General features: G+C 71.7%; 96 protein-coding genes and 4 pseudogenes (2 of these 100 cut by a window edge). 53 read left to right on the top strand and 47 right to left on the bottom strand.

The genetic code is table 11. The features are described 5' to 3' along the window. The 4 genes from murC to HNQ79_RS04290 all read left to right on the top strand — a co-directional run. A protein-coding gene (gene murC, locus HNQ79_RS04275) for a UDP-N-acetylmuramate--L-alanine ligase (protein WP_185027035.1) crosses the window boundary here: on the top strand, positions 1 to 884 show its 3' portion. Its footprint begins 526 nt before the window's first position; only the last 884 of its 1,410 coding nucleotides appear in the window; its start codon lies off the left edge, out of view; it ends in the stop codon at positions 882 to 884. 39 nt (positions 885 to 923) lie between these two features. Further along, on the top strand, positions 924 to 1,331 hold the full coding sequence (msrB, locus tag HNQ79_RS04280; RefSeq protein WP_185027639.1) for a peptide-methionine (R)-S-oxide reductase MsrB: 408 nt from the start codon (positions 924 to 926) through the stop codon (positions 1,329 to 1,331). A 99-nt stretch (positions 1,332 to 1,430) separates the two neighbouring features. Next, the gene (locus HNQ79_RS04285; protein WP_185027037.1) at positions 1,431 to 1,757 is read left to right on the top strand and encodes a hypothetical protein; all 327 of its coding nucleotides are present in this window, start codon (positions 1,431 to 1,433) and stop codon (positions 1,755 to 1,757) included. A 63-nt stretch (positions 1,758 to 1,820) separates the two neighbouring features. Continuing rightward, complete coding sequence (locus tag HNQ79_RS04290) at positions 1,821 to 2,237, top strand: hypothetical protein (protein WP_229923207.1); 417 nt, start codon at positions 1,821 to 1,823, stop codon at positions 2,235 to 2,237. Between the two features lie 77 nt (positions 2,238 to 2,314). Here HNQ79_RS04290 and HNQ79_RS34735 read toward each other — a convergent pair. From HNQ79_RS34735 to HNQ79_RS04305, 4 genes and pseudogenes are all read right to left on the bottom strand, one after another. After that, a pseudogene (locus HNQ79_RS34735) lies at positions 2,315 to 2,508 on the bottom strand (ATP-binding protein); the annotation flags it as partial. 64 nt (positions 2,509 to 2,572) lie between these two features. Then, positions 2,573 to 3,226, bottom strand: a complete 654-nt coding sequence (gene pcp, locus HNQ79_RS04295) for a pyroglutamyl-peptidase I (protein ID WP_185027039.1) — start codon at positions 3,224 to 3,226, stop codon at positions 2,573 to 2,575. Positions 3,227 to 3,292: 66 nt separating this feature from the next. Continuing rightward, positions 3,293 to 4,261, bottom strand: coding sequence for a DUF979 domain-containing protein (locus HNQ79_RS04300; RefSeq protein WP_185027041.1), 969 nt, complete (start codon positions 4,259 to 4,261; stop codon positions 3,293 to 3,295). Next, positions 4,258 to 4,979, bottom strand: a pseudogene (locus HNQ79_RS04305) (DUF969 domain-containing protein). The gene HNQ79_RS04300 and the pseudogene HNQ79_RS04305 overlap by 4 nt, the downstream one beginning before the upstream one ends. 332 nt (positions 4,980 to 5,311) lie before the next feature. Between HNQ79_RS04305 and HNQ79_RS04310 the strand changes: the two are divergent. From HNQ79_RS04310 to HNQ79_RS04335, 6 genes are all read left to right on the top strand, one after another. Then, a complete protein-coding gene (locus HNQ79_RS04310) occupies positions 5,312 to 5,995 on the top strand; it encodes a GntR family transcriptional regulator (protein WP_229923206.1) in 684 nt (227 codons plus the stop codon). After that, on the top strand, positions 5,992 to 6,789 hold the full coding sequence (locus HNQ79_RS04315) for a LamB/YcsF family protein (RefSeq protein ID WP_185027043.1): 798 nt from the start codon (positions 5,992 to 5,994) through the stop codon (positions 6,787 to 6,789). Before HNQ79_RS04310 ends, HNQ79_RS04315 begins: the two co-directional genes overlap by 4 nt. Before the next feature lie 256 nt (positions 6,790 to 7,045). Next, entirely contained in the window at positions 7,046 to 7,651 is a 606-nt protein-coding gene (locus HNQ79_RS04320) for a 5-oxoprolinase subunit B family protein (RefSeq protein ID WP_185027646.1), read from the top strand. Then, positions 7,648 to 8,559, top strand: coding sequence for a 5-oxoprolinase subunit C family protein (locus HNQ79_RS04325; RefSeq protein ID WP_185027045.1), 912 nt, complete (start codon positions 7,648 to 7,650; stop codon positions 8,557 to 8,559). Before HNQ79_RS04320 ends, HNQ79_RS04325 begins: the two co-directional genes overlap by 4 nt. Positions 8,560 to 8,565: 6 nt before the next feature. Next, positions 8,566 to 8,730, top strand: a complete 165-nt coding sequence (locus HNQ79_RS04330) for a hypothetical protein (protein ID WP_185027047.1) — start codon at positions 8,566 to 8,568, stop codon at positions 8,728 to 8,730. 83 nt (positions 8,731 to 8,813) lie between these two features. Next, the gene (locus tag HNQ79_RS04335; RefSeq protein WP_373312466.1) at positions 8,814 to 9,287 is read left to right on the top strand and encodes a lamin tail domain-containing protein; all 474 of its coding nucleotides are present in this window, start codon (positions 8,814 to 8,816) and stop codon (positions 9,285 to 9,287) included. A 103-nt stretch (positions 9,288 to 9,390) separates the two neighbouring features. Here HNQ79_RS04335 and HNQ79_RS04340 read toward each other — a convergent pair whose 3' ends face one another. Further along, positions 9,391 to 11,538: a GTPase-associated protein 1-related protein gene (locus HNQ79_RS04340; protein ID WP_185027051.1), complete on the bottom strand. Its 2,148-nt coding sequence runs from the start codon at positions 11,536 to 11,538 to the stop codon at positions 9,391 to 9,393. Between the two features lie 369 nt (positions 11,539 to 11,907). Between HNQ79_RS04340 and cpt the strand changes: the two genes are divergently transcribed. Beyond that, positions 11,908 to 12,444, top strand: a complete 537-nt coding sequence (cpt, locus tag HNQ79_RS04345; RefSeq protein WP_185027053.1) for a chloramphenicol phosphotransferase CPT — start codon at positions 11,908 to 11,910, stop codon at positions 12,442 to 12,444. Between the two features lie 118 nt (positions 12,445 to 12,562). On the opposite strand, the gene dnaE is transcribed toward cpt, so the two are convergent. Next, entirely contained in the window at positions 12,563 to 16,102 is a 3,540-nt protein-coding gene (gene dnaE / locus HNQ79_RS04350; protein WP_185027055.1) for a DNA polymerase III subunit alpha, read from the bottom strand. Between the two features lie 267 nt (positions 16,103 to 16,369). On the opposite strand from dnaE, the gene HNQ79_RS04355 reads away from it, so the two are divergent. Both HNQ79_RS04355 and HNQ79_RS04360 read left to right on the top strand, forming a co-directional pair. Then, positions 16,370 to 17,401 (top strand): dipeptidase, encoded by a 1,032-nt coding sequence (locus HNQ79_RS04355; RefSeq protein WP_185027057.1) that lies wholly within the window; start codon positions 16,370 to 16,372, stop codon positions 17,399 to 17,401. Between the two features lie 149 nt (positions 17,402 to 17,550). Then, positions 17,551 to 17,913, top strand: a complete 363-nt coding sequence (locus HNQ79_RS04360; RefSeq protein ID WP_185027059.1) for a hypothetical protein — start codon at positions 17,551 to 17,553, stop codon at positions 17,911 to 17,913. 105 nt (positions 17,914 to 18,018) lie between these two features. On the opposite strand, the gene treZ is transcribed toward HNQ79_RS04360, so the two are convergent. Beyond that, on the bottom strand, positions 18,019 to 19,785 hold the full coding sequence (gene treZ, locus HNQ79_RS04365; protein ID WP_185027061.1) for a malto-oligosyltrehalose trehalohydrolase: 1,767 nt from the start codon (positions 19,783 to 19,785) through the stop codon (positions 18,019 to 18,021). Positions 19,786 to 19,824: 39 nt separating this feature from the next. Further along, positions 19,825 to 20,772: a GNAT family N-acetyltransferase gene (locus HNQ79_RS04370; protein WP_185027648.1), complete on the bottom strand. Its 948-nt coding sequence runs from the start codon at positions 20,770 to 20,772 to the stop codon at positions 19,825 to 19,827. Positions 20,773 to 21,106: 334 nt separating this feature from the next. Between HNQ79_RS04370 and HNQ79_RS33190 the strand changes: the two genes are divergently transcribed. Next, on the top strand, positions 21,107 to 21,655 hold the full coding sequence (locus tag HNQ79_RS33190) for an FHA domain-containing protein (protein ID WP_185027063.1): 549 nt from the start codon (positions 21,107 to 21,109) through the stop codon (positions 21,653 to 21,655). Between the two features lie 59 nt (positions 21,656 to 21,714). Here HNQ79_RS33190 and treY read toward each other — a convergent pair whose 3' ends face one another. After that, positions 21,715 to 24,153, bottom strand: a complete 2,439-nt coding sequence (treY, locus tag HNQ79_RS04380; protein WP_185027064.1) for a malto-oligosyltrehalose synthase — start codon at positions 24,151 to 24,153, stop codon at positions 21,715 to 21,717. A gap of 527 nt (positions 24,154 to 24,680) precedes the next feature. On the opposite strand from treY, the gene HNQ79_RS04385 reads away from it, so the two are divergent. After that, on the top strand, positions 24,681 to 25,142 hold the full coding sequence (locus tag HNQ79_RS04385; RefSeq protein WP_185027066.1) for a hypothetical protein: 462 nt from the start codon (positions 24,681 to 24,683) through the stop codon (positions 25,140 to 25,142). Here HNQ79_RS04385 and glgX read toward each other — a convergent pair. Continuing rightward, complete coding sequence (gene glgX, locus HNQ79_RS04390; protein WP_185027070.1) at positions 25,127 to 27,262, bottom strand: glycogen debranching protein GlgX; 2,136 nt, start codon at positions 27,260 to 27,262, stop codon at positions 25,127 to 25,129. The two genes, HNQ79_RS04385 and glgX, sit on opposite strands and share 16 nt — an antisense overlap. 236 nt (positions 27,263 to 27,498) lie before the next feature. Between glgX and HNQ79_RS04395 the strand changes: the two genes are divergently transcribed. Then, the gene (locus HNQ79_RS04395; protein WP_185027072.1) at positions 27,499 to 28,743 is read left to right on the top strand and encodes a DUF5919 domain-containing protein; all 1,245 of its coding nucleotides are present in this window, start codon (positions 27,499 to 27,501) and stop codon (positions 28,741 to 28,743) included. Between the two features lie 113 nt (positions 28,744 to 28,856). Continuing rightward, complete coding sequence (locus tag HNQ79_RS04400) at positions 28,857 to 29,657, top strand: 3'-5' exonuclease (protein ID WP_185027074.1); 801 nt, start codon at positions 28,857 to 28,859, stop codon at positions 29,655 to 29,657. A gap of 24 nt (positions 29,658 to 29,681) precedes the next feature. Here the strand turns inward: HNQ79_RS04400 and HNQ79_RS04405 are convergent, their stop codons facing one another. Next, positions 29,682 to 30,548 (bottom strand): phosphotransferase enzyme family protein, encoded by an 867-nt coding sequence (locus HNQ79_RS04405; RefSeq protein ID WP_185027076.1) that lies wholly within the window; start codon positions 30,546 to 30,548, stop codon positions 29,682 to 29,684. Between the two features lie 197 nt (positions 30,549 to 30,745). On the opposite strand from HNQ79_RS04405, the gene HNQ79_RS04410 reads away from it, so the two are divergent. The 6 genes from HNQ79_RS04410 (at position 30,746) to HNQ79_RS04435 (ending at position 37,356) form a co-directional block, all read left to right on the top strand. Further along, positions 30,746 to 31,690, top strand: coding sequence for a carbohydrate ABC transporter permease (locus HNQ79_RS04410; protein WP_185027078.1), 945 nt, complete (start codon positions 30,746 to 30,748; stop codon positions 31,688 to 31,690). Between the two features lie 74 nt (positions 31,691 to 31,764). After that, positions 31,765 to 32,598, top strand: coding sequence for a carbohydrate ABC transporter permease (locus tag HNQ79_RS04415; RefSeq protein ID WP_185027080.1), 834 nt, complete (start codon positions 31,765 to 31,767; stop codon positions 32,596 to 32,598). After that, positions 32,598 to 33,896: an ABC transporter substrate-binding protein gene (locus HNQ79_RS04420; protein ID WP_185027082.1), complete on the top strand. Its 1,299-nt coding sequence runs from the start codon at positions 32,598 to 32,600 to the stop codon at positions 33,894 to 33,896. The genes HNQ79_RS04415 and HNQ79_RS04420 overlap by 1 nt, the downstream gene beginning before the upstream one ends. Positions 33,897 to 33,955: 59 nt before the next feature. Further along, complete coding sequence (mgt, locus tag HNQ79_RS04425; protein ID WP_185027084.1) at positions 33,956 to 35,191, top strand: macrolide-inactivating glycosyltransferase; 1,236 nt, start codon at positions 33,956 to 33,958, stop codon at positions 35,189 to 35,191. 307 nt (positions 35,192 to 35,498) lie between these two features. Next, complete coding sequence (locus HNQ79_RS04430; protein WP_185027086.1) at positions 35,499 to 36,683, top strand: S8 family peptidase; 1,185 nt, start codon at positions 35,499 to 35,501, stop codon at positions 36,681 to 36,683. A gap of 121 nt (positions 36,684 to 36,804) precedes the next feature. Further along, positions 36,805 to 37,356 carry a DUF1697 domain-containing protein gene (locus HNQ79_RS04435; protein WP_185027089.1) on the top strand — a complete coding sequence of 184 codons (552 nt, stop codon included), beginning with the start codon at positions 36,805 to 36,807 and terminating at the stop codon, positions 37,354 to 37,356. Positions 37,357 to 37,369: 13 nt separating this feature from the next. Here the strand turns inward: HNQ79_RS04435 and HNQ79_RS04440 are convergent, their stop codons facing one another. Continuing rightward, positions 37,370 to 38,245, bottom strand: coding sequence for an AraC family transcriptional regulator (locus HNQ79_RS04440; protein ID WP_185027091.1), 876 nt, complete (start codon positions 38,243 to 38,245; stop codon positions 37,370 to 37,372). Between the two features lie 130 nt (positions 38,246 to 38,375). On the opposite strand from HNQ79_RS04440, the gene HNQ79_RS04445 reads away from it, so the two are divergent. Continuing rightward, complete coding sequence (locus HNQ79_RS04445) at positions 38,376 to 39,389, top strand: ketopantoate reductase family protein (RefSeq protein WP_185027093.1); 1,014 nt, start codon at positions 38,376 to 38,378, stop codon at positions 39,387 to 39,389. 263 nt (positions 39,390 to 39,652) lie between these two features. Here the strand turns inward: HNQ79_RS04445 and HNQ79_RS04450 are convergent. The 13 genes and pseudogenes from HNQ79_RS04450 to HNQ79_RS04505 form a co-directional block, all read right to left on the bottom strand. Next, positions 39,653 to 40,402, bottom strand: a pseudogene (locus tag HNQ79_RS04450) (sirohydrochlorin chelatase); the annotation flags it as partial. Between the two features lie 4 nt (positions 40,403 to 40,406). Continuing rightward, the gene (locus tag HNQ79_RS04455; RefSeq protein WP_185027095.1) at positions 40,407 to 41,417 is read right to left on the bottom strand and encodes an ABC transporter permease; all 1,011 of its coding nucleotides are present in this window, start codon (positions 41,415 to 41,417) and stop codon (positions 40,407 to 40,409) included. Beyond that, positions 41,404 to 42,219, bottom strand: a complete 816-nt coding sequence (locus HNQ79_RS04460; RefSeq protein ID WP_185027097.1) for an ABC transporter ATP-binding protein — start codon at positions 42,217 to 42,219, stop codon at positions 41,404 to 41,406. Before HNQ79_RS04460 ends, HNQ79_RS04455 begins: the two co-directional genes overlap by 14 nt. Before the next feature lie 41 nt (positions 42,220 to 42,260). Then, positions 42,261 to 43,373 carry an aliphatic sulfonate ABC transporter substrate-binding protein gene (locus HNQ79_RS04465; protein ID WP_185027099.1) on the bottom strand — a complete coding sequence of 371 codons (1,113 nt, stop codon included), beginning with the start codon at positions 43,371 to 43,373 and terminating at the stop codon, positions 42,261 to 42,263. Between the two features lie 162 nt (positions 43,374 to 43,535). Further along, positions 43,536 to 44,882, bottom strand: a complete 1,347-nt coding sequence (locus HNQ79_RS04470; RefSeq protein ID WP_185027101.1) for a sulfate adenylyltransferase subunit 1 — start codon at positions 44,880 to 44,882, stop codon at positions 43,536 to 43,538. A gap of 2 nt (positions 44,883 to 44,884) precedes the next feature. Further along, positions 44,885 to 45,820, bottom strand: a complete 936-nt coding sequence (gene cysD, locus HNQ79_RS04475) for a sulfate adenylyltransferase subunit CysD (RefSeq protein ID WP_185027103.1) — start codon at positions 45,818 to 45,820, stop codon at positions 44,885 to 44,887. Then, the gene (cysC, locus tag HNQ79_RS04480; RefSeq protein WP_185027105.1) at positions 45,817 to 46,374 is read right to left on the bottom strand and encodes an adenylyl-sulfate kinase; all 558 of its coding nucleotides are present in this window, start codon (positions 46,372 to 46,374) and stop codon (positions 45,817 to 45,819) included. The genes cysD and cysC overlap by 4 nt, the downstream gene beginning before the upstream one ends. Further along, entirely contained in the window at positions 46,371 to 47,066 is a 696-nt protein-coding gene (locus tag HNQ79_RS04485) for a phosphoadenylyl-sulfate reductase (RefSeq protein WP_185027107.1), read from the bottom strand. The genes cysC and HNQ79_RS04485 overlap by 4 nt, the downstream gene beginning before the upstream one ends. Continuing rightward, entirely contained in the window at positions 47,063 to 47,245 is a 183-nt protein-coding gene (locus tag HNQ79_RS04490; RefSeq protein ID WP_185027109.1) for a hypothetical protein, read from the bottom strand. Before HNQ79_RS04490 ends, HNQ79_RS04485 begins: the two co-directional genes overlap by 4 nt. Next, positions 47,242 to 48,948, bottom strand: coding sequence for a nitrite/sulfite reductase (locus tag HNQ79_RS04495; RefSeq protein ID WP_185027111.1), 1,707 nt, complete (start codon positions 48,946 to 48,948; stop codon positions 47,242 to 47,244). The genes HNQ79_RS04490 and HNQ79_RS04495 overlap by 4 nt, the downstream gene beginning before the upstream one ends. Positions 48,949 to 49,105: 157 nt before the next feature. Beyond that, positions 49,106 to 49,189: a putative leader peptide gene (locus tag HNQ79_RS34740; protein WP_373312475.1), complete on the bottom strand. Its 84-nt coding sequence runs from the start codon at positions 49,187 to 49,189 to the stop codon at positions 49,106 to 49,108. A gap of 153 nt (positions 49,190 to 49,342) precedes the next feature. Further along, positions 49,343 to 49,915, bottom strand: a complete 573-nt coding sequence (locus tag HNQ79_RS04500) for a GNAT family N-acetyltransferase (RefSeq protein ID WP_185027113.1) — start codon at positions 49,913 to 49,915, stop codon at positions 49,343 to 49,345. A gap of 64 nt (positions 49,916 to 49,979) precedes the next feature. Continuing rightward, a complete protein-coding gene (locus HNQ79_RS04505) occupies positions 49,980 to 51,620 on the bottom strand; it encodes an acyl-CoA dehydrogenase family protein (RefSeq protein ID WP_185027115.1) in 1,641 nt (546 codons plus the stop codon). 17 nt (positions 51,621 to 51,637) lie between these two features. On the opposite strand from HNQ79_RS04505, the gene HNQ79_RS04510 reads away from it, so the two are divergent. Beyond that, positions 51,638 to 52,858, top strand: coding sequence for a YihY/virulence factor BrkB family protein (locus tag HNQ79_RS04510; RefSeq protein ID WP_185027117.1), 1,221 nt, complete (start codon positions 51,638 to 51,640; stop codon positions 52,856 to 52,858). Between the two features lie 136 nt (positions 52,859 to 52,994). On the opposite strand, the gene HNQ79_RS04515 is transcribed toward HNQ79_RS04510, so the two are convergent. Beyond that, the gene (locus tag HNQ79_RS04515) at positions 52,995 to 53,459 is read right to left on the bottom strand and encodes a CU044_2847 family protein (RefSeq protein WP_185027119.1); all 465 of its coding nucleotides are present in this window, start codon (positions 53,457 to 53,459) and stop codon (positions 52,995 to 52,997) included. 149 nt (positions 53,460 to 53,608) lie between these two features. On the opposite strand from HNQ79_RS04515, the gene HNQ79_RS04520 reads away from it, so the two are divergent. Next, positions 53,609 to 54,373 (top strand): helix-turn-helix transcriptional regulator, encoded by a 765-nt coding sequence (locus HNQ79_RS04520; RefSeq protein WP_185027121.1) that lies wholly within the window; start codon positions 53,609 to 53,611, stop codon positions 54,371 to 54,373. On the opposite strand, the gene HNQ79_RS04525 is transcribed toward HNQ79_RS04520, so the two are convergent. Then, positions 54,298 to 54,705, bottom strand: coding sequence for a VOC family protein (locus tag HNQ79_RS04525; RefSeq protein WP_185027123.1), 408 nt, complete (start codon positions 54,703 to 54,705; stop codon positions 54,298 to 54,300). The genes HNQ79_RS04520 and HNQ79_RS04525 overlap by 76 nt on opposite strands. 333 nt (positions 54,706 to 55,038) lie before the next feature. Between HNQ79_RS04525 and HNQ79_RS04530 the strand changes: the two genes are divergently transcribed. From HNQ79_RS04530 to HNQ79_RS04540, 3 genes are all read left to right on the top strand, one after another. Continuing rightward, entirely contained in the window at positions 55,039 to 55,926 is an 888-nt protein-coding gene (locus HNQ79_RS04530; RefSeq protein WP_373312474.1) for a response regulator, read from the top strand. 62 nt (positions 55,927 to 55,988) lie between these two features. Further along, positions 55,989 to 57,107 (top strand): sensor histidine kinase, encoded by a 1,119-nt coding sequence (locus HNQ79_RS04535; RefSeq protein WP_185027652.1) that lies wholly within the window; start codon positions 55,989 to 55,991, stop codon positions 57,105 to 57,107. Positions 57,108 to 57,204: 97 nt separating this feature from the next. Next, positions 57,205 to 58,233, top strand: coding sequence for an NAD-dependent epimerase/dehydratase family protein (locus HNQ79_RS04540; RefSeq protein ID WP_185027127.1), 1,029 nt, complete (start codon positions 57,205 to 57,207; stop codon positions 58,231 to 58,233). 16 nt (positions 58,234 to 58,249) lie between these two features. Here HNQ79_RS04540 and HNQ79_RS04545 read toward each other — a convergent pair whose 3' ends face one another. Then, positions 58,250 to 58,912, bottom strand: coding sequence for a phosphotransferase family protein (locus HNQ79_RS04545; protein WP_221507328.1), 663 nt, complete (start codon positions 58,910 to 58,912; stop codon positions 58,250 to 58,252). 180 nt (positions 58,913 to 59,092) lie between these two features. On the opposite strand from HNQ79_RS04545, the gene HNQ79_RS04550 reads away from it, so the two are divergent. From HNQ79_RS04550 to HNQ79_RS04560, 3 genes are all read left to right on the top strand, one after another. Then, on the top strand, positions 59,093 to 59,932 hold the full coding sequence (locus HNQ79_RS04550; RefSeq protein WP_185027129.1) for a 2,3-dihydro-2,3-dihydroxybenzoate dehydrogenase: 840 nt from the start codon (positions 59,093 to 59,095) through the stop codon (positions 59,930 to 59,932). A 71-nt stretch (positions 59,933 to 60,003) separates the two neighbouring features. After that, on the top strand, positions 60,004 to 61,257 hold the full coding sequence (gene dhbC, locus HNQ79_RS04555; RefSeq protein WP_185027656.1) for an isochorismate synthase DhbC: 1,254 nt from the start codon (positions 60,004 to 60,006) through the stop codon (positions 61,255 to 61,257). A 256-nt stretch (positions 61,258 to 61,513) separates the two neighbouring features. Next, entirely contained in the window at positions 61,514 to 62,257 is a 744-nt protein-coding gene (locus tag HNQ79_RS04560; protein ID WP_185027131.1) for a hypothetical protein, read from the top strand. A 32-nt stretch (positions 62,258 to 62,289) separates the two neighbouring features. On the opposite strand, the gene HNQ79_RS04565 is transcribed toward HNQ79_RS04560, so the two are convergent. Both HNQ79_RS04565 and HNQ79_RS04570 read right to left on the bottom strand, forming a co-directional pair. Next, positions 62,290 to 62,880 (bottom strand): DM13 domain-containing protein, encoded by a 591-nt coding sequence (locus HNQ79_RS04565; protein ID WP_185027132.1) that lies wholly within the window; start codon positions 62,878 to 62,880, stop codon positions 62,290 to 62,292. 8 nt (positions 62,881 to 62,888) lie between these two features. Next, positions 62,889 to 64,205, bottom strand: a complete 1,317-nt coding sequence (locus tag HNQ79_RS04570) for an MFS transporter (protein WP_185027134.1) — start codon at positions 64,203 to 64,205, stop codon at positions 62,889 to 62,891. 56 nt (positions 64,206 to 64,261) lie between these two features. Between HNQ79_RS04570 and HNQ79_RS04575 the strand changes: the two genes are divergently transcribed. Together HNQ79_RS04575 and rsgA are read left to right on the top strand one after the other, a co-directional pair. Further along, positions 64,262 to 64,816, top strand: a complete 555-nt coding sequence (locus tag HNQ79_RS04575) for a CGNR zinc finger domain-containing protein (RefSeq protein WP_185027136.1) — start codon at positions 64,262 to 64,264, stop codon at positions 64,814 to 64,816. Between the two features lie 360 nt (positions 64,817 to 65,176). Then, positions 65,177 to 66,292, top strand: a complete 1,116-nt coding sequence (gene rsgA, locus HNQ79_RS04580) for a ribosome small subunit-dependent GTPase A (protein ID WP_185027138.1) — start codon at positions 65,177 to 65,179, stop codon at positions 66,290 to 66,292. Between the two features lie 111 nt (positions 66,293 to 66,403). Here the strand turns inward: rsgA and HNQ79_RS04585 are convergent, their stop codons facing one another. Beyond that, a complete protein-coding gene (locus HNQ79_RS04585) occupies positions 66,404 to 66,877 on the bottom strand; it encodes a carboxymuconolactone decarboxylase family protein (protein WP_185027141.1) in 474 nt (157 codons plus the stop codon). A gap of 170 nt (positions 66,878 to 67,047) precedes the next feature. Between HNQ79_RS04585 and HNQ79_RS04590 the strand changes: the two genes are divergently transcribed. Next, positions 67,048 to 68,697 carry an AlkA N-terminal domain-containing protein gene (locus HNQ79_RS04590; protein WP_221507329.1) on the top strand — a complete coding sequence of 550 codons (1,650 nt, stop codon included), beginning with the start codon at positions 67,048 to 67,050 and terminating at the stop codon, positions 68,695 to 68,697. On the opposite strand, the gene HNQ79_RS04595 is transcribed toward HNQ79_RS04590, so the two are convergent. Together HNQ79_RS04595 and HNQ79_RS04600 are read right to left on the bottom strand one after the other, a co-directional pair. Next, complete coding sequence (locus HNQ79_RS04595) at positions 68,666 to 68,983, bottom strand: AzlD domain-containing protein (protein WP_185027143.1); 318 nt, start codon at positions 68,981 to 68,983, stop codon at positions 68,666 to 68,668. The genes HNQ79_RS04590 and HNQ79_RS04595 overlap by 32 nt on opposite strands. Further along, entirely contained in the window at positions 68,980 to 69,660 is a 681-nt protein-coding gene (locus HNQ79_RS04600; protein ID WP_185027145.1) for an AzlC family ABC transporter permease, read from the bottom strand. The genes HNQ79_RS04595 and HNQ79_RS04600 overlap by 4 nt, the downstream gene beginning before the upstream one ends. Before the next feature lie 56 nt (positions 69,661 to 69,716). Here HNQ79_RS04600 and HNQ79_RS04605 point away from each other — a divergent pair, with 56 nt between their 5' ends. From HNQ79_RS04605 to HNQ79_RS04620, 4 genes are all read left to right on the top strand, one after another. Further along, entirely contained in the window at positions 69,717 to 70,283 is a 567-nt protein-coding gene (locus HNQ79_RS04605; protein ID WP_185027147.1) for a CGNR zinc finger domain-containing protein, read from the top strand. Positions 70,284 to 71,397: 1,114 nt separating this feature from the next. Continuing rightward, positions 71,398 to 72,969, top strand: a complete 1,572-nt coding sequence (locus HNQ79_RS04610) for a protein phosphatase 2C domain-containing protein (protein ID WP_229923232.1) — start codon at positions 71,398 to 71,400, stop codon at positions 72,967 to 72,969. Between the two features lie 73 nt (positions 72,970 to 73,042). Beyond that, the gene (locus HNQ79_RS04615; RefSeq protein WP_185027151.1) at positions 73,043 to 74,785 is read left to right on the top strand and encodes a pyruvate dehydrogenase; all 1,743 of its coding nucleotides are present in this window, start codon (positions 73,043 to 73,045) and stop codon (positions 74,783 to 74,785) included. A gap of 295 nt (positions 74,786 to 75,080) precedes the next feature. Beyond that, complete coding sequence (locus HNQ79_RS04620; RefSeq protein WP_229923231.1) at positions 75,081 to 75,512, top strand: ATP-binding protein; 432 nt, start codon at positions 75,081 to 75,083, stop codon at positions 75,510 to 75,512. A 48-nt stretch (positions 75,513 to 75,560) separates the two neighbouring features. Here HNQ79_RS04620 and HNQ79_RS04625 read toward each other — a convergent pair whose 3' ends face one another. Both HNQ79_RS04625 and HNQ79_RS04630 read right to left on the bottom strand, forming a co-directional pair. After that, a complete protein-coding gene (locus HNQ79_RS04625; protein WP_185027156.1) occupies positions 75,561 to 76,631 on the bottom strand; it encodes a DUF2637 domain-containing protein in 1,071 nt (356 codons plus the stop codon). Positions 76,632 to 76,894: 263 nt separating this feature from the next. Further along, a complete protein-coding gene (locus HNQ79_RS04630) occupies positions 76,895 to 77,770 on the bottom strand; it encodes a (2Fe-2S)-binding protein (protein ID WP_185027158.1) in 876 nt (291 codons plus the stop codon). A gap of 140 nt (positions 77,771 to 77,910) precedes the next feature. On the opposite strand from HNQ79_RS04630, the gene HNQ79_RS04635 reads away from it, so the two are divergent. After that, positions 77,911 to 78,693, top strand: a complete 783-nt coding sequence (locus HNQ79_RS04635; protein WP_229923205.1) for a GntR family transcriptional regulator — start codon at positions 77,911 to 77,913, stop codon at positions 78,691 to 78,693. Positions 78,694 to 78,774: 81 nt separating this feature from the next. On the opposite strand, the gene HNQ79_RS04640 is transcribed toward HNQ79_RS04635, so the two are convergent. Then, the gene (locus tag HNQ79_RS04640) at positions 78,775 to 79,581 is read right to left on the bottom strand and encodes a hypothetical protein (protein ID WP_373312464.1); all 807 of its coding nucleotides are present in this window, start codon (positions 79,579 to 79,581) and stop codon (positions 78,775 to 78,777) included. A 184-nt stretch (positions 79,582 to 79,765) separates the two neighbouring features. Then, positions 79,766 to 81,472, bottom strand: coding sequence for a PucR family transcriptional regulator (locus HNQ79_RS04645; RefSeq protein ID WP_185027161.1), 1,707 nt, complete (start codon positions 81,470 to 81,472; stop codon positions 79,766 to 79,768). A gap of 274 nt (positions 81,473 to 81,746) precedes the next feature. Between HNQ79_RS04645 and HNQ79_RS04650 the strand changes: the two are divergent. From HNQ79_RS04650 to HNQ79_RS04670, 5 genes and pseudogenes are all read left to right on the top strand, one after another. Further along, positions 81,747 to 81,914 (top strand): annotated as a pseudogene (locus HNQ79_RS04650) (FAD binding domain-containing protein); the annotation flags it as partial. Positions 81,915 to 82,165: 251 nt separating this feature from the next. After that, positions 82,166 to 83,623, top strand: coding sequence for an NCS2 family permease (locus HNQ79_RS04655; RefSeq protein ID WP_185027163.1), 1,458 nt, complete (start codon positions 82,166 to 82,168; stop codon positions 83,621 to 83,623). Between the two features lie 62 nt (positions 83,624 to 83,685). Then, positions 83,686 to 84,843, top strand: coding sequence for an XdhC family protein (locus HNQ79_RS04660; RefSeq protein WP_185027165.1), 1,158 nt, complete (start codon positions 83,686 to 83,688; stop codon positions 84,841 to 84,843). A gap of 311 nt (positions 84,844 to 85,154) precedes the next feature. Then, on the top strand, positions 85,155 to 86,528 hold the full coding sequence (locus tag HNQ79_RS04665) for a glycoside hydrolase family 6 protein (RefSeq protein WP_185027167.1): 1,374 nt from the start codon (positions 85,155 to 85,157) through the stop codon (positions 86,526 to 86,528). A 64-nt stretch (positions 86,529 to 86,592) separates the two neighbouring features. After that, on the top strand, positions 86,593 to 87,663 hold the full coding sequence (locus HNQ79_RS04670) for a YihY/virulence factor BrkB family protein (protein ID WP_185027169.1): 1,071 nt from the start codon (positions 86,593 to 86,595) through the stop codon (positions 87,661 to 87,663). Here the strand turns inward: HNQ79_RS04670 and HNQ79_RS04675 are convergent. From HNQ79_RS04675 to HNQ79_RS04685, 3 genes are read right to left on the bottom strand one after another with little or no spacing between them, the layout of a single operon-like run. Next, on the bottom strand, positions 87,647 to 88,861 hold the full coding sequence (locus tag HNQ79_RS04675; RefSeq protein ID WP_185027171.1) for a phospholipase D-like domain-containing protein: 1,215 nt from the start codon (positions 88,859 to 88,861) through the stop codon (positions 87,647 to 87,649). The two genes, HNQ79_RS04670 and HNQ79_RS04675, sit on opposite strands and share 17 nt — an antisense overlap. 53 nt (positions 88,862 to 88,914) lie before the next feature. Then, positions 88,915 to 91,638 carry a SpoIIE family protein phosphatase gene (locus HNQ79_RS04680; protein WP_229923204.1) on the bottom strand — a complete coding sequence of 908 codons (2,724 nt, stop codon included), beginning with the start codon at positions 91,636 to 91,638 and terminating at the stop codon, positions 88,915 to 88,917. Then, entirely contained in the window at positions 91,635 to 95,663 is a 4,029-nt protein-coding gene (locus HNQ79_RS04685; RefSeq protein WP_185027173.1) for a HAMP domain-containing protein, read from the bottom strand. Before HNQ79_RS04685 ends, HNQ79_RS04680 begins: the two co-directional genes overlap by 4 nt. 287 nt (positions 95,664 to 95,950) lie before the next feature. Here HNQ79_RS04685 and HNQ79_RS04690 point away from each other — a divergent pair, with 287 nt between their 5' ends. The 4 genes from HNQ79_RS04690 to HNQ79_RS04705 all read left to right on the top strand — a co-directional run bounded on the left by HNQ79_RS04690 (position 95,951) and on the right by HNQ79_RS04705 (position 102,006). Continuing rightward, positions 95,951 to 96,538 (top strand): DUF6328 family protein, encoded by a 588-nt coding sequence (locus HNQ79_RS04690; RefSeq protein ID WP_221507330.1) that lies wholly within the window; start codon positions 95,951 to 95,953, stop codon positions 96,536 to 96,538. A 383-nt stretch (positions 96,539 to 96,921) separates the two neighbouring features. Continuing rightward, positions 96,922 to 98,601, top strand: coding sequence for an aspartate-alanine antiporter (gene aspT, locus HNQ79_RS04695; protein WP_185027175.1), 1,680 nt, complete (start codon positions 96,922 to 96,924; stop codon positions 98,599 to 98,601). Position 98,602: 1 nt separating this feature from the next. Beyond that, positions 98,603 to 100,306 carry an aspartate-alanine antiporter gene (gene aspT, locus HNQ79_RS04700; protein WP_185027177.1) on the top strand — a complete coding sequence of 568 codons (1,704 nt, stop codon included), beginning with the start codon at positions 98,603 to 98,605 and terminating at the stop codon, positions 100,304 to 100,306. A 41-nt stretch (positions 100,307 to 100,347) separates the two neighbouring features. Further along, on the top strand, positions 100,348 to 102,006 hold the full coding sequence (locus HNQ79_RS04705) for a bifunctional aspartate transaminase/aspartate 4-decarboxylase (RefSeq protein WP_185027179.1): 1,659 nt from the start codon (positions 100,348 to 100,350) through the stop codon (positions 102,004 to 102,006). A 102-nt stretch (positions 102,007 to 102,108) separates the two neighbouring features. Here HNQ79_RS04705 and HNQ79_RS04710 read toward each other — a convergent pair whose 3' ends face one another. After that, entirely contained in the window at positions 102,109 to 103,233 is a 1,125-nt protein-coding gene (locus tag HNQ79_RS04710; RefSeq protein WP_185027181.1) for a magnesium and cobalt transport protein CorA, read from the bottom strand. 603 nt (positions 103,234 to 103,836) lie between these two features. Here HNQ79_RS04710 and HNQ79_RS04715 point away from each other — a divergent pair. After that, positions 103,837 to 105,378 carry an AMP-binding protein gene (locus tag HNQ79_RS04715; protein ID WP_185027183.1) on the top strand — a complete coding sequence of 514 codons (1,542 nt, stop codon included), beginning with the start codon at positions 103,837 to 103,839 and terminating at the stop codon, positions 105,376 to 105,378. Between the two features lie 136 nt (positions 105,379 to 105,514). Here the strand turns inward: HNQ79_RS04715 and HNQ79_RS04720 are convergent, their stop codons facing one another. The 3 genes from HNQ79_RS04720 to HNQ79_RS04730 form a co-directional block, all read right to left on the bottom strand. Then, on the bottom strand, positions 105,515 to 105,967 hold the full coding sequence (locus tag HNQ79_RS04720) for a VOC family protein (RefSeq protein WP_185027185.1): 453 nt from the start codon (positions 105,965 to 105,967) through the stop codon (positions 105,515 to 105,517). 277 nt (positions 105,968 to 106,244) lie between these two features. Beyond that, positions 106,245 to 106,757 carry a GNAT family N-acetyltransferase gene (locus tag HNQ79_RS04725; RefSeq protein ID WP_185027187.1) on the bottom strand — a complete coding sequence of 171 codons (513 nt, stop codon included), beginning with the start codon at positions 106,755 to 106,757 and terminating at the stop codon, positions 106,245 to 106,247. Positions 106,758 to 106,808: 51 nt separating this feature from the next. After that, the gene (locus HNQ79_RS04730; protein WP_185027188.1) at positions 106,809 to 107,675 is read right to left on the bottom strand and encodes a hypothetical protein; all 867 of its coding nucleotides are present in this window, start codon (positions 107,673 to 107,675) and stop codon (positions 106,809 to 106,811) included. 290 nt (positions 107,676 to 107,965) lie between these two features. Here HNQ79_RS04730 and gcl point away from each other — a divergent pair, with 290 nt between their 5' ends. Further along, on the top strand, positions 107,966 to 109,744 hold the full coding sequence (gcl, locus tag HNQ79_RS04735; RefSeq protein ID WP_185027190.1) for a glyoxylate carboligase: 1,779 nt from the start codon (positions 107,966 to 107,968) through the stop codon (positions 109,742 to 109,744). A 784-nt stretch (positions 109,745 to 110,528) separates the two neighbouring features. Here gcl and HNQ79_RS04740 read toward each other — a convergent pair. The 3 genes from HNQ79_RS04740 to HNQ79_RS04750 all read right to left on the bottom strand — a co-directional run bounded on the left by HNQ79_RS04740 (position 110,529) and on the right by HNQ79_RS04750 (position 114,021). Then, positions 110,529 to 111,989 carry a catalase gene (locus tag HNQ79_RS04740; protein WP_185027192.1) on the bottom strand — a complete coding sequence of 487 codons (1,461 nt, stop codon included), beginning with the start codon at positions 111,987 to 111,989 and terminating at the stop codon, positions 110,529 to 110,531. 262 nt (positions 111,990 to 112,251) lie between these two features. Further along, positions 112,252 to 113,142: a 2-hydroxy-3-oxopropionate reductase gene (locus HNQ79_RS04745; protein ID WP_185027194.1), complete on the bottom strand. Its 891-nt coding sequence runs from the start codon at positions 113,140 to 113,142 to the stop codon at positions 112,252 to 112,254. Positions 113,143 to 113,181: 39 nt separating this feature from the next. Then, entirely contained in the window at positions 113,182 to 114,021 is an 840-nt protein-coding gene (locus HNQ79_RS04750; protein WP_185027196.1) for a TIM barrel protein, read from the bottom strand. 124 nt (positions 114,022 to 114,145) lie between these two features. Between HNQ79_RS04750 and HNQ79_RS04755 the strand changes: the two genes are divergently transcribed. Beyond that, a complete protein-coding gene (locus tag HNQ79_RS04755) occupies positions 114,146 to 114,400 on the top strand; it encodes a YkoF family thiamine-binding protein (protein WP_185027198.1) in 255 nt (84 codons plus the stop codon). Beyond that, positions 114,397 to 114,411 carry the beginning of a helix-turn-helix domain-containing protein gene (locus HNQ79_RS04760; RefSeq protein WP_229923203.1) on the top strand. Its footprint extends 363 nt past the window's final position, so only the first 15 of its 378 coding nucleotides appear in the window; its start codon is at positions 114,397 to 114,399; its stop codon lies beyond the right edge, outside the window. The genes HNQ79_RS04755 and HNQ79_RS04760 overlap by 4 nt, the downstream gene beginning before the upstream one ends.

Below are 114,411 nucleotides of genomic sequence, written 5' to 3' on the forward strand. Positions count from 1 at the left end.
ACGACCCCCAGGTCGCGATCGTCCTCAACGTCGAACTCGACCACCACGCCAACTACGCGTCCATGGACGAGATCTACGAGTCCTTCGAGACCTTCGCGGGCAAGATCGTCCCCGGCGGCACCCTCGTCATCAACGCCGACCAGCCGGGCGCGGTCGAGCTGGCCCAGCGCCTTCGCGGCAACGACCTCCTCAACGTCGTCACCTACGGCGACTCCGCCCAGGCCGACGTACGGGTCCACAAGATCACCCCGCGTGGCCTGTCCAGCGAGGTCACCGTGTTGATGAACGGCAAGTTCCTCACCTTCACGGTCTCCGTCCCCGGCGCGCACTACGCCCACAACGCGGTCGCCGCCCTCGCCGCGGGCGTCGCGCTCGGCCTGCCCGCGCACAATCTCGCCTCCGCCCTCGGCAAGTACACCGGCGTCAAGCGCCGCCTCCAGCTCAAGGGCGAGGAGCAGGGCGTCCAGGTCGTCGACTCCTACGCGCACCACCCCACCGAGATGACCGCCGACCTGGAGGCCATGCGCGGAGCCACCGCCTCCGACTCCTCGGACTCGCGCCTCCTGGTGGTCTTCCAGCCCCACCTCTTCTCCCGCACCCAGGAACTCGGCAAGGAGATGGGCGAGGCGCTCGCCCTCGCGGACGCCTCCGTCGTCCTCGACATCTACCCGGCCCGCGAGGACCCGATCCCCGGCGTCACCAGCGCCGTCATCATCGACGCGGCGAAGGAGGCGGGCGCCGAGGTGACCGCCGTCTCCGACGCTTCCACCGTCCCCGACGTGATCGCGGGAATGTCCCGACCCGGCGACGTGGTTCTCACCATGGGCGCGGGCGACGTGACGGACCTGGGACCGCACATCCTGGACCGCCTCGCGCAGAAGTAGGCCACGCGCAGCAGCAAGAAAAGAATGGGGACACCTGTCATGCCGTACGACATCGAGAAGCCCGACGAGCAGTGGCGCGAGGAACTGACCCCGGCCGAGTACGCCGTCCTGCGCCAGGCCGGCACCGAGCCCGCTTTCGTCGGCGAGTACACCGACACGAAGACCACGGGCGTCTACTCCTGCCGCGCCTGCAACGCCGAACTCTTCACTTCCACCACCAAGTTCGAGTCCCACTGCGGCTGGCCGTCCTTCTACGACCCCAAGGACACGGACGCCGTCGAGCTGATCTCCGACACCTCCCACGGCATGGTCCGCACCGAGGTCCGCTGCGCCCGCTGCGGCTCCCACCTGGGCCACGTCTTCGAGGGCGAGGGCTACCCGACGCCGACGGACCAGCGGTACTGCATCAACTCGATCTCGCTGCGGTTGGCGCCGAGCGAGGGCTGACCGTCGTTGGATGACAAGACCCGACCGATGCCCGCACAGGAAGCTCTGTGCGGGCATTTTCCGCGCTCACCAAAGTAATACGCGTATGACACTGATCCCATGGCCAAGACCCGGATCAGCATCAGCCTCTATCAGCAACATGCCGAGCGCATCAGGGAGCACGCGGATCAGGCGGGCATGGACGTGTCGGCGTACCTGGTGCACGCGGCCACCCGGCAGATGGCTGAGACCGATGCCATAGAGGAGCAGTTCGCCGGCGTGGACGGACTGATCGCACGGGCGGAGACAGAGGCCAAGGCACTGCCGACGACCTCGGAGGCTGCGTCGGTGGGCCTGACCGCGTCGGAGCAGCGGGAAGTGGAGGAAGCCCTTGCCCTCGTGCTCGGCGCGGAGCAGTCCGGGAGCGCCCGGGGGCGGGCCGCGTGAGCGTGCGCGTTCCGGTACGACACCGGAACGCTGATCGCCCTCGCCGACCGCGAGGCCAAGGCGGTGGCTTTGCACGAAGGGCTCCGTGCGGCCCCGCATCGTGCGTTGGTCCTGGGGCCGGTGCTCGCGCAGGTCTGGCGCCCGCACCCGGCTCTGGTCCACATGATCTCTGGTGCGCTCAAGGACTGCTCCGTACCCCAGTCACGGGCTTCCGAGCCGCCGATGCGCGAGACCCGCGTCGGACGCCCGGAGTGCATCGCCTGTGCGACGGGACCTGACCTTGCCGACTGGAGGCGCATCGGTACGGCCCAGGGGCACGCTGCTCCGGCGCCGAAGAAGCGGCCCGACGCGGTGGACCTGTGGGTCGCGCTCGCCGCGGCCCGTCATGGCAGCGCGGTGATCTTCACCAGCGACCCGGACGACATCCGTGCCTATCTGGCGGTGCTGAATCCGCCGGACGTTCTTGTGGTGGCGGTGTGAGGCAGAGTGTGCTGTCGCCTCCTGGCGGTGGAGGAGTCACCGACTCGCGCCCCGCTACGAACGCCGGAATGACGTCATCAACGCTTTCTTCGGCCTCCCGCGGATGCCGTCAGCCGGTCGGCCAGCGCCTCGACCAGCAGGAGCCCGCGCCCGCAGTCCGCGTCGGATCCGGGCGCGGGGAGCGTTCCCGCCCCGGAGGCCGCCGCTCGCCGCGCGCGTCCGACACCTCGATGCGCAGGACCGCGGTGGTCCGTGCACGACCGGGAGCCCGGCGGGAAGACGGTACGCGCCGAGGTCGACCTCTGGTGAGCAACGGCCGCCGCACCGGGAGGTGCTCAGTGCGTCGCCCCTTCCGCGACCCTCAGGTCCGTCTCCGTCGTCAGCGCTGCCGTGATGATCGCGCGCAGGCCATCCGCCATGGAGGGGACGGGGAGGGAGGGCAGCGCGCGGGCCGTGACCTGTTCCGGGGCGTACGGGACGTGGACGAAACCGCCGCGCAGGCCGGGGATTTCGGTGGCGGCAAGGTGGGCCAGGCCGTAGAAGACGTGGTTGCAGACGAAGGTGCCTGCCGTCTGGGAGACCGATGCGGGCAGGCCCGCCTCCCGTACCGCCGCCACGCACGCCTTGACCGGGAGCGGGGCGAAGTAAGCTGCCGGGCCGCCCGGCACCACCGGCTCGTCGACGGGCTGGTTGCCCGCGTTGTCCGGGATGCGGGCGTCGTCGACGTTGACGGCGACGCGCTCGACGGTGAGGTCCGGGCGACCGCCCGCCTGGCCGACGCACAGGACCAGATCGGGGACGAAGCCGGCCACCGCCGCGCGGAGTTCGTCGTTGGCTCGGCCGAAGACGCAGCTGAGGCGTACGGCGCGCAGCTCGACGCCCTCGGGCGGGGTGTCCCGTACCAGGGAGACCGCCTGCCAGGACGGGTTCACGTCCTCGCCGCCGAAGGGCTCGAAGCCGGCGAGCAGGACGCGGGGGAGGGAGGACATGGGCAACTCCTTACGTGCGGTCGGGTCGGGTCGGGTGTGGGCCCGGCCCGGGGCAGATCACGAAGGTCAGAAGGCGAAGAGCGAGATGATCGCGATGTTGCAGACCAGCAGCGCGCCCGCCGTCGGGATCTGCGCCTTGATCGGGCCGTACTGGTCCTTCAGCTCCAGCAGGGCCGCCGGAACCAGGTTGAAGTTCGCGGCCATCGGTGTGCACAGCGTGCCGCAGAAGCCCGAGAGCATGCCGACCGCCAGGACCACCGCAGGATCGCCGCCGCCCGACTGGATGAGGACCGGCCAGCCGATGGCCGCCGTCATCACCGGGAAGGCGGCGAAGGCGTTGCCCATGATGACCGTGAAGAGGGCCATGCCCAGGCAGTAGACGAGGACCGAAACGTAGATCATTCCGCTCGGCAGGACGGCCTCGGTGATCTTGCCGACCTGGGTGCCGACACCCGTCTCCTGGAAGATCGAGCCCAGCACGGCGAGCAGCTGCGGCAGCAGCATCGCCCAGCCCATGGCCTCCAGCATGTTGCGTCCCGCGTGCACGGGGACGGTGATCCGCTTCTCGCGCAGCAGGAACATTCCGACGCCGAGCGCGACCAGCGCGCCGATGCCGAGCCCCAGAATGGTCTCGCTGCCCTCCTGGAAGACCGGCTTCCCATCGACGTGCATCTTCTTCAGGAGCGTCGCGCACAGCATCGCCACGACCGGAATCGTCAGCGCCGGAATGAAGAGCCTGCTGCCGAGGCGGAGGGCGGAGGCTGTGCGCTGCTCGGGCGTCGTGGTGCTGACCTTGCCGCGTCCGGTGAAGCCGCAGCCCGCCAGCAGGATCATGACCAGAACGAGGACGCCCAGGGGTTCGGCGGGCAGCGACTTGTCGGCCACCCAGGTGCTGTAGACGAAGCCGACGCCGAGCAGGCCCCAGAAGGCGGCCGTGCCGAAACGCTTGGGATTCGTGCGGTCCACGAACATCTGAGCCGCCATCACAAGGAAGATGGCGCCGATGAGCCAGTAGAACCACTCTGCCTTGATCACTTGGCCGTCTCCTGTTCGGCGGCGGCGGAGGCGTCGGCGGCGCCGGGGCCGGCCGTGAGCTCGCGGGCCATCTGGCGGTCGAGCCGCAGCAGGCGTGCACCGTGGATGAAGAAGGCGCAGACGGCGGTGGGGATCGCCCACAGGGCCAGGTGCAGCGGTTCGAGGTGCTGGTTGTACGTGGTGTTCACGAAACCCGTGATGAGCAGGATCGAGCCGATCGCGAGGAAACAGTCCTCGCCGAAGAACAGGCCCACGGTGTCGGCGCCCGAGGAGTGCGAACGCACCTTCTCGCGCCACTTCTCCGGCAGCGTCCCGTACTTCTTCTCGGCTGCGGCCTCCGCCATCGGCGCGACGAGCGGGCGCACGGTCTGCGCCGGGCCGCCGAGGCTGACGAGGCCGAGCGCTGCGGTGATCTGGCGCAGGCCGAGGTACAGCGTGAGGAAGCGGCCCGTGGTGAGTTTGGTGAAGCGGGAGATGAGGCGGCGGGCCTGCTCCTGGAGCCCGTAGCGCTCCAGGAGGCCGATCACCGGCAGCGTGATCACGAAGATCGTCACGGATCTGCTGGAGGCGAAGCCCTCGCCGAACGAGGCGAGCATCTCGCGCGGCGACAGGCCGCCGAGCAGGCCGGTGGCTATGCCGGCGAAGCCGACCACCAGCAGGGGATTGCGTCGGGTGGCGAAACCTGCGATCACCACGACGACCCGAGAAGGACGATCACGAGTCGCCCGCCTTCCAGTCGGTCGGTCTGGGTCCCCCTCCGGGCGCTCGGTTGCTCCGGCCGGGTACGGGCTGCCGGACGCCGAGTGCCGAATAACGGACCAGCGGATCCCGGTGACAGTAAGGTATTGCTCAACAATCCCACAATGCTTTCCGGAGTACGGTCTTCCGACGGCCGGGATACTGCTGACGTCCGGGGGCGCGGCCGACGTCCGGGGCGCGGCCGACGTCCGGGGCGCGGCCGACGTCCGGGGCGCGGCCGACGTCCGGGGCGCGGCCGACGACCGTGGAACGGCGCGCGTCCGGGGAACGGCGAACGATCGAGGAGGAATCGTGAGGCTCAGCGAAGCCGCAGGCGCGGAACACGGAGCCGGCACCGCCCAGCGCGTCGCCGCCTCTCTGCGCGACCGCATCGCCGGGGGCGGCCTGAAGCCCGGGGAGCAGTTGCCCGAGGCGGCGCTCGCCGAGGCGTACGGCGTCTCGCGCAACACCGTGCGCGAGGCCTTCCGGCTGCTGTTGCACGAGCGGCTGGTGGTGCACGAGTTCAACCGGGGCGTGTTCGTACGCGTCCCGGCCCCGGCTGACATCGTGGACATCTACGCAGTGCGCTGCGCACTGGAGACGGCAGGTGTACGGGCGGCGGGCCAGGCATCGCCACCACTTCTCGCCGAGGTGCTGCGTGCCGTCGAGGAGGGCGAGAAGGCCGCCGCGAACGGTGACTGGCCGCATGTCGCCGACGCGGGCATCCGTTTCCACCGCGCGCTCGCCGCCCTCGCGGGCAGTCCGCGCACGGATTGCTACATGAGTGCGATTCTCGCCGAACTCCGGCTGGTCTTCCAGGATATGCCCTCCCCGGCCCACCTCCACGAACCCTTCGTGGGCCGCAACCGGGCCATCGCCGAACTCGTCCGGAGATCGGAACTCAGCGCTGCCGAAGCGGAGTTGACGAGCTACCTCGCCGACTCGCGGCAACTGATCCTCGACACACTCAACGCCCAGGCGGAGGAGCGAGCATGACCGGCGCAGCTCAAGTACTGGCCGAGCCCGAGCCGGGCGGCGTGATCGACCTCAACGCCGACCTCGGCGAAGGCTTCGGCCGCTGGACCCTCACCGATGACGAAGCGCTGCTGTCCGTCGTCACCAGCGCCAACGTCGCCTGCGGCTTCCACGCGGGCGACCCCGTGACGATGCGCCGGGTGTGCGAGCTGGCCGCCGAGCGCGGGGTACGGATCGGTGCCCAGGTGTCGTACCGCGACCTGGCGGGCTTCGGGCGCCGGGCGATGGACGTGCCGTCGGACGAGCTCGCGGCCGAAGTCGCCTACCAAATCGGTGCGTTGGAGGTCTTCGCCCGTGCGGCGGGATCCCGTGTCGCCTACGTGAAGCCCCATGGCGCGCTCTACAACCGCACCGTCGCCGACGCGGAGCAGGCCGCCGCCGTCGTCGCCGGGGTGCGGATGGCGGGCGGCGACCTCCCCGTTCTCGGCCTTCCCGGTTCGGCGCTCCTCGCGGAGGCCGAGAGGCGGCAACTCAGGTCTGTGGCCGAGGCGTTCGCCGACCGCGCCTACACCGCGCACGGCACCCTGGCGTCCCGCCGCGAGCCGGGCGCGGTGATCCACGAACCGGACGCGGTGGTCGCCCGCTCGGTCGCGATGGTCACACGGGGTGCGGTCACCGCGCTGACGGGCGAAAGTGTGCCGGTGGGGGCGCGCTCGCTCTGCCTGCACGGCGACACCCCGGGCGCGGCGCGGCTGGCCGGGCGCGTGCGGGACGAATTGCGCCGAGCGGGAGTCAAGTTGGAGGCCTTCGCGTGATCGAGTACAAAGCTTTGGCAATGAGGTGTCCTGCCCGAGTCCGCCCCCGAGGCACGGCGGCACCCGCCCCGCACGGAAGAGTCGCACCGCCGCGTGCGGGCAGCAGTCCGCAGGAGGACCCTCGGGGCACAGGAGCATGCGCCCTGCCTGAAGCGGCCGTGCCGCCCCTTGACGGCATGCAGCGGGAGGCTCTCGCGTGAGCACCAGCGGTACGCACGCCACCGACGCCTCGTCCGCTCCCCTGCACATCCGCCCCATGGGCTCCCACGCCCTGCTCATCGAGCTGGCCGGTCTCGCCGAGGCCCAGGCCTTTCACGCGGAACTTCTGCGCCGGTGCGCCGCCGGTGTGCTGCCCGGGATTCGCGACATCGTCCCGGCTGCCAGGACCGTGCTGGTCGACGGACTCGCCGACCCGCAGTCCATCGCCGCCGAAGTACGCACCTGGCGCATCCCGCCACTCACCGCCGACGAGGGCCCGCTGATCGAGATCCCGGTGCGCTACGACGGCCCCGATCTCGCCGAGGTGGCCGGCCTCTGGGGCATGTCACCGGACCGGGTCCCGCACACCCTCGGCGCACTCGAACTCCGCGTCGCCTTCTGCGGATTCGCCCCCGGCTTCGGCTACCTCAGCGGACTGCCCGCCGCCCTCCACCTGCCGCGCCGGGCCACCCCGCGTACCGCCGTGCCCGCCGGGTCGGTCGCCCTCGCCGGGGAGTACGCGGGGGTCTACCCCCGCTCGTCCCCCGGCGGCTGGCAGCTCGTCGGCACCACCGACGCCGTCCTGTGGGACCCGCGCCGCGAACCAGCGGCCCTGCTGGCCCCGGGCACCCGGGTCCGCTTCACCGAGGAGGCCGGTCGGTGAGCACCGAGAACACCGCTGAAGCTCCGGAAGGTCCCGCGGCCCTGGACGTCGTACGCCCGGGAGCGCTCACCACCGTGCAGGACGCGGGCCGCCCCGGCCACGCCCACCTGGGCGTTCCGCGTTCCGGAGCGCTCGACCCGCCCGCCCACCGGCTGGCCAACCGGCTCGTGGGCAACCCTCCGGAGACCGCCGTCCTGGAGACGACCCTGGACGGCGTGACGGTCCGGGTCCGTGCCCGTACGCCGGTGACCGTCGCCGTGACCGGCGCACCGGCTCCCGTGCGCGTCGACGGCCGCCCCGCCCCCTGGGGAGCCCCGGTACGGGTCCCCGACGGTGCCCTCCTCGACATCGGGCGGCCAACTGCCGGACTCCGTGCGTACGTTGCCTTCGCCGGCGGGGTGTGTGCCGAGGCCGTCCTGGGCAGCCGCTCCACCGACCTGCTCTCCGGCCTCGGCCCCGCCCCTCTCGCCCCCGGGGCCGTCCTCCCTCTCGGGCGTGCGCACGCCGTGCCACCCGCGCCGGACTCCGTGCCCTGGCAGGCCCCACCCGCCGAACTGGTCCTCCCGCTGCTCCTCGGTCCTCGCCACGACTGGTTCACCGCCGACGCGCTGCGCACCCTCGCGAGTTCCGGTTACCGCGTGTCTCCGTCCGCCAACCGCATCGGCCTCCGCACGGAAGGTCCCGTTCTCACGCGGGCCCGCCACGACGAACTGCCCAGCGAGGGAATGGTGTGGGGCGCGGTCCAGGTGCCCCCGGACGGCCTTCCGGTCGTCTTCCTCGCCGACCATCCCGTGACCGGCGGCTACCCGGTGATCGGCGTGGTGCCCGAGGACCGTCTCCCGGCGGCAGCCCAGGCTGTGCCGGGCACGCTGATCCGGTTCGACGTGCGGAGGCCGGTCCGGTATTAGCCCGACGTGGGGCGTTCCCTGCGGCTTGGGTTCGGCAGCGGTCTTCGGATCGCGCAGTCACGCTTCGAAAGCCGCGCGCAGGAGTTCGACCGCGAGGGGATCGTTCGCGTCGACTTCGTCGATCAGGGGGCCCTGTTTGCCGAAACGCCTTCTGCGCGAGCCGCCTTGTGATGACATGTGGTTCCGAAGCCCACAGTGTGTGGGTTTCGTGAATGGGGGTTTGAATGTTTCGTGGTAACGGCATACGGGCGGCTGTGCCGGTAGCGGCAGGGGTGGCCGGGCTGCTCGTGTGTGCGGTGGCTCCGGCCCAGGCGGCACCGAGTCACCAGGGGGGCGTCCACTTCGGGTGGATCCAGTACAACGGCGCGGGCGCGGACAACGGCTCGCTGGCGAGCCGGAACTCCGAGTACGTCCAGATCCACAACGGGACCCGTTACGCGGTCCAGCTCAAGGGCTACAAAGTACGCGACAAGGCCGGTTGGACGTACACCTTCCGTGCCCTCTCGCTCGGCGCGGGCAAGACGGTGACCCTGCGGACGGGCAGCGGACGCAACACGGCCGCGAACGTGCACTGGGACCACCGCTACAAGGGCCGCGCCGCATACGTCTGGAACAACAGCGGCACGGAGACCGCGACCTTGCTGAACGCGGCGGGCCGGCGCGTGGACTCCTGCACCTGGAAGGGCAAGGGCGAACGCACCAAGGCCGAGAACGTCAACTGCCACTGAGGCAACCGCCTTTGTGGTGGCAGCCACTGAGTGGCAGCCCGCCCCCGTACCGGTTGACCCGGTACGGGGGCGGAGTTGGGCCGGGCGCCGAATGCGCCGTGCCTCAGCGTCGGCCGAAGCGTCGCGCCAGCCTCCCCAGCGTGCCGCCCGACGGTCGGTGCCAGGCCCGGAAGTCCGAGGCGTGGCTGCCGCCCGCACGGTCCAAGTGCTCCCCGACAGCGGCGAGCTCACGACCCGTCATGTGCTGGAGCGCCGGGCGCAGGACGTCCTCCAATAGCGCGGCGCGGGTGTCGTCCCACAGCGGGCTCGCGCCGGTGTGCGAGGTCCAGGCGACGAAGCAGTCGGCGGCGTACGACGGGGCGGTGCGCAGCCGCTCCAGCAGGGGGGCGCTGCGGGCGGTGGCCGCGTACGCGCCCAGGAGATCGGGATCGGCCGAGCGGGCCAGCGCGGACAGCTCACCGGGGGGCCGCTGCTCGGCGAGCAGGTCGCGGGCCAGCAGGCCGAACACCCTGCTGAGCACGGTCGGTTCGACGGGGTGGGCCGCCGAACGCAGGGTGAGCGCGGTGGCCACCGGGCCCGCTCCCGCCCGCCCCTCGGCCAGCGACTCGGCGAACTCCAGCAGGCGCAGCGCACCCAGCTCACGGGCGTCGATCTCGTGCGGGAAGCAGCGGATCAGGTCGGCGGCCAGCGGTGCGACGTCCGGGTCGTCGGCGGGGCCTTCGAGGGCGGCCCGGATCAGTTCCTGGTAGGTGCCCGCCGTGCGGTGTGCGTCCGAGCCCGTCTCGCCGAGGATCCAGCGGGCCTCCTGCGGGGTGGGGAGCAGATCGCCGGGCCAGACGAGCCGGAATCCGGTGCGCAGGACGAGCGGCTCGACCATGGGGGAGACCCCGGCGGCACGCAGCACCGTGTGGAGGGTCGACTCGCGGTCCTCCGGGACCGCCCGTGACGTGCCGGGCTCCGGGTACGCGGCGCACATCCGCAGGTGCGGCAGGCCCTCCGGGACGCCCGGCACCAGGTCCGCGGTGTGCAGGAGACGTACGAGCGAGAACGGGTTGTCCGGAGCCAGCTCGTCCAGGTGGACGAGCAGCTGGGCGTGCAGCGAACCGTGCTGGGCGAGCGCCTCGCGCACGGCGGCACTGCGGGCCCGCTCCGGGTCGGCGAGGAGTTCGTGGGCGAGCCTGCGGGCCAGTTCGGGGACGGCGGCCGGGTCGTCGTCCACGGAGGCGAGCAGCGCGGTCAGCGGGGCCAGCGTCTCGGCCGCCACCTTGCCGTCGATGCGCGCCGCGAGGCGGTCCAGCGCTGCCAGTTCGCCGTCCGGGCGCGAGCCGGGGACAGGGGCGCAGAGTGCGCCGAGCAGGGCGGGCCAGTCGCCCGCGTCCAGCCCGTCGGCGTGCTCCAGCGCCCAGGCGGCGGCCGCGGTGCGGCCCCGGGAGTCGAGGGGGACCCCGGCACTGAGGGCCGTCGCGGCGAGCGGCCCGGCCGCGAACTCTCCCTCCTCGAAGGAGGGTTGCGCGGCGGCACGCTTGAAGAGTTCGGGGCGGCCGGCCAGCCAGACCTGGGCGGTGACGACGGCCCAGGCGTCCTCGCGGACGTCGGCGGCCCCGGGCCCGTGCACGCGGAACTCTGCCGCCGGGAACACCACGTCCGGCGAGGTGCCGATGATCTGTTGCAGTGCGTGCTCCGGGCGTTCCGCGTACGTCGTGAAGGTCAGCGCGTGCGCGTGCTCGCGCGGGAGGGCGGCGCCCACCACCGCCACCCAGCGGGCGATGTCCGCCGGGTTCTCCTCGATCAGCACCACCTGTTCCGCCCCGGGGTCCTCGCAGAGGCGCCGGACGTCCGCCAGCACGCCCGCCAGACGAGGGCCGCGCCCCGCCGCGAATCCGGCGAGTCCTTCCCGGTCGAAGAAGCCCGCTGCCGGAGTCAGGGCCTCCAGGGGGGACGGGGTCGAGCCGGGGGCGGGAGCGAGCGGAGCCCAGCGCGGCGAGTCCCACGCCGTGACCGGCAGGGCGCCGCCGGGCAGCCGGGTGCCGGCGGGGAGGTGGACGGCATGGGTGTGGGCGGCACCGGTCTCGGGATCCGTCGTAGTACGGCTCAACAGGCGGCTGCCGTCCGAGAGTTGGGTGAGGGAGAAGGCGGAGGCGGGAAAGGCGGCGAGTGCTTCCTCCGCCTCGTCGAGCAGCGTGCGCGGGACCTCGGGGCTGACCGCCGTGAACCCGGAGGCCGCGGTGTAGTGAAGCTGGGCCAGGCTCATCGGTGTGTTCGCTCCCTTGGTACGTGGCGCGTGTGGCGTGGTGCGGGGTCGGGCGTCGGACTCGGGACGGCAACCGTAAGGGTGCCGTACGCCGCGACCCGGCCCCTACCCCGCACACCGCAACCCAAGATCACTTCCGCCCGTGACCGGACCCATACCAGCAGATCCCGGGGCCGCCTGCTGCCCTTTGGCGCATATTCATGCCCGGAAGGGGTGACACGACCGGCACGACGGCACGCCGACGCGCCACGGACCCGACGACGCGGTCTTCCGGGCGTGGGCCCCGGCTCCCTGTGCGCCCGGCGCGCGAGCCGCTCCGGCGTACCGGGCCCCGCTCCGGTGCTGCCCGCCGGGGTCTACCTTGGCCCGATGAAGACCCAGATGATCGTTCTCAACGGTGGTTCCAGCTCGGGGAAGACCAGTATCGCCCAGTGCCTCCAGGCGGTGCTGCCGGGTTCGTGGCTGTCCCTGAGTGTGGACACCTTCGTCGACGCCCTGCCCGCATCGCTGCGGGAGGGGGACGCGGGGATCGGGTTCGCGCCGGACGGCACGGTGGCGGTCGGGGCCGAGTTCCGGCGGCTGGAGGAGGCGTGGATCGCCGGTGTCGTCGCGATGGCGCGGGCCGGGGCGCGGGTCGTCGTCGACGAGGTGTTCCTCGGGGGCGCAGAGTCGCAGGCGCGGTGGCTCAAGGCGATCGGCGACGACGTCGAGGTGCTGTGGGTCGGCGTACGGTGCGCGGCCCCGGTGGCGGCGGCGCGGGAGGCGGGCCGTGGGGACCGTACCGCCGGAATGGCCGCCGGGCAGGCCGAGCCGGTGCACGAGGGCGTGCGGTACGGCTTCGAGGTGGACACCGCGCGCAGCGGGCCGATGGAGTGCGCGCGGCTGATCGCGGCACGGACGGAGTGATCACGGCACGTCGCGGAAGGCGGGCGACGGCGAGGGGCCGCTGGGTCGAGGTCGCGCGTTCTCCGGGGCAGCGGGGGCCTGGGGTGTGCAGGGCCCCCTCTGCGCTCCCCGGCTCGTCCTACTGCAGGCAGCTCGGGCCCAGCAGTACTTTCAGGTCCCCGTAGAGGGCCGGGTCCGCCTTGACCCGGTGGCGGTCCAGACGCAGGACCGTCGTGTTGCGCGGCCCCTGGAGCTTGATGCGGACCTCCGTGTCGCCCCGGTGGTGGGAGAGGATCTCGCCGAGTTTGCCGACCATGGGCGGGGTGACCTTCACGGTGGGGATGGTGAGGACGACGGGGGCGTCCCGGCCCGCGTCGGAGATGTCCGGGACCTGGAGTTCCATCGCGACCAGACGCGGGATGTCCTCGCGCTTGTCCAGGCGCCCCTTGACGAACACCACGGTGTCCTCGGTGAGCTGGGTCGAGACGAGCTGGTAGGTCGCCGGGAAGAACATGCACTCGATGGAGCCCGCCAGGTCCTCCACCGTCGCGATGGCCCACGCGTTGCCCTGCTTGGTCATCTTGCGCTGCAGGCCGGTGATCAGGCCGCCGATGGTGGTGACGGCTCCGTCGGAGAAGTCGCCGCTGGTGAGCTGGGCGATGGCCGCGTCCGCCTTGTCGGACAGGACGTGCTCCAGGCCGAAGAGAGGATGGTCGGACACGTACAGGCCGAGCATCTCGCGTTCCTGGGCGAGCAGGAAGGACTTGTCCCACTCGACGTCGCCGATCGGGGTGTCCAGGCCGAAACCGGGGGAGTCGTCGGGGCCGTCCGTGCCCAGGTCGCCGAAGAGGTCGAACTGGCCCTCGGCCTCCTTCCGCTTCACCTGGACAACCGCGTCCACCATGTTCTCGAAGACGCCGGACAGCCCCTTGCGGGTGTGGCCCATGGCGTCGAAGGCGCCCGCCTTGATCAGGGATTCCGTGGTGCGCTTGTTGCAGACGACCGACTCGACCTTGTCGAGGTAGTCGGGGAAGGAGGAGTACTTGCCCTTGGCCTTGCGGCAGTTGACGATCGAGTCGACGACGTTCTGGCCGACGTTGCGGACGGCGGTGAGGCCGAAGACGATGACGTCGTCTCCCTGCGGGGTGAAGTTGCCGGCCGACTCGTTGACGTCCGGCGGCAGCACCTTGATGCCCATGCGCCGGCACTCGTTGAGGTACAGCGCCATCTTGTCCTTGTCGTCCTTGACGGACGTGAGAAGACCGGCCATGTACTCGGCGGGGTAGTTCGCCTTCAGGTAGGCGGTCCAGTACGACACCAGGCCGTACGCCGCCGAGTGCGCCTTGTTGAACGCGTAGCCCGCGAAGGGCACCAGGACGTCCCACACCGCCTGGATCGCCTCGTCGGAGTAGCCGCGCTCCCGGCAGCCCTGCCGGAAGGGGACGAACTCCTTGTCCAGGACCTCCTTCTTCTTCTTGCCCATCGCCCGGCGCAGCAGGTCCGCCTGGCCGAGCGAGTAGCCCGCGAGGACCTGCGCCGCCTTCTGCACCTGCTCCTGGTAGACCACCAGTCCGTAGGTGATGCCGAGGACCTCGGAGAGCGGCTCCTCCAACTCCGGGTGGATCGGCGTGATCTCCTGCTGCTTGTTCTTGCGCAGGGCGTAGTTCGTGTGGGAGTTCATTCCCATCGGGCCGGGCCGGTACAGCGCGGACACCGCGGAGATGTCCTCGAAGTTGTCCGGCTTCATCAGGCGCAGGAGGGACCGCATGGGCCCGCCGTCGAACTGGAAGACGCCCAAGGTGTCGCCGCGCGCCAGGAGTTCGTACGTCGGGCCGTCGTCCAGAGGCAGCGAGAGCAGCTCCAGGTCGATGCCCTTGTTGCCCTTGATGGCCTTCTGGGCGTCCTGCATGATCGTCAGGTTGCGCAGGCCCAGGAAGTCCATCTTCAGCAGGCCGAGCGACTCGCAGCTCGGATAGTCCCACTGGGTGACCACGACGCCGTCGTTCTTCGGCGAGAACACCGGGGCGTGGTCGATGACCGGTTCGCTGGACATGATGACGCCGGCCGCGTGCACGCCCATCTGGCGGACCAGGCCCTCGATGCCGCGCGCGGTGTCGATGACCTTCTTGACGTCGGGCTCGTTCTCGTACATCCCCCGTACTTCGCCCGCCTCGCTGTAACGGGGGTGCTTGGGGTCCGTGATGCCGTTGAGGTCGATGCCCTTGCCCATGACGTCGGCGGGCATCGCCTTGGTGATGCGGTCGCCCATCGCGTACGGGTAGCCCAGGACGCGGGCGGAGTCCTTGATGGCGTTCTTCGCCTTGATGGTGCCGTACGTGCCGATCATGGCGACCTTGTCGGCACCGTACTTCTCGGTGACGTACCGGATCACCTCGCCGCGCCTGCGCTCGTCGAAGTCGATGTCGACGTCGGGCATCGAGACGCGCTCCGGGTTGAGGAAGCGCTCGAAGATCAGACCGTGCGGGACGGGGTCGAGGTCGGTGATGCCCATCGCGTAGGCCACGATCGAGCCGGCCGCCGAGCCACGGCCGGGACCGACCGCGATCCCGTTGTTCTTCGCCCACATGATGAAGTCGGCGACCACGAGGAAGTACCCCGGGAAGCCCATCTCGATGATGATGCCCATCTCGTACTCGGCGAGCTTCTGGCGGTCCTCGGGCACGTGGCCGTTGAAGCGCCGGTTCATTCCGATGCGTACTTCCTCGCGGAACCACGACACCTCGTCGTACCCGTCCGGCACGTCGAACTTGGGCATCAGGTTCTTCGGCTCGAACATGCCCGAGGTGTCGACCCGGTCCGCGATGAGGAGCTGTGTGTTGCGGCAGCCCTCCAGCCACGCGTCGGACGAGTCGATCGCGTACATCTCCGCAGCCGTCTTGAGGTGGTAGCCGGAGCCGTCGAACTTGAAGCGGTCCGTGTCGGAGATGTTCGAGCCGGTCTGGATGCACAGCAGGGTGTCGTGCGCGGCGGCCTCGTGCGCGTACGTGTAGTGCGAGTCGTTGGTGACGACGAACGGCGCGTCGAGCTTCTTCGCGACCTCCAGCAGGCCCGCGCGGGCCCGCCGGTCGATGTCGATGTCGTGGTCCATCAGCTCGACGAAGAAGTTCTCCTTGCCGAAGATGTCCTGGAACTCCCCGGCCGCCTTGACGGCCGCGTCCAGTTGCCCGAGCCGGATCTTGGTGGAGATCTCGCCCGACGGGCAGCCGGTGGTGGCCATCAGGCCCTCCCCGTACTCCTGGAGCAGTTCCCGGTCCATGCGCGGCTTGCGGAAGAAGCCCTCCAGGCTGGCCCGGGACTGGGCGCGGAAGAGGTTGTGCAGACCGGTGTCGTTCCGCGCCCACATCGTCATGTGCGTGTACGCGCCCGCGCCCGAGACGTCGTCGCCCTTCTGGTGCGGGGCGCCCCACTTCACCGGCTTGTTGTGCCGGCGGGACTCCGGGGCTAGGTACGCCTCGATGCCGATGATCGGGGTGATGTCCGCCTTCTTCGCCTGGTGGAAGAAGTCGTACGCGCCGTGCAGATTGCCGTGGTCGGTCATGGCGATGTGCGACATGTCCATCTCGCCGCACGCCTTGAACATGTCCTTGAGCCGGGCCGCACCGTCCAGGAGCGAGTACTGGGTGTGAACGTGCAGGTGCGTGAACGGCTGATCGGCCACGGGTACGTGCCTTCCGTCGAGGGGGAGGGGCTGCTGGGCGTACGGCACGGCGAAGCGGCCCGGGGCACGGAGCTGCCCGGGAGGCGTACGAGGTGTCGGAGACCCCCGACCCTACCTGTCCGAGTCGCATGATCAAGGCCGCGCACAGAATTGCGCGAAGCAGTGTTTGCGCAGGTCAGAGGAGGTTTGCCAGGAAGAAGCAGAGGTCAGGGCGGTGTGAGAAATCCCCGTCGACGCGGACGCCCGGCGCGCCTAGCCTTGGCTCCCGTGTCCCTCGAACTGCACCACCACGCCGTCGTCGCAGACGCCCACAACGATCTCCTCATAGCCGTCACCGCACGGCCCCCGAAGCGCTGGGCGGCCTTCTTCCGCGAGCGCTGGCTGCCGCAGCTGCGGGAGGGCGGGGTCGACCTCCAGGTCCTTCCGGTCTTCATCGGGGACGCGTACCGCCCCGAGGGTGCCCTCCGGCAGACCCTTCGCATGATCGAGTGCGCCCATACGATCGCCGAGGGCAACCAGGACGCCGTACGCCTGTGTCTCGACGGGGACGACATCGACGCCGCGCACGCCGCCGGGAAGATCGCCCTCGTCCTTGCTCTGGAGAGCGCACCGGGTGTGGACGCGAGCGTGGAGCTGTTCCCGACCCTCTTCCGGCTGGGCGTACGAGTCGCCTCGCTCGCCCACTGGAGCCGTACCCCGCTCGCGGACGGCAGCGGCGAGGACGCCACCGGCAGCCGGCTCACCGAGGCCGGGGTGGAGGCCCTCGGGATCATGGAGAGCCTCGGGATGCTCTACGACGTCTCGCACCTCAGCGCCTCCGGCGTCGCCCACGTCCTGGAACTGGCCACCCGGCCCGTCATGGCCACCCACTCCTCCGCGCGTGCCCTGCGCGACCACCACCGCAACCTCACCGACGAGCAGCTGCGCGGCGTCGCCGCCACCGGCGGCACCGTCTGCGTGAACTTCTTCCCGGAGTTCGTGGCGGCGGACCCGGCCGACCAGACGGTCGACCGGCTCGCCGACCACTTCCTGCACGTGCTGGACGTGGTCGGCCCGGACCATGTCGGCGTCGGCGCCGACTTCATCGAGGAGGTCGACCACGACACGCTGCCGCGCTGCTGCGAGGAGAAGGTCCCCGAAGGCTTCCGGCTCTCGCTGCCGGGGCTGTCCGGGCCGCGCGGTCTGCCGCTGGTGACGGAGGCGCTGCTGGCGCGGGGCGTGCCGGAGGACGTCGTGCGCAAGGTGCTCGGCGGGAACGTGCTGGAGCTCTTCCGCAAGGAGCTGGGCCGGGCGAGGTGACGTGTCGGGGCCCCTTTCCGGGGGCCCAACCGGGGTGGCGCCCCCTTCCCGTCCTGTGCGCGCAGCTCCCTGCCCTCTGTCAGTGGCCCGCTATAGAATTTCCGCACCTTCGTTCGAACGCCTCCCTTCCCGGCCGAGAGGACCTTGCCGTGAGCGACCCCCCGACCGGCACGGAGCAGCCGGAACCGTCACTGCCCGACGACGTGTGGGAACAGTTCGAGCGAGACAGCGAGGCCCGCATCCGGGCCGGCGCCCCCAAGGAGCCGTCCGCACGCGCCCGCATGGTCGCCGAACGGCTGCGCCTCCAGGACGAAGAGGCCGCCCGGCGGCAGGGACGGCGCTGGGGCCGCCGCCGGAAACGGGTACCGGCCAGGCCCGACGGCTGGCGGGCCTGGCCCGAGGGGCGACGGAACGGCGGCGGCCGGGACTGGTTCGCCACCCTGGTCGTCCTCGGCGTCACGGCGCTCGTTCTGGTGCTCGTGCTCTACCCGTGGGGCGGTGGCCGCCGCTGAGCGACGCGCGGATCCCGTCGGGCGGCGGCCACCGTGGGGGCGAGTGGACTTCGCGCTGCCTCGCCGCCCGCCGCGCAGCAAGCGGCGCGAACGGCAAGGGGCGAGTCAGCTGCCGAGCACCACGCACGACTCCGGCGGCAGCACCAGCACCCCGTCCGTGCCCGGCGCCTCCACCGGCTCCCACTCCGCGAGTACCCGGCAGCGCCCGTTGCGGCCCAGTCCGATCGTCGCCGGGTCCTCGGCGAGGTTCACCGCGACCCGGATGTCGCCCCGGCGGTACGCGATCCAGCGGCCCGCCCCGTTCGTCGCGTGCGCCGCCCGTACCGCCGCCAGGTCCGGATCGCCGAGGTCCGGGTGGGAGCGACGCAGCGCGATCAGTTCGCGGTACCAGGCCAGCAGGCGCGCGTGGGGTTCGCCGTCCGGTTCCGACCAGTCGAGGCAGGACCGCTCGCGGGTACGCGGGTCCTGCGGGTCCGGGATGTCCTCCTCCGCCCAACCGTGCGCGCCGAACTCCCGGCGCCTGCCGTTGCGTACCGCCTCCGCCAGCTCCGGATCGGTGTGATCGGTGAAGAACTGCCAGGGCGTGCGCGCCCCCCACTCCTCTCCCATGAACAGCATCGGCGTGAACGGACTCGTCAGGACGAGCGCCGCCGCGCAGGCCAGCAGTCCGGGGGAGAGCGAGGCGGACAGCCGGTCGCCGAGCGCCCGGTTGCCGATCTGGTCGTGCGTCTGCGCGTACCCCAGGAAGCGGTGGGCGGGCGTCGTCGCGCGGTTCAGGGGGCGGCCGTGCGTGCGGCCCCGGAACGTCGAGTACGTGCCGTCGTGGAAGAACGCCCGGGTGAGGGTCTTGGTCAGCGCCCGGAGGGGATCGGCCGCGAAGTCGGCGTAGTAGCCCTGGGACTCGCCGGTGAGGGCGGTGTGCAGGGCGTGGTGGAAGTCGTCGTTCCACTGGGCGTGCAGGCCGAGACCGCCGGCCGCGCGCGGGGTGGTGGTGCGCGGGTCGCCCTGGTCCGACTCGGCGATCAGGAACAGCGGCCGGCCCAGGTCGCCGGAGAGCGTGTCCACGGCCGTCGACAGCTCCTCCAGGAAGTGCAGGGCCCTGGTGTCGGCGAGGGCGTGCACGGCGTCCAGCCGCAGGCCGTCGAGCCGGTAGTCCCGCAGCCAGGACAGCGCGCTCTCGCGGAGGTACGCGCGTACCTCGTCCGAACCGGGTGCGTCCAGGTTGACCGCCGCGCCCCACGGGGTGTGGTGCGTCTCGGTGAAGTACGGGCCGAACAGGGGGAGGTAGTTGCCGGACGGGCCGAGGTGGTTGTGCACCACGTCGAGGACCACCCCGAGCCCGGCGGCGTGGGCCGCGTCGACGAACCGTTTCAGCCCGTCGGGGCCGCCGTAGGGTTCGTGCACCGCCCACAGGGACACCCCCTCGTAGCCCCACCCGTGCGTCCCCGGGAACGGGCACACCGGCATCAGCTCGACATGGGTGATCCCCAGCTCCGCCAGGTGCGCGAGCCGCCCCGCCGCGGCGTCGAAGGTGCCCTCCCGGGTGAAGGTGCCGACGTGCAGCTCGTACAGCACCGCGCCCGGCAGCCCCCGCCCGTCCCACGGGACCCGCCAGTCGTACGTACCGTGCTCGACGACGGCGCTCAGCCCGTCCGGGCCGTCGGGCTGGCGGCGTGAACGCGGGTCGGGCCGGACCGGGCCGCCGTCCAGTGCGAACCCGTAACGGCTGCCGTCGGCCGCCGGGGCGCTGACGGCCCACCAGCCGTCCCGTACCGGATCGCGTTCCATGGCGCAGGTCGCACCGGCGTCCCCACGCGGCAGGTGCAGCTCGACCCGCTCCCGTGCCTCTGGTGCCCACACCTCGAACAGCACTGGCGGCTCCCTCTCCGTCGTGGGCCGCGACGAGCCCGGTCAGCCCGGCAGGCCCCAGGACATATTCAGTGCCCGCTCGAAGTTCACGTAACCGGCGCGCGCGAATGCTTCGGCCATCGGTACGTTCCCGAGATCGGTCGCCGCACGGATGCGCGGCACGTCCTCGGCGGCCAGGACGCGGGTTCCCTCGGCCAGGATCTCGTGGATGTAGCCGTTGCCCCGGTGGACGGGCAGTACGCCGACGTACGCGATGATCGGGTGGTAGTTGTTGCGGGCGGGCACCACGAAGCCCACCGGGCCGCCGCCGTCGGCGAGTTCGGCGATCCGCCACCAGGACCGCGGCGACGTGAAGTGCGCGAGCTCGTCGTCGTAGTGCAGCTCCGCGGCCTGCCGGAAGTCCAGCCCGGACGCGATATCGGCCAGGCCGTGCGCGTCGACGGTGCCCTCCATCACCGGGGTCATCAGCGCGAGCAGATCCTCGCGATCGGCCACCGGGCGGAACACGAGGCGACCAGACGGCTCGGCGACGCGAGCCCCCGGCCTCCACTCCAGCCGCAGACGCTCCACCAGCAGCCGGGCGCCGGCCGACTCCAGAATTCGCATCCGGGCTTCGACGGCGTCGCGCGCGGCATCGTTCTCGCGCCAGTCGGCGGGAACGTAACGGCTGTACTCCGGCCACGTGCCGACATCCTCCGGAAGGACCGCCTCCGCCGCCCGGACGAACAGTTCGCGCCCGATCCCGCTGCGCTCCGGCTCCGGAAGGGTGTCGTCCAGATCGAAGAAGTCCAGGGCCAGCGGAGTGTCACCGCCCCGGCCGGACCACCAGGCGACCCGCGCCAGTACCCGGCCCTCGCGCACCGCGACCCACATCCAGGACGGGCGGCGGCGACCCTGCGCCAGGTCGTCGGCCAGTTCGTGGTCGAGGGAGTAGGACAGCCGGCAGAACAGGCCGAGCTCTTCGGGACCTGCCAGCGGGCGGAAAACTATGGACAACAGTGCTCCAGTGAAAGAGAGAGTGCCGGGTCGCGCACGGGACGCCCGCACGGACTGTGCGGGTGACGTCGGCGAACGGACGGTAGCAGCGGTCACGAGTCGCCGGACGAGAGTTTTCGCGCCGGACGGCCGTCCGGCAGCCTGCCTCCGGCCGTCGCGCGGCTCTCCGGCAATCGTCCGCGTGCTGTCCGCTGCTGTCCGGTGCTGCCCGGTGGTTGTCCTCCGACGTCCGGCCCTGCCCTTCGGCCGTCGGGCGGTCGCCCCGCCGCCGCGGGCGGGACGCCCCGTCTGCTGGACACCTCAGCCCCCTCGGCCCGACAATCTCCCTGTGACGCCCTCCTACGAGCCCCATACGTACCCGGCTCGGCTCTCCGACGCCGAGCGGGACCGCGCGCTCGCGCTGCTGCGCGAGGGGGCCGCCCAGGGCAAGCTGTCCCACGACACCTTCCTGTACCGGATGGAACTGGCTCTCGCCGCGCGCCAGTCCGCCGAACTCGCGGCTCTCACCAGCGACCTGGACACCGACGGGCGCTGGTCCCGCAAGATGTTCACCGCGGTCAGCCGCGCCTCCGCGTTCACCGTGCGACTGCGTCGGGCGTGGACGACCGAGCGGCTCCCCAAGCTGCTGTTCCCCGAGCCGGGGCCGATCCCGCTGCGCATCGGCCGCGACGCGGGAAACGGCCTGCGGCTCAGTCACGAGACCGTCTCCCGCAGGCACGCCGAACTGATGCAGCAGGGCGGCATCTGGATCCTCCGGGACCTCGGCTCGACCAACGGCACCTGTGTGAACGGACGCCGCGTGACCGGGGCCGCCGTCGTCAACGACGGCGACCAGGTCAGCTTCGGCAGGATGTCCTTCCGGCTGTCCGTGACCTGACCCGGTCGTCTCCCGTACGCCGTCCGGCCCCGTCAGGGCGCCGACGGGCGCTCCGTACCTCAGCAGGCGTCGGCGCCCGCCCTCACCAGCAGCGCCACCGGACGCTCCGCGAACAGCTCCGCCAGCAGTACCGGCCCCTCGAATACCCGCCCCTCCCCGAGCCGGTCCGCCCACCGCCCCTCCGGCAGTTCCAGCACCGTGTCCAGCCAGCCGCCCGCCTCCGCCAGGCGCCGCGACAGCCGGGTGACCGCGGTGATCGCCTCGCCGGAACGGACGAACGCCAGACAGTGGCCGGCGGACGCGCCACGGGCGGACAGCGGGGTGTACGTCGCCGTCTCGCCGTAGACGTCGGGGCGGTCACGGCGCAGCCGCAGTGCCGCCGCCGTCAGGGCCAGTTTCTCGTCCGAGAGGCCGGCCGGCACCTTCGCGCCGAACGGGCCCGGTTTCCCGTCCGCGCGTGCGAGCGCCGCGACGTCGAACACGGCCGGACGCCGGTTGTCCGGGTCGACCAGCGCCAGGTACTCCCGCTCCGTGCCCTGGTACAGCTCGGGCACCCCCGGCATCGTGAGGTGCACCAGTGCCGCGCCCAGGACGTTGGCTCGCACGAAGGGGGCCACTTCGCGGGAGAACAGGGATAGTTCGTAGCGCACCGAGCCGCCGGGACCCGTCCGCACGAACGTCTCCAGCGCCTGCTCGTACGCCGCGTCCTGCTCCGTCCAGCTGGTGTGCAGCCCCGCCTCGCGTGCCGCCTTCAGCAGCGCCGGAACCAGCCGGTCCGCACCCGCCTCCGGGAACGCGGCAGCGGTCTGCCAGGCCACCCACGCCGCGTGCGGGTCCGGCGGCACCGCGGCTCCCGCCACCCGGTCCAGCAGCCCCGCCCACTCCCGCGGGCACTCCGTCAGCACCGCCAGCCGCGCCCGTACGTCCCCGCTGCGCTTGGTGTCGTGCGTGGACAGGACCGTCCCGGTGGCGGGCCAGTCCCGGGCCAGCCGCGCGCAGAACGCGTGGAACTCGTCGGGCGCGACGGCGGGCCGCCCGGGGTCCCCGCCCACCTCGGTCGCCGACAGCAGCGGCACGTACCGGTAGAAAGCGGTGTCCTCCACCGACTTCGCCCGCAGCGCCGACGAGGTCTGCGCGAACCGCGCGCAGAACGCCCGGTGGTCGGGGCCCGAGCCCAGCCGCCCGAGCGCCAGCTCCCGCACGACGTCCACCGCGTCGGCCTCCTCCGGCACGGCGAACACCGCCTTCGCCTCGCGTACGGCGTCGAGCGGCAGCGTCGCCTCCGCCTCCTCGGGCGTGGGCCCGCCCGCCGCGACGTACGGGCGGTACACCGGCATCCGTACGAGCAGCTCGCGCAGGGCGGTGCGCAGCGCCCAGGGGGCGTGGTCGCGCAGCCCCGGTTCCGCCGCACAGATCCGGGCTGCCGTGCGCACCAGGTACGCGGTCTCCGACGCCAGTTCGTGGGTGAGGACGCGGTACGCGGCGCGGCGGGTCGTGGCGGCCCAGTAGCCGCCCCGGTCGCCGAGCGGGTCCGCGAACGCCCGGTAGAGTTCGGTGAGTTCGTCCGCGCCCGTGGGATCGTTGAACACCCCGTCGATCCTGTGCAGGGCGTCGTACCCCGTCGTCCCGGCGACCGGCCAGTCGGCGGGCAGCCGCTCCTCGCCGGTGAGGATCTTCTCCACCACCGTCCACACCGTGCGGCCCGAGCCGTCCACCGCGTCCGTGGTGGCCTCGGACAGCTGCCGCAGGTAGTCGCCGGGGGAGGCGAGGCCGTCGGGGTGGTCGATCCGCAGCCCCTCCACGACTCCGTCCCGCACCAGCTCCAGAATCTTCGCGTGCGAGGCGGCGAACACCTCCCGGTTCTCCACCCGTACCCCGATCAGGTCCGAAATGGTGAAGAAGCGGCGGTAGTTGAGCTCGGTGCGGGCCAGCCGCCACCACGCCAGCCGGTAGAACTGGGCGTCGAGCAGCTCCGGCAGCGGCAGCTTCTCGGTGCCCTCGCGCAACGGGAAGGCGTGGTCGAAGTAGCGCAGCACCCCTTCCTCGGCGGAGACGCGCAGGTGCTCCAGCTCGTCGCCGAGCCGGCCGCCCAGCACGGGCAGCAGCACCTTCCCGCCGCCCGCCTCCCAGTCCACGTCGAACCAGTCGGCGCACCGGGAGGCCGGGCCCTCCCGCAGCACCTCCCACAGCGGTCCGTTGAGGTGTTCGGGGGCGGGGACGGCCATGTGGTTGGGGACGATGTCCAGGACCAGGCCAAGACCGTGGGCGCGGGCCGTGCGCGAGAGCGACCGCAGTCCCTCCTCGCCGCCCAGCTCCTCGCGCACGCGCGCGTGGTCCACCACGTCGTATCCGTGCGTCGAGCCGGGCACGGCTTCCAGTACGGGCGACAGGTGCAGGTGGGAGACCCCGAGGGCGGCCAGGTACGGCACCGTCTCCTCGGCGGCCGAGAACGGGAAGGAGGGCTGCAGCTGGAGGCGATAGGTGGAGGTCGGCGTCATGCGAACCTACGTACCCGCATTCGGGGCTTCTGTGTCATCGGTCCCTGCACCGTCTCGAAGGCACGGCGCTGATTTCACCTGATGGCCGGAGAGAGCAGAGCCACGGGGAAAGAGAACAGGACGGCGGCGAAGAAGAAACGGAAGAGGAGTCATTTCCGGGCCGCGCCGCCGACCGGCGCGGACAGCGCCTCGTGGTGCCCTGCGCGACCCTCCTCAACGCCGTCTGCGTCACTGCTCTCGTCCTGACCGCGGTCGCCCGCGCCGACACGCCGCCGCGGCCCTCCTCGTCGCCGCCGGCCTCCTCGCCGTCCGCGGTACCTGGTTCGCCCTGCATCCGACGGCGTCCCTGCTACGCCCGGCCGTGCGCTCCGTCTCCGTCGAACGTACGAGACCGCGCGGTACCGTCTACGCCTGCGCACGGCGACGGCCCTCCAGGGAGCCACGTTCGGTGCCTGCCAAGGGCGGGCATCACGGCCCTCACCGACGACCTCGGCCACCCGGAACAGGCCGGACTCGCCCATGCCGCCATGGGAGTGAGGAGTGCCGTCGCCGGACTCTCGACGGCCGCCGTCCCCGCCCGTATCGGCCTGCACACGCGCTGGCGGATCGCCACCGCCGCCCTGGTGGTCCTCTCGGTGCCGCTCCTGTTCGCGGGCAGCCCGTGGCAGCTGTACGCCGTCGTGTTCGTCGTCGGCATCGCGCTCGCCCCGCACATGATCACGATCCTCGGCCGCACCGAACGCGTCCTCCCCGCCACCCGACTGGCCGCATCCATGGCCTTCCTGATGAGCGGCACCGTCGCCGGACAGGCCCCCGCGCTCGCCGTCTCGGGCCGCCTCGCCGCGACGAGCGGCCCGCCCGCCGCCTTCGCGGTGGCCGTCGGCGCGGCACTGCTGTGCGCCGCGCTCTCCTGGACGGTAGGATCCCGGCCCGCGCCGGGACGTACCGCCGCAGGAGAGCGCGGCGCCCGCCGTCAAGCGGGACGCTGAAGAACCGTCAGGCTCCGGCCGATCAGCGTGATGTATTCGCCGGCGCCGTGCTTGGCGCCCGTCCCCGGCGGCACGCCGTCCTCGCGCGCGGTGTCCACCACGACCTGCCACTGCCGCCCGTGGTCCGCCGGAACCATGAAGTCCAGCGTCTCGGCGCTCGCGTTGAACATCAGCAGGAACGAGTCGTCGGTGATGCGCTCGCCGCGCGTCCCCGGCTCCGAGATCGCCTCGCCGTTCAGGAACACCGTCAGCGCCTTCGCGTGCGCCGCCTCCCAGTCCTCCTGGGTCATCGCCTCACCGTCCGGTGTGAACCACGCGATGTCGGTCAGCTCGTCGTGCGTGCCCCGCACCGGCCGCCCGTGGAAGAAGCGCCGCCGCCGGAACACCGGGTGCTCGCGCCGCAGCGCCACCATGGCGCGCGTGAACTGCAGCAGAGTGCCGTCCCCGTCCCCGTCCCCGTCGGCATCGGGGCCGCCCGGCCAGGGCACCCAGGCCAGCTCGTTGTCCTGGCAGTAGGCGTTGTTGTTGCCCTTCTGGGTGCGGGCGAACTCGTCGCCGTGGCTGAGCATCGGCACGCCCTGCGACAGCATCAGCGTCGCGATGAAGTTGCGCATCTGCCGCTCGCGCAGCGCCAGCACGTCCGGATCGTCGGTCGGGCCCTCCGCGCCGCAGTTCCACGACCGGTTGTGGCTCTCGCCGTCCCGGTTGCCCTCGCCGTTCGCGTCGTTGTGCTTCTCGTTGTACGACACCAGGTCGTGCAGCGTGAAGCCGTCGTGGCAGGTGGTGAAGTTGATCGAGGCGAGCGGCCGTCGGCCGTCGTCCTGGTACAGGTCCGAGGACCCCGTCAGACGGCCCGCGAACTCCGCGATGGTCTGCGGCTCGCCGCGCCACATGTCCCGCACGGTGTCCCGGTACTTTCCGTTCCACTCCGTCCACAGCGGCGGGAAATTGCCCACCTGGTAGCCGCCCTCGCCCACGTCCCAGGGCTCCGCGATCAGTTTCACCTGGCTGACCACCGGGTCCTGCTGGACCAGGTCGAAGAACGACGACAGCCGGTCCACCTCGTGGAACTGCCGGGCCAGCGTTGCCGCGAGGTCGAAGCGGAACCCGTCGACCCGCATCTCCGTCACCCAGTAGCGCAGCGAGTCCATGATGAGCTGGAGCACGTGCGGGGAACGCATCAGCAGCGAGTTGCCGGTGCCCGTGGTGTCCATGTAGTACTTCGGGTGGTCGGCGAGGCGGTAGTACGACTGGTTGTCCAGCCCCCGGAACGACAGGGTCGGCCCCAGGTGGTTGCCCTCCGCCGTGTGGTTGTAGACCACGTCGAGGATGACCTCGATGCCCGCCTCGTGCAGGGCCTTGACCGCCGTCTTGAACTCCAGGACCTGCTCGCCGCGGTCGCCCCACGACGCGTAGCTGTTGTGCGGGGCGAAGAATCCGATCGTGTTGTAACCCCAGTAGTTGCTCATGCCCGCGTCGACGAGACGGTGGTCGTTCACGAACTGGTGCACCGGCATCAGCTCCAGCGCGGTGACACCCAGTTCCACCAAATGGCCGATGATCGCCGGATGCGCCAGGGCCGCGTACGAGCCGCGCAGCTCGTCCGGGAGGTCCGGATGCAGCATGGTGAGGCCCTTGACATGCGCCTCGTAGAGGATCGTCTGGTGGTACTCGGTGCGCGGGGGCCGGTCGTCCCCCCAGTCGAAGTACGGATTGACCACCACCGACGCCATCGTGTGCGGCGCCGAGTCCTGGTCGTTGCGCGAGTCCGGCTTCCCGAAGCGGTAGCCGTACACCGACTCGCCCCACTCGATCTCACCGCTGATCGCCCTCGCGTACGGGTCGAGCAACAGCTTCGCGGAGTTGCAGCGCAGGCCCCGCGACGGGTTGTACGGACCGTGGACGCGGTAACCGTAGCGCTGCCCGGGCATGATGCCGGGCAGGTAGGCGTGCCGTACGAACGCGTCGACTTCCCGCAGCTCCACCGCCGTCTCGGAGCCGTCGTCGTGCAGGAGGCACAGTTCGACGCGTTCTGCGGCCTCCGAGAAGACCGCGAAGTTGGTGCCGGCGCCGTCGTACGTGGCGCCCAGGGGATAAGCCTCTCCCGGCCAGATCTGCATGCGTTCGACTCTTCCCGCTCTGCGGTGCTCCCGCTGGTGGACGCCGTAGCGTCAGATCTTCCCCCGAATCGTCCCTCAATGCGGTTCCGTCGCCCAGGTGTTGTGAACATAATTCGCCCGCCTCCGTATCGTCTCAGGGATCGGCTGCACCCGCTGCCCCATGCGGAGTACCCTTCCTTGATCGTTGACGTGGCCGCGGGAGCGGACCGGAAGAAGCAGCAGAAGGCGGTGCGCGGGTGAGCTCGGGAGGGCTGGAGCTGCCCCCAGGGGAGACGGAGCACGAGGGGGGACAGGGCGACGTCCCGCCCGGTGCCGTCTCCCTCGCGCGGCCCCGGGAGATCGGCGCGGAGCTGGACTGGGGCACGGAGGCCTGGAGCGAGGTGCGCACGCGCGCCCAGCGGGCCGGCCGCGCCTACATCTGGCTCAACCTGGTCGAACAGAGGATGCGCGCCGTCGTCGCGGCCGTGCTGCGCCCCGTGTACGAACCGGTGCACGGCGAGGAGTGGGTGGTGGCCGCCGCCGGACCCGCCGGGCAGGAATGGGTGCAGCGCGCCGTCGCCGTCCGCGAGGTCAGCCGCCGCAAGGGGTACCTGCTGGACCCCGCCGACGACAACGTGCTCAGTTTCCTGACGCTGCCGCAGCTGCGCGAGCTCATGGTGCAGCACTGGCCGTGCTTCGAGCCGTACTACGAGGACCGGCGGGACGTCGAGCTGGCCCTCGACGAGCTGGAGGTCACCCGCAACGTGGTCTCCCGCAACCGGGCCCTGTCCGTGACGGTCCTCGCCCAGGCGGAACGCGCCTCCGCCCGGCTCCTGGAGATCCTCGGCGCGGGCTCGGGCGCTCCCGCCGCCGACCGGCTGCCGGTGGACGCCGTCGAGAACCTGGTGGGCGACCGCTACGCGGACGTCGTCTCCGTCCACCCCGACCGGGTGCGGCTGCAACGGCAGCTGCCCGCCGAAGACCTGTTCGGCGGAGCGCGCCGCCTCGACGCGATCGGGATAGGCCTGAACCTCCTCGTGCAGAACTTCTCCGGCCGCCGCCTCGTGCGGCTCGCCGAGGCCGGCTGCCGGGTGCGGCTGCTCTTCCTCAACCCGGCGAGCAGCTCCGTCAAGCGACGTGAACGCGAGCTCGGCCTCAGAAAGGGCGAGTTGAGCCGGTCCGTGGAGATGAACATTCTTCACATGCGGCGGGTGCGGGCCAGTCTCCGTGACCCGGGCGCCTTCCAGATCCAGGTCTTCGACGAGACGCCCCGCTTCACCGCGTACCTCGTCGACGGCGACGGGTCCGGCGGACTCGCCGTCGTCCAGTCGTACTTGCGCAGGGCGCGCGGCATGGAGGCCCCGGTCCTGGTCCTGCGCGGCGGCGGGCGGGGCGGGCGCGACGGGGTGGTGCGGCACGGACAGGAAACCGAGCACGGTCTCTTCGAGACGTACCGCGAGGAGTTCGAAGCGGTGTGGACGGACTCCCGGCCGGTGTCCTGACCGGGCCACGGCAGGCAACCGTGCGCCCCGTGTGAGCGGTCTTCGAGCCCGTTGTCAGTGGTGCGTGCGAGGGTTGCTTTCCGATGGGGGAGCACACGCAAGGAGGCCCAGGGATGGGATGGCACGGGGAATCGCTGATCGGCTTCGACCTGGAGACGACGGGCACGGAGCCGCTGGATTCGCGCATCGTGACGGCCGCGGTCGTCGAGGTACGGGGCGGGGCGGTGACCGGGCAGCGGCTGTGGCTCGCCGACCCGGGGGTGCGGATCCCCGCGCAGGCCTCCGCCATACACGGCATCAGCACCGAACGCGCCGCGTCCGAGGGGCGGCCGGCGTCCGAGGTCGCGGACGAGGTCGCACAACTCCTGGTGGACGGCTGGGCGCGGGGGATCCCGGTCGTCGCGTACAACGCGGCCTTCGACCTGACCCTGCTCTCCGCCGAACTCGCCAGGCACGGACTGCCCGCACTCGGAGACCGGATGGCACGGGCGACGGGCGACGCGGGCATCGGCCCCGTCGTCGACCCGCTCACCATCGACCGGGCCGTGGACCGCTACCGGCGCGGCAAGCGCACCCTCGAAGCGGTCTGTGTGGAGTACGGAGTGGTGCTGGACGGCGCGCACGAGGCGTCCGCCGACGCGCTCGCCGCGGTGCGGGTGGCCATCGCGATAGCCGAGCGGCACCCGACGGTCGCCGCCCTGGGCCTGGCCGAACTCCACCAGGAGCAGGTGCGGTGGTACGCCGACTGGGCCACCGGCTTCCAGGAGTTCCTCCGCGAGAAGGGCACCGCGGACGCGGTCGTCGACCCGGCCTGGCCGGTGCGCGCCCCGAGCCCGGCGGCCAACCCCCCGGCGCAGGCCGCCCAGGAGCACAGCACCCCGGCGGTCGGCACGCCCAGCAGGACGGCAGGCTGAACGGAGCGCGGCCGGGGCAGCGGGTCAGAACGGGTACCAGCGCACCTTCGGGTCGTTCTCCCGCAGCGAGGCCACCCGCCGCCGGAACTCGGCGAGGGCCTTCGGGTTGGTCGGCGCGTGCTGGGCCACCCAGGCGCAGCTCGCGGTCTCCCGGGCGCCGCGCAGCACCGTGCAGCCGTCCCACTCGCGGACGTCCCAGCCGTACGTGCCGACGAACGCGTCGTACGCCTCGGCGGGCAGCCCGTAGCGGTCCCGGGACAGCGCCATGACGACCAGGTCGTGCTCACGGAAGTCGTGGGAGAAGGTCTCCAGGTCGACCAGGACCGGGCCCTGCGGACCGACCAGGACATTGCGGGGCAGCGCGTCCCCGTGGATCGGCCCCGGGGGCAGGTGCGGGACCAGAGCGGCGGCAGCGGTGGCGAAACCGTCCCGGCGGCCACGCAGGTAGACCGCGTCCTCGGAGTCGATGGCGTCCCCCGCCAGCCGTAGCCAGCGCTCCACCCCCGCGAGCAGATCGCGCGGCGGCAGGACGAACGGCGGAGCGGGCAGTGCGTGCACCAGGTTCAGCAGTCCGGCCACGTCACGCGGCTCCGACGGCCGCACCGCGTCGGGCAGCCGGTGCCAGAGCGTCACCGGGTGACCGTCCACCAGCCACGGTTCCGCCGCCGCGGGGCGTACAGCCGGTACGCCCGCGTCGGCCAGCCACTCTCCGACGGCGAGTTCGCGTTCGGCACGGGCCGCGAGGTCGGGGGAGGAGCGGCCCACCTTGGCGACGAAGGACCCGTCCGGCGCGTCCACCGCGAACACCGCGTTCTCGCCCAGGGACAGCAGCCTCGCCCCGGCGCCGAGCCCGGTCGCCTCCAGCACCTCGCGTGCGCGCGTCTCGTCCATCGTCGTGCTCTCCCGAACGGGTAGATCCCAGAGATTGAATGCCCGAGGCCTGGGAACGGGTGGTGAATCCGTCAAAGTCTCGCATCCGTGCAGGTTGACCGCGCAGGCTGGCTTGACGAACCGACGGCCCGTCAGCACGATGACGGCAGCCACCGGGACGGCCAGACCGGCATGAACCGCCCGAAGGAGCCCCATACGTGAATTCGGCCACCAAAAAGGGTGACACCGGGAGACGGGGGCCGTCCCGCCGGGGCAGCGCGACAACCGGCGGGGCAACCGATTTCGGCACCTGGTTCCTGGTCCTGCCGGCGCTGATTCCGATCCTGGTCCTCAGCGTCGGCCCGCTGCTCTACGGCATCGCCCTCGCCTTCACCGACTCGCAGTCGGGCCGCACCGCGCCCACCCAGTGGATCGGCACCCTCAACTTCTCGGACCTGCTGCACGACACCCTCTTCTGGGACTCCTTCCGCATCGGCCTGCTCTGGGCCGTCGGCGTCACGATCCCCCAGTTCCTGCTGGCCATGGGTTTGGCGCTGCTGCTCAACCAGAACCTCCGGTTCCGCTGGCTGGCGCGCGCCCTGGCGATCGTCCCGTGGGCGATGCCCGAGGTCGTCGTCGGCATCATGTGGCGGCTCGTCTACAACCCCGACGCGGGCATCCTCAACGAGACGCTCCGCACCCTCGGCTTCGGCGAGGGCCGCGACTGGCTCACCGGCCTCGCCACCGCCCTGCCCGCGGTGATCCTCGTCGGCATCTGGGCGGGCATGCCGCAGACCACCGTCGCCCTCCTGGCGGGACTGCAGAACACCCCGCACGAACTCCACGAGGCCGCGGCGCTCGACGGCGCGGGGGCATGGCGCAGGTTCCGTGCCGTCACCTGGCCGGCCCTGAAGCCGATCGCGCTCTCCATCACCGCGCTCAACCTCATCTGGAACTTCAACTCCTTCGCCCTCGTCTACGTCCTGACCAGCGGCGGGCCGGGCGGCCGGACCCGCCTGCCGATGCTCTTCGCCTACGAGCAGGCCTTCCGGTACGGCCAGTTCGGCTACGCGGCGGCCATGGGATGCGTCATGGTGGCGGTCATCTCCGTACTTCTCGCCGTGTTCCTGGCGGGCCGACTCAAGGGAGGCGCGGACGAGTGAGCTTCCGAAGCCCCGGCGGGACCCGCAGCCGGCCCGGTGCCCCTGAACGGCCCAGAAGTCGCAGACGTAGCCCCATGGGCACCAGCAGGCCCGCCCGCGCGGGCCAGTACCTCGCGCTCCTCGCGTACCTGGTCTTCCTCGCGTTCCCGTTCCTCTGGCTGGTCTCGACCGCCTTCAAGGCGCCGCGCGAACTGGGGGACCTGCATCCCACCTGGATTCCCAAGGACCCCGGCCTGGACAACTTCCGGCAGGCCTTCGACGAACAGCCCCTCCTGCAAGCGGCCGGGAACAGCCTGATCGCCGCCTGCTCCGCAGCCCTGATCGCCGTGGCCGTCGCCACCCCGATGGCCTTCGTGATGGCCCGCCACCGCAGCAGGCTGACCACCGCGGCGACCGGCTGGGTGGTGGTCAGCCAGGCGTTCCCGTTCGTCCTGGTGATCATCCCGCTCTTCCTGATCCTGAAGAACCTCCACCTGATCAACTCCCTCCCCGGTCTGATCATGGTGTACGTGGTCTGGTCGCTGCCCTTCGCGCTGTGGATGCTGGTCGGGTACGTACGGGCCGTGCCGCCCGAGCTGGAGGAGGCGGCGGCGGTCGACGGCGCGAGCAGACTCCGTACGCTCGTCTCGGTCACCGCACCGCTGCTCGCACCCGGGCTGGTCGCCACCGCGCTGTTCGCGTTCATCACCGCATGGAACGAGTTCTTCTTCGCGCTCGTCCTGCTCAAGTCACCGGAGAAGCAGACGTTGCCCGTCATCCTCACCCACTTCATCGGGGCGGAGGGCGTCGCCGACCTCGGTCCGCTGGCCGCCGCCGCGTTCCTCGCCACCCTGCCCTCGCTGGTGATCTTCGCGATCATCCAGAAGCGGATCACCGGCGGCATGCTGGCCGGGGCGGTGAAGAGCTGATGCGGGTACGCAGGCTTCCCGCGGCCCTCGCCGCGACGGCCCTCCTGCTCACCGGCTGCTCGGCCGCCGAGCGAGGCCCCGACGAGCACGGTGTGATCACCCTCCGCTTCCAGTCGCTCGCCTGGCAGAAGGAGTCCGTCGACATCAACAAGAGGCTCGTCGCGGAGTGGAACGAGGCCCACCCCAAGGTCCGCATCGAGTACGTCCAGGGCAGCTGGGACAACGTCCACGACCAGCTCCTCACGTCCTTCGAGGGCGGCGAGGCACCCGACATCATCCACGACGCCTCCGACGACCTCGCCGACTTCTCCTACGGAGGCGACCTCGCCGACCTCACGGACCTCCTCCCGGCCCGCCTCCGTGCCGACATTCCGCAACGGAGCTGGTCCACCGCCACCTTCGGCAACAGGATTTACGGCGTTCCCTTCCTCCAGGAACCGCGCGTCCTGATCGCCAACGCGAGGCTGCTCAAGGCCTCGGGCGTCCGCATCCCCACCCCCGGCGCGCCCTGGAGCTGGGAGGAGTTCCGCCAGGTCGCCAAGAAGCTCACCGAGGACATGGGGGCGAACAGGTACGGCGTGGCCTGGCCCCTGAAGGAGCCGGTCTCCGCCACCCTGAACCTCGGCCTGTCCGCGGGCGGCGAACTGTTCCGCAAGGACGACGACGGGAAGTTCCGCATCCGCTTCACCGAGGACGACGCGGTCGTCCCCGGCACCGTCCACAATCAGGTCAACACCGACGGCTCCGCGTCCTCCGCCACCCTCGGCATGGGTGGCTCCGACACCCTTCCCGGGTTCTTCGGCGGCAAGTACGCGATGGTCCCTCTCGGGTTCTCCTACCGGCAGCAGATCAACGAGCAGGCCCCGAAGGGCTTCGAGTGGACGGTGCTTCCCGCCCCCGCGGGCAAGGACGGCCCGGCTCAGGGGGTGAGCCCGCAGACGCTGTCGGTGGCCGAGGACAGCCCGTACAAGAAGGAGGCGGTGGAGTTCATCGACTTCTTCCTCCAGCCGCGGAACATCGTCCGCCTCGCCAAGGGCGACTGGATGCTGCCGACCGGCACCGAGGCCCTCAAGGACCCCTCGCTGCGCACCGCGAAGGACGGCTGGGCCACCGGCACCGCCCTCGCGGCCCATCTGCGCCCGGCGCCCGCGCAGGCGGTACGCGGCTACCCCGAGTGGAAGGACAAGGTGGCCACGCCCGCGTACCAGGAGTACTACAGCGGCGCGATCGGCGAGGCGGAACTGCGTCAACGCCTGGAGGAGGACGGCAACTTGGTGCTGGCCCGCTACCAGCGCTGAGCGGGCGACGGCGCCGAATTCACTTGCACGAGACGTCTCGTCTTGCCTAGGCTGCGGGCATGAACGCCACCCCTCGCGCTGCCACGTCCCGAACCGCCACGTCCCGCGCCCCCGCGCACATCGCCATGTTCTCCATCGCCTTCCCCGGGCACGTCAACCCCAGCCTCGAAGTGATCCGGGAGCTCGTCGCCCGGGGGCACCGGGTGAGTTACGCGATCCCCGCCCCCTACGCCGACAAGGTGGCCGCGACCGGTGCGGAGCCGGTGATCTACACCTCGACGCTGCCGGACGAGGGTGCCGACCCGGAGGTCTGGGGCACCGAACTCATCGACAACCTCGAACCCTTTCTGCACAACGGCATCCAGGCGCTGCCGCAACTGATCAAGGCCTTCGAGGGCGACGCACCCGACCTCGTCCTCCACGACATCACCGCCTATCCGGCCCCCGTCCTGGCGCACCGCTGGGGTGTGCCCGCCATCTCCCTGTCGCCGAACCTGGTCGCCTGGGAGGGGTACGAGGAGGAGGTCGCGAAGCCGATGTACGCCGATCTCCTGAAGACCGAGCGGGGCCAGGCGTACATGGACCGCTTCCGCGGCTGGCTGCGGGACAACGACATGCCCGCCGAGGACTTCTTCCAGTTCATCGCACCGACCCGCTCCCTGGTGCTCATCCCCAAGGCGCTCCAGCCGAACGCCGACCGCGTCGACGAGTCCGTCCACACCTTCGTGGGGGCCTGCCAGGGAGAGCGTTCGGAACAGGGGGAGTGGCACCGCCCGGCCGGCGCCGGGAAGGTCGTCCTCGTCTCGCTCGGCTCCTCCTTCACCAAGCAGCCCGCCTTCTACCGCGAGTGCGTCAAGGCGTTCGGTGACCTGCCGGACTGGCACCTGGTGCTCCAGATCGGCAGGTTCGTCGAGGAGTCCGAGCTCGGCCGGATCCCGGCCAACGTGGAAGTGACGCGCTGGGTGCCGCAGTTGAGCGTCCTCAGGCAGGCCGACCTCTTCGTCACGCACGCGGGCGCCGGTGGCAGTCAGGAGGGTCTGGCCACGGCCACCCCGATGATCGCCGTCCCGCAGGCCGTCGATCAGTTCGGCAACGCGGACATGCTCCAGGGGCTCGGTGTGGCCCGGCGCGTCGACACGGCGGACGCCACCGCCGAAGTGCTGCGCAGCACAGGCGAGTCCCTCGTCTCCGACCCGGAGGTGGCGCGCAGGCTGCGGGAGATCGCAGTCGGCATGGCCGCGGAGGGCGGAACCTTGCGGGCCGCCGACCTCATCGAGGCGGAACTCCCCAATTGAGGAGATGACGAGAAGAATTGAAGGAGCCCGGACCTCGCGATATCCGCAAGGTCCGGGTTTTTTGTAAAGCGCTCAACTGACTCCTGCATAAGCCCGGTTGGTGTGCAGCTGGATCCATGTCCGACTCGGGGCGCCCTGTCCATATTTTCCATTACAGATTTTTGTTCAATGGATTACAGCCGTTTGGAGGTCTTGATCTCTGGCCGTCAATCGGCCAGTGTTTCGTGCCAACCCCCGGAGGACTTCCGTTCCTTGGGGGCCACCCCCACATTCCCCCCACAAAAGAATGGCGAGGAGAACCCTCTTCATGGCCATGAACAAGAAGAAGCTGATCGCGGCGATATCCACCGTCGCCGCCGTGGCGGGCATGTCCGCCCTCACCGCCCCGACGGCGGGTGCGGCCCCCGCGGAAGGGGTCGTTATCGGTGCGAACGCGGAAGGCGCGGTGGCGGGCAGCTACCTCGTGGTGCTCGACGCGAAGGCCGACAAGAAGGCTCTCGCCAAGTCCTACGGCGGCGAGCTGAAGCGCGACTACACCGCGGCCGTCAACGGCTTCTCCGCCAACGGACTCACCGAGACCGAGGCCAAGCGCCTCGCCGCGGACCCCGCCGTGTCCAAGGTCGTCCAGAACAAGACGTTCCACGCGGACGCCGTCCAGGACAACCCGCCGTCCTGGGGCCTGGACCGCGTCGACCAGGCCGACACCGCGGGCGACAAGAAGTACGCGTACCCCGACCACGCGGGCGAGGGTGTCACCGCCTACGTCATCGACACCGGTGTCCGGGTCACCCACAAGGACTTCGGCGGCCGCGCCGTCTCCGGCTTCGACGCCATCGACAACGACGACAACGCGGACGACGGCAACGGGCACGGCACCCACGTCGCCGGAACCATCGCCGGCACCGCCCACGGCGTCGCCAAGAAGGCGAAGATCGTCGCCGTCCGCGTCCTCGACAACCAGGGTTCCGGCACCACCGAGCAGGTCGTCGCGGGCATCGACTGGGTCACCAAGAACCACAAGGGTCCCTCGGTCGCCAACATGAGCCTCGGCGGCGGCGTCGACCCTGTCCTCGACGCAGCGGTCGAGAAGGCCATCGCGTCCGGCATCACCTTCGCGGTCGCCGCCGGAAACGACGCCGACGACGCCAAGAACCACTCCCCGGCCCGCGTCCCGGAGGCCCTCACGGTCGCCTCCTCCACGAACACGGACGCCCAGTCAGGCTTCTCCAACTTCGGTTCGCTCGTGGACCTGTACGCCCCCGGCTCGGACATCACCGCCCCCTGGATCGGCAGCGACGAGGCCACGAAGACCATCTCCGGCACCTCGATGGCGACCCCCCACGTCGCCGGCGCGGCCGCGGTCCACCTGGCCGGCCACCAGGACGCCACCCCGGCCCAGGTCGCCGAGGCCCTGACCGGCGGAGCCACCGCAGGCAAGATCAGCAACCCGTCCACGGGCACCCCGAACAAGCTCCTCAAGGTCGTCGAGTAGTCACCGGCCCTCCCGCACCGGCCGCCGTGCCCTTCCCCCACGGGGCACGGCAGCCGGTGTTGGCGGGCGCCGCCGCGGATCACGTGGAGGCGTTGTCAGTGGCGGCGTCTATCGTCGGAACATGACGACGAAGACGTACGCGGCCCTCCTGCGCGGTATCAACGTGAGCGGCCACCGTAAGGTTCCGATGGCGGAACTGCGCGCTCTGCTGGGCGAATTGGGCCACACCGGCGTACGTACCCACCTCAACAGTGGCAACGCTGTCTTCCGTACGACATCGGCCGCCGCCGAGGAAGCTCTCGCCCAAGACCTCCGGGACGCGATGGAGAAACACTTCGGTTTCCCCGTCGACTGCGTGGTCAGGGACCACGCTTATCTCCGCACCGTCGCCCAGGCGTGCCCCTTCCCCGCCGCGGAACTGGAAGGAAAGCAACTGCACGCCACCTTCTCCTCGGACCCGCTCGACCCCGCGCGATACGCCGCACTCGACCAGGCGTCGTACCTCCCCGAGGAATTCCGCCTCGGAGACCGGGTGCTGTACCTCTACGCCCCCGACGGCCTCGGCCGCTCCCAGCTCGGTGAGGCCCTGTCCCGCCCCGCACTGCACAAGGACCTCACCGTCACCACCCGCAACTGGAACACGGTGGTGAAACTGGTCGAACTCACGCAGTGAAACGCCGCTCCCGTCACACGGCGGTGCGCTCCACCGGAATCCACAGTTCCGCCTCCGCCTCGGTGGCGTCCGTGTTCAGCCGGGTCCGCAGGATCTCCGGGCCCGGCCTGCTCCGGTACGGATTCGACGGGAACCACTCCGTGAACACGTCCCGCCACAGGAACTGCAACGCCTGCGGGAACCGTCCGGAACTGGTGAACACCGCCCATGTCCCCGCCGCCACCTGCAACGCGTCCAGCCCCTCCGGGACGTCCGCCGCCCCGGTCACCACCCCGTGGTAGTAGTCCAGCCCGGTGCCCTCCGCCCGGCTGTCCGCGAGGTCGTCGCTGACTCCGACGATCCCCTCGGGACGCTGGTCGGAAAGCTCCGCGATCCGTGCCAGCTCCTCCTTGTCCAGGCCACGGATGAACTCGCCGATCGCCGGGTTCATCCCCTCGTGCACGAGGGGCACCCGCGCCCGCCTCCCCACCACACGGAAAGCGTCCTTCTCCACTACTCGGTACTCCATGCTGCTGTTCCCTTCCACGACGAGACGGAAGGACATCCGGGGCTGGGAGCGCAGTGCCGCGCCGGTTCGCCGGGCCTCGCCCGGACCGACGCCGTGCATCGCACGGAACGCCCGCGCGAACGCTTCGCCCGACCCGTACCCGTACCGCACGGCGATCTCCAGCAGGGTCCGCCGGCCGTCGAGCACCTCGGCGCCCGCGACGGTGAGCCGTCTGCGCCGCACGTACTCCGACAGCGGCATCCCGGCCAGTGACGAGAACATCCGCCGGAAGTGGTACTCCGACGTCATCGCGATCCGCGCCAGCTCGGCGATCTCGACCTCCCGCTCGCCGGCGAGCCGGACCTCGATGTGCTCCATGGCCAGGTTCAGCCGGTCCAGCACCCCGGACCTCCCTCCTTGTTGTGCCTGCCACGTTAGGAAAGGACCACCCTGCCGCACCCGACATCCTGTGCCCGCAAAGGTCGGGGCATGATCGGCGACGACAGCACACGCCAACGGTGGGGAGATCCTCGTGCGGTACGTCATCATCGGCGCCGGAGCGATCGGCGCAGCCGTCGGCGGCAGGCTGGCGGAGTCCGGGCACGAGGTCGTCCTCGTGGCACGGGGCGCGCACCTGACGGCCCTGCGCGCGACGGGACTCCGTCTCACCACGCCCGAAGGCACCCGTACCCTGCGGCTCCCGTGCGCCCAGGGCCCGGAGGAGGTCGAGCTGCGCACGGACGACGTTCTGGTGCTCGCCGTCAAGACGCAGGACAGCATCGCCGCCCTCGACGCGTGGAGCGGGCGGCCGGTCGCGGGCGGCGGCACCGCAGGGGAGGTGCTGCCCCTGGTCTGCGCGCAGAACGGCGTCGAGAACGAACGCCTCGCGCTGCGCCGCTTCCGCACCGTGTACGCGATGTGCGTCTACCTTCCGGCCACCTTCGTGGAGGCCGGTGCGGTGTCGGCGGGCGGCGCCCCGGTGAGCGGAGTCCTGCACCTCGGGCGCTATCCACGGGGCGTGGACGACACGGTCCGGGCGATCGCCGCCGACCTGGAGCGGTCCTGCTTCCTGGCACCGGTCGTGCCCGAGGTCATGCGCTGGAAGTACGCCAAGCTGCTGAGCAACCTGGCCAATGCGCTGAACGCGGTCTCCGGCACGGCGGCCCTCGGCTCGGCGGCGGGCCGCGACCTCGTGCAGCGTGCGGTGGCGGAGGGCCGGGCGGTCCTCACCGCGGCGGGCCTCGCATGGGCGAGCGACACCGAACAGGCCGAGGCGAGGGAGGGCCGGATCACCCAGGTCGCGCTGGACGGACAGGAAGCGGGCGGCGGGTCCTCCTGGCAGAGCCTGGCGCGCGGCACCGGCAGCATCGAGGCCGACCATCTGAACGGGGAGATCGCCCTGCTCGGCAGGGTGCACGGGGTACCGGCCCCGGTGAACGACGTCCTGCGGCGACTGGCCAACGCGTTCGCCCGGGAACGGCGGGCGGCCGGGTCGATGCCGGTGGAGGAGGTGGCTCGGCTGGTGGCCGCCGAAGCGGCCCCCTGAGACGCGGGCCGGACTTCCTGCGGCAGCCGCACGTACCGGGCGCTCGGCGGCGGCGCGGACGGTGCCGGCTGCGCGGCGGTGCTGTCCCGTCCTCAGCCCGCCCGCCCCGACGGCAGAACGATCAGCCCGCCCCGTCGCCGGGCCGCAGGAGTCGGCGCCGCACGGTGACTCCGCCGAGCCGCTGTCGCAGCGGAAGCGGGCGGCGAAGCCACGGCTCCCGCGACGGTTCGGGCGGGGACCGGGCCGGGCACAGCCCGCCGCGGACGTGCCGCCGCCTCGTACCGCCGTACTACCAGGTGCGCCAGTTCCGCGCAGTCGCCCAGCACTTGGGCCAGCAGATCCGCCTCGGCGGCCCCCCGGGCGATCCTGTCCGGCAGGAAACCGGGGGCCAGGACATACGGAGCGACCGCCACCCTCTTCACCCCCGGCTCCGTGCGCAGGGCCCGTACCGCGTCCTCGGTACGGGGCAGTGCCGCGGAGGCGAACGCAGGTCGCACGGAGCACCAGCCGGTGTTCCGCAGCTCCCGCGCGATTTCAGCGATCACTGCGATCGCCTCCGGGTCCGTGGAGCCCGCCGAGGCCAGGACGACCCCGGTCGAGCTCTTGTCGCGGGGCCGCAGCCCGGCGTCGTGCAGGGCCTCTTCCAGCCGCCGCTGCACCGCGGCGAGCAGCAGCGGGGACGGGCCGAGGACTTTCGCCCGCCGGATGCGCAGCCCCGGCAGCCGCACCGAGGCGGCATCCAGTACGGCGGGGATGTCGGCCTTGGCGTGGAAGGCCCGGGTGAGGAGGAGGGGCAGGGCGACGACCTCGCGCTCTCCTTGAGCCGCCAGCCGGTCCAGTTCGCTCTCGACGGACGGCGCGTTGAAGTCCAGGAAGCTCGCCTCCACCCGCAGCCCCGGCCGTAGCGCCCGGACCCGGGCCGTCAGCGCCTGCACCGTCGCCGCGTGGCGCGGGTCGCGGCTGCCGTGGGCGATGACCAGGAGGACGGAGGAGGGGGAGGGGGAGGGGTGCACGGGGTCAGCTCCTGACGAGGAGGCCGCGGCTGCGCAGCACGCGGCGTTCCAGGGGGGAGAAGAACAGCAGGTCGATGCCGATGCCGACGATCAGGATGAGGATGATGGTGGCCAGCACTCCCGACATGTCGCTGTTGACGCGGAAGTTCTCCATCAGCTGGCCGAGCCCGGTGCCCAGGTCGGGGGAGCTGGCGATCAGCTCGGCGGCCATCAGGGAGCGCCACGAGAACGCCCAGCCCTGCTTGAGCCCGGCGAGGTAGCCGGGGAGTGCGGCGGGGAGCAGGACGTGGCGCACGCTGTTGAAGCCGCGGGCGCCGAGAGTGCGTCCGGCCCGCAGGTGCAGCGGCGGGATCTGGTCCACGCCGGACACCAGGCCGTTGGCGATGGAGGGGACAGCGCCGAGGAGCACCACCGCGTAGATCGTCGCGTCGGTCAGGCCGAACCAGATGATCGCGGCCGGGACCCAAGCGACGGAGGGCAGCGACTGGAGGCCGGAAAGGATCGGCCCGATCGCCGCCCGCACCACCTTCACGCGGGCCACCAGCAGCCCCAGCGGGGTGCCGATCGCGACGGAGACCACGAAGCCCAGGGCGCCGCGCGAGATGCTCGTCCAGATGTAGTCGAGGAGGGTGCCTTCGAGCCACATCGTACGCACGGAGTCCGCCACGTCGAGCGGACCCGGCAGGACGTAGTCCGGCTTGAGGTCGGAGGCCGCGGCGAGCTGCCACACGGTGACGACGAGGGCGATGGCGACGAGCGGCGGAACCACCTTGGCGAGAAGGATCCGGCCGAGTCCGACGCGTTCACGGGCGGGCGCCGAGTCCAGGGCGTCGAGACCCGCTTCGAGCCCGGCGAGGCTTTCGGCGGGGCCGTCCGCGCCGGCCTTCCTCGTGGCAGTGGACACGGTGCCCGCCGCCACGGTGGCGGTGCCCGTGCCGTCGGCGGCTTCCGTGCCTCCGCCGGGACCGGTGGGTTCCGTGTCTCCGGTGGCCCGGGTCGTGTCAGTGCTGGCCATGTCGGCGGATCTCCCCACGCAGCTGTTCAGTGATCTCTACGGACAGTTCGGCCACCGCCGCGTCCTCGATGCGACGCGGCTGCGGCAGCCCGATCTGCCACTCGCGGGCGATCCGCCCGGGGCGCGAGGACAGCAGGACGACGCGCTGCGCCAGCCGTACCGCCTCGCGCACGTTGTGCGTGACGAACAGGACGGAGACCGAGGTCTGGGACCAGATGCGGGTCAGCTCCTCGTGCAGGACGTCGCGGGTGATGGCGTCCAGGGCCGCGAACGGCTCGTCCATCAACAGGAGTTGGCTGTCCTGAGCGAGGGCGCGGGCCAGGGCGACGCGCTGACGCATACCGCCCGAGAGCTCGTGCACCCGCTTGCCGTACGCGCCCTTCAGCCGTACGAGTTCCAGCAGCCGTTCCGCTTCCGGGCGGCGGTCTGCCTTCGCGACGCCGCGCAGCTTCAGCGCCAGCTCGATGTTCTTCCCCGCGGTCAGCCAGGGGAACAGCGCGTGCTCCTGGAACATCAGGGCCGGCCGCCCGCCGGGCACGTCGATGGCACCGGCCGACGGCTCGTCGAGCCCGGCGACCAGGTTGAGCAGCGTCGACTTGCCGCAGCCGGACGCCCCGAGGAGGGTGACGAACTCGCCCGGTGCGACGTCGATGCTGACGTCGTCCAGGACGAGCTGCTGGCCCGGACCCGGCCGGCCGAACGACTTCGAGACGTGGTCGATGCGTGCCGCGTACGGCGACGACGCCTGCGGTGCGACCGGTGCGGCGGCCGCCGTCTCCTGCTTGGCGAGTGCGGTGGTCATGTCTCGCGCCTCCTGTGGGGTGAACGGGCGTACGGGCAGGACTACTTGACGCCCAGTCCGGCGTCCTCGACGGTCGGGCCGCCCGCCGTCCCGAGGACCTTTTTCAGCGGGCGGAGGTCGTAGATGCCGTCCAGCAACGGGTCCTTGAGGAGACCGGCCTTCTGTGCGTGCAGCGCCTGTTCGCGCAGGGTGGAGGCGAGCGGGTCGTCGATGACCTCGACGTTCCTGAACGCCCGGTCGAGCACCTGCGCGGGCAGTTCCTTGCCGGAGTCCGCCTTCAGCTTGGCGTTGACGCTCGCCTTGGCCTTGTCGGGGTTGGCCTTGATCCACGCATTGGTCTTCACCGAGCCGCGCAGTACCGCTTCGACGACATCGGGGTGCTGGTCGAGGAATTCCTGGCGGACGATGATGTTCGTGATGACGAACTTCTCGTCCTTCCACAGTTTTTTCTCGTCGAGGAGGACCGTGCCACCGTCCGCCACCAGCTTCGAAGCGGTCGGCTCCGGCACCCAGGCGCCGTCGATGGCACCGGACTTGAAGGAGAGAGGGATCTCCTTGTTGTCCTGGCGGAGTACCGTCACGTCCCCCTTGCCGGTGCTCGCCTCGACCCTGTGGCCCTTCCCCGAGAGATAGTTCAGGAGCGCCACGTCCTGGGTGTTCCCCAGCTGCGGGGTGGCCAGGCGCTTGCCCTTGAGATCGTCCAGCGACTTGATCCTGTCGGCGTGGACGACCAGGGAGACGCCGCCGGACGCGGAACCGCCGATGATGCGCAGGTTCTGGCCCTTGGACCTGCTGAAGCCGTTGACGGCGGGGGAGGGACCGATCCAGCCGATGTCGATGGCCCTGGCGTTCAGCGCCTCGATCTCGGACGGGCCCGCGTTGAAGACCTGCGCCTTGACCCTGGTGCCGCCCAACTCCTTCTGGAAAACGCCCTCCTGGAGGCCCACCAGAGCGGTCGCGTGCGTGACGTTGGCGAAGTAGCCGATCTTCACCTCGTCGAGGCCGCCGACCTTCTCTCCCCGGGCGACGGGAACGGTCTTGTCCTGGGCCTTGGCCTGGGAGCCGTAGCCGCAGGCGCCGAGCGCGCCGACCAGCAGGGACGTCGCGGCGACGGCGGTCAGGGACCGGCGCAGGGTGGAGCGGGAGGCAGGCATGGTGGTGGGTCCTCGGGTCTTCGCTCGTGCGTGCGGAAGGGGTTGGGGGAGGCGTACGTCATCGCACACATCGCCCGACCCCGCCCTGACCGCTGCCGAGGGTGCCGCTGCCGATCCGGCCGCCCTCCTTCGCGAAGGACGCGTACGCGTCGGTGACCGCCATCAGAAGTCCCAGCCCTCTTCGTCCGCGACGGAGTTGACGGCGGCGTGGGTGGCGAACGATTCGCCCGCCATGCCCGCGGAGAGCGTCGTGCCGTCCGCCGGATCGATCAGCAGGAAGGAACCCGTGCGCCGCGAGTCCGCGTACGCGTCCAGGGCGAGCGGCTCAGCCGTCCGTACGACGACCCGCCCGATCTCGTTGGCGACGAGCTGACCGGGGGCCGGGTGCTGGGACAGGTCGTCCAGGGTGAGCCGGGACGGGATGTCCTTGACGATCGCCTTGACGGTGCGGGTGGTGTGCTTGATCAGCACCCGCTGACCCACCGACAGCGGCTGGTCGGCGACGTGGCAGACGGTCGCCTCCACGTCCTGGGTGGGCGTCGGCGCGTCCCCCACCGGGGCGATCAGGTCGCCGCGCGAGACGTCGATGTCGTCGGTCAGGCGCAGCGTCACCGACTGCGGCGCCCAGGCGATGTCGACGGCCTCGCCGAGCGCGTCGATCCCGGCGATGGTGCTGGTACGGCCGGACGGCAGGACGGCGACCCGCTCACCGACCCGGAACGCGCCGGCCGCGATCTGGCCCGCGTACCCCCGGTAGTCCGGGTGCTCGGCGGACTGCGGCCGGATCACGTACTGGACGGGAAAGCGGGCGTGGCAGGCGGTGAGGTCGTGCGCGACCGGCACCGTCTCCAGGTGCTCCAGGACGGTCGGCCCGCCGTACCAGTCCATGTGCGCGGACGGCTCCACCACGTTGTCCCCGGCGAGCGCGGAGATCGGGATCGCGGTGATCTCCGGTACGCCCAACTCGCTGGCGTAGGCGGTGAACTCGCGGGCGATGTCCGCGAAGACGGGCTCCGCGTAGTCGACCAGGTCCATCTTGTTGACGGCCAGCACCACGTGCGGCACCCGCAGCAGGGCGGCCACCGCGGCGTGCCGGCGGGTCTGCTCGACGACACCGTTGCGGGCGTCGACCAGGACCACGGCCAGCTCGGCGGTGGACGCGCCGGTCACCATGTTCCGCGTGTACTGCACGTGGCCGGGGGTGTCGGCCAGGATGAAGCGCCGTCGGGGCGTGGCGAAGTAGCGGTAGGCCACGTCGATGGTGATGCCCTGCTCGCGTTCGGCGCGCAGGCCGTCCGTCAGCAGCGCCAGGTCCGGCGTCGACTGCCCCCGGTTGCGGGAGGCGTGCTCGACGGCCTCCAGCTGGTCGGTCAGCACCGACTTCGAGTCGTGCAGCAGCCGCCCCACCAGGGTGGACTTGCCGTCGTCGACGGACCCGGCGGTCGCGAAGCGAAGGAGGGTGGTGGTGCTCAACTGGTCGACCGCGGCAGCGGTGTTCACGGTGGTCATGGTTAGAAGTACCCCTCGCGCTTGCGGTCTTCCATCGCGGCCTCGGACATCTTGTCGTCGGCCCTCGTCGCTCCCCGCTCGGTGAGCCGGGACGCGGCGATCTCGGCGATGACCGCCTCCAGCGTCGTCGCGTCCGAGTCGACGGCGCCCGTGCAGGACATGTCGCCGACCGTGCGGTAGCGGATCAGCCGCTTCTCGACCGTCTCCGACTCCTTCGGGCCACCCCACTCGCCGGCGGTGAGCCACATGCCGTTGCGGGCGAACACCTCACGCTCGTGCGCGTAGTAGATGCCGGGGAGTTCGATCTTCTCGCGGGCGATGTACTGCCACACGTCCAGTTCGGTCCAGTTGGACAGCGGGAACACGCGGACGTGCTCGCCGGGCGCGTGCCGCCCGTTGTAGAGCTGCCACAGCTCGGGGCGCTGACGGCGCGGGTCCCACTGCGAGAACTCGTCCCGCAGGCTGAACACCCGCTCCTTGGCCCGCGCCTTCTCCTCGTCGCGGCGTCCGCCGCCGAAGACCGCGTCGAACCGCAGCTCCTGGATCTTCTCCGTCAGCGGCAGCGTCTGCAGCGGGTTGCGCGTCCCGTCGGGCCGCTCGCGCAGCACGCCCCGGTCGATGTAGTCCTGCACGGAGGCCACGTGCAGCCGCAGCCCGTGCCGGGCGACGGCACGGTCCCGGTACTCCAGCACCTCGGGGAAGTTGTGCCCGGTGTCCACGTGCAGGAGCGTGAAGGGGACGGGGGCGGGGGCGAACGCCTTCAGCGCGAGGTGCAGCATGACGATCGAGTCCTTGCCGCCGGAGAAGAGGATCACCGGCCGCTCGAACTCACCCGCCACCTCGCGGAAGATGTGTACGGCCTCGGACTCCAGCGAGTCCAGGTGGCTGAGCGCGAAAGGGCTGTGCAGGCCCTCCGCGGCAGTGGCGGCGGTCGTCATGCCAGACCCCTCTCGGTGAGCAGCGCGTACAGCGCCGCCGCGGACTCCTCTACGGACTGCGTGTGGGACTCGATACGCAGATCCGGGTCGGCCGGTGCCTCGTACGGGTCGTCGACCCCGGTCAGCCCGGAGATCTCCCCCGCCGCCTGCTTGGCGTACAGCCCCTTCACATCGCGTACGGAGCACACCTCGACCGGGGTCGCCACGTGCACCTCCAGGTACGCGGTGCCTTCGCTCTGGTGCCGCTTGCGGACCGCCTCGCGGCTGTCGGCGTACGGGGCGATGACCGGAGCGAGCGCCAGCACGCCGTTGCGGGCCAGCAGTTCGGCGACGTAGCCGATCCGCTGGACGTTCGTGTGCCGGTCCTCGCGGGTGAAGCCCAGTCCCGCGGAGAGGAACTCGCGGATCTCGTCGCCGTCGAGCACCTCCACCCGGCGGCCCTCGGCGCGCAGCTTCTCCGCGAGGGCGTGGGCGAGGGTGGTCTTGCCCGCGCTCGGCAGGCCGGTGAGCCAGACGGTGGCTCCGGTCACAGTGGTCTCCTGGTCCTTCGTCATCCGTGCAGCCCGCACTCGGTCTTGTTGCGCCCGGCCCAGCGTCCGGCGCGCGCGTCCTCGCCCGCCAGGACCCTGCGGGTGCACGGGGCGCAGCCCACGGACGCGTAACCGTCCATGAGGAGGGGGTTGGTGAGGACGCCGTGCTCCGCGACGTAGGCGTCCACGTCGTCCTGCGTCCAGCGGGCGATCGGCGACACCTTGACCTTGCGACGCTTCTCGTCCCAGCCGACGACCGGGGTGTTCGCCCGGGTGGCGGACTCGTCGCGGCGCAGGCCCGTGGCCCACGCGTCGTACCCGCTCAGGCCGTCCTCCAGGGGCTTGACCTTGCGGAGCGCGCAGCACAGGTCGGGGTTGCGCTCGTACAGCTTCGGGCCGTGCTCGGCGTCCTGCTCGGCGACGGTCTGCCGGGGGGTGAGCGTGATGACGTTGACGTCCATCACCGCGTCCACGGCGTCGCGGGTGCCGATGGTCTCGGGGAAGTGGTAGCCGGTGTCGAGGAAGACGACGTCGACCCCGGGGAAGGCGCGGGACGCCAGGTGGGCGACGACGGCGTCCTCCATGGACGACGTCACGCAGAACCGGCCGCCGAAGGTGGTGGCCGCCCACGTGAGGACGGAGAGCGCGGAGGCGTCCTCCAGGTCGCGGCCCGCCTGCTCGGCCAAGGTGCGCAGGTCTTCCTGAACGGCTGTCATATCCCCTTCTCCTCGCTCGGTTTGCCCGTCGCGACGCCCCGGGACAGCAGTCCCAGGAACTTCAGCTGAAACGCCCGGTTGCACGCCGCGCACTCCCACGCCCCGTGCCCGGTCTCGTTGGGCCGCAGGTCCTCGTCGCCGCAGTACGGGCAGTGGAACGGGGCCGCGCGCTCGCTCACGACAGGTCCCCGTCCGCCGCGCGCGCCGCCCAGGTGGCGAAGCGTTCGCCGTCCTCGCGCTGCTCCTGGAAACGGGTCAGCACGCGCTCCACGTAGTCCGGCAGCTCCGCCGAAGTGACCTTCAGGCCGCGGACCTTGCGGCCGAACCCGGCCTCCAGGCCGAGCGCGCCGCCCAGGTGCACCTGGAAGCCCTCGACCTGGTTGCCGTCGGCGTCCATCACCAGCTGCCCCTTGAGGCCGATGTCCGCGACCTGGATGCGGGCGCAGGCGTTCGGGCAGCCGTTGATGTTGATGGTGATCGGCTCGTCGAACTCCGGGATGCGGCGCTCCAGTTCGTCGATCAGGGCGGCGCCGCGCGCCTTCGTCTCGACGATCGCCAGCTTGCAGAACTCGATGCCGGTGCAGGCCATCGTGCCCCGCCGGAACGGCGACGGCGTGACCTTCAGGTCCAGTGCCTCAAGACCCGACACCAACGAATCGACCTGCTCCTCGGCCACGTCGAGCACGATCATCTTCTGCTCGGCGGTGGTCCGCAGCCGGCCCGAGCCGTGCGCGTCGGCCAGTTCCGCGATCTTCGTCAGCGTCGAGCCGTCGACCCGGCCGACCCGCGGCGCGAAGCCGACGTAGAAGCGCCCGTCCTTCTGCCGGTGCACCCCGAGGTGGTCGCGCCAGACCCCCGAAGGCTGCTCGGGGGCCGGGCCGTCGGCCAGCTTGCGCTGGAGGTACTCGTCCTCCAGCACCTGGCGGAACTTCTCCGGACCCCAGTCGGCGACCAGGAACTTCAGCCGTGCGCGGTTGCGCAGCCGCCGGTAGCCGTAGTCGCGGAAGATGCCGATGACACCGCCGTACACGTCCGGCACGTCCTCCAGCGGGACCCAGGTGCCCAGCCGTACGCCCAGCTTGGGGTTGGTGGACAGTCCGCCGCCCACCCACAGGTCGAAGCCGGGTCCGTACTCGGGGTGGACGACGCCGACGAAGGAGACGTCGTTGATCTCGTGGGCGACATCCAGCTGCGGGGAGCCGGAGACCGCCGACTTGAACTTGCGCGGCAGGTTGGAGAAGTCCGGGTTGCCGATGAACCGGCGCTGGATCTCGTCGATCGCCCACGACCCGTCGATGATCTCGTCGACGGCGATACCGGCCACGGGGGAGCCGAGGATGACGCGCGGGGTGTCGCCGCACGCCTCGGTCGTCGACAGGCCGACGGCCTCCAGCCGCCGCCAGATCTCCGGTACGTCCTCGATGCGGATCCAGTGGTACTGCACGTTCTGCCGGTCGGTGAGGTCGGCGGTGCCGCGCGCGAACTCCTGCGAGATCTCGCCGATCACCCGCAGCTGCTCCGTGGTGAGCCGGCCGCCGTCGATCCGCACCCGCAGCATGAAGTACTCGTCGTCCAGCTCCTCCGGCTCCAGGATCGCCGTCTTGCCGCCGTCGATGCCGGGCTTGCGCTGGGTGTAGAGCCCCCACCAGCGCATGCGGCCGCGCAGGTCGTTGGGGTCGATGGAGTCGAAACCGCGCTTGGAGTAGATCGTCTCAATGCGTGTCCGCACGTTGAGACCGTCGTCGTCCTTCTTGAACTGCTCGTTTCCGTTGAGGGGCGTGTGATGCCCTACGGCCCACTGGCCCTCGCCGCGGTGGCGACCGGCCTTGCGGCGAGCGGCGACGGCAGCACCCGCGGCGGGCTTCTCTGGGGTGGCAGGCATGGCGGTTACGTCCTTCGGGACTGCGGATGTCTACGGAAGACTGCGGGCGGGCGGCTCTGACCTGCACACTCGCGCGAAAGAGGCGCGGGGATGCGCAGTGACGCCCAGGACCGAGCGAGGGAGACGGGTGAAAGGGGAGTGCGGCAGTGCTGGACTGTCAGCAGGCCGGACAGATGGCGCTGGACATGCGGCCGAGGTCGACGTGACGTCGACTCACCAAGGCAACTCCAGCTGAAGACATGACGGAAGCGTGGCACGCGGGTCTCCGGACAGTCCACTGTTGTCCGCAATGTGGACAAGACTGTCCCGAAGAGTGGGATGATGTGCTGCCGGTCACGCGTTCACACAAGGGTGGGTTTGCGGGCGAAGGCCGACATTGTGGGGCGCCGCTGGTTCAGGCGTACGCACCCGGCCACGGGCCGGGCTGAGCGACCTCCGCCTCGGACTCCACCTGGGTGTCGAAGAGCCGGAAGCCCCGCTTCAGGTAGTTGTCCATGGCGTGCGGGCCGTCCTTGGAGCAGGTGTGCAGCCACACCCGCTTCGTGGCCTCCCACCCCGGGTGGCGCTCGGCCAGGTCCCAGGCGCGCTGGATCCCGTACGAGAGCAGGTGGCCGCCGATCCGCCGCCCACGGAAGGCGGGGATCAGCCCGAAGTAGACGATCTCGACCGCACCGTCCGGCTGCGCATCGAGTTCGGCGTACCCGGCGGGAGTGCCCCTGTCGTACGCCACCCACGTCTCCGCCCCCGGCCGGTCGACCGCCTGCCGCCACTGCTCGTACGACCAGGGCAGTCGGTCCGTCCAGCCGATGTCGCCGCCGACCGCGGTGTACAGGAACCGGCTGAACTCCGGCGAAGGCACCTCGGCCCGTACGACCCGCAGGTGGCCGCCCGGCGGGGGCGGGACGGGGGTGTGGTCGTCGGACGAGGTCTGTTCCAGGGACCACGTGGTCACGTCGATGCTGCTCATGACGGCCAGGGAACCATGCACCCGGCACGCCCCTCCCGGCGGCCCCGGCACCGCCGCGGCCGCTTCAGACCTCCACGCGCGCCCGCTCCACCACGGACGCCAGGTCCAGGCTTCCCGGCAGCGTGCCGAACGCCGACCCCCAGTCCCCGCCGAGACGCGACGCGCAGAACGCGTCCGACACCTCCGGCGGCGCCCAGCGCACCAGCAGTGACCCCTGCAGCACCAGCGCCATCCGTTCCACCAGCCGCCGCGCCCGCCCCTCGATGCCGTCCAGGTCGGCGAGCTCCGTCAGCAGGCCCTTGATCGCCCCGTCGAGACGGTGGTCGGCGCCGCGTGCCTGCCCGACCTCGGCAAGGAAGGCGTTCAGCGCCATCGGCTCCCGCTGCAGGGCGCGCAGTACGTCCAGCGCCTGCACGTTGCCCGAGCCCTCCCAGATCGAGTTGAGCGGGGACTCGCGCAGCAGCCGCGGCATGCCCGACTCCTCGACGTACCCGTTGCCGCCCAGGCACTCCAACGCCTCCGCAGCGACGGGTGTGCACCGCTTCGTCACCCAGTACTTCGCGGCCGGTACCGCGAGCCGCAGCAGCGCCCGGTCCTGTTCGGTGTCACTGTCGTACGCGGCGGCCAGGCGCATGGCGAGGACGGTCGCCGCCTCCGACTCCAGGTGAAGATCGGCCAGTACGTTGCGCATCAGCGGTTTGTCGATCAGCTCGCCGCCGAACGCGCTGCGGTGTGCCGCGTGGTGGGTGGCCTGCGCGACCGCCTGGCGCATCAGCGCCGCGGAACCCGTCACGCAGTCCAGCCGGGTCGCCGCCACCATCCCGATGATGGTGCGCACCCCGCGCCCCTCCTCGCCGACGAGCCGCCCCCACGTCCCGTCGAACTCCACCTCGCCCGAAGCGTTCGACCTGTTGCCCAGCTTGTCCTTGAGCCGCTGGATGCGGAACGTGTTGCGCATCCCGTCCGCCAGCACCCGCGGCACCAGGAAACAGCTCAGCCCGCCCGGCGCCCGGGCGAGGACCAGGAACCCGTCGCTCATGGGCGCCGAGCAGAACCACTTGTGCCCGGTGAGTGCGTACTCACCCGCCCTGGCGCCGTCGATCGGCACGGCCTCGGTGGTGTTCGCCCGTACGTCGCTGCCGCCCTGCTTTTCCGTCATGGCCATGCCGAAGAGGGCGCCCGGCTTCTCCGTCGCCGGCAGGAGTTCCTGGCCGTACACGGCCGAGGTGAGCCGTGGCTCCCAGACCGCCGCCAGGGACGGGTCCGCGCGCAGCGCCGGCACCGCCGCGTGCGTCATCGACACCGGGCAGCCGTGCCCGCCCTCCGCCTGCGTCCACACCAGGAACCCGGCGGCTCTGCGGAGGTGACCGTCCGGCCGCCCCCAGGCGTTCGTCAGACCGGCCGAGACGGCATGGCCCAGCAGCCGGTGCCACGACGGATGGAACTCGACCTCGTCGATCCGGTTCCCGTACCGGTCGTGGGTGTGCAGTTTCGGCGGGTTCTCGTTCGCCTGCGCCCCCCACTCCTGCGCCTGCGCGGACCCGGCGGCCTTGCCGAGGGTCGAGAGTTCCTCCCGTACCTCGGGAAGGCGGGCGGGGTCCGTGTGCCGCTCGACGGCCTCGGACAGGGCCCGGTCCGCCGCGAAGACGTCGTACCCCACCAGGGGCGGGGCCTGGTTGGTGACTGTGTGGGTGGTGGCTGCCATGCGGATACGGTAAGGAGGTGCAGCCAGCAAAAGAAACCCCCGGACGGCCGCGGAAGCACCGCAAGGAGAACCGGCTCCACCGCGCTCGGGTCCTCTACCGGAACGTCTCCAAGCGCAAGCTCGTCTGGCTGCTGCTCAAGGACACCGTCAACTCCTGCATCGAGTACCGCATCCTCGGACTCGCCGCGGAGGCGGCCTTCTTCACCCTGCTGTCCCTGCCGCCCCTCCTGCTCGGGCTGATCGGACTGCTCGGTTACATCGACGACTGGACGGCCACCGAGACCGTCAAGTCCATCGAGGAGAACATCCTCAGTGCCTCCCAGGCCGTGCTCTCCGACCGCGGAGTCCGCGAGTTCGCGAAACCGCTCCTGGAGGACGTCACCCGAACGGGTCGCCCGGACATCATCTCGATCGGCTTCGCCATCGCCCTGTGGTCCGGATCGCGCGCCGTCAACGTCTTCATCGACACCATCACGGTGATGTACGGCCTGGACGGGCACCGCGGCATCGTGAAGACCCGGCTGCTCGCCTTCCTCCTCTACGTGGTCGCCCTGCTGATCGGCGCGGTGGTGCTGCCGCTCATGGTGGTGGGCCCGGACCGGGTGGTGGCCCTGGTCCCCTTCGCGACGGAGGTCGTCAGCGTCCTGTACTGGCCGGTGGTGATAGTGCTGTCGGTCATCTTCCTCACGACGCTCTACCACGTGTCGGTACCGGTGCGTTCGCCGTGGGTGGAGGACGTTCCCGGGGCACTCATCGCGCTCGGCATGTGGGTGCTGGGCAGCTTCCTCCTGCGCATCTACGTCACCAACACCGTGGAGGGCGGCACCATCTACGGGTCGCTGGCAGCACCGATCGCCGTGTTGCTGTGGATCGGGGTGTCCGCGTTCGCGGTGCTCGTGGGAGCCGCGGTGAACGCGGCCATCGACCGGGTGTGGCCCTCGGTGGCGACGGCCGCCGCCCGCGCCGAGAACGACCGGCTGCGCACCCAGGAGGCCGCGGCGGTGATAGCCCGCGCGAAGGCGGCGGAGCTGGAGCGGATCGCCGCGTGGGAAATGGACGACGGCGACGACTCCGGCGACGACGGCGAGGGCGAGTGGACGGGTACGAACCCGGACATGCCGTCGGAGTTCCCGGAGCGGTGGTCGCGGTTCCTGCCGCCGGACGACGTGAAGGGCCGGTTGTCCTCCCGCGACAGGGCCGCGGACGCACAGCGCGGGGATGCGGCGGGCGGGATGTAGCCCATCGGCCCTTGAGGGGGAGGGACGGGCGGGCCGGTCCGGTGGAGATCGGGCGGTTGCGCGCGGGCGGGCCGCAGGGGGCGGACGGGTGCGCAGGGACGGTGGGTCGGTCCGGTGCGCGGGGGAGGTGGGCCGGTCAGGGGGCGGCGGCCCCGTCTGCGGGCGAGGCACCCGGAGGGGCCGGCGGGCCGGCCGTGGCCGGCCGGGAAGGCGTTCCCGCCGGGTCGGAGGGGCCCGTACCGGTGGCGCCCGAGGAACCGTCCGCGCCCGTCGGGAGTTCCGTGCCCTGGGACGACCAGGACAGCTTCACCGTGATGTGCCCCTCCATCGCCGTCTTGGCGATCACCGCGCCCGCCTCCCCGGTCAGCTTCACGCCGAACTCCAGCTCGACCCCGTCCGGCCGCAGCGGGCCCTCCCGGAACACCCGCAGCGCGGCGTCGGCGGCCGAGCGGATGCCCTGGAGCGCGCCGTCGAAGGTCTCGCCCGCCTCGGCGAGGCGGTTGCTCCCCCGCGCGACGAGCTTGGCCCCCGGAGCGACGCGGTCCACCTCGACCACCACCTCGGCGCCGTCGGCCGTCTCGAACCTCATCAGTGCGCTCATAACGGCCCCCGTGCAGAAGTGGCTTGACCAACCGGTGCGCGTGGACGCCATTGTTCACGACCGGGAGGCCACTGTGCAGCCGATCGGCCGATGACCCCCACCGGGTGATGCACGGGCGACCCGGGAACCCCCGGGATAGCCTGGTGAGCATGCCCGGCAGCTACCTGGAACGGCCCTCCCGGCTGGACGGCGCCGTCGTCTGGCAACGGGACGCCGACCCGGCCCCCGCGCCCGGCGCGCCGGTGTACCCGGTGCTGCCCGACGGGTGCATGGACCTGCTGTGGGTGGACGGCACACTGATCGTCGCCGGACCCGACACCCGGGCGCACGGTGCGAGCGACAGTCCGGGCGCACGGTTCGCCGGGGTGCGCTTCGCGCCCGGTACCGGCGCCGCACTGCTCGGTGTTCCGGCGCACGAACTGCGCGACATGCGCGTCGGGTTGGCCGATCTCTGGCCACGCGCGGCCGAGCTGGCCCAGCGGGTGGGCGAAGCCCAGGACCAGGCGGTCGCACTGGAGGAGGTCGTGCTGCGCAGAGCGGCCGGGGCTCCGCCGCCGGACCCGCTGCCGCGCGCCGTCGCCGCGCTGCTGGACGCCGGACACAGCGTCGCCGCGGCCGCCGACGCGGTCGGGCTCGGCGCGCGTCAGCTGCACCGCCGTTCCCTCGACGCCTTCGGGTACGGCCCCAAGACGCTCGCCCGGGTGCTGCGACTCCAGCGCGCGCTGACGCTCGTACGGGAAGGGCTGCCGTTCGCGGCGGTGGCACACACGGCCGGGTACGCGGACCAGGCCCATCTGGCCCGCGAGACACGGGAGCTGGCGGGGATGACGCTGCGTTCCTACGCCTCGCTCGCCGCCGGCAGGAAAGCGAACAGGGAGACCCCGCAGCCGTCCGGGTCGAGCACCACCGCGTAACGCTGGCCCCACTCGGCGTTCCACGGCTTGAGGCTGCCGGTGTATCCGGCGGCGACCAGACCGTCGTACACCGTGTCGACCTCGGCGGGGCTCTCGCAGAGGAAGGCGAGCCCCACCCGGTCGCCCCCCTGCGGCCTCGTCCACTCCGGGTCGAAGGAACGGATCACCTCCTCCGTGTCCCACAGCACACGCATCCCCCCGGGCAGCGTGGCTTCGACGTGCGGCGCGGACTCGGCCCCGTCGGGAACGGGAACGCCGAGACGCCGGTAGAAGTCGAGGGAGGCGGCCATGTCGGACGTGACGATGCCGACGGAGTCGAGTCGAGGAGTCATGCGCTCACTGTAGGAGGGCGTGGCACGGCGGATCTTGAAGAAATCGGACGTCGGACGAGCGCGGTCGTGCGGGCAGTCGTGCGGGCATGGGTGTCCTGCCCGGTCGTACGGGACACGGACGCGGGCATGGTGGCGGTCACGGACGCGGCACGGTCGTCCGCGCGGGACATGCATGGGGCGTACGGGGACGGGCATGGTCAGGGTCGTACGCACGCGGCGGCACCGCGGAGTGCAGCCGGGGCCGGCGTCACGAAACGGTAAGCGGCGCCCGGTGCACCCCGGCGGCCGGACCGGGTGACACTGTCGACCATGGAGTACGACAGCAACAGTTCGATCCTCGTGGTGGACGACGACCCCACCGTCGCCGAGGTGGTCACCGGCTACCTCCGCAAGGCCGGCTTCGACGTGCGGCACGCCGCCGACGGGCCCGCCGCGCTGCACGCCGCCGCGGCGCACCGTCCCCACCTGGTCGTGCTCGACCTGATGCTGCCGGGCATGGACGGCCTGGAGGTGTGCGCGCGGCTGCGGGCCGAGGCCGGACCGGTGCCGGTGATCATGCTGACCGCGCGGGGCGACGAGGAGGACCGCATCCTCGGTCTTGAGGTCGGCGCGGACGACTACGTGACCAAGCCGTTCAGCCCCCGCGAGCTGGTGCTGCGCGTCGAGTCCGTACTACGCCGGGCGGCCACGGCCCGCCACGCCACCGGCCCCCGGCTGCGCGCGGCCGGCCTTGAGATCGACCCGGCGGCCCGCCGGGCCACCCGCGACGGCCGGGCGCTGGCCCTCACCCTGCGGGAGTTCGACCTGCTCACGTACCTGCTGAGCAACCCGGGCCGGGTGCACAGCAGGGAACACCTCCTCAAGGAGGTGTGGGGCTGGGACTTCGGCGATCTCTCCACGGTCACGGTCCATGTGCGCCGCCTGCGCGGCAAGATCGAAACGGACCCGGCCGCTCCGGCGCTGATCCAGACCGTATGGGGAGCGGGCTACCGCTTCGACGCGGCACCGGGACCCGGCGGGGGAGCCGGTACGGGGCCCGCGCCCGGAGTACGGGCAGGGCCGAGCGCGTCCGAGGCGGGACGGGACGAGGTGGGCCGGGGCGTCGTGGGCCGGGACGAGGTCGGCCGGGACGAGGCGCGACGGGAAGTGGACGCGCCCGGCGGTCCCGCGCGCCTTCCCGGCCGCGTGCCGTACGGGCCGGGACCGGGCGGCCCCGCATGAGCGGCGGGACCGGGAGCCTCCCCGAGCGCGCGGTGGTGACCGGGATGGGCATGGTCGCCGACGTGAGCGACCTCGCCCTGATCGCTCTGTTCGCCGCGCTCGGCGCCGCCGTCGCCGGGCTCGGCGGGGCGCTGGCCCTGCGTCTGCTGCGGCGTCGGTCGGTGGCCGTCTCGCTGACCGTCGTCGTCGCGGTGACCGTCGCCGCCATGCTCGCCGGGACGCTCTCCGTGTGCTGGGCGATGCTCATCAACGCCCACGACCTGGCCGTCGTCACCACCGTCGTCGCGATGGCCGCCGTCGTGTCGCTCGCCACCTCCCTGCTGCTGGGGCGCTGGGTGGTCGCCCGCAGCAGGGCGCTCGCGAAGGCCGCCCGGTCCTTCGGGGACGGCGGGGACTTCGCGGCCCCCGGCGGCTCCGCCACCGCCGAACTGACGGAACTCGCGAAGGAGTTGGCGACCACCAGCGGCAAGCTCCGCGCGTCGCGGGAGCGCGAGCAGGCGTTGGAGACGTCGCGGCGCGAGCTGGTCTCCTGGATCTCGCACGACCTGCGCACTCCGCTCGCCGGACTGCGCGCGATGGCCGAGGCGCTGGAGGACGGGGTCGCCGAGGACCCGGCCCGCTACCACCGGCAGATCCGCACGGAGGTGGACCGGCTCAACGTCATGGTCGGTGACCTCTTCGAGCTGTCCCGGATCCACGCCGGGTCGCTCGCCCTCACCCCTGTCCGGCTCTCCCTGTACGACCTGGTGGGCGACGCCCTCGCGGGCGCGGACCCGCTCGCCCGTGAGCACGGCGTGCGCCTGGTGGGGGAGCGGGTCGAAGCGGTGCCGGTGGAGGTCGATGGCCGGGAGATGTCCAGGGTGCTGTCGAACCTGCTGGTCAACGCCATCCGCCGGACCCCCGCCGACGGAACGGTGGCTGTCGCCGCGGAGCCGGGGCCGGAGCCCCGGACCGTCGTGGTCTCGGTCACCGACGGCTGCGGCGGCATCCCGGAGGCCGACCTGCCCCGGGTTTTCGACACCGGCTGGCGCGGCACGGAGGCCCGGACACCCCCGGGTGGCGCGGGCCTGGGGCTGGCCATCGTCCGCGGCATCGTCGAGGCCCACGCGGGCCGGGCCGACGTCCGCAACGTGCCCGGTGGCTGCCGGTTCGAGGTGACGCTGCCCGCGGCCCCCGGGTGACGCGTCCCGGCAGGTGCGTCCGTCCCGGGCCGCGACGGCCCTGCGCTACGAGCGAACCCCGCCGCCGCCCCGCGGGCCGTCGGGCATGATGGCGCTCATGAACGCAGCGACGACGGCACCCGCGAAGCCCTTCAAGCTCCTCGTACTCGGCGGAACCGAATTCGTCGGACGCGCCGTCACCGAGCAAGCCCTCGCGCGGGGTTGGGACGTCACGGTCTTCCACCGCGGCACCCATGCGCCGCCGCCCGGCGTCCGTGCGCTGCACGGTGACCGCCTCGGCGATCTCACCGCGCTCGACGCCGCGGTACGGGACGGCGCCACCTGGGACGCGGTGCTCGACACCTGGTCGGGCCCGCCCGCGGCCGTACGGGACGCGGCCGAACTGCTGGCCCGCCACGCCCGGCGGTACGTCTACGTGTCGTCCGCATCGGTGTACGCGCACCCCTCGCCGGCCGGTCGGGGTGAGGACGGCGCGCTCGTGGAGCCGGGCGACGAGGGCTATGCGCACATGAAGCGCGGCGGGGAGGACGCCGCCGTCGAGGCCTTCGGCGCGGACCGTACGGTGCTCGTCAGGGCGGGCCTGATACTCGGGCCCGGAGAGAACATCGGCCGCCTCCCGTGGTGGCTGAACCGGGTGGCCCGCGGCGGTCCGGTTCTCGCCCCGGGCCCGCGCGACCTGCCGATCCAGTTCGTCGACGCCCGCGACCTCGCCGCCTGGATGCTCGACGCGGCACGGGACGAGCTGTCGGGCCCGTACAACCTGGTCTCCCCGGAAGGGCACGCGACCATGGGGGAGCTGTTGGAGTCGTGCGTCCGGGCGACCGGATCGGCGACCGCCGAACTGTGCTGGAAGGAGCCGGAGTTGCTCCTCTCGTACGGGGTCGAACCGTGGCTGGACCTGCCGGTGTGGGTGCCGCCGGGCGAGGACCACGACGCCATTCACCGCACGGACGTCAGCAAGGCGCTCGCCACCGGGCTGCGCTGCCGCCCGGTCGCCGAGACCGTGGCGGACACCTGGCGGTGGCTGAGTGCGCTGGGCGGGACGGCCCCGCAGCGCTCGGACCGGCCGGTGGTGGGGCTCGATCCGGAGGTGGAGGCGAAGGTGCTCGCCGCAGTGCTCTGTTGACGTAGCGTCAACTCCCCTATTCCGTCCAGCTTTCGGTGTCGATCAGCAGGGACACCCGTTGTGGCTGGAAGTCGACGAGTTCGCGGCACCGGTCGGCCATCGCCCGGTGCCGCACCTGCCAGTCGGGCCGGTGCCCGTACGCCTCGAAGAAGCCGTCGAGCGCGGACACGTCCTCGGGGTGGTGCGTGCGGACGATCCACTCGCACCACGCCAGGTCCTCGACGGGATCGCCCCAGTGCGCCCACTCCCAGTCGAGGACTGCGGTGACGCGCGACGCGTCGCCGGTGAGCAGAAGGTTGTTCGGCCCGAAATCCCCGTGCACGAGTACGGTTCCGGGCCTGGCCCGGGGAAAGACGTCCGTGGCGTCGACCGAGTGCACCGCCCGCAGAGCCGCCCCGCAGGCCCGCAGCACCGCGTCGGCGTAACCCGCGTCGATGAGGTCCTGGCCGTGCACGCCCTCCAGGAAGGTCATGCTCAGGCTCTCACCGGTGCAGCCGATCAACTGGGGCACGGGGAAGGCGGTTCCGAGGGTCTCCAGGCCGCACAGTGCGGCGGCCTCCCGCTCCATCCGGCGCTGCGCGTCGCGGCCCTTGTAGGCCTTGGTGACGACACCGGCGTGGTAGGTGGTGTGGTTCGTGTATCCGTGCGGCAGATGTTCCATGGGCTCAGCCTTGCTCATGGAAGGGCCCCATGTGTGCGTCTCGTTGTCCGGTCCACACGACCGGTTGACGCCGACCGCCGGGCGTGCCCCACGACCCCCTACCCTCCGCGGATGCCGGGCCCGGGTCGGGTCGACCCCCTCTCGATCTTCGTCGTGCATTAGGTTAGGCTCACCTAAGAAGCTGAAGGAGGGGCGTCCATGCCGGAGCACATACCGGGACAACCGTCATACCTGCCGTCCGTGGCGGATGAGTTCGCCGGTCGCGTCGCGCTCGTCACCGGTGCCGCGCAGGGCATCGGCGAAGCGGTCGTACGGGCACTGGCGGCCCGTGGTGCGACCGTGGCCGCCACCGACCGGGTCCCGGCCGGCGTACGGGATCTCGCCGCGACCCTGGCCGAGGACGCCGGCAACGGCGGGAGGGGTGCGGTCACCGCGTACCCGCTGGACGTCACCGACAGCCGGGCGGTGGAGGAGACCGTCGCCCGCGTCGAGTCCGAACTCGGGCCGCTGGACCTGCTGGTGAACGTCGCCGGGATCCTCCGTACCGCCCCCGCCACCGAACTCACCGACCAGGACTGGGCCGACACCTTCGCCGTGAACACCACCGGCGTCTTCCACACCTCCCGCGCCGCCGCCGCACGCATGACACAGCGCCGCAAGGGGTGCATCGTCACCGTCGCCTCCAACGCGGCGGGCATCCCCCGTACCGGCATGGCCGCCTACGCCGCCTCCAAGGCCGCCGCCGCCATGTTCACCAAATGTCTGGGCCTGGAGGTCGCGCGCAGCGGCGTCCGCTGCAACGTCGTCGCCCCCGGCTCCACCGACACCCCCATGCAGCGCGGCCTGTGGGAAGGCCGGCCGGACGCCGAGCAGGGGGTCGTCGAAGGCGACCTGGGCACCTACCGGACCGGCATACCGCTCGGCCGGATCGCCCAGCCCTCGGACATCGCCGACGCCGTCCTGTTCCTGGCCTCCGACCGCGCACGCCACATCACCATGCAGGACATCTACGTCGACGGCGGCGCCACCCTCCGCTGATCCGCCCCCTGCACCCCCCTCTCTCGCTCCGCCCCCACATCCTCACGAGCATTGGAGACCCCGTGGACACCGTGTCGACGGCACCCGCACCCGCCACCGCCACCGTCCCCGCGTCGCGACACTCCGCCGAAGCGGCACACCCCGCCGTCGGCGCGGCCACCGGTCTGCTGGACGCCTACACCCCCGGCGCCCGTTTCCTCGCCACCCCCACCCGCACCCTCCTCGCCGACGGCCCGGTGCGCGAAGTCCCGCACGACGAGCGCCCGTTGACCGTGCGCGTTGCCGAAACCCTGGACGCGGCCCGCCGTGACGGGCAGGCCCACCCCGTCGTCATCGGCGCCGTGCGCTTCGACCAGAACGCACCCGCCGCCCTCGCCGTGCCCGAGCGCGTCCAGGACGCCCCGCCGCTCGCCACCGACCCGCTGATCGCCCTGCCCGCCGACCTGCCCGCCGAGACGGAGTGGGACGTCGTGCCGGTGCCCGCACCCGAGGTGTACGGGGCCGGGGTCGCCGCCGTCGTCGACCGCATGTGGCGCGGCGAGTTCAGCAAGGTCGTCCTCGCCCGCACCCTGGAACTCACCGCCGACGCTCCGCTCGACCTGCCGGTGATGCTCCAGCGCCTCGCCCGCCGCGACCCGTCCGGCTACACCTTCGCGCTGCCCACCGGCGCCGGTCCCACCGGTACGGAGTGCACCGCCCCCGACCGCACCCTGATCGGCGCCAGCCCCGAACTCCTCGTCTCCCGGCGCGGCAACAAGGTCGTGGCCAACCCGCTCGCCGGATCCACCCCGCGCAGCGCGGACCTCGCCGAGGACGTCCGCCGGGCCGCCGCCCTGCTCGCCTCCGCGAAGGACCTGCACGAGCACGCCGTCGTCGTCGACGCGGTGCACGGCGCGCTCGCCCCGTACTGCACCACCCTCGACGTTCCCGCGAAGCCGACCCTGATCCGCACCGCCACCATGTGGCACCTCTCCACCACCGTCACCGGCACCCTGCCCGACGAAGGCGCCGCCTCCGCCCTCGAACTCGCCTCCGCCCTGCACCCGACTCCCGCCGTCTGCGGCACCCCCACCCTGACGGCGCGTCAAGTCATCGCGGAGACCGAACCCTTCGACCGCGGGTTCTTCACCGGCATGATCGGCTGGGGCAGCGCCGACGGCGACGGGGAATGGGTCGTCACCATCCGCTGTGCCGAGGCCGAGGGGCGCACGCTGCGCCTTTACGCGGGCGCGGGCGTCGTCGCCGCGTCCGAGCCGGAGGCGGAGACCGCCGAGACCGGTGCGAAGTTCCGTACTTTCCTGCACGCGGTCGGCGCGGACCAGTAGACCCGCGGGCGGCCCGCATCCGCCCGAGCCCAGCCGCGCGGCGCGACCGTGGCGCCTGCCCGTACCGCGCGACCTGTCCCCGGCGCCTTTCCCTGCCGTGCGGCCGTCGCCGGGCCGTACGGGCGGCCCGTGCCGCCCACCCGTACGGCCCGGCGCATACCACTGGACCGCACCCTCCGCCACGCGGGCGGTGCGGTCCAGTGGTGCGGCGCGGTGCTGCCGGGTGCGGCGGGCCTCCCGTCCTACGGTGACCCGTATGAACGCATCCGACACGTCCTCACCCCGGCTCAACGCGCTCGCCGCCCTCGGTGAAAGCACCGAAGACAACCGTGCCGAGCTGATCGAGGCAGCCTGGCTCACCGGCACCCGCAACCCCGCCGAACTCGCCTCGGTCGCCGGAGTCGCCCGGGACACCGTGTACGCCGACCTCGCCGCGCGCGGCATCGACCGGCAGGACAGGGACGCCGCCCCCGCCCGGCGCCCCGAGTCGGTCGGCGCGGCAGCGGTGGACGCGGTGGCCCGGCAGGCGGCGGACGTGTTCGAACCGCTCAGCCACTCCCACGACCCCGGCCCGCTCACCACCGCGGGCTGGCAGCTGGCCCTCGCGTACCGCTCCATCGCCGCCCTTCTCCTCGACGAACTCGCGGACGCCGACCGTGAGGAGACCGCCGAAGAACTTTCCGACCGGCTCCAGATCGCCCTGCACCACTCGCACGTCTACCGGGCCTCCCGCAGCACCCCGCGCCGGCTCGGCGCGCAGACCGGGCGGACCGACGCCGAGATCTCCGTACTCCAGCCGCTGCCCAGCGCCGCGACGGTCACCCTCACCCTCCACTCCGGCGAGACCCTGACCGTCCGCTTCGGCCGCGAGGAGGACACCGGCCTGACCACGCTCTCCACCGACAGCCCCCTCCTGGACACCACGCTCGAAGCGCACGACCACCTGGAGCTGCACACCGCACTGGACACGGTGGCGCAGGTCCTGACGCGCCACATGTGACCGGCCGGGCCCGCCCCGGCCCTCGTGACCGACTACGCCTTCACCGCGGTCAGTTCGGCGGCACCGAACGACACGTCGAAGCGGTCGCACCAGATACTGACGCTCCGGTACCGGTCCAGGTCCAGGTCCGCGGGCAGGGCGTAGTTCTGACTGCCCTTGTTGCCCTTGAGCTTCGCCAAGGTGGTGTAGGCGTTGTCGTCGAAGACGTGCCAGCCCGCCTTCCCCTCCACCACCTTGGCGTCGCTCAGCACCACCCGCAGATCCGGCCCGTTGCTCGTCTCAAGGTTTTCGAAACGCAGTGTCCGGCTGCCGTCGGGCAGTCGCAGCACCCGTACGGAACCGCTGGTCTCGTGCTCGTGACTGATCAGGTTCCCGGCGGACACCGCCACCGGCCCGACGGCCGCGGGCTTCTCCTCGCCGCCCGGCATTCCGCTCTGCTCCGGGTTGCCCGCCGCCCGGGGCGCCTGCGCCGCCACCGGCGCCTCGTCCCGCACCGTCTCGTCCGTGAAGATCTTCCACGGCTGGAACCAATACGCTCCGAACCCGGCCGCGAGCACCCCCACCACCACGATTCCGGTCACGATCCGCCTGCTGAGGAATCCTCTGACTCCGTGCTTGTCCATGCCCGTATTCAACTGCGCGACCGACGCTTCCGGCCGTGATCAACCGATGACGAAAGCCTTACGGCACGTCCGACAGGGACCCGTACGCGGGCGCTGCACGCCGCAGCCGCCCCCTGCAACCCGGCCGCCACCAGCAGCGCCACCGGCACCGACCGGGTGGCGAGCGGACCCGCGAGGGCCGCACCCAGGGCGAACCCGGTCAGCTTGAGCGAGGCGCCCGTGGTGAAGACCCGGCCGCGCAGCCGCGGAGGCGACTCCCGGTGGCGCACCGCGAACAACGCGGCGAGCTGCGGCCCCGCCCCGATTCCGGCCAGCACCCCCGCTGCGATCACCGCCACCGGATGCAGGGCCGCCGCGAGGAGGCAGGCGGCGGCGAGTACGACCGCACTCGGCGCGATGACGAGGTCGGGCCGCCGCATCAGTCGTGGCCGCCCGGCCAGAACGGAATTGGCGGCGAGCGCACCCACCGCGGTACCGGACAGCAGCAGCGCACCGTGGTGCGCACCGCCAAGGACGGCCGCGCCGAGCAGCGGAGCGACGGTGACGAAGACGCCCTCGCCGGTGCACGAGAGGACCGAGGCCGCGGTGGCACGCGCGAGCGGACGACTGCGCCCGACGGCACGGAAGCCGTCCGCCAGGTCGACAAGGGCGGACCGCGCGGACACGGGCCCGCCGGGGGCGTCTCTCCTGCCCGCCCGTCGTGCCGCGGGCGCTGCCGTACGGGACCCTGGCAGCGTCCAGGCCACCGGCAGCGCCGCCAGGATCAGCGCCGCCGACACGACGACAGCCGAGGAGACCCCGGCCAGTCCCGCGACTGCGCCCGCCAGCGCGGGGCCCACGAGCCCGGCGACGCTGAACGTCGACGCGTCCAGCGCGTTCGCCCGGCCGAGTTCCTCCTCCTCGACGACCAGGGGGAGTTGCGACGTCCAGCCGCCGGACAGTGCGGGGCCGAGCAGTCCCGCCCCCACCGCGACCAGGACGACCACCATGACCGGCGCCCGCCCCAGGAGCAGCAGGACGACGAGGAGAGCCGCCGCGTACAGTCCGAGCGCGACGGCCAGCAGTCGGCCGGGACGCCGGGCCCTGTCGAGCAGCACCCCGAACACCGGCCCGCCCACCGCCGCCGCGATCGTCAGCCCCGCCAGCAGGGACGACGCGGCGGCGGTCGAACCGGTGACCGCAAGTGCCAGGAGGAGCACGGCGGGCCCCGACATGTCGTCCCCGGTGCGGGCGGCGGTGGCCCCGGCGAGGTAACGCACCGCCGCGGACCGCTCCCTGCGGCGACCCGGGGCCCCGACCCGCTCCGTGCGGTGACGCTTCAGCATGGCGACGACGTTACGCAGGTAACGCAAAGGCGCACCAGTTGCGTTACATTCTGCGGATGCTGTCGATGAACACGGCCCGGCGGACCGCAGCCCTGATCAACGTGCTGTGCGACGAGGAGCAGGGCGTCGCGTTGCTCGTGTCCGTCACCGACGTGCTCCTGGAGCACGGCGAGGCGCGCCCTCTCGAACTCGGCGAGAGCGACCTCGCGGAGCTGCGGGACGCCGCCCTCCTCCTGCGCGAGGTCTTCGCCGCCCCCGGTCCCGACGAGGCGGCCGCCGTCCTCAACGGCCTGTTGGCCCGCACCCGGGGGCGCTTCCGTCTCACCTCGCACTCCGGCACCGCCGACTGGCACCCCCACCTGGACGGCGACGACGACGCTCCGTGGGGCGAGTGGTTCCTCGCGTCCTCCTGCCTCGCACTGGCGGTCCTGCTCTGGGACCGCCGTGCCGCGCCGGGCGGGGTCTGCGCCGCCGCCTCCTGCCGCAATGTCTATCTCGCCCACGGCAGCGGCCCGGAGCGCCGCTACTGCTCCCGTCGTTGTGCGACCAGGGAGCGCGTGGCGGCGCACCGCCGGGGGCGGACCTCGAAGCCGCACACGCGCCGGGAATGACGCGTACGCCCCCGGACATGCCCGCCGCCTTCCTCTCGTCCATGTCCGCGGTACAACGCCGGAAGTGCCCCGGGAGCGGCGCCAGTTCGGTCGTCGGCGGGCGGGGAAGGGTCCCGGGAAAAAGCGCTGGCGCACCGTTCGGGGCGGTGGTTATGGTGTGCAACGTTCCTCCGGCGGCCGACAGTCGCCGGTAGTCAGCTGTACCAGGCAGGAGGTGTGACCGATGGCTGTCGTCATGGTGAGTGCTGCGTGCACTCGAAGGCTCGTCCACTCCACCTCCGTGGCCTCCGGCTGACCACTTCTTCTCCCGCGCCGAACGAGCGCGGTGCCGGGGCCGCCCTTGTTCCGAAGGGTTCCCCCTTGTCTTTCCACGAGCACTCCCAGGCTTCCGCCCTGTCCACGCACCCGCTCCAGCCGTACGGCTGGGACGCAGCGTGGGAAGCCGAGTTCACCCCGTACGCCGAACAGGGCCTGCTGCCGGGCCGGGTCGTACGGGTGGACCGGGGTCAGGCCGACGTCGTCACGACCGAAGGCCCGATCCGCGCGGACACCGCGCTGGTCACCCCGCACGATCCGCTGCGTGTCGTGTGCACCGGCGACTGGGCCGCCGTCGAGCCGGCCGGTGACCCGCAGTTGATCCGTACGCTGCTGCCGCGGCGTACCGCGTTCGTACGGTCCACCTCCTCCCAGCGGTCCGAGGGGCAGATCCTCGCGGCCAACGTCGACCACGCGGTCATCGCGGTGTCGCTCGCCGTCGAGCTCGACCTCGGCCGGATCGAACGCTTCCTCGCGCTGGCCTGGGAGTCCGGAGCCGTGCCCGTCGTCGTCCTCACCAAGGCCGATCTGGTCCCGGACGCCACGGGGCTGTCGTACCTCGTCGAGGACGTCGAGACGGTCGCGCCGGGTGTTCGGGTGCTGCCGGTCAGCTCCGCCACCGGTGCGGGGCTCGACGCCCTCGCGGCGGTCGTCACCGGGGATACGAGCGTGCTGCTCGGTGTCTCCGGCGCGGGAAAGTCCACGCTGGCCAACGCCCTCCTGGGGGAGGACGTCATGGAGGTGCAGGCCACCCGCGACATCGACGGGAAGGGCCGGCACACCACGACCACCCGCAACCTGCTCGCGCTGCCGGGCGGGGGAGTGCTCATCGACACGCCGGGACTGCGCGGCGTCGGGCTGTGGGACGCAGGGGCCGGGGTCGGCCAAGTATTCGCGGAGATCGGGGAGTTGGCGCAGGACTGCCGGTTCCACGACTGCGGGCACGTGGCCGAGCCGGGCTGCGCCGTCCTCGCCGCGATCGAGGACGGCAGCCTGCCCGAGCGCCGGCTGGAGAGCTGGCGCAAGCTGATGCGCGAGAACCGGCGCATCGTCGCCAAGACCGACGCGCGGCTGCGTCAGGAGATGCTGCGCGGCTGGAAGCAAAGGAGTTCCGAGGGGCGGGCCAACATGGCGGCCAAGCGGGGCGGCAGGGTCCGGTAGCAGCGCCGCGCATCGCAGGGGCCGCCGTCACCCCGTGGGCGGCCCGCGAACGGCAGGGCAGGCGGAAGGGGCGCCGAGAGCACTCGGTGTCCCTTCCGCACCTGTGCGTGCTCAGCCGAACTGGCCGGGCCGGTAGTCGCCCGCGGGCATCCGGATCATGACGTTCATCCGGTTGTAGGCGTTGATGAGGGCGACGAGCGACACCAGAGCCATGAGCTGCTCCTCGTCGAAGTGCTTGGCGGCGTTCGCCCAGACCTCGTCCGACACGCCGCCGTCGGCGTCGGAGATACGGGTGCCCTCCTCGGTCAGCTCCAGGGCGGCGCGCTCCGCATCGGTGAACACCGTGGCTTCGCGCCACGCCGCGATCAGGTGCAGACGCGTCGCGGTCTCACCGGCCTCGGCGGCGTCCTTGGTGTGCATGTCCGTGCAGAAGCCGCACCCGTTGATCTGGCTGGCACGGATCTTCACCAGTTCCTGGGTGGCGGCGGGCAGGGCCGAGTCCGAGACGACCTTGCCCGCCGCACCGATGTGTTGCATGAGCTTGCCCGCGAGAGGGCTGCCGAAGAGGTTGAGCCGAGCTTCCATGACGAACTCCCTTTCCATGAAGGTGATGACCCTGTGCTGACACCCCTATGATGGGTCGCAGCGCCGAAGTGTGACGCCGTTCGGTGTGAGGCGGGTCACGAGGGGGCGTCCCCGGTCTCGGTGTCCGAATACCGCGAGCCCCGCGTCGGCCGCGGACGCACACTGGGGGTATGAACGCGGAGCCACACACCCGGACGGACAGTCGGCAGGACATGCGGTACGAAGCCGTCAGCAGCCGTGACGCCCGCTTCGACGGGGTGTTCTTCTTCGCGGTGACGACCACCGGCATCTACTGCCGCCCGAGCTGTCCCGCGGTGACCCCGCAGCGCCGCAACATCCGCTTCTACCCCACGGCCGCCGCCGCCCAGAGCAACGGCTTCCGGGCCTGCCGCCGCTGCCGCCCGGACGCGGTGCCCGGCTCGGCGGAGTGGAACGTACGCGCCGACGCGGTGGGCCGGGCGATGCGGCTGATCGCCGACGGGGTGGTGGACCGCGAGGGCGTCCCCGGCCTCGCCGCCCGGCTCGGGTACAGCGCACGGCAGGTCCAGCGCCAGCTCACCGCCGAACTGGGCGCGGGGCCCATCGCCCTGGCCCGCGCCCAGCGCGCCCACACCGCACGCCTCCTGCTCCAGACGACCGCGCTGCCCGTCACGGACGTCGCGTTCGCCGCCGGTTTCGCCAGCGTGCGCCAGTTCAACGACACCCTCCGCGAGACCTACGCACGGACCCCCACCGAACTGCGCACCGAGTCCGGCACGCGGCTCGCCCCGCCCGCCGCGGAACTGTCGGCCGGCATTCCGCTGCGGCTCGCCCACCGCGGCCCCTACGACGCCCGCGCGACCTTCGACCTCCTGGCCCGCGAGGCCGTCCCCCGCGTCGAAGAAGTACGGGGAGAGCCCGGCGCACGCACCTACCGCCGCACCCTGCGCCTCCCGCACGGCACCGGTCTCGTCGCCGTCCACGAGGCCGCCCACCCCGGCTGGCTGGCGGCCCGCCTCTCCCTCACCGACCTGCGCGACCTCACCACCGCCGTGCAGCGCCTGCGCCGCCTGTTCGACCTGGACGCCGACCCGTACGCCGTCGACGAGCGGCTCGGCGCGGACCAGCGGCTCGCCCGCCATGTCGAAGCCCGCCCGGGGCTGCGTTCCCCCGGCGCGGCCGACCCGGACGAGTGCGCCGTGCGGCTGCGGGTCGGCCGGGACCGCGCCGCCGAACTGGTCGAGACGTACGGCGACACCCTCCCGAACCCGTGCGGCGCCCTCGACCGACTCTTTCCCCGCCCGGACGCCCTTATCGGCGAGCCCGACGCGGGTCCGCTGGCCACCGCCCTCGCCTCCCGAGCCGTACGTCTCGACCCGGGCACCGACCGGGAGGAGGCGGCGCGCGCCCTGGCCGCCGTCCCTGGCCTGGACGCCCGCACCGTCGCCCTGATCCGGATGCGGGCCCTCGGCGACCCGGACGTGTCCCTGCCGGGTGGCCCGGACGACGACCTGTGGCGGCCCTGGCGGTCGTACGCGACCGCCCACCTGTGCGGGCCCCTGGCCGCGGGCGGGGTCTCGGACCCGGGGGCACCGGGCTCGGTGCCCCCGGACGGTGGGAAGGCGGGCGCGGCCGGGACGTCGACCGCGCGGGTGCGGAGTGCGGCGCCCCTGGAAGGCGGTGTCCCGGGCGCGGCAGGGAGCCCGGCCGCGGGAAGCCGGGCTGCGGCGCCCCTGGTCGCAGAGGCCGCGAATGCGGCGCCCGCGGATCTGCGGGCACCGCACACCGCGCGCCCGGCGGCGGACCTGCTCAGCCCCCCGCCGCCCGCACGAGCGCGGTGACGAGTACGGCCCCCACCAGCGCCGCCAGGAGCGGCACGCGGCACAGCCGCAGGACGACGACAGCGCCGAGCCCCGCGATCACCGCCACGTCGAGGCCCGACCAGCCCGGTCCGGCGATCCCCACCACCACGAAGGCGGCCAGCAGAACCGGCGCGAGCAGCGCGATCACCGTGCGCGCCCGCGCGGGAAGCTCGCGCCCGGCGAGCACGGCGGGGCCCGCCGCCTTGAAGGCGAAGCTGACCAGGGCGACCGCCGCGACGGCGGTCCACAGCGTCGTCGCGCTCACGCCGTCGCCCCCTTCCCGCCGCGCAGCCCCAGCAGTGCGGCGGCCCCCGCGCCGATCAGGGCGAGACCGGTGGGCAGAAACGCGATGAGGCCGGCGGCGAGGACGGCGCCCAGCGCGGCGGGCAACCGGTTGGCGCGGTCCTTGCGCAGCTCGTCCAGGAGCAGGGCGACGAAGAGCGCCGGGGCGAGCACGTCCAGCCCGAGCGTGTGCTGGAGGGCGGAGTCCGGGGCGAGCACGACGCCCAGAGCAGTGCCCGCCACCCAGGCGGGCCACTGCACGACCGTCGCTCCGAACATCAGCAGCCGGTCGAACCGGCCGCCGCCCAGGTGCGCGGCGGCCCACGACGCGTCGACCACCGCCTGGCCCTCGAAGGCCCGCCGCAACCGCCCCCCGCGCAGGTCGCCCGCGACGGCGACGCCCATCGGGAGAAAACGGCTGTTGATCATCGCCGCGGCGGCGACCGCCGTGCCGAGGCCCCCGGTCGACAGGGACGCGACCAGTGCGAACTGGGCCGAGCCCGAGAACACCACGGCCGAGCAGACGATCGGCACGACAACGCCCCAGCCCTGGGCCTGTGTGACCGCGCCGAAGGAGACGGAGAGCAGGAAAGAGGCCGCCGCGAATCCGGCGCCTATGCGCAGACCGGCCCGGAACCGGTCGCGAGGGGAATCGCTCATCCCAGGAGTCTAACAAGCTAAACGCCGCGAGACCGTTAGAATGATATCGTACCGAAATGGCGCAACTTGCATCCATCGAGCCCGAGTTCCTAGCCGGGCACCCCGCTCTCGACTTCGTCAACACGGTCGCCTGGCGCACCGACGCGACGCGTCGCGCGGACCGCGTGTCGGGCCCGGGGCAGTGGCGGACCTGGGCGGCGCGGGCCGGTCTCGGTGCGCCCGGACGGTACGACCTGGACGGCCTGATCCGGCTCCGGACGGCGCTCGGTGAGATCCTGGACGCCCACACGGATCGCGCGGCGCTGCCGTCCGCGGCCTGGGAGGTGTTGCAGCGCATGGTTCTGACGGCGCATCAGCGTGCCTACGTACCCGCGCGGTTGCCCGTGCGGAGGGAACCGGCGGGGCTGACGGATGCTCTCGCGCTGCGGGCCGAGGAACTGCTGTCCGGCCCCTCGGTCGACCGGATCGGACGGTGCGAGGGGCCGGGCTGCGGCTGGTTCTTCCTGGACCGCACGCGTGGTGGCAGCCGTCGCTGGTGCAGCTCGGGCGACTGCGGCAACCGGGACCGTGCGCGACGCCACTATGCGAAGGGGCAGGGGCGGGCCCACTCCTCGTCCGGGTAGGGGTGGGTCACCACCGCCTTCCCGCCGTCGACGCAGCCCACCCGCTCGGGTGCCGTCGGGTGCCGTCCGTCCCGATCCGAAGTGACGCACATACGCGTCGAATCCGCCCTCGTGCGCGTGCTCGCCCCACGAAGTGCGCGCACTCCACGGCAGTTGACCTCCGTAGGGCGAGACGGCCGTCGGGAACCCGCTCTTGGGGGCGGGGCTTCCCGTCGGAGCGTCTTTTTTCCTCCTGCCCCGTTTCCGAATCGTCTCAGCGGTGGACAATAGGGGCATGAGTCAGCAGGGGGAGCGGCGCACGCACGCCGAGGACGACTGGTGGGACCGGCTGTACGACGAGTCGGCCCCGGACACGGGGCCCACCCGCACACCCGACACGCTCGACGACCACTTCGACTCGACGCCGACGGCACCCGCGGACGCATCCCGCAACGCCCGGGAGACCCCGCACGTCGACGTCCCGCGCCCCCCGGCTCCGTGGGAGCCGCCGGAACCCGGACGCTCACCCCGCACTCTCGGCCCGGACCCCCGCGGCACGCGGCAGGAGGCGTCCGGGCCCACCACACGGGAATGGGACGCCTGGCTTCCGACCCCCCGCCGGAAGGGAGCGGAAGCGGACCGCACGGCGGAACCGACCCAGGCCACCGCGCGAGACCAGGACCCGCCCCCGGCACAGACGCAGGCCCCGGCCTCCGCGCAGATCCCGGGCCCCGGCCGCGACTTGGCGCCGGATCCGTCCCGTGACGCCGGCCCCCGCGACGCACCGTCCCCCTCCCGCGACGCACGGGACCCAGCATCGGGACGGCCTCGGGCCCCAAGGGACGACGACGCGGCGCCCGACCGTACGGACGCGGAAGCCGACCGAACGGAGGCGGCGCCTGACCGAACGGATGCTCTGTTCGACCGTACGGACGCGGTATCCCACCGTACGGAGGGGACGCCCGACCGTACGACCCCCGCGCCCGACCGTACGGCGGAATGGACCGCACCCTGCGCGCCCGCGGCACCCTCCGCGCCCGTAACCCCCCGGCCGTCCCGAGCGCCACACATCCCCCCGCTGCCCCCGACGGCCCCGGACGCCCCGCCCGCCTCGGATACGGGATCGGCCCCCGACATCGGCTTTTCGACGCCGTCCGGACGCTCGGAGCCCGACGTCTCCTCGTCGGCCACGTGGGGGCCGCCGCCGTCGCCCCCGGGACCGCCCGGTGCTCCCGGTTCGCCAGCGGCGGGCGGGGGCCGTCGTGCCGGCCGCCTCTGGGACGAACCGACCGAAGGCCGGGGGCGGGCCCCGTTGCCGGAACCGCGCACGAACGCGCCTGTCCCCGACCCCGGTACAGCGGGGACCGACGACGACCCGCGCACGACGGCGGCCGAGAAGGCCGAACCCCCGGTCCCGCAAACGGCCTCCGGCCCCGCCACCCGGCCCCCGGCCGCGCCCCCTCCCGCAACGGCACCTCCTGCCGGGCCCTTCTCCGGCTCGGCGCCCCCTGCCGGGCCACCCCCGCCCCCGGCTCCCGCCGCCCCCGATCCCCGCACCAGCCCCGTGCCGGAGGGCCGTTCGCTGCGCGACCTGCCGCCGCTCCCCACGTCCTACCCGGCCTGGGAGCCGCCGGGAGAGCCCTCCGAGCCGCCCGCCACGAGGGCGGCCGGCCGCCCCACCACCCCCGACCGCCCCTCCGTCACCCACATCGGCGACGGCCCGCCCACCTACGAGGCCGAGCCGACCGCCCTTCCCGTCGCCGACCCGCAGGACCTGGGCAGCCTCGTCGCGGACACCGTGCTCGACGGCGCGCAGTACGGCACGTACACCCTGCGGGCCGCTTCCGTGCGCGGGGACTCGGCCCGCTACCGCGGCGAACTCCGGCGCGACGCACTGCTCACCGCCCGGTTCGGCAACGGTCCCGGCGCCCTTGTCCTGGTAGCGGTCGCGAGCGGTGCGCGGGCCGCCGAGGGCGCGCACCTCGCGGCCGCAGACGCCTGCCGCTGGATCGCCGGGTCGGTCGGCCGCAGCCAGGCGCGACTGGCCGAGGACATAAGGGCGGGGCGGCGCGGTGACCTCAAGTCCGGTCTGCACCGCCTCACCGACCGGACCTTCGGCAAGCTCCGCGCGCGTGCCGCGGAACTCGGTCTGGAGCCGGAGGAACACACCGCCGATCTGCGCTGCCTGCTCCTCCCCGCCGACCCGGACTGCCGCACCAGGGTCTTCTTCGGCGTCGGCGGAGGAGGCCTGCTGCGGCTGCGCGACGGCCGGTGGCAGGACATAGAGCCCCCGGAGCCGCGCCCCGATGCGCTCGTCGGCGCACCGGTGGTCGGTTTCGGTTCCGCACCGGCTCCGGCGCCGGTCGACGAGACGCCGCTGCACGGCACTCCCGAGGTGACCGGGCAGGGCGACCGGCTCACCATGGACCTGGGGATCACCACGCCCCCCGGCCCGCACGTGGACACCGTCCCGCCGACCTCCCCCTTCCGGTTCCGGGCGTCGGTGGCCCGGTCGGGTGACACGCTCCTGCTGTGCAGCGCAGGCCTCGCGGAGCCCCTGCGCGGCGAGAACGCGTTCGCCGACGAGCTGGCCGAACGCTGGGCCCGGAAGGACCCACCCGGCCTCGCCGCCTACCTCGCGGACGTGACCCTGCGCGTCAAGGGGTACGCCGACGACCGCACAGCGGTGGCCGCCTGGGAGGCATGAGCGCATCTTTCGTGGGTTGATGGGCAGGAGCGAGAAGATTGTCCTATTTACCTACGGAGAGGTGCGCCGCGTCATGGCGAAGCAGAAGGTGGCCGAGCAGTTCGTCGACATCCTGGTGCAGGCGGGCGTCCAGCGCATGTACGGAGTCGTCGGCGACAGTCTCAACCCGGTCGTGGACGCCATCCGCCGCAACGACGCCATCGACTGGGTGCACGTGCGGCACGAGGAGACCGCCGCCTTCGCGGCAGGCGCCGAGGCCCAGATCACCGGAAAGCTCGCCGCCTGCGCCGGTTCCTGCGGACCCGGCAACCTGCATCTGATCAACGGCCTGTTCGACGCGCACCGCTCGATGGCCCCGGTGCTGGCGCTCGCCTCGCACATCCCCTCCAGCGAGATCGGCCTGAACTTCTTCCAGGCCACCCACCCCGACAAGCTCTTCGACGAGTGCAGCCACTACAACGAGCTGATCTCGACCCCCAAGCAGATGCCCCGGGTCCTCCAGTCGGCCATCCAGCACGCGGTCGGCAGGGGCGGAGTCGGCGTGGTCTCGCTGCCCGGCGACGTCGCCGGCGAGCCCGTCGCCGAGGAGTCCCAGGAGCAGTCCCTCATCACCTCGCGGCCCGTCGTACGGCCCGGTGACGCCGACATCGCCGAGCTGACGGCGCTGATCGACGGCGCGCAGAAGATCACCCTGTTCTGCGGCAGCGGCACCGCGGGCGCGCACGCCGAGGTGATGGAGTTCGCCGAGCGGATCAAGGCCCCGGTGGGGCACGCACTGCGCGGCAAGGAGTTCATCCAGTACGACAACCCGTACGACGTCGGCATGAGCGGGCTGCTCGGCTACGGCGCGGCGTACGAGGCCATGCACGAGTGCGACCTGCTGATCCTGCTCGGCACGGACTTCCCGTACAACGACTTCCTCCCCAAGGACGTGAAGATCGTCCAGGTGGACGTGCGCCCGGAGCACCTCGGACGACGCTGCAAGCTGGACCTGGGTGTCTGCGGCGACGTCCGCGAGACGCTGCGCTGCCTGACCCCGCGGGTACGGGCCAGGAGCAACCGCAAGTTCCTCGACAAAATGCTGAAGAAGCACGCCGACCAGCTGGAGGGCGTGGTCAAGGCGTACACCCGTAAGGTCGAGAAGCACACCCCGATCCACCCCGAGTACGTGGCGTCCGTCCTCGACGAACTCGCTGACGAAGACGCGGTGTTCACCGTCGACACCGGCATGTGCAACGTCTGGGCGGCCCGCTACCTCACCCCCAACGGACGCCGCCGTGTCATCGGCTCCTTCTCGCACGGCTCGATGGCCAACGCCCTCCCGCAGGCCATCGGTGCCCAGTTCGTCGACCGGAACCGGCAGGTCGTCTCCATGTCCGGCGACGGCGGCTTCTCCATGCTGATGGGCGACTTCCTCACCCTCGTGCAGTACGACCTGCCGGTGAAGGTCGTCCTGTTCAACAACTCCTCGCTCGGCATGGTGGAGCTGGAGATGTTGGTCGACGGGCTGCCCTCGTACGGCACCACCAACCACAACCCTGACTTCTCGGCGGTGGCCCGCGCCTGCGGTGCCTACGGGGCGCGCGTGGAGAAGCCCAAGGAGCTGAAGGGCGCCCTGAAGGATGCCTTCCGGCACAAGGGCCCCGCTCTCGTCGAGGTCGTCACCGACCCCAACGCGCTGTCCATCCCGCCGCACATCAAGGCCGCTCAGGTGAAGGGCTTCGCCCTGTCCGCGGGGAAGGTGGTGCTGGACGGCGGCGTGGGACGGATGCTTCAGATGGCTCGTTCCAACCTGCGCAACGTCCCCCGCCCGTAAGCCCGCGTACGCCCCCGCCCCCGCAATCGATACGCCGGGAACGGCAGCCGTGCATCGGACGATGGGGCGAAACCCGGCACCCGGTACTCACTCAGCCCCCGCCGGACATGCGTGTCAGCTCCCCGGCGGGGCATGCATTCGGTGAGGGCGTTCGAGACGAAAGGGTCGAACCGGGGTGTGGGTGGGGGTTATGACGAGACAACATCCGGTCGGCGCCGGGCCGGTCGTACACGGGTGCTCGGCGGCGGGGGGCCCGGGGACGTCGAACGCGGACGCCCGTGCGCCCGCCGCCCAGATGGCGGACGAGGACGGCCGACGGTACGAGACGGCGGGGCTGCGCCGCAGGCTGGGTCACGCCGACCTGACGGCCGTGCCCGAAGTCCGGCACGCCCTGCGCGAGCTGCTGCGGTGCTGGGGCCGGCCCGGCCGTGCCGACATCGCGGAACTGCTCACCTGCGAACTGGTGACCAACGCCCTCATCCACACCGAGGGCGATGCGGAGGTGACGGCCGCACTGGCCGCCGCGAGGCTCCGCGTGGAGGTGCGTGACCGGCTGGAGCAGCTCCCCGAACCGCTGCTCGCGGACGCGGAACCCGACGGCAGCACGCATGGCCGGGGACTGTTCCTGGTACAGGCCCTCGCCGACGCCTGGGGCGTACGGATGCAGGGCCACGGCGGTGGGAAGGTGGTGTGGTTCGAACTCGACGGGGATCCGACCGCTGAATGATCCGGCCGAACCCCCGTCGCGTTCCTGCGGGCGGACCTGCCCGCCCGGTCAACCGAACTGCTGCTCAAGGTCCTTGAGCTTCTGTTCCAGCGAGTCCAGCCGGGGCAGGGCCTGCGTGTCGTCCTCGGCGGTCAGATCGACCGTCCTTGTCTCAACTCCCTTGGTCCCAGCGGCCTTCACGGCTTGGAGGGAGGGCCGGGAGCGAAGCGGCAGTTGTCCCGGCTCGGGTATGGCGGGCTCCGCGACGGCATGCGGCGCGGCGCCCGGCCCGCCCGACCCCAGGGCCGGCACATCGACCTGCCGCCCGCCGCGCCCTCGCCCCCAGGCGCGGTGCTGCCGGTTGATGGCCTTCAACTGCGCCCGCTCCAGCTTCTCGTGCTCCCGCCTGCGGAGACGGTTCTGCTCCTTCTGCCGCCGGTCCTCGCGCACCTCGTCGACCGCTTCGTCGAGCGTCCGTACGTTCTCCAGCAGCATCAGCGACCAGGCCCCGAAGGTCTCCCGGGGCGCCCGCAGCCAGCGAACGATGCGGATCTGCGGCAAGGGGCGTGGTACCAGGCCCTGTTCGCGCAGAGCCGCCCGGCGGGTCTGCTTGAGCGCGCGGTCGAAGAGGACCGCCGCGGACAGCGACATGCCGGCGAAGAAGTGCGGAGCACCCGCGTGCCCGAACCCCCGAGGCGCGTGCACCCAGTTGAACCAGGCGGCGGCCCCGGCGAACGTCCACACCAGCAGGCGCGAACCGAGCGCCGCGTCGCCGTGGCTCGCCTCCCGTACGGCGAGCACGGAGCAGAACATGGCCGCCCCGTCGAGCCCGAACGGGACCAGGTACTCCCAGCCGCCCGACAGGCTCAGGTTCTGCTGCCCGAAACCGACCAGCCCGTGGAAGGACAGGGCGGCGGCCACTGCGGCGCAGCAGAACAGCAGCACGTAGGAGGCGCTTCCGTAGAAGGCTTCCTTCCTGCGGCGCCGCTCCTCGCTGCGTTCCCACGAGTCCTCGCTGCTCGCACCGGCCTTCGCGCCCGCGCGCTTGCCGCGAGCGACCACCGCGACGGCCGCCAGGACACCCGCGATCATCACGACGGCGGGAAGCAGCCAGTCCAGCGATATGTCGGTCATTCTCATTGCGGAGTCCCTTTGCGTCAGCGCAGCGGCGACCACGTTCGTGGAGACGGTCCCGGGGACAGCCCACGCAGTGCGGACCGCGGATCGCGCTCGGTGCGTTCCGGCGACATATTGGCCCACGCCGCGAGGTGCACAAGGGGTTTCGGGACAAGAGAACGCCAACGGGACTCCGCGTCATGCGGAAAGGTGGCGATTTTTCGAACTGCCGCTCCCGTCTGCGGAGTTGGGTTCGAATCACGCCACCCGCACGGGTGGCGTGGCGATCATGCGGAGGTTACGGCCTGCGCGAGGAGCTTCTGTACCCGGTCCGCGTCACAGGTGCGGGGGCAGGTGGTGCAGGTGTCCTCGGGGCGCAAGGTGTAGAAGAAACAGCAGGTGGCGCGGTCCCGGGTGGGCAGCGACTCGCCGTTCGGACCGGTCAGCTCGCGGAAGCCGGCGGCGGCGCGGTAGGGGGCCGTCGCGCCGGGCAGCAGCAGCTCCAGCTCCGCCATGGCCCGCTGCTCCTCGCCGAGCAGATGCGCCACGTACCAGAGGCCCTCGACGATCTCGTCCGTCGCCATGCCCCACAGCGCGTGCGCCCGCCGCCGCATGCGCGGCCCGAAGCCCGTCAGCACCGGTTCCAGATGCTCGGCCAGCGCGTCCCGCGCCTCCGCGCGCAGCGCCTCCTCGTCGGGCACGACGCGCGCGCCGGGCAGTGCCGCCGCCGGATCGTCCGGCAGACACGCGAACTCCTCCACCCGCACGGTCATCCGGCCCAGCACCCGCTGGAACGCCACCTGGGAGACCGGCGTCCGGGGCACCCGGCGGTGCAGGAACCAGGGCACGGTGATCAGCAGGCAGGCGGGCCAGGCGTAGCGGTGCAGGCCGAAACTGGCGATCACGTCGGGGCGGGCCCGCTGCCCGTAGTCCCGCACCACCTGCGCGTTGTCCCAGGCCAGGAACGCGTCCAGGGCGCCGCCCCCGGCGGCCAGCTCGTCGGCGCCGACCCAGCCGCCGCCGCGCGGGGCCGCTTCGCCCTCCGCCAGCTCCCGCACGACCAGCGAGGGGAAGACCTCGGTCAGGCGCGCGTAGGAGTCCGCCACGGCGGACGCGGCGGGCGGACGTGCTGCGCCGGAGGGGAGCAGGGCGGGGACGGTCATGCAGGGGACCACCGAATCGAAATCTTGGGTCGTGTGCAGGTAAGCCTTACCTTACCCGATCATTCCCGGATTTGAACTGCGGGACGTGCCGCCTAGGCTGCACCAGAGGTACATGAGCCCGCACAACGGAGGTGGACCAGGTGGAGCAGCACCGGCGACACGCCTCCGCCGCACCCTCCGCGGCCGAGGAGCGGGTACCCGAACAGACCCGTGGCGAACGCCGGCCGCGCGCCCCACAGACGCACGGGGACCACCTCCACGGCACACCCACCGCACCCCGTCCGGCTCCGGCCCGGCTCGTCCGGCACTCCGTGCGCGGCCAGATCCTGAACGCGCTGCGTGCCGCTCTCGTCAGCGGCGAACTGGCCCCCGGCCAGGTCTACTCGGGCCCCGCCCTCGGCGCCCGCTTCGGCGTCTCGGCCACGCCGGTGCGCGAGGCGATGCAGCAACTGGCCCTGGAGGGCGCGGTGGAGGTGGTCCCCAACCGCGGGTTCAGGGTCGCCGAACGCGACGAGGCCGAGCTGTCCGACCTGGCGGAGGTACGGGCACTGATCGAGGTGCCGACCATGCTCGGACTCGCCCGCACCGTGGAGGCAGCGCAGTGGCGCGGTCTGCGCCCGCACGCCGTTGCCACCACCATGGCGGCGGCCCGGGGCGACCGGGCCGCGTACGCGGAGGCCGACCGGGCCTTCCACAGCGCGGTGCTCGGCCTCAGCGGCAACGCCCAGCTCGTGCGGACCGCGGCCGAACTCCACCGGCGGGCGCAGTGGCCGTTGGCGGGCGCGCGCGACGGCGGCCGGGCGGACCTGGTGGCGGACGCCGCCGAGCACACGGCACTGCTGGAAGCCCTGCTCGACCGGGACCTGTTGGCCGTGGAGTCACTCGTACGAGAGCACTTCGCGGGCGGTGCCGGCCGGCCGTAAGGCGCGCGGGCACCCGCACTCCTGAAGGGGTCCCGCCCGCCCTGCCCCCGGCCCGTGCGGGACAAGTCCACCCGAACGGGTTCAGATCGCCGCGGCCGGCGGCGACAGCTGCGACGCGAGCCACGTCGGGACCCCGTCCAGCAGGTGGAACAGCCGGGACGCCTCCGCACGCAGCCGCGTCGCCTCCGGCTCGGGCTCGGCATCCGCGAGGGCGGCCAGTGCCGGTGCCGTGCCCACGAGGTAGCCGAGTTCCTCGCGTATCCGCAGGGACTCCGCGAACCCGTGCCGCGCTTCCGCCAATTCCCCCTCGCGCAGGGCCAGTCCGGCCAGGTGCCGCCAGGTGAAGGAGAGCAGCAGCGGCTTGTGGTGGGTGGTGGCCCCCGCGTGGGCGCGGCGGTAGGCGGCGCGTGCCGACTGCGGGGAGTCCGAGAGGTGCTCGGCGATCAGGCCCCGCCGGAAATCGAGCAGCGGGCGGTTGGCGGAGCCGGGGTGCAGGAGGGCCGCGGCCCGGCCGAGCGCCGACCGGGCTTCGTCCGCCCGGTCCCGTACCCCCAATACCGTTGACGCGTAGGCGAGATGGCCGCGTTCGCAGGCCGCCCCGCCGCGCTCGTCGTCGTCCTTGGCGAGGGCCTCGGCGCTGCGCAGCGCCTCCTCGGCCTCCGGCCAGCCCTGTTCGGTGAACAGACAGCGCTCCACGAGCAGCGCCGCGCGCTGGAGTGCGGCGGCCGCCCCGGAGCGGGCTTCCAGGAGGGCCGCTGCGTCCGTCCAGCAGCCACGGGAGCGCAACCGCCACACCGCGGTCTGGAGCGGCCCGCCTCCCCCCTCGAAAGCCCCCGCCGACTCCGAGTCGGACTCCGTACCGGAACCAGACATGGCGGTGTCCGCCACATTGCCCTCCCCGAGCGCGCCATTGAGCTGTGAAGTAGAACCGTGCGGATGTCCTACGGATGGTTCTTCGGACGTCCGGTCGTGCGCATCACAGCATGGATTGGCGCACCGGGCCAAGAGGCCGGGTGAATTTTTTCACAAAGCGGGGGTTCCGCCCGCTCGTCCGCAGGGGGACGATTTCGGGTCAGCTCATGCGCAGGGCCAGGAAGAAGTCCAGTTTGTCTTCCAGTCGCGAGAGGTCACGGCCCGTCAGTTGCTCGATCCGCCCGACGCGGTAGCGCAGCGTGTTGACGTGCAGGTGGAGCCGGGTCGCGCAGCGCGTCCAGGAGCCGTCGCTCTCGAGGAACGCTTCGAGGGTGGGGATCAGCTCGGCACGGTGCTTGCGGTCGTAGTCGCGCAGCGGGTCCAGGAGGCGTGCGGTGAAGGCGCGGCGCACGTCGTCGGGGACGAAGGGGAGCAGGAGCACGTGCGAGGCCAGCTCGTGGTGGCCCGCGGCGGCGACCCGGCCGGGGCGGGCGGCGGCGACCCGGCGGGCGTGCCTGGCCTCCTCCAGGGCGCCGCGCAGGCCCTCCGCGGAGTGCACCGGGGCGCTGACACCCAGGGTGAGCCGCCCGTCGTCGGCGAGCCCGCCCGACAGGGGCGCCTGTACGGCGGTCAGCAGCGTCTCCGCGTGCAGCCCGGGGCTCGCGCCCTCCTCCGGCAGATCGGCGGCCACGGCGGGCAGCGGAACCAGCGCGATGGCCTCCTCTCCGCTGTAGGCCACCGCTATCCGGTCGGCGGGCTCGGCCGAGGTGGCGAGCGAGTCGGCCGGAATGGTGGGGTCGACCAAGATCTCTTCGAGCAGCGCCTGCGCGGCCGGACCGCTCTCGACGGCGCCGCCGTCCCACTCGATGCGGGCCACCACCACCTGCCAGTGCGGTGCCGCCCCCAGACCGGGCAGCAGCACCGGGGCGGCCACCCGCAGCCTGGCGGCGATCTCGGTGGGCGGTGCACCCGCCTGGACCAGCTCCAGCACCTCCTGGGCGAGCCTGCGCCGCACCGTACGGGCCGCGTCGCGGCGCTCGCGCTCCACGGCGATGAGCTGGGTGACGCCCTGGAGCAGGTCGAGACGGGCGGCCGGCCAGTCGCCCGCGTCCGCCTCCACGGCCAGCAGCCAGTCCGACAGGACGCTCTCCCGGACGTCGCGGGAGGCGGCCGTGCCGGCGAGGGCGGCGGCGTTGCGGTCCGCCGTGCGGATCGGGAACAGCGAGTACGGGGTGCCGTCCAGCATCACCCGGTGCGGACTGCGGCGGCCCGTACGGCTGGCCGCCAGGTGCTCGGCGGCCAGGGCGGGGCCGACCCCCGCGGACAGCGGGGCGTCGGAACCTGCCACCTGGCGGCCGACGGGGGAGAGCACCCAGGCGTGCAGGTCCAGGTCCGAGGTCAGCAGGTCGAGGACGACCTCGGGGCCGCCGCCGGCGGGTCCCGACGTCATCAGCCGGCGGTGCCGGTCGACCACCGCCGCCAGGTCCCCCGCCCGCTCGCCCGACACCTGCCGCACGACGTGCTCGGTGATCGTGGCGAAGGCCACCGCCTCGCTGACGGAGAAGAGCGGGAGGCGGTGCCGCTCGCACGCCTCGACCAGGTCCGCCGGCACGCTGCCCAGCTCCGCCTCGCCCGCCGCCAGGCCCACTACGCCGGACGAGGCGAGGAGCCGTACGAACGGTTCGGAATCCTCCGGGGAGTGCCGCCAGGCCAGCCCGGTCAGCACCAGCTCGCCGCCGGAGAGGTAGCGGCTCGGGTCGCGCAGGTCGGTGGTCATGACGCCGCGCACGGTGCGGTCGAGTTCCTCCTCGCCGCCCATCAGGCGCAGGCCCAGCGCATCGGTTTCCAGCAGGGCGCGCAGCCGCATCGTCGTGTCGCCGCCGTTCTTTCTCGTACCGGGGGTGGAGTCGTGTTCTCCGTGAGGTGCGGAGAGGTTGCCGATCCCCGCCTTTCGTTCGAATCTACAAGACGAGATGGGCGACCAGCCAACTCCTTCATGGTTTCGGTGACTGCACCGTGTCACCTGCGGCTTGTGTACTGAGGCCACGACCGTGTGAACGGGGCATGAACGAAGGCCCCGGAGCGGCGCGGAACAGAACGCAACCGGACAGTCGCCCCCCGATACGAAGAGAGAGCCACGCATGGACTTCCTTCGCCCCGCCGGCTGGGAGGAAGCGCTCGCAGCCGAGGCCGAGCACTCCACCGCTGTGCACCTCGCGGGTGGCACCGATGGGACGGCCGGGATCAGCTTCGACCACCGGCGTCCCGGGCGCCTTCTGGATCTCTACCGCACTTCAGTACGGCGGGAGCGCCTGACCGGGACATGATCCCGCCCCCCCAGAACTCCCGGGCGGCGCTGCCGACAGGAACGTCACACTTCCTCCCGCCACGTCGCCCGGGGTCCACAGTCCGCCCACCCGGCGGCAGTCTCACCGCAAGTGCAGTTCGTATGCGTTCGTCTCGGACCGTCCTCCGGGTCGTGCAGCCCTTTGAAGTCCCCGAATTCCCCAACCGCGAGCGGTATGCGGGATGCCCCTATGAACCTTGGGAGACAGGCATCATGACCCAGTCGTCAGTGGAGCCAAGAACATCGTCGGAGGACGCCGGCGCGGGATCGCGCCCGCCGGCCGGGCGGTCGTGGCTCGACCGCTACTTCCACATATCGGACCGGCAGTCCACCGTCGCGCGTGAGGTGCGCGGCGGCATCACCACCTTCATGGCGATGGCGTACATCCTCCTGCTCAACCCGCTGCTCCTCGGCGGCGAGGACGTCGAGGGCAGCGTCCTCAGCCAGCCGGCGCTGATCACCGCGACCGCGCTCGCGGCGGCCGTCACCACCCTGCTGATGGGCTTCGTCGGCAAGGTCCCGCTGGCCCTCGCGGCCGGTCTCAGTGTCTCCGGCGTGCTCGCCTCCCAGGTCGCACCCCAGATGACCTGGGGCCAGGCCATGGCGATGTGCGTGATGTACGGCGTCGTGATCATGCTGCTGGTGGTCACCGGGCTGCGTGAACTGATCATGAACGCGATCCCGCTCGCGCTCAAGCACGGCATCACCATGGGCATCGGCCTCTTCATCGCCCTGATCGGGCTGGTGAAGGCCGGCTTCGTGCACCCCGGCAAGGCGACGGTCCTCTCCCTCGGCCCGACCGGTGAACTCGCCGGCTGGCCCGTGCTGCTCTTCGCCGTCACCCTGCTGCTGATCTTCATGCTGCAGGCCCGCAACGTGCCCGGCGCGATCCTGATCGGCATCGTCACCGGCACCGCCCTGGCGATCGTCCTCAACGCGCTCATCGACATCGACCCCAAGAGCTGGACCAGCGGTGCTCCGGAGCTCACGGGCAGCGCGGTCTCGATGCCGGACTTCTCGCTCTTCGGAGAGGTGCAGTTCACCGGCTGGGGCGACATCGGCGCGCTGACCGTCGGCATGATCGTCTTCACCCTGGTGCTGGCCGGCTTCTTCGACGCGATGGCCACCATCATCGGCGTCGGCACGGAAGCCAAGCTCGCCGACGACAAGGGCCGCATGCCCGGCCTGTCCAAGGCACTGTTCGTCGACGGCGCCGGCGGTGCCATCGGCGGTGTCGCGGGCGGCTCGGGACAGACCGTCTTCGTGGAGTCCGCGACGGGAGTCGGCGAGGGTGCCCGCACGGGCCTGTCGGCCGTCGTCACGGGCCTCTTCTTCGCCGCCTGTCTCTTCTTCACCCCGCTCACCGCGATCGTGCCCGCCGAGGTGGCCTCCGCCGCCCTGGTCGTCATCGGCGCGATGATGATGCAGAACGCGCGCCACGTGGACTGGGCCGACCGGGCCACCGCCATCCCGGTCTTCCTGACCGTCGTGCTGATGCCCTTCACGTACACCATCACCACCGGTGTCGCCGCGGGCGTCATCGCCTGGACCGTCATCAAGGTGGCCCAGGGCAAGGCCCGCGAGCTGGGCGTCTTCATGTGGGCGCTGACGGGGATCTTCGTCGTGTACTTCGCCCTGCACCCGCTGGAGAGCTGGCTCGGCGTGGGGTAGCAGTACCCCTACGGGGGCCCGACGCCCTCCACACATCCGCACCTCGACCCGAGGAGACCGCCGTGCTGGACATCGCCGAGGAGCTGGACCGGTGGGCCCGGCAGGGACGGGAGTTCGCCGTGGCCACGGTCGTGGCCACCAGCGGGAGCTCGCCCAGGCAGCCCGGCGCGGCCCTCGCCGTCGACAGCGACGGCACGGCCATTGGGTCGGTCTCCGGCGGATGCGTGGAGGGCGCCGTCTACGAACTGTGCAAGCAGGCACTGGACGACGGCGAAAGCGTTGTCGAACGCTTCGGCTACAGCGACGAGGACGCCTTCGCCGTCGGCCTGTCCTGCGGCGGCGTCCTCGACGTCCTCGTCACCCCGGTGCGCCACGACTTCCCCGGACGCGAGGTCGTCGCCGCCGCGTGTGCGGCCGCCGCCGAAGGAGGAACGGCCGCACTCGCCCGGATCACCCGGGGCCCGGCGGAACTCCTCGGCCGCCCCCTGCTCGTCCGCCCCGACGGCACGTACGAGGGCGGGCTCGGCGGGCACCCCGGCCTGGACGGCACCGCCGCGGCCGAGGCCCGCGCGATGCTGGACGCGGGCCGGACCGGCGCCCTGGAGATCGGCGCGGACGGCTCGCGCTGCGGACAGCCGCTGACACTGCTCGTCGAGTCGAGCGTGCCGGCCCCCCGAATGATCGTCTTCGGGGCGATAGATTTCGCCGCCGCACTGGTCAGGGCCGGGAAGTTCCTCGGCCACCACGTGACCGTGTGCGACGCGCGGCCCGTCTTCACCACGCGGGCCCGCTTCCCGGAGGCGGACGAGCTGATCGTGGACTGGCCGCACCGCTACCTGTCCGCGACCCGGGACGAGGGCCGGATCGACGGCCGGACCGTCCTGTGCGTGCTCACCCACGACGCCAAGTTCGACGTCCCCCTGCTGGAACTGGCACTGCGGCTTCCGGTCGCCTACGTCGGCGCGATGGGGTCCCGCCGCACCCACCTCGACCGCAACGAACGCCTCCGGGCGGTGGGCCTGAGCGAACAGGAGCTGGCCCGGCTGCACTCGCCGATCGGCCTGGACCTGGGCGCGCGGACGCCGGAGGAGACGGCACTGTCGATCGCGGCGGAGATCGTCGCCGCGCGGAGGGGCGGGACCGGAGTGTCACTGGCGGGGGCGCACACGCCGATCCACCACGACGGGGCACAACCGCGCGAGACCGGGGACGCGGCGTAACGCAAGGGGCGCACGAGCGGCACCGGGGACCCCGCTTCGGAATGCGTTCCGCGAGGACCCCCGACGCGCGGACGAGCGGCCCCGGAACGGCCCTCTCCGCGCCCATCCTGACCCGTCGTCACCGGGTGTGCGGCGCGGCGGTGCCGCTCACCCGTCCGCTCGTCCCAAGGCGCCCCCGGGCCCGATCTGATGCACCGTGAGTTCCGTGCCCGGGAGCAACGGAAGCTTCCCCACTCTTGACGCGCACATGGCCCTGGGCAACTCTCGTGCGGGAACCGCTCCCGCACGTCCTCGCGACCCAGGAGTGCCCCATGCGACCCGTGCAGCCCGTACCGACCCTGAGTCCGGATTCGCGCCACCGCCGCAAGCGCCACCCCCTGCACCGCCGCGGCACCCTCGCCCTCGCCGCCCTCCCCCCGCTCGCCGCGGGCGTCATCTGGGCCGTCACCGCGGGCCCGGCCTCCGGCGCACCCGAACCCCCCGCGGCCGCCGCGGGCCCGCCCGCCCCCGCCCTCGCCGGCAGCCCCCGCCTCTACACCCCCCTCGCCAACCCGGACGCGTACAAGCAGGCACTCGAACTCGGGCAGGCGGGCGGACGCCTCGGCAAGGACGCGATCCGGATCATCGGCATGGTGCGCACCCCGCACGCCGTCTGGTACGGCGACCAGACGCCCGCAGCCGTCGAGAAGGACGCCCGCGCCGTCACCCGGGACGCCGACGTCGACGGCTCCATGCCCGTCTTCGCGCTCTACAACATCCCCGGCCGCGACTGCTCCCACTACTCCGCCGGCGGCGCGAGCAACACCGCCGAGTACAAGGCGTGGATCGACGGCGTCGCCAAGGGCATCGGCAAGCGCGACGCGCTCGTCGTCCTCGAACCCGACTCGCTCGCGCTGCTGCCCTCCGAGTGCGGGCAAGGCAACGAGAAGGAGAAGACCGACGCCCGCTACGAAGAGGTCAACTACGCGGTCAGCACCCTCGCGGCGCTCCGCAACACCCGCGTCTACCTCGACACCGGGCACGCCGGCTGGCACGACGTCGCCAGTATCGTGCCGCGCCTGGTGAAGGGCGGCATCAAGAACGCCACCGGCTTCTACACCAACGCCTCCAACTACCAGACCGACGAGGCGAACTCCTGGTACGGCAAGCTGATCTCGTCCTGCCTGGCACACGTCGACGCCGGCGGCAAGGCCGAGGACTGCCCCTCCCAGAAGGACCCGAAGGCCGAGGCGCAGGCCTGGATCGCCGAGAACGTCACCACCGCACCGGGCAGGATGAAGCACTTCGTCACCGACACCAGCCGCAACGGCAAGGGCCCCTGGAGCCCGCCCGCCGACAAGTACACCGACCCGCAGGACTGGTGCAACCCGCCGGGCCGCGGCCTCGGCGTGCGGCCCACCACCCGCACCGGCGATCCGCTGCACGACGCCAAACTGTGGATCAAGACGCCGGGCGAGTCGGACGGACTGTGCCTGCGGGGCACGCCCGGTCCCAAGGACCCGGAACGGGGCACGGTCGACCCCAAGGCCGGCGACTGGTTCCCCGACCAGGCCCTGGAACTCGTCCGGCTGGCGAACCCGCCGCTCCTGCCCCCGGGCCACGCGGGGGAGTCCGGCGGGGCGGAGCCCGAGGACGCGTCGGCGGGCTCCGGCATCGCGGAGGGCGAGCCCGACCCCGGCCGCTGAAGGCCACCGCGCGCACCCGGGGCGGGGTGCGCGCGGGCCTCCGTACCGCTGTAGCGTGGGCGGGATGGGAACTGCCGTACACGTGCCGCAGACCCGGGACATGATCGGGGACGAGCTCTCCGGCGACGAGGCGTTCACCGCTCTGCGGCACTACGGCGGCCGCAAGCTGCTGATCGACGCGTTCGCACGGTTCCGGTACGCCGACGGATTCAGCCACGCCCGCTCGCTGGGCTACCAAGTGGTGCTCGGCATCGTGCCGTTCCTCGTCGCCGTCGTCGGCGCGGCGGCCACCGTGCACACCGACGCGGTGGGCCGGGTGGTCGAACGCACCCTGGTCAAGATCGTCCCCGGCAACAGCGCGGACCTCGTCGCCGAGGCCTTCGACGAGGCACGGCACAGCGCCGGCGCGGGCACCTGGACGGCCGTCGCGATGTGGACCGGACTCGTCTTCGCGCTGGTCAACCTGACGTCCGCGATGGCACAGATCGAACGCGGCGCCAACCGCATCTACGGGATCGAGCGGGACCGGCCGTTCCCCCGCAAGTACGGCCGGAGCATGCTGCTCGCCGGTGCCGCCGGAGTGCCGCTGGTGCTCGGCTTCCTCGTACTGGTCGCGGGCGACGCCGTGGGAGACGCACTGGCCGCGGCGTTCGGCCGGCCGGGCTGGTGGCTGGGCTGGTGGCACGCCATGGACATCCCGGCCGGCGTCCTGCTGACCTGGGTGGCCTCCGCGGTGATCCTGCGGTGGTCACCGCGCCGACGCCAACCGGGCTACACCTGGCTCGCTTTCGGGTCCGCCGTGCACCTGGTGCTGTGGGTCGGATCGACCTGGCTGCTCACCGTCTACGTGGCGCACAGCGGCAGCTTCGGCGCGCTGTACGGCCCGCTGACCGCCTTCGTGGCGCTGCTCCTGTGGGCCAACCTCACCGGCGTCGCCCTCTTCCTCGGCGTCGCCTTCGCCGCTCAGCTGGAGGCGGCCCGCGCGGGACTCACCGACGCGGTACGCCCCGACCCGGGCCCCGGCGGCGAGGGCGACTTCCCCGTACTCCCGGCCGAGCGTACGAAGGGCTCCGCCGACGACTGCACGAAGAGTCCCGCGGACGCCCCCGCACCCGGCCCTACAAGTACCGCCTGATCGGCGTGACCGACGCCTCCCGCAGCCGCTGCAGCACGCCCCGCCGGCGCCACCTCTCGCCGTCGATCGCCTCGCTGCGGGCCACGTCCTCGTCGAAGTGCCCGTCCAGGACGGCGGTGAACTCCTCGTCCAGCACCGCCAGCATCACTTCCTCGTCGTGGTCCAGGGACCGCCGGTCGAAGTTGGTCGAACCCGTCAGCGTGGCCACCGAGTCGACCGTGATGATCTTCGCGTGCATCATCGTCGGCTGGAAGTGCCAGATCTTCACCCCGCAGGCCGTCAGCTCCTCGTAGTGCTGCTGGCCGGCCAGCTGGCACACCCGCTTGTCGGTGTACGGGCCCGGCAGCAGCAGTTCCACCTCCACACCGCGCCGCGCCGTCGCACACAGCAGTTCGACGAAGTAGGCGTCGGGGGCGAAGTACGCCGTGGCCAGCCGCACCCGTACCTCCGCCGACTCCAGCACCACCCGCAGCAGGGTCTGCATGTCCTGCCAGCCGAAGCTGGCCGACCCGCGCACCACCTGGACCACCGCGTCGCCCTGCGCCCGGTGCTCCACGAACCGGTCGCGGTCGTCGAAGAGTTCGTCGCTGCACTCCGCCCAGTTCTGTGCGAAGGCCGCCGCCACGCCGTCCACCGCCGGTCCGCGCACTTCCACGTGCGTGTCCCGCCACTCGCCGGGATGCCTGGCGTCCCCGCACCACTCCTCGGCGATGCCCACGCCGCCCGTGAACGCGCGCTCCTCGTCCACGATCAGCGCCTTGCGGTGACAGCGGTGGTTCTGCTTGAGGGGCGAGAGCCGCAACGGCTTGCGGAACCAGGCGACCGTCACCCCCGCCGCGTCCATCTCGGCGAGGAGTTCCTTGTCGATGAGCCGCGAGCCGAACCCGTCGAGCAGCAGCCGTACCCGCACCCCCGCCCGCGCCCGCTCCGCCAGCGCGAACGCGAAGTCCCGGGCGATGTCGCCCTTCCAGTACACGAACGTCATCATGTCGATCGTGTACTCGGCCTCCGCCACCGCCCGCAGCATCGCGGGGAATATCTCGTCGCCGTTGCGCAGCGCCGTGAGGTGGTTTCCCTCGGTCGCGGCGATGCCGATCAGCCGCTCCAGCCGCCGCCGGATGCGCTGCTTGCGGGCTGCGGCCTCGGTGTGCTTCCCGTCGCCGTGCGACGCCTGGGCGGGTATGAGATCGGCGGTCATGACGAGGCGGCTCCTGGAAGGGGTGGCAGCGGGGCGGGGGCAGATGGGTCGGATCAGCGCACCTCGATGCCGATCAGACACGTGTCGTCGTCGGTGTCGGAGCGGCTGTGGGTGAGGAGCTGGTCCAAGTGCTTCTCCAGCTCGGGCGGGGCCTTGCCCGCCAGCGCGAGGAGCTGCTCCAGGGACTCCTGCACCGTGCGGTCGCGCCGCTCGATCAGGCCGTCCGTGTACATCAGGAGGCGGTCCCCGGCCTCCAGGACGAGTTCGTCCTCCGTGTACGGGGCCAGACCGATCGCCCCGAGGAGTATGCCGGGCGGCATGGGCAGCGCCGCCGCGGCCCCGTCCCGTACCAGCACCGGCGGCGGGTGGCCCGCACGGGCCCAGCGCAGCAGCCGGGTCGCCGGGTCGAAGATGCCGCAGATCGCGGTGGCGGTCACCTGCTCGGTGAGATGGTGGGCGACCGAGTTCAGCCAGCCGAGCAACTGGGCCGGCCCGGCGCCCGTGGCGGCGAGCCCGCGCAGCGCGTTGCGCAGCACGACCATCCCGGTCGCCGCGTCGATGCCGTGCCCCGCGACGTCGCCGACCGCGAGCAGGACCTTGCCGTCGGGGAGCGCGACCGCGTCGTACCAGTCGCCGCCGACCAGGTGCTCCTCCTCGGCGGGCCGGTAGCGGACCGCGACCAGCAGCCCGGAGGTGTCCACCGCGTCGCGGGTCGGCGGCATGATGGCCTGCTGGAGCTGGAGGGCGAGCCTGCTGCGCTCCGCCGCCTGCTCCTCGGAGTCCGCGAGCCGGTCGCGGGTGGCGGCCAGCGCCACCTCGGTCCAGTGCTGGGACGACACGTCCTGGTAGGCACCGCGCACCGACAGGATGTTCCCGCCCGGGTCGGTGACGGGTTCGGCGACGATACGGATGTGCCGCATCACCCCGTCCGCCCGGCGCAGCCGGAACGCCGTGGACGCCGAGTGGCGGTGGTGCATCAGGGTGCGCAGGAAACGGCCGATGGCCACCGAGTCGTCGTCGTGCGCGTGCCGGTGCAGCCGCTCCAGCGGAACGGGGGATGAACTCGGCGGCAGGCCGAACAGGGAGAACAGCTGACTGTTCCACAGGATCTCCCCGGTGACGGCGTTCTCCTCGAACCCGCCGATCCGGCCCAGGCGCTGGGCGTGCTGGAGGAGGGAGGCCAGGCGGGACGCCTCGTCCTCCAGCCGCCAGCTCAGCAGCACCGAATCGCCGTAGCGGCCGATGCCCACCGATGCCACGGACACCAGCGGCACCTCGTCCACCTGGGAGCTGAGCGCCATCCGGCCCGCCCGGAAGGGCTCGCCGGTGGCGTGCACCCTCAGCAGGTGCTCGTACAGGCCACCCTGCTGGGCGCTCAGCGGGTACGCCTCCAGCCAGCGCATCCCCGTCAGCAAGGACCGGGAACGCCCCGACAGGTCGGTGAAGCGCCCGTTGGCGTACGCGATGTGGAAGTCGACCACCTCGTCGCGGCCGTTGAGGAGCGGCAGCAGCACGAGCGCCGGGTCGAGCAGACCGTCGGCGAGGTCGGCGAGCGGGCCCGCCTGCTCGTCCGGCGGGATACCCGCCGCGGCGACCGACACGTCGATGCCGGGCAGGGTGTGCGCGCACAGGTCGGCGAGCGCGTCGAGCTGGCGGGTGGCCGCCTGGGTCAGCGGGGGCTGCGGCTGCGGCCAGCACACCTCCAGCACGCCCAGGATGCGGCCTCCCACCTCGGCGGGCAGGATGCTGCGCGCCCCGTCGGAGCCGTGGCGCAGCCCGATGCCGGGGGTGTCGCAGGGCAGCGTCCCGTACCAGCGCGGGCGGCGCTCGGCCAGTACCTGCTGCGCCCAGGTGCGCACGCCCGGCGGCACGTACCGCCAGCGTTCGGCCTCGCCGCGGGAGAAGCCCGCGTGCCCGGCGAGTATCAGCGCGCCGTCGCGGCCGGCGGCCCACAGCGCCAGCGCACTCGCGCCCAGCGGGGCGAGCGCCTGCTCGAACAGCGACTGCACTGCGGTCTGCGCGTCGCCGGTCATCGACCCGGTCTCGGCGGCGCGCAGCCGCAGCACGTTCCCGGGCCGGGCGGAGTCGCCGGGCGACGCACCCGCCGGCGCCTGCGACGGAATACGGGGCGAGGAGTCCGCGAGGTCGCTCGCCGGCGCGTCCGGGGCGGATCCGGCCGACGGAGGGCCGTCGGCGGAGAACATGTCCCGCCCCGGCTCCCGCCCCGGGCGGGAGTCCGCGGGGAGCGTCCCCGGTGGGGGCCCGTCCGCCCGGAGCAGTTCGGACGGGAGCGAGCCCGGAGGCAGGCCCTCCGTCCGCAGGAGGTCCGCCACCAGCTCCTCGGCCCGCAGCACGCCCGCCGCGAGCGTGCCTGGGGGCAGGGTCTCCGCCACGTGGTCGTCGGCCGCCCCGTTCACGATGTCGGCGGCCAGTTCGAGCAGCGGCAACCGCGCGGCCTCGGCCAGCTGCTCCAGGTGCAGTGCCGCCTCGGCGGGCCCGCCCTGACCGCGCTCGACGAGGATGCCGGTCGCGATACCGATCAACGCCCGTGCGTCTGCCGAGTCCTGCGCCAGCGTCAGGTCACGGCGCAGCTGCTCGATGGTGGCGGCCAGCGCGTCCAGCGGCTGGGTCGCCGCGACGGGTGCGGGCCGGCCCGCACCGGCCGGGGGGCCGTCCGCGGTGTGCGTGAGCAGCTCCGGGGCGAACGCGGACCCGTCCGCGGTGAAGGAGTCGCCGGGCGTGAAGGAACCGTAGGGCCCTGAGGCGTCCCCGCTCACCGGGTGAGCCAGGTGCGCATGCGGTCCACCAGGTCGCCGGCGTCCACGGGCTTGGTGATGTAGTCGCTTGCGCCGGCCGCCAGGCACTTGTCCCGGTCGCCCTCCATCGCCTTCGCGGTCACCGCGATGATCGGCAGGTCGGCGTGCTCGGGCATGGCGCGGATCGCGGCGGTCGCGGCGTACCCGTCCATCTCGGGCATCATCACGTCCATCAGAATCAGTTCCACCCCGCCGTGCATGGCAAGCACCTCAAGGCCCTTGCGGCCGTTGTCGGCGTGCAGCACGCGCATACCGTGCAGTTCGAGAATGCCGGTCAGGGCGTACACGTTGCGGGCGTCGTCGTCGACGACCAGGACGACCCGGCCCGACAGGTCGAGCGCCCCGTCCCCGGCGGGCTCCGAGGCCTGCGCCGGCTCCACGGCGGGAGCCGTGGGACGCACCAACGGCAGGACGTCCGCGGGCCGTTCGGCCGTCAGGTGCAGCGCGATCCGCTCCCGCAGCTCGTCCAGACTGGGCAGCAGCTCCAGCGGTTTGGACTTCGACCAGTCGATGATCCGCTGTTCCTGGCCCGCCTCCAGCGGCCGCGTGTGGTGGGCGAGCACCGGCACCTGACGCAGTGCCGGATCGCCGTCCAGCGCCTCCAGGAGCCGCATCGCGGACCCGCCGGGCATGTCGAGGCCGATGACCACACAGTGGCACGGGTCGTTGGCGAGCGCCGCGGCCGCCTCCTCGGGGCCCACGGCCGTACGGACGTGCACGGGCCCCCGGGTGTCCGGCAGCGAACCCTCCGCCAGCTCCGCGACCGCACTCTCCGCGACCAGCGACAGCAGGCCGCGCGGCCGGTCCTCTATGACGAGCAGCCGGCGCTGCTGTGCCGGTACGACCGCGGCCGACGCCCCGGGCGCCCTCTCGCCGCCCTGCGCGAGTGCCGGGTCCGCGTACGCGGCGGGCGACTCGAAGCGGGCCACCGGGATGTACAGCGTGAAGGTGCTGCCCTCGCCCGGTGCGCTGGTCACCTGGATCGCGCCGCCCAGCAGGTGCGCCATCTCCCGGCTGATGGACAGCCCGAGGCCGGTGCCGCCGTACTTGCGGCTGGTCGTGCCGTCCGCCTGCTGGAACGCCCCGAAGATCGCTTCGAGCTGCGGTTCGGCGATGCCGATGCCGGTGTCCATCACACGGAACGCGACGGCCGGGCCGTGCGGGCGCACCGACGGCGGCAGGTCGTTGCCGATCGCCGGGTCGATGCGCAGCTCCACCGCACCCGACTCGGTGAACTTCACCGCGTTGGACAGCAGGTTGCGCAGCACCTGGCGCAGCCGCGAGTCGTCGGTGACCAGTTCGGCGGGCGCGCTCGGCGCGACGCTGATCCGGAAGTCCAGACCCTTCTGCGCGGTCATCGGACGGAACGTCGCCTCGATGTAGTCCAGGAGGGTCCGCAGCGCCACCGGCTCCGGGTTGACGTCCATCTTTCCGGCCTCGACCTTCGACAGGTCGAGGATGTCGTTGATCAGCTGCAGCAGGTCGGAGCCGGCCGAGTGAATGACGCCCGCGTACTCGACCTGCTTGGGGGAAAGGTTGCGGGTCGGGTTCTGGGCGAGCAACTGGGCGAGGATCAACAGGGAGTTGAGCGGGGTGCGCAGCTCGTGGCTCATGTTCGCCAGGAACTCCGACTTGTACTTGGAGGCGATGGACAGCTGCTGCGCGCGGTCCTCCAGCTCCTGCCTGGCCTGCTCGATCTCCAGGTTCTTCGCCTCGATGTCCCGGTTCTGGGAGGCCAGCAGTGCTGCCTTCTCCTCCAGCTCCGCGTTCGAGTGCTGCAACTCCTCCTGCTGCGACTGGAGTTCCTCGGAGCGCGACTGCAGCTCCTCGGCCAGCCGCTGCGACTCGCCGAGGAGTTCATCCGTACGGGCGTTGGCGACGATGGTGTTCACGTTGACGCCGACCGTCTCCATGAGCTGCTCCAGGAAGTCCCGGTGCACCGGGGTGAAACCGCCCACCGAGGCGAGCTCGATCACGCCGAGCACCTGGCCCTCGACGACGATCGGCAGCACGAGCAGGCTGCGCGCGTCCGCCGACCCGAGGCCGGAGGACACGGTGACGTACCCCGGCGGGAGGTCGTCGACGGCGATCGTGCGGCGGCTGCGCGCCACCTGGCCGACCATCGACTGGCCCAGCTCGAAGCGGACCGGCCGGTCCTCGGAGCCCTGGAAGTGCCCGTACCAGCCGATGAGTTCGAGTTCGGGGCGGACACCCGCCTCGTGCGGGGTCTCCTGCGCGAGGTAGAACGCCCCGTACTGCGCGCCGACCAGCGGGGTCAGCTCGTCCATGATCAGTTCGGCGACGACGGTCAGGTCGCGCTGGCCCTGCATGAGGCCCGAGATGCGGGCCAGGTTGGTCTTGAGCCAGTCCTGTTCGTGGTTGGCGCGGGTGGTCTCGCGCAGGGACTCCACCATCGAGTTGATGTTGTCCTTGAGCTCGGCCACCTCGCCGGAGGCGTCCACGGTGATCGAGAGCGTGAGGTCGCCCTCGGCCACGGCGCTGGTCACCTCGGCGATGGCGCGCACCTGCCGGGTGAGGTTCCCGGCCAGCTCGTTGACGTTCTCGGTGAGCCGCTTCCAGGTGCCGGAGACCCCTTCGACCTCGGCCTGGCCGCCGAGCCTGCCCTCGGAGCCCACTTCGCGGGCCACCCGGGTGACCTCGGCCGCGAACGAGGAGAGCTGGTCGACCATCGTGTTGATGGTGGTCTTGAGCTCCAGGATCTCGCCGCGGGCGTCGACGTCGATCTTGCGGGTCAGATCGCCCTGCGCGACGGCGGTGGTCACCTGGGCGATGTTGCGGACCTGCCCGGTGAGGTTGTTCGCCATCGAGTTGACGTTGTCGGTGAGGTCCTTCCAGGTCCCGGCCACGTGCGGGACGTGCGCCTGGCCGCCGAGAATGCCCTCGGTGCCGACTTCGCGGGCCACCCGGGTCACCTCGTCGGCGAACGCGGACAGCGTCGTCACCATGGTGTTGATCACACCCGCGAGCGCGGCGACCTCGCCCTTGGCCTCGACGTTGATCTTCTGCGAGAGGTCGCCCTTGGCGACGGCCGTCGCGACCTGGGCGATGGAGCGCACCTGGCCGGTCAGGTTGGAGGCCATCACGTTGACGTTGTCGGTGAGGTCCTTCCAGGTGCCCGAGACGCCGCGCACGGTCGCCTGGCCGCCCAGGTTGCCCTCGGTGCCGACCTCGCGGGCCACCCGGGTCACCTCGTCCGCGAACGCGGAGAGCTGGTCGACCATCGTGTTGATGGTCTCCTTCAGCTCCAGGATCTCGCCGCGGGCGTCCACCCGGATCTTCTGCGAGAGGTCGCCCTTGGCGACGGCGGTGGTCACCTGGGCGATGGAGCGCACCTGAGCGGTCAGGTTGTCGCCCATGACGTTGACGGACTCCGTCAGGTCCTTCCAGGTGCCGGAGACGCCCTGCACGTCCGCCTGGCCGCCGAGCCGCCCCTCGGTGCCCACCTCGCGGGCCACCCGGGTCACCTCGTCGGCGAAGGACGAGAGCTGGTCGACCATCGTGTTGATGGTGTTCTTCAGCTCGTGGATCTCGCCCTGGGCGTCCACGTCGATCTTGCGCGTCAGGTCGCCCTTGGCGACCGCCGTCGCCACCTGGGCGATGTCACGGACCTGAGTGGTCAGGTTCCCCGCCATCGCGTTGACGGAGTCGGTGAGGTCCTTCCAGGTGCCGTCCACGCCGGGCACGTCGGCCTGGCCGCCGAGGCGGCCGTCGGTGCCGACCTCGCGGGCGACCCGGGTGACCTCGGAGGTGAACAGCGACAGCTGGTCGACCATGCCGTTGAAGACGAGCGCGATCTCGCCGAGGAGCCCGTCGCGGTCGTCGGGCAGTCTCGTGCCGAAGTCGCCGTCCCGTACCGCTGTCAGCCCGGCAAGCAGCTGCCGCAGCTCGGGCTCGCCCACCGAACCGGCCGTACCGCCCGGTCCTCCCGGCGTCCGCCGCCTACTCGTGTCCGTACCGCTTGCCATGGTCCTGTCCACCCCTCCACCGTGATTGCTCGACGCCGGCCCGCGCAGGGGGCGGCACCGGTACGACCAGCTCACTTCCGAACGGGCGTTCCGTGGGTCATGGTGCCACAGTTGCCGTACGACAAATTTTGCCGCTCCCGGATCCGCTCGCCCCGCAAGACGGCGCTCACCCAGGACGGGGCCGCCCGTCGAGTTCATGGACGCCCCCCGAAAGGGTATGTGCTCGATTGTGTGCTCGATGTGAACGGGCACGACTCGTTTATGCAGTGCACGAGGAGGGTCGAGAGATGACCGAGATCGATCGGCAGACGGGGGCCGACCGTTCCCAGGACCGCGGCGGGACCGAGGACGAGCGGGCCGACCGTTCCCAGGGCCGCAACGAGACCGAGGACGAGCGGGCCGACCGTTCCCAGGGCCGCAACGAGACCGAGGACGAGCGGGCCGACCGGCAGTGGGCCGAACTGGTCCAGGAGATACGCGTCGCGCAGACCGGTGTTCAGATCCTGCTGGGATTCCTGCTCACCGTGGTCTTCCAGCCGACCTTCCAGGATCTGCCGCAGACCGAAAAGACCCTCTACATCATCACGATCGTCCTCGGCTCCACCGCCACCGGCGCACTCATCGGTCCGGTCTCCTTCCACCGCATCGTCTCCGGCCGTCGTATCAAGCCCCAGGCGGTGGTCTGGGCCTCCCGGCTGACCTTCCTCGGCCTGGCCCTGCTCCTCGCCACACTCTCCTGTGCCCTGCTGCTGGTGATGCGCGTGGTCACGCACAACGCCTACGCCCCGTGGCTGGTCGCCGGAGTGGTCACCTGGTACCTGCTGTGCTGGTATGCCCTGCCGTTCTGGGCCCGCAGGAAGCACACGACCGGCTGAGCACGGGGCGGGCCGCCCGGTACGGCACGCACGGGGTACGTGCCAGGGCTCCGAGCGCCGCCACGGTGACGCCCGCCCCGCCCGCCGTGCGGATCACCGGCGTCCCGCGCCGGACCGTCGCCCCGCAGATCGCCCCGCGAACGGCCGCACGGTGGGCGCCGGCCTGCCGCTCGCCCTCGTCCCAAGGGCCGCAAGGCCGACGAGGTGCTCCGGCCCGGCGTCACCTTCACGTGCCGCGCCGCTGAATGCGCGGCCGGTATGCCGGATCGATGCCCTGCCACGACGAGCGGCCGTCGTCCCGGAGTGCCGGACGGTGAACCCGCTGTTACTTTTTGCGACATGCGCGTATTCATCCGTTATGTCCAAGTCGGCGGCTGAACGCCGTGGGTGTACTCAAGGAACATCCCGAGCTGGCGCTCTTCCTCTGTCTCGCCCTCGGCTACCTGGTGGGCAAGCTCCGTGTGGGACCCATCGCGCTCGGCGGCATCTGCGGAACGCTGATCGTCTCCCTCCTGCTGGGAGCCTGGGCCGAGGTGCAGGTCTCGGGGGACGTGAAGAACGTCTTCTTCGCGCTGTTCATCTTCGCCCTCGGCTACATGGCCGGCCCGCAGTTCTTCGCCAACCTCAACCGCAAGAGCCTGCGCTTCTTCGCGCTCTGTCTGATCGAACTGGTCAGCGTCCTGGGCATCGCGTACGGGCTGGCGAAGATCTTCGACCTCGACGTGGGCACGGCCTCGGGCATCCTCGCCGGGGCCGCCACGGAGTCCGCTGTGGTCGGCACGGCCACCGAGGCGATCGGCAAGCTCGGCGACCTCAGCCCGGACCAGATCACCCAGTACCAGGGGCACGTGGCCACGGCGTACACCGTCTGCTACCTCTTCGGCCTGATCACGATCGTCCTGTACACCAGCCAGATCATGCCGAGGCTGCTGGGCATCAACCTGGCCGACGCGTCCCGCGAGTTGTGGGAGAAGATGCGCGGCGGCGGGCACGGCCTGGAGGCCGACGAGCGGGCCGCGCTCCCCGGCCTGGTCGGCCGCACCTACCTGGTCACCCACGCGGACGGCCGGACCGTCGCACAGCTCGAAGCGGAACTGGACGGCCGGATCACCGTCGAGGCCGTCAAACGGGGCAGCCGGCTGCTCCCCTCGGCGCCCGGCCTCAGGCTGACCCTCTCCGACCTCGTCCTCGTCGTGGGACGCCGGGCCAATGCCATCGAGGCCGGACGGCTCATCGGACCCGAGACCCCGGGCATCCCCGGCCTCGACACCCCGCTGGCCTCGCGCCAGGTCGCGGTGACGGACAAGGCCACCCACGGCCTGACAATCGACCAGCTCCAGCAGCAGCACCCCGAGTTCATGAAGGACGGGGTGTACGTCACCGAACTCCAGCGGGGCGACCAGCGCCTGCCGGCTGCCGGTGAGACGGTGCTCCACCGGGGCGACGTGCTCACCCTCGTGGGCGCGCGCTCCGGGCTCTCCAAGGTGGTCTCGAAGATCGGCGCGGTGGTCAAGAACGACGCCACCGACTTCATCTACCTGGGCCTGGGCATCGTCGTCGGCTCACTGATCGGGCAGATCGTCGTCACGGCGGGAGACGTCCCGATGTCGCTCGGCACCGGCGGCGGCTGCCTGATCTCGGGGCTCCTCTTCGGCTGGTTCCGCTCGCGTTCGCAGACCTTCGGCGCGTTCCCGCCGCAGGCGGCCTCCACCCTCAAGGACATGGGCCTGGCGCTGTTCATCGCCTGTACGGGCCTGGTGTCCGGGCCGCAGGCCTGGCCGCTGCTCAAGGAGTACGGGGCGCTGCTGCCGTTCGCCGGGATCGCCATGGTGCTGGTCCCCGCCACGCTGTCGCTCGTCGTCGGGCGGAAGCTGCTGAAGATCGAGAAGCCCCTGCTGATCGGCGCCATCGCGGGCCAGCAGTGCTCCACCCCCGCCATCACCGCCGTCACCCAGACGGCGCAGAGCTCGGTCCCGATGCTCGGCTACACGATCACCTACACCCTGTCCAACTTCCTGCTGCCGCTCACGGGGCCTCTCCTCGTGGGCGTTCTGGGGGCGTGACGTGATCGACTTCCTCGTACGGAACATCTTCGAGCCGCACCCCGAACTCCTGGTCTTCCTCGTCGTCGCGCTCGGCTTCCTCGTCGGAAAGGTCCACTACAAGACGATCGCGCTGGGCGCGGTCACCGGCTGTCTGGTGATGGGCCTGCTCCTCGGCGCGCAGCTGAAGGTCCCGGTCAACGGCACGGTGAAGGATCTGTTCTTCATCCTGTTCCTGTTCGCACTGGGCTACAAGGTCGGCCCGCAGTTCTTCCGCGGCCTCAAGAAGGACGGCCTGCCCCAGGTCCTCAACGCGGTCGTCGTCTGCGTGACGGGCCTGCTCGTCGCCTGGGGCTTCGCCGCACTGCTCGGGTACGGTCCCGGGCTCACCGCGGGCCTGATGAGCGGCTCGCTCACCCAGTCCGCCGCGATCGGTGTCGCCCAGGACGCCATCGGCACCCTGCCGGGCATCAGCGCGGCGGACGCCAAGAACGAGGAGAACCTCGTCGCGGTCGGGTACGCGGTGACCTACCCGCTGGGCACGATCCTGTGCGCGATGCTGCTCGCCAACGTGCTGCCCCGGCTCTACCGCCGGAACCTGGCCGCCGAGAGCACCACCCTCGCCAAGGAGCTGGACGCCCCCAACGACAACCCCGACCTGAGTGCCGGCTACTACGAGGTGGTGCTGCGCGCGTACACCGTGCAGCGCCCCGACCTGGTGGGCCGCACCATCGAGGACTTCGAGAACCAGCAGAAGGAACTCGGCCGCCGCATCTACCTCACCCAGGTCAGACGCGCCGGCGAGATCCTGCCGCACTCCCAGTCGACCGCCCTCGCCGAGGGCGACGTGGTCGCCGTCAGCGCACTGCGCGGCGACCTGGTCGCCTACGACGCCCGCACCCACATCGGTACGGAGGCCGACGACGTCGAACTCCTCGGCTACCAGACGGAACACCTGCACGTCGTGGTCTCCGAGAAGGCCCAGCTCGGCAAGAGCATCGCCGACCTGCGGCGGGAGCCGTTCATGGTCGGGGTGTACGTGGACAAGCTGTACCGGTCGGGCACGGAGTTCCCGTACCGGCTCTCCACCGAACTGGAACGCGGCGACACCCTCATCCTCTCCGGGCCCAAGCGCCTCGTCGAGCCCGCGGCGCGGGAGATCGGCGAGAAGGTCCCCACCAGCTTCGCCACCGACATGGTCTGGGTCGGCCTCGGCGTCTTCCTCGGCGGTTGCATCGGCATCCCCGCGCTCACCATGGGCGGCGTGCCGATCTCCCTGTCGACCTCCGGCGGCGGACTCATCATGGGCCTGGTCTTCGGCTACCTGCGCGGCAAGTACCCCACCTTCGGCAACGTGCCGCCGGGTGCGCAGTGGCTGATGGACACCCTCGGGCTGTGCATGTTCGTGGCGATCGTCGGGATCAACGCCGGACCCGGTTTCACCAGCGGACTGTCCACCGCCGGCTGGGGCCTGCTGGTGTTCGGCGCCCTCACCACCGTCGTCCCGCTGATCGTCGGCTTCTTCTTCGGCCACTACGTGCAGAAGCTCCGCTTCCCCATCCTGCTGGGCGTGCTGGCCGGCGGCCAGACCACCACCGCTGCGATCGGCGCCCTCAACGAGAACGCCAAGTCCCAGATCCCCACCCTCGGTTACACCATCCCCTACGCCATCGGGAACGTGCTGCTGACCATCTGGGGTGCGGTCGTCGTCCTCCTGCACCACTGACGGGTCTCCCCGAACCACCTCCCCTCCCTAGGAGTCGCTCCGTGCCGAAGTCCACGTACAGCCGCGAGGAGATGAAGCGGCTCTCCACCCTGAGCCCCTTCGAGCTGAAGGCCGAGTTCATCAAGCTCGCCGAATCCGCGCAGGCGGACAAGCCCGGCCAGAAAGGGGAGACGACCCGCACCATGCTCAACGCGGGCCGCGGCAACCCCAACTGGGTCGCCACCGGCCCCCGCGAGGCGTACTACGCGCTCGGCTACTTCGCACTGGCGGAGTCCCGTCGCGTATGGACGGCCGACAACCTCGGCGGGATGCCGGAGGAGGAGGGGTCCGCCGAACGCTTCGAGCGGTTCGTCCGTACGCACCCCGGCCTGCCCGGCATCGAGATGCTCAAGGCGTGCTTCGACCTCGCGGTGTCCCGCTTCGGCTTCGACCGCGACGCGTTCGTCCACGAGATGACCGACTCGATGATCGGCGACAACTACCCCAGCCCCGACCGCATCCTCACCCACACCGAGCACATCGTCCGCGGCTACCTCCAGGACGAGATGTTCGACCGCAGGCCCCCGACGGACCACCTCAGCGTCTTCGCCACCGAGGGCGGCACGGCGGCGATGTGCTACACCTTCGACTCCCTCATGAAGAACGGCGTCCTGAAGAAGGGCGACCGCATCGCGCTGATGGTGCCGGAGTTCACCCCGTACCTGGAGATCCCCGAACTCGACACCTACGACTTCGACGTCGTACGCGTCGAGGCGAGCATGTTCGCCGAGGGCGGCGTACGCGAGTGGCGCTACCCCCCCGAGGAGGTCGCCAAGCTGGAGGACCCCACGGTCAGGATGGTCTGCCTGGTCAACCCGAGCAACCCGCCCTCCCTCGCGCTCTCCCAGCGGGTCACCGACCAGATCAAGGACATCGTCGCCGGCCCCAACCCGGACCTGATCATCGTCACCGACGACGTGTACGGCACCTTCGTCGACGGTTTCCGCTCCGTCGCCGCCGATCTGCCCCGCAACACCCTCCTCGTCTACTCGTACTCCAAGCACTACGGGGCCACCGGCTGGCGGCTCGGCGTCATCGCCCTGCACGACGACAACGTCATCGACGCGATGATCGCCGCCCAGCCCCAGGAGGAGAAGGACCGGCTCGACAAGCGCTACGGGACGCTCACCCTGGAACCCGAGAAGATCAAATTCATCGACCGGCTCGTCGCGGACTCCCGCCAGGTCGCCCTCAACCACACCGCCGGTCTCTCCCTGCCGCAGCAGGTCATGATGGTCCTCTTCTCCCTCTTCGACATGCTGGACGAGGGCCAGGCGTACAAGCAGCGCATCCGCACCGTCGTGCAGCGCAGGCTCCAGCTCCTGCTGGAGGGAGCCCAGATGAAGATCGCCGAGGACCCGAAGCGGGCCGCGTACTACATCGAACTCGACCTCCTCGCCGAAGCCGAACGCACCCAGGGCAAGGAGTTCGCGGACTTCCTGCAACAGAACTACGAGCCGGTGGACCCGCTGTTCCGCCTCGCCGAGCAGACGTCCGTGGTACTCCTCAACGGCGGCGGCTTCGACGGCCCCCAGTGGTCGGTCCGCGCCTCCCTGGCCAACCTCGACGACCTGGACTACCTCCAGATCGGCCACCACCTGCGCGCCATCTTCGACGACTACGTCACGGAGTGGCGGGAGGCGACGGGCGCCGGCGCCTGACGGGTACGGAGGGGGGACGCGCCCGACATCCGGGCGCGTCCCCCTCGCCTCGCCGCGTGCGTCGCGCCCTGCCGGTGCCGGCCCGGCGTGGCGGCAACCCCTTTACAGCCAGTCGCGCCTCTTGAAAACGACGTACAGGCTGACGCACACCACCGCCATCAGCACGATCGCGAACGGGTACCCGAGCGTCCAGTGCAGCTCGGGCATGCTGTCGAAGTTCATGCCGTAGATGGTGCCGACGAGTGTGGGCGCGAAGAGGATGGCCGCCCAGGCGGAGATCTTCTTGATCTCCTCGTTCTGCTCGAAGCCGGCCACCGCCAGCGCGCGCATCTCCGCGTTCTGCTGCTGGGTGACCAGCGTGGCGTTGACGGTGAGGATGTCGGTCAGGGCCTGGCGGAAGCCGTCCACGCGTTCGCTGGTGTGCGTGACGTGGTCGGCGACGTCGCGCAGGTAGCGTTGGAGTTCCTCGTCCGTGCCGTACTTGGTGAAGCCCGCCATCAGGCCGTTCAGCATGCCGATCAGGGGCCGCGTCGCGCGCTGGAACTCCACCACCTCGCGGGAGAGTTCGTAGATGCGCCGCGACACCTCGGGGTCGCCGCGGAAGACTTCTGTCTCGATCTCGTCGATGTCGTTCTGCACCCCGGACACGACAGGCGCGTACCCGTCGACCACCGCGTCGAGGATCGCGTACAGCACCGCCTCCGGGCCGAGGGCGAGCAGGTCAGGGCTCTCCTCCATCCGGTGCCGCACGGCGGACAGGTCGGGGGCCGCGCCGTGCCGGACGGTGATGACGAAGTCGTGGCCGAGGAAGACGTGCAGTTCGCCGAAGTCGACCTCCTCCGGGGCGTCGAGGTAGCGGGCGGCGCGCAGGACGACGAAGAGCGTCTCGCCGTACCGCTCCAGCTTCGGCCGCTGGTGGGCTTCGAGCGCGTCCTCGATGGACAGCGGGTGAAGGTCGAACTCCTCCGCCAGGGAGTGGAGTTCGTCCTCCGACGGGCGGTGCAGGCCGATCCAGGCCATGCCGTCGCGGTACTCGCGCAACTGGCGGAAGGTCTCGGCCAGGGAGTCCGGCGTCGAGACACGAATGCCGTCGCGGTAGAGCGCGGCGTTCACCACGCTCACGTGGTCGTGCGCCGTGCGCCGCGGTGGGGCCGGGGGAGCGGACGCCGGGGGAGGTGGCGGGGAAAGGGAGGGCTGCCTGCGCCATGTGCGCTTCTTCGCTGCCATCGGGTGTGGCCGCCTCCCTCGTCGCGTCCGTGCGTGGGCCTTCGTGCGTGTGCGCGCGTTCGCGCGCTCGTGCTTCCACGGCGGCGGATCACGAAGCAGGATATACGGGTCAAATCGCGCGGGCGCGGTGAACGGGCATCCGGGGTGGAGCAATGAGGGCCCAAGCTGTCCGCGAGTCGTCGTACCGTGCGCGGTACGACGACTCGCGGAGCAGTCGGCGAAGGGTGACACGGCCACCCTCACCATCGAGCCCTTCGCTCCGCTCGCCCGCGCCCAGCGCGCCGAAGCGAGCGAGGAGGGGCGCGGACGCTCGCCATCCTTCAGCTCGGCGGCCTGGCAGGTCGTGCGGTTCGGTGAGCTCTTTCGGCACCAAGGGGCAGTAGCCGTACCCCAACGGGCGGGTGGAGAAAGGCACATGCCCGGACCGGCACGACAAGCCCGGCCGCCCGGTGGGAGGGTGCGGGTGCGGCTGTCCGCGTCTCCGGTGTGTGCGGCGGCGGGCCGCGGGCAGAGGCGGTCTTTCCGTGCCCGGTACGGGGTGGTGGGATCCCGGTGTCTGAAACAGGATGTCAGGACCACAGCCGGTACCAGGGAGAGTGCACGATGCGGACGCCCATGACCATCTCCGACTTCCTCGACCGCGCCGAACTGGGCTTCGCGGCGAGTCCGGGCATCGTCGACGAACCGAACCAGCCCGCCCCGCCCGTGCCCGTCTCCACATACGGACGCCTCGGCGACCGCGTCCGCGCCTGGCAGGCGGGCTTTGACGCACTCGGCATCGGGGAGGGCGAGCGGGTGGCCGTCGTCAGCCACAACTCGGCACGGCTTCTTGAGCTGTTGTTCGCGGTACCGATGAGCGGCCGGATCTGCGTTCCGATCAACTTCCGCCTCAAACCGGACGAGATCGACTACATGGTGCAGCAGAGCGGCGCCTCCGTCCTCCTCGTCGACCCCGAACTCGACGACGCGCTCAGCGGCGTCAAGGCCCGCCACCGGTTCGTACTCGGCGAGCAGAGCGACCACGAGCTGATGCGGTACGGAGTCGAGCCGCGCCCCTGGTCGAATCCGGACGAGGACGCGACCGCGACGATCAACTACACCTCGGGCACCACCGCCCGCCCCAAGGGCGTACAGCTCACCCACCGCAACATCTGGGTCAACGGGCTCACCTTCGGCCTGCACACCCGGGCGTGGGAGCGGGACGTCTACCTGCACACCCTGCCGATGTTCCACTGCAACGGCTGGGGGATGCCGTTCGTGATGGCCGGTCTCGGCGCCAAGCAGGTGGTACTGCGCAAGGTCGACGGCGCCGAGATCCTGCGCCGCGTCGACGAGCACGGCGTCACCCTGATGTGCGGCGCGCCCGCCGTCTGGAACGCGGTGCTGGACGCCGCCGCCGACTGGCGGGGCCCGGTGCCGGGCCGGGACCGGGTGCGGGTGGTCTGCGCGGGCGCCCCGCCGCCCACCCGGACGATCCAGCGGATGGACGAGGAGCTGGGGTGGGAGTTCACCCAGATCTACGGCCTGACCGAGACCTCGCCGCTGCTCACCTACAACCGTGCCCAGCCCGCGGACGCGTCCCTGCCCGCCGAGGAGCGCGCCCGCAAACTGTCCCGGGCCGGCATCCCCGCGCTGGGCGTCAAGATCGGGATCGCGGACTCGGGCGAGGTGCTGGCCCGCTCCAACGTCGTCCTGGACGGGTACTGGGAGAAGCCGCAGGAGACGGCCGCTGCCCTGGAAGGGGGCTGGTTCCACACCGGCGACGGCGGCGCTCTCGACCCGGCCGACGGCCATCTGACGATCTCCGACCGCAAGAAGGACGTCATCATCACCGGTGGCGAGAACGTGTCCTCGATCGAGGTCGAGGACGTCATCTTCGGCCACCCCGCCGTCGCCGAGGTCGCCGTCATCGGCGTCCCGCACCCCAAGTGGGGCGAGACCATCAAGGCGTTGGTCGTCCTGGCGGAGGGGGCGAGCGCCGACGAGGCGGACATCATCGCCCACTGCAAGGCACGCATCGCGGGTTACAAGTCGCCCACCACGGTCGAGTTCCGCCCCGTGATCCCGCGCACCGCCACCGGGAAGATCCAGAAGTTCAAGCTCCGCGAACCGTACTGGAACGGCAGGACCCGCGAGGTCAACTGATCCAGTAGGCCGGACGCGGGCCGGGGCCCCGTACGCCGGGCGCGTGCCGTCGCGGGTGGCACGCGCCTCTCGTCCGGGGCCCGCACGCGCCGCGGTCCGCGCCACGTCCGCGCGCGGCGCACACCGCGCCGGTCCTTCACGCGGCGCAGAATTCGTTTCCCTCCGGATCCCGCATGAGCCACCAGTGCCCGGCGGGGCCCTGGTCGACCTCGCGGACGCGTGACGCGCCCAGGCTCTCCAGCCTCGCCACCAGCTTGTCGAGGCCGCCGGATTCGCTGTGCACGTCGAGGTGGAGACGGTTCTTGCCGGCCTTGGGCTCGGGCACCTCCTGGAAGAGCAGCCGACGGCCGCCGCCCACGCCGCTCGTCGCGTCGAAGGGGTCCTCGGGGTGGCGGATCCCGGCGTAACCGCGGAAGGTCTTGCGGCCGTGATGCTCGACGACCGCCTCCTCGCCGAGACGGCCGGCGGCGAGCAGCTGTCCGATGAGCGGGCCGGGGTCCTCCACCTGGTACTCCAGGGCGGCGGCCCAGAAGTCCGCGAGGGCGGGGGCGTCGGTGCAGTCGATGACGAGCTTCCAGTGCAAGGGCATGTGAACAGTCAAGTGGCGACGTGGAGGCGAACGCAAGCACCGGGGCGCCGGATCGGGCCCCGAGGAGGCGCGGCGGGCGGTGACCGGGGCGCACGTCGCCCAGCTCGCGATCAACGCCGAACGCCGCACCCTGCCCCGGGTGCGGCTGGTGCCGACCAACACCGGGCAACGGCGACGCGTACGCGGGCGCTCCAGCCGTGACACGACCGGACCCGCGAGCCGGCCCCGGACCTGGTCCCACTTCCGGACGTGGCCGCCGGCTCGTTCCCGCCGCCCACTAGGGAGCCGGCGACGCGGTGCGCCGCATGCACACCCGGGCCCAGCGGTCGAGACCCGCGGACGCCTCCTCCGCGACTATCCGCCGCAGCCCGTCGGTGAGTTCGGCGCCGGTGAGCGTACGGAAGCCGAGCCGCGCGTAGTACGGGGCGTTCCACGGCACCTCCGCGAAGGTGGTCAGGGTCAGGGCCGCGGCTCCGGACTCCCTCTGCAAGTGCTCGATGAGCGCGCGGCCCACGCCACGGCGGGCGGCGCGGGGGTGCACCGACACCTGGTCGATGTGCGCGCCGCCGTCCACCTGCTGCCAGATCAGGTATCCGTCCGGACGGCCGGTCCGCGTCCCGCTGAACACCCAAGCGCGACCCGCCAGTTGGTACGTACGGAGCAGATCGAGCGAAGGCGGGTCGTCGTCCGCGATCTCCGGCATGCCGAGCGCGCGGAACGGCTCGCCCGCCGCACGCTCGATGTCCTGGAGCAGGGGCAGTTCCTCGGCGGCGGCGCGGCGGATGGGCATGGGGGCATTCTCCCCCGGGCACCCGCCCTGCCGCTGCTCTCCGGCGAAGCGTCAGGCGCCGGTGCCGATCAGCTCGTCCGCGGCACGGTTGGCGGGCTGCGGAGTGCCGGTGAGGTCCATGACGAACAGCGGCAGCCCGAGGTCCTCCGCGCGGGCCCGGGCCTCCGGCGCGTACCCGGTCAGCGAGAAGAACACGGACACGGCCGACGCGTTGAGCCCGTGCAACCACAGGCACTCCACGTCACGGAGGGTGGACGGCTCGGTACGCGGGTCCACCTGCGCGACCAGGCCGCGGGCGCGCAGGTCGATGCCGGAGGCCGGATGCTCGGGCGACTGGAAGATGTCCCGGAAGCCGAGCCACTTGAGGTACAGGGCGGCGGCGGTGACGGCGTCACGGGCGGTACGGATGGTGAGCGGCCGGAAGGGAGGACGGGCGGGCGGGGTGCAGGAGGCGGTGGTGCCGGGGGAGCCCCGTCCGTCGGGGGAGGCCCCTTCGGGGGAGGCCTGGGCGTCGCGGCTGTGCGGGCTGCCGGAGCGGAGGGGACTGCGAGGGGCGCGGTGTCCCCCCGGTCCGCCGGGGCCCTCGTCGGCGGGGGAGAGCGCGGACGCGCCCGGTACGGACCCCGCGGGTTCCGTACCCCGCGCCGGCAGGGTCGGCGCGGGACGTACCGGGATGCGCAGCACCGCGCCGCAGCCGCAGCCCAGCTCCGGCTGCGGCCACTGGTCGTGGCGGCCGCAGGACGGGCAGCGGACCGTCACCCAGGAGTCCGTCCAGGTGCGGTGCGTGATCGGTTGCGGTGGTGCGCCGCGTAAGAGCGGCGGGGCGAGCGGAGCGCCGCACGCGCAGGGGAAGACGGGCGGTACGTACGTGTGAGCACGGCTGCAGGCCGGGCACCGCACCGGCACGCTGCTTCCCATGGGGCGACCTCCGGCACTGGGTTCCGGTGCGACGGCACGGCAAGGGGCAGCCGGGCCGTGAACGCGTGAACGGCTGATGCGCTGTGTCATCCATGGTCACACCAACGGTGAACGCTTGGCAGCCACTTCGGCTCTTTTCTGTCCATGTCCCGAGACGGCCCGCCCCGACCGCCGGGAGTGCTCGAACCATGGACGCCTCTCTTGACGCCGTCACCCTCGCATCCTATGTTGCTTCCACATAGCAGAACAGTACTTCCGCATTATGGAAAACAAGCCTGCAGGAGTTCCCGATGCCCCGTATGACCGCTGCCCGAGCAGCTGTTGAGATCCTCAAGCGCGAAGGCGTCAGCCACGCGTTCGGCGTGCCCGGCGCGGCGATCAACCCCTTCTACAAGGCCCTCGAAGCCGGTGGCGGGATCAAGCACACCCTCGCCCGGCACGTCGAAGGCGCCTCGCACATGGCCGAGGGCTACACCCGTACGCAGCCCGGCAACATCGGCGTCTGCATCGGTACGTCAGGACCGGCCGGCACCGACATGATCACCGGTCTCTACTCCGCGATCGGCGACTCGATCCCGATCCTGTGCATCACCGGCCAGGCGCCGACCGCGGTGATCCACAAGGAGGACTTCCAGGCCGTCGACATCTCCTCGATCGCCAAGCCGGTCACCAAGAAGGCGACCACCGTGCTGGAGGCCGCACAGGTTCCGGGCGTCTTCCAGGAGGCGTTCCACCTGATGCGCTCCGGCCGCCCCGGCCCGGTCCTCATCGACCTGCCGATCGACGTGCAGCTCACCGAGATCGAGTTCGACCCGGAGACGTACGAGCCGCTGCCGGTCTACAAGCCGGCCGCGACCCGCAAGCAGATCGAGAAGGCCCTCTCGATGCTGAACGAGTCGCAGCGCCCGCTGATCGTCGCGGGCGGCGGCGTCATCAACGCCGACGCCTCCGAGCTGCTGGTGGAGTTCGCCGAGCTGACGGGCACGCCCGTGGTTCCCACCCTCATGGGCTGGGGAATCCTCGGCGACGACCACGAGCTGAACGCCGGCATGGTCGGCCTCCAGACCTCGCACCGCTACGGCAACGCGAACTTCCTGGAGTCCGACTTCGTCCTCGGCATCGGCAACCGCTGGGCCAACCGTCACACCGGCGGCCTGGACGTCTACACCAAGGGGCGGAAGTTCGTCCACGTCGACGTCGAGCCGACCCAGATCGGCAAGATCTTCGCGCCGGACTTCGGCATCCCCTCCGACGCGAAGGCGGCCCTGACGCTGTTCGTGGAGGTCGCGCGCGAGCTGAAGGCGGCCGGCAAGCTGCCCGACCGCAGCGAGTGGGCCGCGTCCACCCAGGAGCGCAAGGCCACCCTCCAGCGGCGCACGCACTTCGACAACGTGCCGATGAAGCCGCAGCGCGTGTACGAGGAGATGAACCGCGCGTTCGGCCCGGAGACCCGGTACGTGACCACGATCGGCCTCTCGCAGATCGCGGGCGCGCAGATGCTGCACGTCTACCGGCCCCGGCACTGGATCAACTGCGGCCAGGCCGGCCCGCTCGGCTGGACCATCCCGGCGGCGCTCGGCGTCGCCACGGCCGATCCCGAGACGCCGGTGGTCGCCCTGTCCGGCGACTACGACTTCCAGTTCATGCTGGAGGAGCTGGCGGTCGGTGCGCAGCACCAGATCCCGTACGTGCACGTCCTGGTGAACAACGCGTACCTGGGCCTGATCCGCCAGGCGCAGCGCAACCTGGACATCAACTTCCAGGTCAACCTGGAGTTCGAGAACATCAACTCGCCCGAACTCGGTGTGTACGGCGTCGACCACGTCAAGGTCGCCGAGGGTCTGGGCTGCAAGGCGATCCGGGTGACCGAGCCGGACCAGCTGCTGCCCGCCTTCGAGGAGGCGAAGAAGCTGGCCGCGGAGTTCCGGGTGCCGGTGGTCGTGGAAGCGATCCTGGAGCGGGTCACCAACATCTCGATGGGCGCCGAGATCGACGCCATCAACGAGTTCGAGGAGCTGGCCACGGAGGCGGGGCACGCGCCGACGGCGGTGCGGGCGCTGAAGGTCTGACGTCAGGACGTTGAATTCGCCCGGCGGGGCGAGTGAAGGGGCCGGTATCGCCGAGAGGCGGTGCCGGCCCCTTCTTGGCGTGTGCGGGGGGATGCTCTGGGTCCCCGTCGGGCCCCAGCACGCTTCCCTCCTACGGGTGGCGGGGCGGCGTGGGGCGGGGGCGGCGTGGGGTGCCGTACGCGGGGCGGCGTGGGGCGGGGGTGCGGGTACGGCTGTGGCGGGGCGTACGGCGGGACGGTGCACCTCCGGTGGGGGGCCGCCCCCTTGCCCGCCCGTTCCGCCCCCCGGGGGGCGGCCCCGCCGCCCAAGGGGGCTGGGCTACAAGGGTGGGGGAGGGGCGGGCGGTCCCGCCGCTCAAGGGGCTGCGGTTGTGGGGGCCAGGGTGCGCGGCCCCGCCGCCCAAGTGGGCTGGGCTACGGGGGTGGGGGAGGGTGGGCGGATCCGACGGCCACAGGGGCTCGCGTGGGACCCGTACGCGCACCTCCGCACCACGCACGTCCCCGTACAACGCAAAGGGCGTGGCACACGGAGGAGTTCCGGGTGCCACGCCCTTGCAGGGAGGGAGGAGAGGTGCGAATGAGGCCGCGGTGGCGGCGATGAGCTGCCGGACCCACCTTCTCTCAGGCAAGAAAGAAGGCCCGGTCAACCTTGACCACCGCACTGGCTCGCACGCCACCGCGGGCCTCGTTCGTGTCCGCGTCGACGGCCACCCCTCATTCGGGCCGCCGGCACGGACAGCGGCGAGTCCCTGACCTCCCGTCAGGAACCCCCCGCAGTCTGTGGGTTACTGGTTCTCGCGCAGCTCGCGAACCGCTTCCTCGACGCGCTTGCCGTACTCGGGGTCGGCGGCGTGGAAGTGGGCGAGGTTCTTCTCGACCACGTCGTCGCGGGAGACCTGCGAGAGGCCGCCGGCGATGTTGGCGACCAGGCGGGCCTGCTCGTCGGAGGACATCAGCCGGTAGAGCTCGCCGGCCTGGAAGAAGTGGTCGTCCTTGACGTGCTCGGCGTACGTGTACGTGCCCGTCCAGCCGGACACCTCGCGAGGGGCGCCCAGCGGGGCGTCCGTCTGCGTGGGACCGTCGTACGAGTTGGGCTCGTAGTTCTTGTCGTGGCGCGAGCCGTAGCGGGTGGCGTAGAAGCCGTCCCGGCCGTAGTTGTCGGCGGGCGCGTTCTTCGGCGCGTTCACCGGCAGCTGGGTGTGGTTGACGCCCAGACGGTAGCGGTGCGCGTCGGCGTAGGCGAACATGCGGCCCTGGAGCATCTTGTCCGGCGAGGCGGTGATGCCCGGGACGAAGTTGTTCGGGGAGAACGCGGCCTGCTCGACCTCGGCGAAGACGTTGTCCGGGTTCCGGTCGAGGACCAGGCGGCCCACGCGCTGGAGCGGGTAGTCCGCGTGCGGCCACACCTTCGTCACGTCGAACGGGTTGAAGCGGTAGCCGGCCGCTTCCGCCGCCGGCATGATCTGGACGTACAGGGTCCAGGACGGGTTCACGCCGCGCTCGATGGCCTGGAGCAGGTCCGTCTGGTGCGAGTTGGCGTCCTTGCCCGCGATCTCCGCGCCCTGCTCCGAGGACAGGCAGCGGATGCCCTGGTTCGTCTTGAAGTGGTACTTGACGAAGAAGGCCTCGCCCTCGGCGTTCGTCCACTGGTAGGTGTGCGAGCCGTAGCCGTTCATGTGACGGTACGAGGCGGGGATGCCGCGGTCGCCCATCAGCCAGGTGATCTGGTGCGTCGCCTCGGGCGAGTGCGCCCAGAAGTCCCAGACGTTGTCCGGCTCCTGCTTGCCCGTGAACGGGTCGCGCTTCTGCGAGTGGATGAAGTCCGGGAACTTGATCGGGTCCTTGATGAAGAACACCGGGGTGTTGTTCCCGACGAGGTCGTAGTTGCCCTCTTCGGTGTAGAACTTCAGCGCGAAACCCCGCGGGTCGCGGACCGCGTCCGCGCCGCCGAGGTTGTCGGCGACGGTGGAGAAGCGGATGAACGTCTCGGTCCGCTTGCCGACCTCGTTGAGGAAGGCCGCGCGGGTGAAGCCGGTGACGTCGTCGGTGACCTCGAAGTAGCCGTAGGCGCCGGAACCGCGGGCGTGCACGACACGCTCCGGGATGCGCTCGCGGTTGAACCGGGCGAGCTTCTCCAGCAGGTGCTGGTCCTGAAGGAGGAGCGGGCCACCGACACCGGCGGAGGCGGAATTCTGGTTGTCGGCGACCGGGGCGCCTGACTCGGTCGTGAGCACACGCTTCGACATGGTGACCTTGGGACCTTCCTGCGGGAGCTGCTGGCGGCGTGAGGAGCGTAAGTACGCGGGGAACGCGGCGTCAACAGTTTGTTGAATTTAAAGGTGGAGCGGGTGAACCGGGTCGAGCAGAGGTGGGACCCGGGCCGCGGCGGCGCCTGGGCGCGACAGGACAGGTGTCAGCGCCGCCGCAGCCCGGAGTTCAAATGGCCCTGTGGAGAAGGGCGTTGAGGGTGGGGCGGAGAGAGTGCGGGCGAGGGGGCGAGCCGTCGGCTCAGACCTGCGAGCCGGACAGTCGCTCGACCGCGCGCAGCAGGGCCGAGTGGTCCAGGCCGCCGTCGCCCTGGGCGCGCAGCGAGGCGACCAGCTGGGCGACGACCGCGCCGACGGGCAGTGCCGCACCGACGTTGCGGGCGGCGTCGGTGACGATGCCCATGTCCTTGTGGTGCAGGTCGATCCGGAAGCCCGGCGCGAAGTCGCGGTTGAGGAAGTTGTCCTTCTTGCGGGTCAGGACCGTGGAGCCGGCCAGGCCGCCGTTGAGGACGTCGAGCGCGGCCTTGAGGTCCACGCCGGACTTCTCCAGGAAGACCACGGCCTCGGCGCACGCCTGGATGTTGACCGCGACGATGAGCTGGTTGGCGGCCTTCACCGTCTGGCCGGACCCATGCGGGCCGCACAGCACGATCGTCTTGCCGAGAGCCTCCAGGACCGGCTTGGCGGCGTCGAAGTCCGCCTGCTCGCCGCCGACCATGATGGACAGGACGGCCTCGATCGCGCCCGCCTCGCCGCCGGAGACCGGGGCGTCCAGTACGCGGATCCCCTTGTCCTTGGCGGCCTTCGCGAGATCCACCGAGGTCTGCGGGGTGATCGAGGACATGTCGATCAGCAGAGTGCCGGACTTCGCGTTCTCGAGGATGCCGTCCTCGCCGTACGCGATGGCCTCGACCTGGGGCGACGCGGGCACCATGGTGATGACGACGTCGGCGTCCCGTACGGCCTCGGCGATCGAGGACGCGCCCTTGCCGCCGGCGGCGACCAGGCGGTCGATCTTGGGCTGCTCCAGGGTGTAACCGGTGACGTCGTAGCCGGCCTTCAGCAGGTTCTCGGCCATGGGGGAGCCCATGATGCCGAGGCCGATGAAGCCGATCGTGGGAAGCGTGCTCATGAGGGTGCTGCCTCTCTCAGAAAACCGTGTCGAAAAGTTTCAGTTGCCGGCGCGGAGCGGCTTGGCCAGCCACTCGAAGGCCTCGGCGCTCGGGCGGTCGCCCGGCTTGTACTCCAGGCCGACCCAGCCCCGGTAACCGGCCTTCTTCAGGCGGCCGAGCAGGTCGGTGAGGTCCAGGTCGCCGCTGCCCGGCGCACCGCGGCCCGGGTTGTCGGCGATCTGCACGTGGCCGGTTTTGTCCGCGTAGGCGTCGATGACCTGGTTCAGGTCCTCGCCGTTCATCGACAGGTGGTACAGGTCGAGCAGGAACTTGGCGTTGCCCAGTCCCGTCGCCGCGTTGACCTTGTCGACGACCTCGATCGCGGACGGTGCGCTCACCAGCGGGTAGAGCGGCGACTCCGGCTTGTTCAGGGCCTCGATGAGCAGGATCGCCCCGACCCGGTCGGCCGCGCGGGCCGCCAGTACGAGGTTCTCCAGTGCCAGGGAGTCCTGGACCTGCGGGTCGGCGCCCTCGACGCGGTTGCCGTAGAGCGCGTTGAGCGCCTTGCAGCCGACCGAGGCGGCGAAGTCCGCCGCGACGTCGATGTTGGCGCGGAAGCGGTCGGACTCCTCACCGGGGACGGAGAGCGCGCCGCGGTCGGGGCCCGGGAGCCGGCCGGCGTAGAAGTTGAGGCCGACCAGCTGGGTGCCGGCGTCGTCGAGCGCCTTCTTCAGGGCGTCGAGCTCGGCCTGCCCCGGGGTCGGGGTCTCGATCCAGGGCCACCACAGCTCGACCGCCGTGAAGCCGGCCGCGGCAGCTGCCGCGGGCCGCTCCAGGAGCGGGAGTTCCGTGAAGAGGATCGAGAGGTTCACATCGAAGCGGTGGTCCGAATAGCCCATGAGGTGTTCGGCCTCCTTCCGTATCGCGGAAGTTTGTTTCTGCCTGATGGAAGGTTGCAGTTGAGACGCCGCACTTGTCAAGAGGGGCTCCCGCAATTCGTCCTGTGCCCAGTAGGTTGAGCGCGTGCGATTGAGAGTGGAGTTCACGACCGAGCCCTTCGATCTCGACGAGGCGCCGCCGCATGCGGTGGCCGCCCGTGAGGTGATCCAGGCGGCCGAGCTGGACGCCGTCGACGTGGGCCCCTTCGGCAACACCGCGGAAGGCGGTGCGGACGCGGTGCTCACCGCGGTGGACGAGTTGCTGCGCAAGTCCCTCGCCGCCGGAGCGACCCGGGTCTCGTTGCAGGTCAATGTGATCGGGGAGGGCGAGCAGAAGTGACGGAACCCGGA

It is taken from the genome of Streptomyces candidus (assembly GCF_014207445.1).
GTDB classification, from domain to species: Bacteria; Actinomycetota; Actinomycetes; order Streptomycetales; family Streptomycetaceae; genus Streptomyces; species Streptomyces candidus.

What these genes read in the sequence shown, in the direction of transcription:
- msrB (WP_185027639.1), top strand. Translation starts at nt 924, where the DNA reads ATGCCGTACGACATCGAGAAGCCCGACGAGCAGTGGCGCGAGGAACTG.
- HNQ79_RS04285 (WP_185027037.1), top strand. Translation starts at nt 1,431, where the DNA reads ATGGCCAAGACCCGGATCAGCATCAGCCTCTATCAGCAACATGCCGAG.
- pcp (WP_185027039.1), bottom strand. Translation starts at nt 3,226, where the DNA reads ATGTCCTCCCTCCCCCGCGTCCTGCTCGCCGGCTTCGAGCCCTTCGGC.
- HNQ79_RS04315 (WP_185027043.1), top strand. Translation starts at nt 5,992, where the DNA reads ATGACCGGCGCAGCTCAAGTACTGGCCGAGCCCGAGCCGGGCGGCGTG.
- HNQ79_RS04320 (WP_185027646.1), top strand. Translation starts at nt 7,046, where the DNA reads ATGGGCTCCCACGCCCTGCTCATCGAGCTGGCCGGTCTCGCCGAGGCC.
- HNQ79_RS04340 (WP_185027051.1), bottom strand. Translation starts at nt 11,538, where the DNA reads ATGAGCCTGGCCCAGCTTCACTACACCGCGGCCTCCGGGTTCACGGCG.
- cpt (WP_185027053.1), top strand. Translation starts at nt 11,908, where the DNA reads ATGAAGACCCAGATGATCGTTCTCAACGGTGGTTCCAGCTCGGGGAAG.
- treY (WP_185027064.1), bottom strand. Translation starts at nt 24,153, where the DNA reads ATGACGCCGACCTCCACCTATCGCCTCCAGCTGCAGCCCTCCTTCCCG.
- HNQ79_RS04385 (WP_185027066.1), top strand. Translation starts at nt 24,681, where the DNA reads ATGGGAGTGAGGAGTGCCGTCGCCGGACTCTCGACGGCCGCCGTCCCC.
- glgX (WP_185027070.1), bottom strand. Translation starts at nt 27,262, where the DNA reads ATGCAGATCTGGCCGGGAGAGGCTTATCCCCTGGGCGCCACGTACGAC.
- HNQ79_RS04400 (WP_185027074.1), top strand. Translation starts at nt 28,857, where the DNA reads ATGGGATGGCACGGGGAATCGCTGATCGGCTTCGACCTGGAGACGACG.
- HNQ79_RS04405 (WP_185027076.1), bottom strand. Translation starts at nt 30,548, where the DNA reads ATGGACGAGACGCGCGCACGCGAGGTGCTGGAGGCGACCGGGCTCGGC.
- HNQ79_RS04415 (WP_185027080.1), top strand. Translation starts at nt 31,765, where the DNA reads ATGGGCACCAGCAGGCCCGCCCGCGCGGGCCAGTACCTCGCGCTCCTC.
- HNQ79_RS04420 (WP_185027082.1), top strand. Translation starts at nt 32,598, where the DNA reads ATGCGGGTACGCAGGCTTCCCGCGGCCCTCGCCGCGACGGCCCTCCTG.
- mgt (WP_185027084.1), top strand. Translation starts at nt 33,956, where the DNA reads ATGAACGCCACCCCTCGCGCTGCCACGTCCCGAACCGCCACGTCCCGC.
- HNQ79_RS04430 (WP_185027086.1), top strand. Translation starts at nt 35,499, where the DNA reads ATGGCCATGAACAAGAAGAAGCTGATCGCGGCGATATCCACCGTCGCC.
- HNQ79_RS04435 (WP_185027089.1), top strand. Translation starts at nt 36,805, where the DNA reads ATGACGACGAAGACGTACGCGGCCCTCCTGCGCGGTATCAACGTGAGC.
- HNQ79_RS04455 (WP_185027095.1), bottom strand. Translation starts at nt 41,417, where the DNA reads ATGGCCAGCACTGACACGACCCGGGCCACCGGAGACACGGAACCCACC.
- HNQ79_RS04460 (WP_185027097.1), bottom strand. Translation starts at nt 42,219, where the DNA reads ATGACCACCGCACTCGCCAAGCAGGAGACGGCGGCCGCCGCACCGGTC.
- HNQ79_RS04465 (WP_185027099.1), bottom strand. Translation starts at nt 43,373, where the DNA reads ATGCCTGCCTCCCGCTCCACCCTGCGCCGGTCCCTGACCGCCGTCGCC.
- HNQ79_RS04470 (WP_185027101.1), bottom strand. Translation starts at nt 44,882, where the DNA reads ATGACCACCGTGAACACCGCTGCCGCGGTCGACCAGTTGAGCACCACC.
- cysD (WP_185027103.1), bottom strand. Translation starts at nt 45,820, where the DNA reads ATGACGACCGCCGCCACTGCCGCGGAGGGCCTGCACAGCCCTTTCGCG.
- cysC (WP_185027105.1), bottom strand. Translation starts at nt 46,374, where the DNA reads ATGACGAAGGACCAGGAGACCACTGTGACCGGAGCCACCGTCTGGCTC.
- HNQ79_RS04485 (WP_185027107.1), bottom strand. Translation starts at nt 47,066, where the DNA reads ATGACAGCCGTTCAGGAAGACCTGCGCACCTTGGCCGAGCAGGCGGGC.
- HNQ79_RS04495 (WP_185027111.1), bottom strand. Translation starts at nt 48,948, where the DNA reads ATGCCTGCCACCCCAGAGAAGCCCGCCGCGGGTGCTGCCGTCGCCGCT.
- HNQ79_RS34740 (WP_373312475.1), bottom strand. Translation starts at nt 49,189, where the DNA reads ATGTCTTCAGCTGGAGTTGCCTTGGTGAGTCGACGTCACGTCGACCTC.
- HNQ79_RS04500 (WP_185027113.1), bottom strand. Translation starts at nt 49,915, where the DNA reads ATGAGCAGCATCGACGTGACCACGTGGTCCCTGGAACAGACCTCGTCC.
- HNQ79_RS04505 (WP_185027115.1), bottom strand. Translation starts at nt 51,620, where the DNA reads ATGGCAGCCACCACCCACACAGTCACCAACCAGGCCCCGCCCCTGGTG.
- HNQ79_RS04515 (WP_185027119.1), bottom strand. Translation starts at nt 53,459, where the DNA reads ATGAGCGCACTGATGAGGTTCGAGACGGCCGACGGCGCCGAGGTGGTG.
- HNQ79_RS04520 (WP_185027121.1), top strand. Translation starts at nt 53,609, where the DNA reads ATGCCCGGCAGCTACCTGGAACGGCCCTCCCGGCTGGACGGCGCCGTC.
- HNQ79_RS04525 (WP_185027123.1), bottom strand. Translation starts at nt 54,705, where the DNA reads ATGACTCCTCGACTCGACTCCGTCGGCATCGTCACGTCCGACATGGCC.
- HNQ79_RS04540 (WP_185027127.1), top strand. Translation starts at nt 57,205, where the DNA reads ATGAACGCAGCGACGACGGCACCCGCGAAGCCCTTCAAGCTCCTCGTA.
- HNQ79_RS04545 (WP_221507328.1), bottom strand. Translation starts at nt 58,912, where the DNA reads ATGAGCAAGGCTGAGCCCATGGAACATCTGCCGCACGGATACACGAAC.
- HNQ79_RS04550 (WP_185027129.1), top strand. Translation starts at nt 59,093, where the DNA reads ATGCCGGAGCACATACCGGGACAACCGTCATACCTGCCGTCCGTGGCG.
- HNQ79_RS04560 (WP_185027131.1), top strand. Translation starts at nt 61,514, where the DNA reads ATGAACGCATCCGACACGTCCTCACCCCGGCTCAACGCGCTCGCCGCC.
- HNQ79_RS04565 (WP_185027132.1), bottom strand. Translation starts at nt 62,880, where the DNA reads ATGGACAAGCACGGAGTCAGAGGATTCCTCAGCAGGCGGATCGTGACC.
- HNQ79_RS04570 (WP_185027134.1), bottom strand. Translation starts at nt 64,205, where the DNA reads ATGCTGAAGCGTCACCGCACGGAGCGGGTCGGGGCCCCGGGTCGCCGC.
- HNQ79_RS04575 (WP_185027136.1), top strand. Translation starts at nt 64,262, where the DNA reads ATGCTGTCGATGAACACGGCCCGGCGGACCGCAGCCCTGATCAACGTG.
- HNQ79_RS04585 (WP_185027141.1), bottom strand. Translation starts at nt 66,877, where the DNA reads ATGGAAGCTCGGCTCAACCTCTTCGGCAGCCCTCTCGCGGGCAAGCTC.
- HNQ79_RS04590 (WP_221507329.1), top strand. Translation starts at nt 67,048, where the DNA reads ATGAACGCGGAGCCACACACCCGGACGGACAGTCGGCAGGACATGCGG.
- HNQ79_RS04600 (WP_185027145.1), bottom strand. Translation starts at nt 69,660, where the DNA reads ATGAGCGATTCCCCTCGCGACCGGTTCCGGGCCGGTCTGCGCATAGGC.
- HNQ79_RS04605 (WP_185027147.1), top strand. Translation starts at nt 69,717, where the DNA reads ATGGCGCAACTTGCATCCATCGAGCCCGAGTTCCTAGCCGGGCACCCC.
- HNQ79_RS04615 (WP_185027151.1), top strand. Translation starts at nt 73,043, where the DNA reads ATGGCGAAGCAGAAGGTGGCCGAGCAGTTCGTCGACATCCTGGTGCAG.
- HNQ79_RS04620 (WP_229923231.1), top strand. Translation starts at nt 75,081, where the DNA reads ATGGCGGACGAGGACGGCCGACGGTACGAGACGGCGGGGCTGCGCCGC.
- HNQ79_RS04625 (WP_185027156.1), bottom strand. Translation starts at nt 76,631, where the DNA reads ATGAGAATGACCGACATATCGCTGGACTGGCTGCTTCCCGCCGTCGTG.
- HNQ79_RS04630 (WP_185027158.1), bottom strand. Translation starts at nt 77,770, where the DNA reads ATGACCGTCCCCGCCCTGCTCCCCTCCGGCGCAGCACGTCCGCCCGCC.
- HNQ79_RS04645 (WP_185027161.1), bottom strand. Translation starts at nt 81,472, where the DNA reads ATGCGGCTGCGCGCCCTGCTGGAAACCGATGCGCTGGGCCTGCGCCTG.
- HNQ79_RS04655 (WP_185027163.1), top strand. Translation starts at nt 82,166, where the DNA reads ATGACCCAGTCGTCAGTGGAGCCAAGAACATCGTCGGAGGACGCCGGC.
- HNQ79_RS04665 (WP_185027167.1), top strand. Translation starts at nt 85,155, where the DNA reads ATGCGACCCGTGCAGCCCGTACCGACCCTGAGTCCGGATTCGCGCCAC.
- HNQ79_RS04670 (WP_185027169.1), top strand. Translation starts at nt 86,593, where the DNA reads ATGGGAACTGCCGTACACGTGCCGCAGACCCGGGACATGATCGGGGAC.
- HNQ79_RS04675 (WP_185027171.1), bottom strand. Translation starts at nt 88,861, where the DNA reads ATGACCGCCGATCTCATACCCGCCCAGGCGTCGCACGGCGACGGGAAG.
- HNQ79_RS04685 (WP_185027173.1), bottom strand. Translation starts at nt 95,663, where the DNA reads ATGGCAAGCGGTACGGACACGAGTAGGCGGCGGACGCCGGGAGGACCG.
- HNQ79_RS04690 (WP_221507330.1), top strand. Translation starts at nt 95,951, where the DNA reads ATGACCGAGATCGATCGGCAGACGGGGGCCGACCGTTCCCAGGACCGC.
- HNQ79_RS04710 (WP_185027181.1), bottom strand. Translation starts at nt 103,233, where the DNA reads ATGGCAGCGAAGAAGCGCACATGGCGCAGGCAGCCCTCCCTTTCCCCG.
- HNQ79_RS04715 (WP_185027183.1), top strand. Translation starts at nt 103,837, where the DNA reads ATGCGGACGCCCATGACCATCTCCGACTTCCTCGACCGCGCCGAACTG.
- HNQ79_RS04720 (WP_185027185.1), bottom strand. Translation starts at nt 105,967, where the DNA reads ATGCCCTTGCACTGGAAGCTCGTCATCGACTGCACCGACGCCCCCGCC.
- HNQ79_RS04725 (WP_185027187.1), bottom strand. Translation starts at nt 106,757, where the DNA reads ATGCCCATCCGCCGCGCCGCCGCCGAGGAACTGCCCCTGCTCCAGGAC.
- HNQ79_RS04730 (WP_185027188.1), bottom strand. Translation starts at nt 107,675, where the DNA reads ATGGGAAGCAGCGTGCCGGTGCGGTGCCCGGCCTGCAGCCGTGCTCAC.
- gcl (WP_185027190.1), top strand. Translation starts at nt 107,966, where the DNA reads ATGCCCCGTATGACCGCTGCCCGAGCAGCTGTTGAGATCCTCAAGCGC.
- HNQ79_RS04740 (WP_185027192.1), bottom strand. Translation starts at nt 111,989, where the DNA reads ATGTCGAAGCGTGTGCTCACGACCGAGTCAGGCGCCCCGGTCGCCGAC.
- HNQ79_RS04745 (WP_185027194.1), bottom strand. Translation starts at nt 113,142, where the DNA reads ATGAGCACGCTTCCCACGATCGGCTTCATCGGCCTCGGCATCATGGGC.
- HNQ79_RS04750 (WP_185027196.1), bottom strand. Translation starts at nt 114,021, where the DNA reads ATGGGCTATTCGGACCACCGCTTCGATGTGAACCTCTCGATCCTCTTC.